This is a genomic window from Mesorhizobium sp. 1B3 (assembly GCF_050958605.1).
Lineage (GTDB): Bacteria > Pseudomonadota > Alphaproteobacteria > Rhizobiales > Rhizobiaceae.
In genome coordinates, this window is the sequence record NZ_JBJHDO010000011.1 from 57,672 (window position 1) to 169,563 (window position 111,892).

The window sequence follows — 111,892 nt, forward strand, 5'->3', positions numbered from 1 at the left end:
CAAGCATTTGGCGCCGCTGCCCTAGCGGCGTTTTTCACCCTCGGGCGGGGCGTTGCCGCCTCTCGGCAAAGGCCGCGTCCCACACCATATTGCGTTCGATGAACCACGCTCCCACGATCGACCTTCTCGCCCAGCGCCACAACCGCGTGCAGAATACGCTCCACACCTGGCTGCTCGGAGCCGCCAGCCTGCTGCTGCTCGCCGTGACCGCCTGGGCCTTCGCCGGTCCCATCGGCATTGCCTATGCCGCGGTCTTCGGCATCCTCCCACTGATTTTCCTGCGGCGGATCAGCCCGCAAATGGTCCTGTCCATGTACAAGGCCTCGCGCGTCTCGCCTACCGACTTTCCCACCGGCTACCGTTTGATCGAGGAGTTGGCCCGCCGCGCCGCCCTGCCGGCCGCACCGAAGCTTTACGTCATCCCCTCGCGCATGGTGAACGCCTTCGCCGTAGGCAGGCGCGGGAATTCGGCGATTGCCGTCACCGACGCTCTCGCCCGCATGCTGACCACCCGCGAGCTCGCCGGCGTTCTGGCCCATGAGATCAGCCATGTCGCCCATGAGGATGTGAAGGTGATGGCCTTCGCCGACATCGTTTCGCGAATCACTTCGCTGATGTCGACGATCGGCCTGTTCTCGCTGTTTCTGAATCTGGCCGGCTTCGCCGGAGGCTACGACACCCAGATCCCTTGGCTCGGCGTGATCGTGCTGCTCGCGGCGCCCACCATCGGCGGGCTCCTGCAGATGGCGCTGTCGCGCACGCGCGAATTCGACGCGGATCTCGGCGCGGCCATGCTGACCGGCGATCCGGAAGGGCTTGCAATGGCGCTCAAGAAGCTCGAAAGGGCGCAAGGCAAGATGTGGGAAGGCATCCTGCTGCCCGGCAGCCGCATGCCGGACCCTTCCATCCTGAGATCCCACCCTCGCACCGAGGATCGCATTGAGCGCTTGCTCGCGCTGAAGGCGGAACCGATCGATGGCCTCCGCAGCGAATTCGGGGATGGCCGCCCTGTTCTGCGCCGGCATTCGACCGTCCCGCGCATAAGGCCGCAAGCGCCACATGGCGTCTTCGCCGGACATCTCCTTCTTGAGGCCGTCGAAACCGAAGCCGACCGCCTGCCGGCCTGCGCCCACCCGCTCAACCCGCCCCGCAACGGGCCACGCATCAGGCCGCTGCGGGGTGGTGTCTGGTGGTAAGAGCGATGAATCCCGACCTTATCAGACTTTCTGGACCGAAAGCACCGTCCCGGCCGTATCGATCACGCAGGTCGCCTTGTTGCCGCTTGCATCCAGATCGACCTGGTACTTCTGCGGATCAAGCTGCCTGGAGCTGACCGGCAGGATGCGGGCACTGTCGACTCCGAGCGGGGTAGCTGCGGCCGCCGCGCAAGCGAGCTGCAGATCGGCCGGCGCGGTCTGCTCGGAGAGGCGCATGGCGCCCGCCGCCGGCTGGTTCGACTGGCAGCCGGCGGCCAGCAGCATGGCAATGGCGGCGCCGGCAGGGGCCGACCAGCGCCTCGCAGCAGGAACAGCAATGGGGTGGCAGTCGGTCATTTCCGGTCAAACTCCCTTGTAGAGCGAGGCACCTTGCATCAGCACGATGACCTTCGCGCCGACCGCGACGCGTGAGTGAAGGTCGATGATGTCGTCATTGTTCATGCGGATGCAGCCGGACGACACGTTCAATCCGATCGACCACGGTTCGGGTGTGCCGTGGATGCGGTAGATGGTGTCCTGGTTGCCTTCGTAGAGATAAAGCGCGCGCGCGCCCAGCGGATTGTCCGGCCCGCCCGGCATGCCGTTCGCATATTGGCGGGCGTTGGGGTCGCGTTCGACCATCTCGGCCGGTGGCGTCCAGGTCGGCCATTCCGCCGTGCGTCCGACGCGCACGATCCCGGCCCATCCGAAGCCTTCGCGCCCGACGCCGATGCCGTAACGTATGGCGGTCTGCCCAGGCTGGACGAGGTAGAGGAAATGCTGGTTGCCGTCGATGATGATGGTGCCGGGCTTCTCCGCCGTGCGGAAAGGCACCTGCTGCCGCCGGAAGGCTTCCGGCACCTGCTTGTACATGGCGTAGTATTTGCGCGCCTTGGTCTTGTCGTAATCGACCCACTTGCGGGTTTGCGGGTCGAAGATCTGGGTCCCAGCGGCATAAGCGAGGCTTGCGCCGAGCGCGATCATGGCGAGCGCCGCGCATGCGGCTCCCACGAGCCGCCGACGGTTGGGGGGGGTCTGAAACTTCGGAATCATCGGCCCCTCCTCACTTCGCCCAGGCGCCCACGCGATCGGCATGATCGGAAACCCATTGCTGCGCATAGGCCGCAGGGTCCTGCCGCTCGACTTGGAGCGCGTAGCTCATCCGGGTGATCTCCTCCGGCGTGAAATCGATGTTGGAGAGGAAGGATGCGACCTTGGGCAACCGCTCCGCCGTCGCCGCCGAGAAAGCGATCTCGAAATGCGACGCTGGCCAGGCCACCGGCGCAGCGGATTTCGACAACCAGTCCGTGTCGTCGGCCGGCAGCACGACGTTCCACTTGGCCGGATCGTAGGCGGGTTCGCTCAACTGCACGATGTCGTGCAGTTCGAAGACGTGATGGGGGCTGTAGCAATAGAACACGATCGGCTTGCCCGTCGCCACCGCCGCGTCGACAGCCGCCATTGCGACATCTTCGGGCATCTCGAGAAGGGTCATCGTCTCGGCGTAACCATAGCTGCGGGCGCGAATCTTCTCGATCGTGGTCGAAGACCAGGTCGACGCGCCAATCCAGATTTCTCCCTTTCCGTCGCCGTCAGTGTCGAAAATCGCCGTCTTACGGGGATCCGTCAGGTCGCTAACGTCCTTGATGCCGCCCTTTTCGGCCGTTTCGCGCGTGGTGCAGATGCCCTGCTTGGCCGATACCTCTTTCGGGCTCAGCCGCACCGTCTTCTTGTCATCGACATATTTCTGGATGAGAGAGCCGAAATTCGGGTGCCAGACCTCGGGATGGATATCGACCTCGCCGGCATCGAGCCCAGCAAAGATCGTCATCGTCCCCATCTCGCGGACATCGACTGCAAGACCGAGCTGCTTCTCGATCCCGTATTTGATGATGTTGGCGGCCGCCTGACCCGAAGGCCAGTTCGGCATTCCCACGGTGAGATCAGCGGCCAGGCCTGGGCCGCAGAAGGCAGACAGAAAAATTCCAGACAGGCTGCATTGCCGCAGCCAGTTAAGCTTGGACAAAACCCACTCCTCCAGCCGTCGCCTCTGGCGATCACGCCGTCCCACCATACACATTGAAATCACAATGACGGCGAACGCGCTAGCGAAACTTTCGCTTTGCTTTTGAAGTGGTGACTAGTTGCTCTTGCTTCAGCCGAATAGCCGTCGGCCGAGAAGGTGTTCGGCCGCCGATACTTTCGGAAAGCGCTCCCCGGCGCGGCTGTCGTCAAACCGTTTCCCAGCCGTCCCGCTCACCGGCGCGGAAGATCGCGTCGATGACCTTCTGGTTGAGCACGGATTCCTCCAGCGTAAATACCCGCTCCCCGTTCCCGGTGGCAGCCCGGACAAAGCTTTCCACCTCGAGCCGGTATTGCTGCGTGCCCGGAAAACGAAACACCGTCGCTTCCGTGTGGTTCTGGTTGTGCAACTCGACGCGGTGGTGGTCGTAGAGCCCGGCATTGAAGGGGGAATGCACCTCGATGAACCCCTTCTCGCCGTGAAAAACCATCATCTGCCGCGCCGCCATCTGGGTGGAGAGATAGAAACCAAGCTCGAAGTCGCCGAAATCGGCCCGGATACTGGAATAGATATCTGTGCCGAAAGTGCTGTCCCGCTCGATCGTCGCCTGGACACGCAGAGGCTCCCGGCCGGTGACGAAGCGAGTCGAAACGGTCGGATAAACCCCGATGTCCGGCAGCGCGCCGCCACCGAGCGAAAGCTGGTTTCGCATGTTGGCGGGATCGACGTTGTAGTAGGAGAAGGCACCCTGCACATGGCGCAGGCGCCCGATCGCGCCAGCCGCCACCAGCTCGCGGACTTTTATCCATTGCGGGTGATAGACGACCATGAAGGCTTCGCAGATCAAGACCTTCTTGCGGTCGCGCAATTCGATGAGGGGAGGAATGTCGCGTGCGTCGAGCGCCAGCGGCTTTTCGACAAGCACATGCTTGCCGGCCTCGGCCGCCTTGCGGGTCCATTCGACGTGCTGGGAGGTCGGCAAGGGAATGTAGACACCGTCGACCGCATCGGAAGCGAGAAGCTCGTCATAGGACCCGAACGCGTGAGCGGCGCCGAAACGCTCGGCGAGCGAGCGCGCCTTGGCCAGGTCGCGGCTGGCGATCGCCGACAGCACCCCGTTGTCGGAATCCACGATCGCCGGGATGAGTTGCTCGCGGGCGATCTTGGCGGTCGAAAGCACTCCCCAGCGGAACATGATCCTCTCCTTCCGGCTTCGAGCCAGCGTATCGGGCCGGAACAGGAAAGAAAAGCGGCACTTCTGCCAGTCGCGCTTGTCACCCGCGCCGGGCCGCAAGCGTCATGTCGAAGTCGACGATATTGGAATAGATCGGCGTGCCGACATCCATGCCGTAGCGCGAGCGCAGCACCCTGCCGGTAACCCGGAAACTGACCGCTCGCCCGGAGAGGCTCTCGAGCTCGACATTGAAGCTCTCATTGCCGGTGCGGCCGCGCGCCGTGAGCGGCCCCGAAACCACCGCCGTACTGTCTCCGGTGCGTTTTACGGAGGTGGAGCGGAAGCGGATCTCCTTTTCGTTGGCGGTGTCGAACACCGCGTCGGATTTGAGAAAGGCGTCGGTGCGGCTCTCGCCCGTGCGCACGCTGTCTGGAAAGATGGTGATGTCGACCTGCGAACTCGCGATGTTCTGTCCGCTGATCCGAATATCGCCGCGGAAGCGGCCGAAAGTTCCCGACAAGGCGCCGCCTCCGGCCTTGGGGATGCTGAAGGCGATAGTGGACCCGCCCGCATTGATCACATAACGCCCAGCCGCGTCACCCAAGGATACCGCCGCGACGGCGGGCAAGGCAAGAAGCAGGCTTACGCCAATGGCCCGAGCGATCATCTTGGATTTCCGTCATTGCGATTGTGCACGTCAACGGATCATCGGTCGGCGAAATTCCGGGACCGCTCTTCACGAATCCGCGACCCCGGCGCCAGCATGCGCCACAACAGCCGGTTCCTCAGCCAGAATTCGTGCCGCAGCGCCGCCGCGACATGGATCGAGACGAGCCCCATCATGGCGTAGCCGAGCAGCCGGTGCCCCGCGGCCCATAAATTCTCGGACGTTTCCGATATGCCGAGCGGAAGATGGGGAATGACAACGAGATCGAAGGCAAGGGTCGGGATCGCGAGCACCGACACCGACACCAATGCCCAACCACTGAGCGGCAGGGCGAGCATCAGGACGTAGAACAGCCGGTGCACGGCGCGCGCCGAGCGAATCTCCCAGTCGGGCAGCGTCGCCGGATAGACCGGCAAGGGACTGGCCAACCGCCACGCGAGCCTGACGCAGACCAGCGCCAGCGTCAGGAAGCCGAAGGATTTGTGCCACTGGATCAGCTCGAAGGCGAGGCGCTGGTCGGCGATCCTCACCATGATCGTCCCGAACACCAGTTGCCCGAGGATCAGCAGCGCGATCAACCAATGAAGGACGATCGCCACCAGCCCGTATGCCTGCCTGCTGTTGCGCATCATGACCGGCGCCTCCAGGCGATGTTAACGCCAGGAGGCGCGCCGGTCTTCCCCTGCGCATCGCACCCGAAGTCGATTTTCGGACGTGATGCGCAAATTCGAGGCCCGGTATCCGATCAGGCGCGCAGCACGCCGCCCGTCTGCTTCCTCACGTTCTCGACGATGCGGCCGGCCAGCGCCTCGAAATCCTCATCGGTCAGCGTCTTGTCGACCGGCTGGATCGAAACCTCGATGGCCACCGACTTCTTGTCGGCGCCCAGCGATGCGCCTTCGAACACGTCGAAGACCGAGACGCCGGTGATCAGCTTCTTGTCGGCGGCCAGGGCTGCACGGATCAGTGCGCCCGCCTCGACGGGCTTGTCGACCACGAAGGCGAAGTCGCGCTTCACCGCCTGGAACGGCGAGAGCTCGAGCTTCGGCTTGGTGCGCGTCGGCTTCGCCTTAGGCTCGGGGACGGCGTCGACATAAACCTCGAAACCGGCAAGCGGGCCGGCAACGTCGAGCACTTCGAGCGTCTTCGGGTGGAATTCCCCGAAAGTGCCGAGAACCGTCTTGGGACCGAGCTTGATCGTGCCGGAACGGCCAGGATGATACCAGGACGGCCCGCCCGCCTCGATCTGCAGCTTGTCGACCGGCGCGCCGCAAGCCTCCAGCGCGGCAAGGGCATCGGCCTTGGCGTCGAACACGCCGACCGGGGCGGCGTTGCCGGCCCAGTGGCGGCCCGCGCCCTCGAGCCTGGCGGTGCCCCGCCGCACGCCCGCGGCGACCCGGCGCTGCCTGTCTGGCGTATCGCCCTCATAGGTCCCCGACACTTCGAACAGCGCCACGTCGCCGATGCCCCTGTCGGCATTGCGCTGCGCAGCAGCGATCAGGCCGGGCAGCAGCGACGGCCGCATATCAGACATATCGGCGGCGATGGGGTTGGCGAGCTTGAGCGCCGCCTGGCCACCGCCGAACCACTCCGCGTGTTTGGCAGGAATGAACGACCAGGTGACGGCCTCCATCATGCCGCGCACCGCGAGCGCCCGCTTGCCGGCGCGGGTGCGGATCTGCAGCGTCGTCAGGATCTTCGCGTTGACAGCGTCATGATTGACCATCGGTTCCGGCGCGATGTTGTCGACGCCATGGATGCGCATGACTTCCTCGACGAGGTCGGCCTTCCCTTCCACATCGGGGCGCCAGGACGGGACTGCCACGTCGACGACGTCGCCCGACCCCTGAGGCTGAAAACCGAGGCGCGTCAGGATATCGAGGCTCTCGGCCTTCGGCACGTCGAGGCCGGTCAGCCGCTTCACCTCCGAGACGGGGAAGGAAACGAGCTTCGCCTTGTGACCGGCATAGCCCACCACTTCCGTCTCGGCCGGCTCGCCGCCGCAGAAATCCAGGACCAGCCGCGTCGCGAGTTCCAGGCCGGGAACCATGAATTCCGGATCGACACCGCGTTCGAAGCGATAGCGCGCATCGGTGATGATGCCGAGCGTGCGGCCGGTGCGGGCGATGTTGAGCGGCTCCCAGAGCGCCGACTCGATCAGCACATCGGTCGTATTCTCGTCGCAGCCGGAATGCTCGCCGCCCATGATGCCGGCAATCGATTCGACACCGTTGCGATCGGCGATGACGCACATTTCGGGCGTAAGCTCATATTCGCGCCCGTCCAGGGCAAGCACCTTCTCGCCTTGCGCCGCGCGGCGGACGACAAGGTCGCCAGCGACCTTCGCCGCATCGAACACGTGGAGCGGCCTGCCGCGGTCGAAGGTCATGTAGTTGGTGATGTCGACCAGCGCGTTGATCGGCCTGAGGCCGATGGCGAGCAGCCGACGCTGCAGCCATTTCGGCGAGGCCCCGTTTTTGACGCCCCGCACCAGGCGCAGCGCGAAACCGTGGCAGAGCGGTGGCGTGTCGCCGAACTCGAGCGTCACCGCCACCGGCGTCCTGCCTCTGCCCGTAACCGCCTCAACCGGCGGCGTCTTCAAGCGGCCGAGGCCGCTCGCCGCCAGATCCCGGGCGATACCGTAGACCCCGGTGGCATCCGGCCGATTGGGCGTCAGGTTGATCTCGATCACCGGATCGTCGAGATGCGCCCAGGCCGCAAAGGACTGGCCGACCGGCGCGTCGGTTGGCAGGTCGATGATGCCGTCATGCTCGTCTGAGAGCTGCAGCTCGCGCTCCGAGCACATCATGCCATGGCTTTCGACCCCTCTGATCTTGCCGACCGACAGCGTCACATCGATGCCGGGCACATAAGTGCCGGGTGCCGCGAAGGCGCCGACCAGCCCCGCCCGCGCATTGGGCGCGCCGCACACGACCTGGATCGGCCTGCCATCGCCGGTGTCGACCGTGAGCACCTGCAGCTTGTCGGCGTCGGGATGCCGGCCAGCTGTCAGCACCTTGGCGATGACGAAGGGCTTCAACTGCGCCTTGTCGTCGACCGATTCGACCTCGAGGCCGATGGCGGTCAGCCGCTCGACGATTTCGTCGAGCGACGCGTCGGTTTCGAGATGATCCTTCAGCCAGGAAAGAGTAAGTTTCATCAGGCAATCCTCCGGAGGTCTTCCGGTTTCATTGAGGTCTAGGGTCTTGGAACGCTGCTCGTCAGATGGCGCGGCAGACCGTCCGGCATGTGCACGAAAGGAAGCTGCTCGCGCACCCATGCATGCAGGGTCGGCTTGTAGTAGGCGGCCAGATCCATGACGCCGAGCATGAAATAGATGCTGTCGGGCAGGCGCGCGTCGAGATAGGCGATCGGTGAGCCGCATTTCCGGCAGAAGCTGCGGCTCACCGGGCCGTTGACGTAGCTCTTCAGCGTATCGCCGGAGATGACGACCGCGTCGGCCATGAAGCCGACGAAGGCCGAGACCGGCGCGCCCGACGCCTTGCGGCAATCCGTGCAATGGCAGTAGCTGACGTGGAGCGGATCGGCCGACGCCTCGAAGCGCACGGCGCCGCAGCGGCAGCCACCGGAATGCAGTGCCGTCACGAACTGAGCCCCCCGAACAGGGTCGGGATGTCGAGGGGCCGGAAGCCGTAATGCGCCAGCCAGCGGACGTCGGCATCGAAGAAGGCGCGCAGATCCGGCATGCCGTATTTCAGCATGGCGATGCGGTCGATACCCATGCCCCAGGCAAAGCCCTGATACTCGTCCGGGTCGAGTCCGCCATGGCGCAGTACGTTCGGGTGAACCATGCCGCAACCCAGGATCTCCATCCAGTCGGAGCCCTCGCCGAAGCGCACCTCGCCCGGCCGCGAACGGTCGCACTGGATGTCGACCTCGAGGCTCGGCTCCGTGAAAGGGAAGAAGCTCGGCCGGAAGCGCATCTTGACCGACGGCACCTCGAAGAACGCCTTGCAGAATTCCTCCAGCACCCATTTCATGTTGGCGACATTGGCGGTCTTGTCGATGACCAACCCCTCCACCTGATGGAACATGGGCGAGTGGGTGGCGTCGGAATCCTGTCGGTAGGTCTTGCCGGGAATGACGATGCGGATCGGCGGCTTCTGCACTTCCATGGTGCGGATCTGGACCGGCGAGGTGTGGGTGCGCAGCAGCTTCCGGGCGCCGTCGGCGTCGGGCGGGAAAAAGAAGGTGTCGTGCATTTCCCGTGCAGGGTGCCCTTCCGGGAAGTTCAGCGCCGTGAAATTGTAGTAGTCGGTTTCGATATCCGGCCCCTCCGCGATGGAGAAGCCGAGGTCGGCGAAGATCGCGGTGATCTCGTCGATCACCTGGCTGATCGGATGGATGCGGCCGCGCTCGGCCGGCGACTGGCGCACGGGCAGCGTCACGTCCACCGTCTCGGCGGCAAGCCTGGCGGCGATCGCCGCATCCCTAAGCTCCGCCCTGCGCGTGGCGAGCGCCTCGGTCACGCGGTTCTTCAGCCCGTTGATCGCCGGGCCCTTGGACTGCCGTTCCTCCGGGCTCATCGAGCCCAGCGTCTTCAGCATCTCCGACACGGACCCCTTCTTTCCGAGCGCGGCGACGCGCACGGCCTCGATCGCCTGCTCGTCGCCGGCCGCGGCGATCTCGGAGAGAAGGGAAGCTTCAAGAGTGGCAAGTTCGCTCATGTTCCGGACCTGTCCTGGCCAAGCGGCCTGTCGATCATGCAAAGAAAAAACCCGCGCCAGCCCTGCCAGCGCGGGTTTCCCAAATCAGAATTTCGAAAGCTTGGGAAGCGCTGGTCTTAGGCGACAGCGCTCTCAAACGCGTTCGGGGTGGTGTTCTTCAGATATTCGAGCGCGACCTTGGCCTTGGCGACTAGGGCGGCGAAAGCCTGCGGCTCGTGGATCGCCAGGTCCGACAGAACCTTGCGGTCGATCTCGATACCGGCCTTGTTCAGGCCGTCGATGAAGCGGCCGTAGGTCAGGCCCTGCTCGTGGACAGCCGCGTTGATGCGCTGAATCCAAAGCGCGCGGAACGAACGCTTGCGGTTCTTGCGGTCGCGATAGGCGTATTGCTTGGACCGCTCGACCGCCTGCTTCGCGACGCGGATAGTGTTCTTGCGACGGCCGTAGAAACCCTTGGCGGCTTTCAGGACCTTCTTGTGCTTGGCGTGGGCGGTGACGCCTCTCTTTACGCGTGCCATGTCATGATCTCCTTAAACGCTTGATCCGAAGGCCGGGCTCAGAGGCCGCCGCCGTTGGGAAGAAAATTCTTGATGACCTTCTTGGCATCCGGCTCGGCGAGAACCATCGTGCCGCGGGCATCGCGAATGAACTTGTTGGTGCGCTTGATCATGCCATGGCGCTTGCCGGCGGCCTGCGCCTTGACCCTGCCGGTCGCGGTGATCTTGAACCGCTTCTTGGCAGCGGATTTGGTCTTCATCTTGGGCATTTTGCTATCTCCTATCGGCCTTGACGGCCTGTTGATTGCCGTTTCCGGACCGACCAAAGTCCGAAAAGCATACGAAGCCGCCACGGCATGCCCTGCCGGGCGGCTTTCTTTGGAACGCGGCCTTATAGCGAGTGGTCCGGAAAAGCGCAACTGCCTTCCCGAACGACTTTCCCGCGTGTTGGCATGACGTGCTTCCCCGCTCAGCGCGGAGCAAGCACCATCATCATCTGGCGGCCTTCGAGCTTCGGCTCCGCCTCGACCTTGGCGATGGCGGCGACCTCTTCGCGGACCTTGTTCAGGAGCTGCATGCCCAGCTCCATATGCGCCATCTCGCGCCCGCGGAAGCGCAGCGTCAGCTTGACCTTGTCGCCTTCCTCGAAGAAGCGACGCACCGCCTTCATCTTCACGTCGTAATCATGCGTGTCGATGTTCGGGCGCATCTTGATCTCCTTGATCTCGATGACCTTCTGGTTCTTGCGCGCCTCTGCCGCCTTCTTCTGGTTGGCGTATTTCAGCTTGCCCAGGTCAAGGATCTTGACGACGGGCGGATTTGCGTTGGGAGAGATTTCCACGAGATCGAGGCCTGCCTCTTCAGCGGCCAGCAACGCGTCGTTGATCGAAACGTCGCCGCGATTGTTACCGGTCTCGTCGATGAGCTGCACCCGGGGAACCCGGATGTCCCTGTTTGCGCGCGGGCCTTCCTTGGTGGGCGCCGCGGCTTTGAATGGTCTGCGAATGGTCGTGGTCTCCTCGAGCCGTTGAGTTTCTTGGTTGCTTGTCGCGCCTATGTCGTGTCGGCGCGGCGCAAGTCAATAGCACAGGTGCAACAATAAATCATCCGAAACCGCACATGCCGACATGAACCGACATTGCGCTTTTCGGCGGCACTTTCCGTGGCATGACGGCTGTGCCAAAAGTCGCGGGACCGATGGAGACCGGCGCATGATGGAAGAAAGAAGCGAAAGCATCGAGGTGGACGGCAACCGGATCGCGGTTCGCCACAGGCAGGGGCGGGCGCCAGGCATCGTCTGGCTCGGCGGGTTCCGCTCGGACATGATCGGCACCAAGGCCGAACGGCTCGACCAGTGGGCCGCCGAAACCGGCCATGCCTATACCCGCCACGACTATTCGGGTCACGGTGTCTCGGGCGGCACCTTTCGTGACGGTACGATCTCGCGCTGGCTCGCCGAAAGCCTCGCCGTGTTTCGCCGCTACACGACGGGCCCGCAAGTGCTGGTCGGCTCGTCGATGGGCGCCTGGATCGGCCTGCGCATGATCGCCGAACTCAACAAGGCGGGCGAGGGCAGCCGGGTCGGCGGGCTTGTCCTGCTCGCGCCGGCTCCGGATTTCACGACGGAGCTGATGGAGCCGCAGCTGACACCGGCCCACCGGCGGTCGCTCGCCGAGCAAGGCTTCTTCGAGGAACCGTCGGAATATTCGCCCGAGCCCAACATCTACACCCGCGCGCTTTTCGAAGACGGCGCCGCCAACCGCGTGATGACAGGGCCGATCGACACACACTGCCCTGTCCATGTCCTGCAGGGCCTCGCCGATCCCGACGTGCCGCACACCCATGCGCTCAAGCTGGTCAGCCTGCTGCCCGCCGACGACGTGACGGTCTCGCTCATTCCAGGCGGAGACCACCGCCTGTCGCGCCCTGAAGATCTCGACATGCTGATCAAGACCGTCTCGGCGATGGTCGAGCAGGCGGCACAATAAGCAATGCGTGCCTCCGTCCCGATCTCGGCCTTCGTCGCGGCGATCGTCGGTTTCGGCGGCACGCTTGCCGTCATCATCGCGGCGGCAGAGGCGGTTGGGGCGACCCAGGCGCAGACCGCGAGCTGGGTTACGGCCATCTGTCTCGCGATGGCCGTCGAGACGGCATGGCTTTCCTGGCGGACCAGGATGCCCGTCATCACCGCCTGGTCGACGCCCGGTGCGGCCCTTGTCGCGGCATCCAGCGGCTTCACCATGGCGGATGCCATCGGAGCCTTCGTCGTGACTGCACTCCTTCTGATGGCAACGGGCCTGTTCAAGCCGCTGACCAAACTCGTCTCACGCATCCCGGCCTCTGTTGCGTCGGGCATGTTGGCCGGCATCGTGGTCACCTTTGCCATGAATGCCGCGAGGACGGTGCCCGTCGACCCCTGGCTCGTCGTGCCCTTGGTCGCCGCGTTCTTCACCATCCGCCTTTTCAACCCCGCACTTTCGGTGCTGGCCGTGCTGGTCGGCGGCGGAATGGTTGCTTTTGTTTCGGGACGCATCGGCGGGCTGCCCGCGCCGGAGCTTTCGACCCTGACGCTGACCATGCCGGAGTTCTCCGTCGCTGCGACGGTCGGCCTCGCCGTCCCGCTCTATCTCGTGACGATGGCATCGCAGAACCTGTCCGGCCTCGCCGTGCTGCGGGCCGCAGGCTATCGGCCGGATGCGGGCCCGTTGATCACCGCGACGGGTTTCGTCTCGCTGCTTACGGCGCCGTTCAGCGCCCTGACGACGAACCTTGCCGCCATCTCGGCTGCGATCTGCACCGGCGCGGACGCGCATCCGGATCCTGCCCAGCGCTGGAAGACCGGCCCCTTCTATGCCCTTGCCTATCTAGTCTTCGCAGCATTCGGAGCATCGCTGGTCGCCATCTTCGCCGTGTTGCCGCAGAGCCTCATCGTGCTGGTCGCCGGGCTCGCTCTGATGGCGCCGCTCGCCAACGCCCTCTCTATCGCGCTGGGGCATGAGCGGGAGCGTATGGCTGCCGTCACCGCCTTCGTCGTCACCGCATCGGGCCTGACGCTGGGCGGCATCGGCTCGGCTTTCTGGGGGCTGATCGCCGGCCTGACCGTGCTCGGCCTGGAAGCCGCCAAAAAGCATTAAACGAATCAGGCTTTTGTCGGGTTTTCGCCGAAGCCGTCTTGAATCGCCATTTTCCCGCTACCATGTCGATTGGAGCAGCCATGAAATGGTTGCCCCCCAACGGAAGGAACGGGAGAAGATGAACACGAATGCACTGATCCGTCCGGCCTGGACGCCGGCGACCATCGCCTTGATGGTGATCGGCTTCATGGTGTTCTGGCCGCTCGGCCTCGCCATGCTCGCCTATATTATCTGGGGCGACCGGCTTGACGGCTTCAAGCGCGACGTAAACCGCGCCACCGACGGCGTCTTTTCGGGCTGCCGCGGTCGCCGCCGTAACGGCTACGGTCGGACCGGCAATGTCGCCTTCGACGACTGGCGCGAGAAGGAGCTCGAACGGCTCGCCGAAGAGCGCCGCAAGCTCGATGAGACACTCAGCGAGTTCGACGAATACATGCGCGAACTGCGCCGCGCCAAGGACCAGGAAGAGTTCGACCGCTTCATGGCAAGCCGCTCCAAGTCGACCCCCGCCAATCCCAAGCCGCGCGGCAAGGGATCGTCCACGGGCCTGCTCGACGAGGCCTGAGTTCAGCCTGACGTCTCTGTAGCCACGGCGCCGGCAACGGCGCCGTTTTTCATTGCCGGCTGCGTGGGATCCCCACTCGTCACGCGACGCGAATCAGTGTTTGCTCCCGCCATGCCCCTGTCCTTCCTGAAACGCCTGCAGACACCGAAACCGGCGCCCGCGCGGGAAAGGTTGCACGAGGTGGCTGGCCGCACGCTGCCGCTCAGGATCGTCGAGAACGACCGCGCCCGCCGCCTGACGCTCAGGATCGATACCGGAGGGCGCGGCCTGCGCATCACGGTGCCACCCGGCATTTCCGCCCGAGAGGTCGAGCATTTCCTCAACCGCCACCAGGGCTGGCTCGAGCAGCGGTTGGCTCGGGTGCCCGATCGTCCTCAGGTGCGCCCGGGCATCAAGATCCCGTTGCGCGGCATGCCGCATCTCATCGTGCACGAGCCCGGCACGCGCGGGAGCGTAACCATATCCCAGGACGAGAATGGGCCGGTGCTCATCGTCCATGGCGACCGCCGCCATCTCGGGCGCCGCCTAGCCGATTTCCTGAAACGCGAGGCCAAGCACGACATCGAGGCGCTGGTGGACAAGCACACCCGCGCAGTGGGGCGCCGCGCAAAGGCGATCCGCTTTCGCGACACGTCGAGCCGCTGGGGCTCATGCACCTCGGACGGGACGCTGTCCTTCTCCTGGCGCATCATGATGGCGCCGCTTCCGGTGGTCGACTATCTCGTCGCCCACGAAGTGGCGCATCTCAAGGAAATGAACCACGGGCCGAGATTCTGGAAGCTCTGCAAGGAGTTGTGCCCCGACACCGACCGCCGCAAGGACTGGCTGAAACGCAATGGCGGAGCGCTCCAGGCGATCCGCTTCGAGGAGTGAAGGGCGCATGCGGATCGGAACGGTCGGCCGATCATCGGATCAGGTCCGGTCCGCTCGACCCGCATACTGATCAGTAGCGCCCGCCATCTCGAGCATCAGCCTCTCCATCGAGATGGAATCGTCTCCGTAGGGATAGAAGTCGGACTTGTCTCCCTTTTCCCATTTCGTCCTCAGTTCGGGCTTGGTGATGTCCCAGTCGCGATAGGTTTGCCGAGCCAACTCGCGCAAGTCCCCGTGCAGTTCCGCCATCGAGGGCCGGCCCCAATAGTAATAGCCGTTGTAAACCTTGAAGACCTCGAGGCCCCGGCCCAGCACGATCGTGTGCGGGATCATCACATCGTGGGTGGTGTCGGTGTATTCCTTGATGTCGAGATCCTTCTGCACGATCCGCTCCTCGTCATAGAGGAAAGGCCAGGGAGCTGCGGTCTGCTGCCGGAAGTTGTTGGTGATGTGCCAATCATCGGTGGTGATGGTGACAATCTGGGTGTAGCCCACCACGAACTGCGGGTGAAACCGCACGAGTTCGTGCATGTGCTGACGGTCCTTGGGGCAGAAGAATCCGCGTGTGAGCATGACGATCATGAGCTGATCGCCCTGGAGATCCGAAAGGCGCCGGGGCGCCTTGGTGTGGTCGGGAAGGACGTAATCGGGGAACCTTGCTCCCGCAGTCATATCCTGTCTCATGGGGCTCTCCTTCCGCCGGTTGGTCAACATGTCGCCCAACCGGGCGGCTGGCGGCATGTTCCCGCTCGGCCGGCTGCCGGCGCCTGCTGCCAATCGTGTTCCTGATCCGCGCAACCGCAAAACGCCTGGGCAGAACGGATGCCGATCAAGCCTTAGGGTCATACTTTGCTCTTATTGCGTGCGGATCCTCGCAGCGATTTTGTTCATCTGCTCGATCTCCGTCCGCTGCGCTTTGGTGATTTCGCCACAGAGCGTCACGAGCTCGGGATCGGAAAGGTCTGCCTCGCGGCACATCAGGATCGCGCCGGAATGGTGCGGGATCATGGAGCTGATGAACTGACGGTCATCGATAAATGCCTGTGCGCGCGTCGCCCAGAACGACCCCGCGGTCAGCGCGGCGAAGAGAACGTAGAGGACGAAATTTGCTCTCCGGTTCGGATACATGCCGGGCATGGTGGCCAGCATGAAGATGCCCATTGGCGCCCACATGGTCACGGCCATGTAGAACATGTTCAGGTTGTTCCTGAAGTCACCCCAGCCGTCGATCATGGAGAACATGACGACATACATGACGGCCAGGCCGAGAGCCATGTTGACCCAAAACATGAAATAGGGTCGGCCGTGACCGCGGTGCTTCCCGCTTCCATGTCCGGCTTGCATTTCATCGCCGCGTGACATTCTTCTTCCCTTGGTCGGTGCCGCATTCCTAAGCCGCTGGTGCGCTTACAACCTAACTTGTCGTCGAATGTTCCATGATCGGCTCCCCGGCTTGCAAGCGCGCGATCATGCGCCGCGCAGGCAATAGCGCGGCCGTAACAGGCCCATACGCTCGCAAGCACAAGCCAACCTTCCACTAGTCGCCACTGACTACTCGCTATAGGCTCTCGACTCGCCCGCCGTTTCATGCCACTTCCCCTGCCATGGACATCAAGATCTGCGGCCTGAAGACGGCTGATGCCCTGACCGCCGCGCTCGACGCCGGCGCCTCGCATGTCGGCTTCATCTTTTTCCCGAAGAGCCCGCGCAACATCGCGTCGGCGCAGGCCGGCCGGCTGCGGCAGGCGGCGCGCGGCAGGGCCAAGGCCGTCGCGGTGACGGTCGACGCCGACGATGCCGCGCTCGACGGGATCGTGGCGGCGGTCGCGCCCGACATGCTCCAGCTCCACGGCAAGGAGACGCCGGATCGCGTGGCGGCGGTCAAGGCGCGTTACGGCCTGCCGGTCATCAAGGCCTTCTCCGTCAGCACCCCTGCCGACTTCGAGAAAGTCGCGGCCTATGCCGGCGTCGCCGACCGGCTGCTTTTCGACGCCAAGCCCCCCGCCGGCTCGGAACTGCCGGGCGGCAACGGCATCGCCTTCGACTGGCGTTTGCTGCGGCAACTCGACCAGGGCATCGACTACATGCTTTCCGGAGGGCTCAACGCCACCAATGTCGGCGAGGCCATTCGTCTGGCCAACCCGCCGGGCATCGACGTCTCGTCCGGCGTCGAGCGATCGCCGGGGGTCAAGGATACAGCCCTGATCGGCGAGTTTTTTCGCGCCGTGCACGCCGCCCAGGACAAAAGCGGAGCGTGAACGATCAAGCAGGCTTGTGTGGCGCCGCCCGCGCCTCACCTGCTTGGCTTCCTGTGTTGCCGCAGGTTTTTATCGGAAAACGGTGGGACACTTTTCCGAAACCTGCTTAGGGCACGGTTTACTTTTTGTCCCGTCCGCGACATAGCCATGGTTTCGGCCTTGCCGGGGCGGCCATGGAACCTTCCCCGGCGCGCAGCAACAGGAGATCGGCTGATGAACAAGCCGGCGGAGCCCAACTCATTCCGCACCGGACCCGACGAACAGGGCATGTTCGGCATTTTCGGCGGACGCTTCGTCGCCGAGACCCTGATGCCGCTGATCCTCGATCTCGAGCGGCACTGGCATGAAGCCAAGAACGATCCGGCCTTCCGGGAAGAGCTGCAGGCGCTGTCGACCTTCTATGCGGGCCGACCCTCGAAACTCTACTACGCCGAGGGCCTGACGCGGCATTTGGGCGGCGCCAGGATCTACTTCAAGCGCGAGGACCTGAACCATACGGGCTCGCACAAGATCAACAACTGTCTTGGCCAGATACTGCTCGCCAAGCGCATGGGCAAGAAACGCATCATCGCTGAAACCGGCGCGGGACAGCACGGGGTCGCCTCGGCCACCGTCGCGGCCCGCTTCGGCTATCCTTGCGTGGTCTATATGGGCGCCACCGACGTCGACCGGCAGAAACCCAACGTGTTCCGCATGAAGCTGCTCGGCGCCGAAGTGCGCCCGGTGTCGTCAGGGCACGGCACGCTCAAGGACGCCATGAACGAGGCGTTGCGCGACTGGGTGACGAATGTCGAGGATACCTACTACCTGATCGGCACAGCCGCGGGACCGCACCCCTATCCGGAGCTCGTCCGTGACTTCCAGTCGGTGATCGGCACGGAAGCCCGCGCCCAGATCCTCGAACAGGAAGGCAGGCTGCCTGACGTCATCATCGCCGCGGTCGGCGGCGGCTCCAACGCCATCGGCCTTTTCCATCCCTTCCTGGACGATCGGGGCGTGCGCATCATCGGCGTCGAGGCCGGCGGGCGTGGGCTCGAAGGCGTCGAGCATTGCGCCTCCATGAATGCCGGCTCGCCCGGCGTGCTGCATGGCAACCGCACCTACCTCCTGCAGAACGACGATGGTCAGATCCTGGACGGCCATTCCATCTCGGCGGGCCTGGACTATCCCGGCGTCGGGCCAGAGCATTCCTGGCTGCGCGACACCGGCCGGGTCGAATATGTCCCTATCCTCGATGACGAGGCGCTCGACGCTTTCCAGCTCACCACCAAGGTGGAAGGCATCATCCCGGCCCTGGAATCGGCTCACGCCATCGCCCAGGCGGTGAAGCTCGCGCCGACCATGGGCAAGGACCAGATCGTCATCGTCAATCTGTCCGGCCGCGGCGACAAGGACGTGCATACGGTGGCAAAGATGATGGGCATGGAGATCTGATCATGACGACCCGCATCGACCGCCGTTTCGAGAAGCTCAAGGCCGAGGGCCGCCCTGCCCTCGTCACCTATTTCATGGGCGGCGACCCGGATTATGAAACCTCGCTGTCGATCATGAAGGCGCTGCCCAGGGCCGGCAGCGACGTGATCGAGCTCGGCATGCCCTTCTCCGATCCGATGGCCGACGGCCCGGCGATCCAGGCGGCGGGGCTGCGCGCCCTGAAGGGCGGACAGACGCTCGCGAAGACGCTCCAGCTCACCCGCGAGTTCCGCAAGGACGACAATGAAACGCCGATCATCATGATGGGCTATTACAATCCCATCTATATCTACGGTGTGGACCGCTTCATAACCGATGCGATCGACGCCGGCATCGACGGGCTCATCGTGGTCGACCTGCCGCCGGAAATGGACGCCGAGCTCTGCATCCCCGCCCTCAAGGCCGGGCTCAACTTCATCCGGCTCGCCACCCCGACCACGGACGAGAAGCGGCTGCCCGCAGTGCTCCAGAACACGTCCGGCTTCGTCTACTACGTGTCGATGACGGGCATCACCGGCTCGGCGCTCCCCGACACGTCGAAGGTCGCGGCGGCGGTCGAACGCATCAAGAGCCACACAACCCTGCCCGTCTGTGTCGGCTTCGGTGTCAAGACCGCCGAGCAGGCGCGCGTCATCGGCGCCTCGGCGGATGGCGTGGTGGTCGGAACGGCGGTGGTCAATGCCGTCGCCAATGTGCTTGGGCCGAAGGGCGAGAAGACCGCCGACCCGGCGGAAGCCGTCGCCACGTTGGTGAACGGCCTGGCTCAGGGCGTTCGTGCAGCGCGCCTTGCTTCGGCCCGATAGTTTTCCCATCTGTTCGGTAAACGGGAACCGTCGTCATGAACTGGATCACCAATTTCGTCCGACCGAAGATCAATTCGATGCTCGGCCGCCGCGAGATGCCCGAGAATCTCTGGATCAAGGATCCCGAGTCGGGCGAGATGGTCTTCCACAAGGACCTCGAGGAGAACCAGTACGTCATTCCCTCCTCCGGCCATCACATGAAGATCTCGGCCAAGGAGAGGCTCAAATATTTCTTCGACGAGGGGAAATACGAGACGATCGACAATCCCAAGGTTACCGTCGACCCGCTGAAGTTCCGCGACGAGAAGCGTTATGTCGACCGGTTGAAGGACGCCAAGGCCAAGACCGGCCTGGAGGACGCCATCCTCAGCGGCACCGGCACGATCCACGGCCTGCCGATCGTGGCGACCGTTCAGGATTTCGCCTTCATGGGCGGCTCGCTGGGCATGGCCGCCGGGGAGGCGATCATCGCTGCGTTCGACGTGGCGCTGAAGAAGAAACGCCCCATGGTTCTGTTCGCCGCCTCGGGCGGCGCGCGCATGCAGGAGGGCATTCTGTCGCTGATGCAGTTGCCGCGCACCACCGTCGCGGTCGACCGGCTCAAGGAGGCGGGGCTGCCCTATGTCGTGGTGCTGACCAACCCAACCACCGGCGGCGTGACGGCCTCCTACGCGATGCTGGGCGACATCCATATCGCCGAGCCCGGCGCGCTGATCGGCTTCGCCGGACCACGTGTCATCGAGCAGACGATCCGCGAGAAGCTGCCTGAAGGCTTCCAGCGCGCCGAATATCTCATGGAGCACGGCATGGTCGACATGGTCGTCTCGCGCCTTGAACTGAAGGACACGATCGCACGGCTCCTCAAGATCCTCTTGAAGACGCCGCTTCCCGACGCAATCGAGCCGGAGGTCCTGCCACCTTCCGTGGTATCGGCGGAAACGCGTCCGCACGCCTGATCCAAGCGCGGTTCGCTCCGCGCGGCGCACCCGCGTGTTTTTCGGGGGTTGATGTGGTTGGGATTGGAAATTCCTGGACACCGATGCCATCGACCGAGCAGGAATTTCGAATCCAGTACGGCACCAGGACATGATCGTGACTTCCGCCACCTCCGCCGCCGACCGTGAAATCGAGCGCCTGACCAAGCTCCATCCGAGAGACTTCGATCTCTCGCTGGAGCGTATCTCGCGTCTTCTCGACCGGATGGGCAATCCGCAGGACCGGCTGCCGCCGGTCATCCATATCGCCGGCACCAACGGCAAAGGGTCGGCTGCAGCCTTCTCGCGGGCGCTGCTCGAGGCGGAGGGAAAGCGCGTCCATGTCCACACTTCGCCGCACCTGGTGAACTGGCACGAACGCTATCGCATGGGCGCGCCGGGCGGCAGCAAGCTCGTTGCGGACGAGGTGCTTGCCGACGCCATCGCGCGCGTCGCCGCGATCAATGGCGGCGAAACCATTACCGTCTTCGAGATCCTGACCGCCGTGATGTTCCAGCTCTTCTCGGAGCATCCGGCCGACGCCGCGATCATCGAAGTCGGGCTCGGCGGCCGCTTCGATGCGACCAACGTCATCAAGACCCCGGCCGTATCCCTCGTCATGCCGATCTCGCTCGATCATCAGGCCTATCTCGGCGACCGCGTCGAGCTGATCGCGGCCGAGAAGGCCGGCATCATCAAGCCCGGTGCGCCGGTGGTGATCGGCGCTCAGGAATTCGACGCCGCGCAGGAGCTGCTCGCCGAAACGGCCGAACGCCTGGACTGCCCCGTCTCGATCTACGGCCAGGACTTCATAGCCTTCGAGGAAAATGGCCGCATGATCTACCAGGACCATGAGGGCCTGATGGATCTGACGCCGCCCCGACTGATCGGCCGACACCAATACGCCAACGCGGCGGCCGCGATCGCCGCCGTCAAAGCGGCTGGCTTCCAGCTCGGCCACGCCGCCGTCGACCGCGCCATGGCGACGGTCGACTGGCCGGGCCGCATGCAGAAGCTGCCGCAGGGCCACCTTTCGGAGCTGGCGCCGGCCGGCGCCGAGGTGTGGATCGACGGCGGTCATAATCCCGGAGCCGGGATCGTCATCGCCGAGGCGCTGACCGAGCAGGAGGAGAAATTCCCGCGCCCGCTCTTCCTGATCACCGGCATGATCAACACCAAGGACCAGACCGGCTACTTCCACGCCTTCCACGGCATGGCGCGGCACGTCTACACCGTGCCTGTCGCTTCCAGCGAGTTCGGCGTTGCCAACACGGAGCTTGCGGTGCGCGCCGCCGAAGCGGGCCTGTCGGCCGAGCCGGTCAATTCCGTCGCCAACGCGCTGATGCTCCTGCGCGACACCTGGGATCCCGGGGAGACGCCGCCGCGCATCCTGATCGGAGGCTCGCTCTATCTGATCGGCGCGGTCTTGGCGGAGAACGGAACCCCGCCAGCCTGACAGTATCGCGCCTGAAGGCGAAGCGAAGGCGGCGCCCGATCCGTCGATGATCCTGCTCTATCCGAGTTTTCAGGCATTGGCGTTCCCGTCGCGAAGCATCCGGAGCGCTCAGGCCCCGCACGGAAACAGACTCATCCTGCCGAAGCCACCCGGCCGGGATTTCTGGGCGTTGACTTTTGTCCGCAATAAAATAACGTGATCACTGAAAAGAATGTGGGTCCCTTACAGTGGACACACATTCTCCGGAGCCTAACAGAAAAGAAGGGGAGCGGGCTCACCATGCGTGTGTTCACGGCCGTCCTCGCGACGGAAACCAATACCTTTTCGCCTATCCCAACCGGGCTTGGCGCATTCAAACTACAAGGCGAGTATTACGCCGCGGGCCATCATCCGGATTATATGACGCTGTTCGGTGCGCCCCTGTGGGTTGCGCGGGAGCGCGCGCGAGAAAAGGGCTGGACGGTTGCCGAGGGCATGGTTGCTTTTGCGCAGCCCGGCGGCAAGACCACGCGCAAGGCGTACGAGGCATTGCGAGACGAATTACTCGGCGACCTTCGCAAGGCGGGTCCGGTCGACATGGTGCTGCTCGGCCTCCACGGCGCGATGGTCGCCGAAGGCTATGACGACTGTGAAGGCGATCTCTTGAAGAAGGTCCGCGAGATCGTGGGTCCCGAGACGGTTGTCGGCGCGGAGCTGGATCCGCACTGCCATTTCACACGCGTGATGGTGGACAATGCCGACATGCTCATAGCCTTCAAAGAGTACCCGCACACCGATCTCTATGATCGCGCCGTCGAGCTCGTGGATCTCTGCACGGCCCAGGTTGAAAAGCGTATCCGGCCAGTGGCTGCGGTGGCCGATACAGGCATGGCCACGCTTATCTTCACGACGAGCGAGCCCGGAATTTCGCTCGTGAAGCGCATGAAGGAAATGGAGCAGCGCGAAGGCGTGCTGTCGGTGTCCATCATTCAGGGTTTTCCCTGGGCGGATGTGCCGGACATGGGGACGCGCGTTGTCGTCTATACGGACGGCGACGAGGGGCTCGCGCAATCGCTTGCGCGTGAGTTCGCGGACGACCTCTACGCCATGCGCGAGGAGATCAACCAATACCAACCCAGAATCGATGAGGCGCTCGACCTCGCTCTCGATGAGGATGAAGGTCCGGTTGTGATCGCCGATGGGGCCGACAATGCCGGAGGTGGCGCGGCGAGCGATTCCACCTTCCTTCTGCGCCGCATGCTTGAACGAAGCATCGGGAATGCCGCCCTGGGTCCGATCTGGGACCCTGTTGCGGTCCAGCTTGCATTTGACGCGGAAGAGGGTGCTCGCCTTCCGCTGCGCATCGGCGGCAAGGTGGGTCCCGAGTCCGGCGATCCCTTGGATGTCGTCTGCACAATCAAAGCCCTCAGGCGCAACATGACGATGGGCGGACTCGGCGGCGTGCCCGTCGCGCTCGGCGACTGCGCCCTGGTCGAGGTAGAGGGGATCGACGTCGTGCTCACCACGATCCGCTCCCAGGCCATGGACACCGATCTTTTCTCGCAGCTCGGCTGTGCGCTGGAAAGCAAGAACATCGTCGTCGTCAAATCAACCCAGCACTTCTACGCCTCATTCTCGAAGGTCGCGAAGAAGGTGCTCTATGCTTCGGTCCGGGGTACGGTGACATCAGATCTTTCGAGCTTGCCCTATCGCCGCATCGAGCTGCCGAAATGGCCAATCTCGGCCAAATGAGCTGGCTATCCGAAACTTCACAATTTTTCTGCCGGGCCACCGGCTTCCTAGCGGAGGGTGATTGAAATGCCGTTCTCCACGGATTTGGGCGCGGAGGGGATCCGTGCCGCGCGATCTTTTGCACGAGGCGCCGGCCGTCTCATCGCAGCGAGCCTTATCGCGCTCGCAGCCACGGCTGCGCATGCGCAGGAAAAAACCATTACCGCGGTCATGCATGCGGGGCTGCGCATGCTGGATCCGATCGTCAGCACCGCGCACATCACGCGCAACCATGGATACATGGTCTATGACCTGCTCGTGGGCGTCGACGCGAAGGGCGTGGTCCAGCCACAGATGGCAAGCTGGGAGACCGCCGAGGATGGTCTCACCTACACCTTCAAGCTGCGCGACGGCCTGGTGTTCCATGACGGGAAGAAAGTTACTGCCGCCGACGCCGTAGCATCGCTGAAGCGCTGGGGCTCGCGCGACGGAGCCGCCGCCTTCCTCATGGCCGCGACGGGCTCGATCGAAGCTGCCGATGAGACCACGATCGTCTGGAGATTGAAGGAGCCATTCCCGCTTCTGCTCGAAGTGCTGGCGAAGCAGTCTTCGGTGCCGGCCTTCATCATGCCCGAGCGTGTCGCCGCCACGCCTTCCGACACGGCAATCACCGAGTATGTCGGTTCCGGTCCGTTCGTTTTCGTCGACTCGGAATTCCAGCCGGGCGTGAAGATCGTCTATAAGCGCTTCGAAGATTACAAGCCGCGCAACGAGGCTGCTTCCGGCATGGCTGGCGGCAAGGTGGTAAATGTCGATCGCGTGGAATGGGTCACCATGCCCGACAGTCAGACCGCCATCAGCGCGCTGATGACCGGTGAAATCGACCTGATCGAGAACACTCAGATCGACTTGCTGCCGATCCTGGAGAGCAGCCCTGACGTCACCGTCGAGGTCCGCGATCCACTCGGCTACCAAGGGTTCGTGCGGATGAACTTCAAGCACCCGCCCTTTGACGACGTCCGTATCCGCCGCGCGGCGTTGACCGCGCTGGGTCAGGAGCAGGTCATGTCCACGATGGTCGGCAACCCCGACTATTATTGGCTCTGCGGTGCGATTTTCGGCTGCGGCACCTCACTCGGAGACGAAACCGGTGCGGAATCGCTCAAGGCCGGCGGCGACAAGGCCAAGGCTCGTCAAATGCTCGAAGAGGCCGGATACGACAACACCCCTGTCGTCATCTTGCAGCCGACGGATATAGGCGCCATGGGGGGTGTGCCGGTCGTGGTCGCATCGGAGCTGCGCGAAGCCGGCTTCAACGTAAATCTTCAGCCGATGGACTGGCAGACGCTGGTGGCCCGGCGTGCCAGCATGAACAAGCCCTCGGAAGGTGGCTGGAACATCTTCACCAGTTTCGCGAGCGGCGTCGAAGCCAACACCCCGCTCGTGCATCCGATCCTGCCTTCGACCGGCGATACCGGATGGTTCGGGTGGGCGACCGACCCTGAGCTGGAAGCGCTGCGCGCGGCCTATCTCAAGGCAGCGACCTTCGACGAACAAAAAGAAATCGCCCACAAGGTCCAGGCTCGCGTCCTCGACAACGTGATCTTCGTGCCGCTCGGCAACTACTCCTTCGTACAGGCCCGGAGCAACAAGCTGACGGACATGCTGCCCACGGCGATCCCGGTATTCTGGAACGTGAAGCTCGCCGACTGACAACAATAGACCATCCGGCAGTGGGTCGCTCCATGCCGGATGGCGTTGCCGATACGGAGTTCAGGCCACCATGCCGCTTTACATCCTCAAGCGCATCCTGTCGGTTCTTCCGGTGATGGCGATTGTGGCCCTGATCGTCTTCCTCATCCTGCGGCTGACCCCGGGAGATCCCGCCGCCATCATCGCCGGCGACGCGGCCACGCCTGAGCAGATTGCCCAACTGCGCGAAGCGATGGGCTTGAACGAGCCGATCTACATGCAGTTCCTGCACTGGATCGGGCAGCTTCTTCAAGGCAATCTCGGTACCTCGCTTATTTCCGGCACATCGGTCAACGCCCTCATCGCCGACCGCATCTGGCCGACGCTCAACATCGCGCTGCTGACGATCGTCATGTCCGTGCTCGTGGCCGTGCCGCTGGGCACCCTCGCCGCCTGGCGTCACGGACGCACGAGCGATCACATCGTGATGGCGATCTCCGTTGCAGGCTTTTCAGTGCCTGCCTTCGTCGTCGGTTATGTGCTCATCAGCATATTCGCCGCCAATCTCAGATGGCTCCCGGTGCAGGGCTACACGGCGCCCTCGCAGGATTTCCTGCAGTTCATGCGCCATGCCATTCTGCCTGCCCTGACACTGACCGCCGCCTATGTGGCGCTGACCGCGCGCATGACGCGTGCCAGTCTGCTGAACGTCCTTGGCGAAGATTATGTCCGCACCGCCCATGCCAAGGGTGTCAGCGAGATCAAGGTTCTGTTGCGGCACGGACTGCGCAACGCGGCAGTGCCGATACTGACGGTGGTGGGCACCGGTTTCGCCATGTTGCTCTCAGGCGTCGTCGTCGTCGAAAGCGTCTTCAACATACCCGGCATCGGCCGCCTGACCATCGATGCGGTGATGGCCAGGGACTATCCCGTCATCCAGGGTATAATCCTGCTCACCAGCGGCATCTACGTCCTGGTGAATCTCGTCATCGACATCGCCTACACGCTGTTTGATCCGAGGATTCGCTACTGATGCCGCAGACAACCAGCCCGACAATGCCCTCTCGGAGCATTCTGAGTTCCCTCGGTCTGCCGCCCGGCACACGCCCCGGCATGCTTCCCGTCGCCGCCGCCAGCGTTCTCGTGGTGATCGTGTTCGCCACTATCTTTGCCCCCCTGCTGGCGCCGCACGATCCGATAGCTCTCTCCGCGAACCGGCTGAAGCCGCCGTCCGCAGAGTTTCCGCTGGGAACGGACATGTTCGGGCGCGACCTGCTCTCACGCGTGCTCCATGGCGGGCAGATATCCCTTCTCATCGGGCTGGGAGCGGCGGCGATCAGTGTTTCGATCGGGCTCTTCATCGGGCTTGTAGCCGGTTTCTTCCGCGTGGCCGACGCCCTGATCATGCGGGTGATGGACGCCTTCATGGCCATACCGGCGGTGCTTCTGGCCGTCGCGATCGTCGCCATCCATGGTGCAAGCGTCGGCTCGGTAGTGCTGGCCATCACCTTCTCGGAAATCCCGCGCGTGGTGCGACTCGTGCGCTCCGTCGTGCTGTCCGCGCGCGAGGAGCCCTATGTCGAGGCCGCCATTTCGCTCGGCACGCGAATGCCCGTCATCCTGTGGCGTCATCTGATGCCCAACACGCTCGCGCCGCTGATCGTGCAGGCCACCTATATCTGCGCATCGGCCATCCTGATCGAAGCGATCCTGTCGTTCCTGGGCCTCGGCATCGGAACGGAGACACCTAGCTGGGGCAACATCATGGCCGAAGGACGCGCCTACTTCCTTCTGAAACCGTCCCTGATCTTCTGGCCCGGCCTGCTGCTTTCTCTTTGTGTCCTGTCGGTAAACATCCTCGGAGACGCGGCACGCGACATGCTCGACCCCCGTATGCGCAAGCGGGAAGGGTGAACCCGATGGTAAGTTTCAAGACTGGAAATTTCGATGGTGCCGAGGACGTCGTCTCCATCGAGAACCTGTGCATCGAATTGAACACCTCCGAAGGCTCTCGCCCCGTCCTCGACAATGTCAGCCTGCGTGTTCGTCGCGGCGAAACCGCTTGCCTGGTCGGCGAAAGCGGATCGGGCAAGTCGCTTACCTCGCTGGCGGTGATGGGTCTTTTGCCCGCGGGCGTCCTCGCGGTGACGTCCGGGCGCATCATGCTTGGCGACGCCGATCTGCTCAAGCGTTCGAAACGAGAAATTCGGACGATGCGCGGCAGCAGGATTTCGATGATCTTTCAGGAACCGATGACCGCGCTGAACCCGGTGATGCGCGTCGGCGACCAGATAGCCGAGGTGCTCGAGGCACATGGCCGCGTGTCGAAGAAGGAGACGCGCCGTCGCGTCCTCGACATCATGCAGCAAGTGCACCTGCCGGATGTGGAGCGCGTATATTCGTCCTACCCCCACCAGCTTTCGGGCGGCCAGCGGCAACGCATCATGATCGCGATGGCGCTCATACTCGAACCGGCGCTGCTTATCGCCGACGAGCCGACCACCGCGCTGGACGTCACAACACAGCAGCAGATCCTCGCGCTGATTTCCGAGTTGCAGCGCCGCCATGGCACGGCTGTGCTGTTCATTACCCATGACATGGGCGTCGTTTCCGAGATCGCCGACACGGTGCATGTGATGTGTCAGGGAAGGATCGTGGAGTCGGCGCGGGCGGAAGCCCTCTTCCAAACCCCTCAGCACGACTATACGCGCGCACTTCTGAAGGCGGTGCCAAGCCTGCAGCCGCGGTCGGCGCGTCCGGCGGAAGCGGGCGAACCGGTGCTCGATGTTTCGGAACTCTCCAAAACCTATAGCAGCGGTGGCTTCCTCAAGCCCCGTTCCGAAAAACGGGCGGCAGAGAAGGTGACCTTCCAGCTTCATCGCGGCCGTACGCTCGGCATCGTCGGTGAAAGCGGGTCGGGCAAGTCGACCGTGGCGCGCTGCGTCATCAGGCTGATCGACCCGACCGAGGGCACGATCCGCCTTGGCCAGCAGAATATCGGTCGCCTCTCGCATGGCGCGCTGCGCCGTCAGCGCGAAAGAATACAGATCGTCTTCCAGGATCCTTACCGCTCGCTGAATCCGCGCCGCAAGATCGGCAGCAGCCTGATCGAAGGGCCAACGAATTTCGGCGTACCGCGCGAGAAGGCACTGTCCCGCGCCCGCCAGCTGATGCAAATCGTCGGGCTGCCATCCGATGCGCTCGACTGCTACCCTCACCAGTTTTCCGGGGGGCAGCGCCAGCGCATCGCCATCGCACGGGCCGTGGCCATGGAGCCGGATGTCATCGTCGCCGACGAAGCCGTCTCCGCGCTCGATGTTTCCGTGCAGGACCAGGTTCTGAAACTGCTCGAGCACCTGCAGCGTGATCTGGGCATTGCCATTCTCTTCATCACCCACGACCTTCGGGTGGCGGCGCAGATATGCGACGAGGTGATCGTGATGCAGCACGGCAACGTCGTCGAGCACGGTACCGCCGAAGCGGTGCTGGTTTCGCCACAGCACCCCTATACGCGATCCCTGATCGCCGCTGCGCCAGGGCGAGGGTGGGACTTCGCCGCCTGTCGCGCGATATCGCAGCCCAACATAAGCGCCTGACCATGGCCGAGTGCATTGTTCTGGGAGCCGGCATGGTCGGCGTCGGCGCGGCGCTCGCGCTTCAGCAAAGAGGGAATAGCGTGGTTCTGGCCGACCGGCGCGCGCCGGGCGAGGAAACGAGCTACGGGAACGCCGGAATCATCCAGGTGGAGGCGGTCGAGCCATACGCCTTCCCCCGCTCGCCCGGGGAGATTGTCTCCGCGGCTTTGGGTTTGAATGACCAGGTGCGGTGGCGAGCCGGGTCCATCCACCGTTGGGCACTGCCGCTGACGCAGTATTTCATCCACTCGTCACCGGAAAACCATCGGCGCATTTCAGCAGTCTATAGCCGAATGATCCGCCGAGCGGGCAGCGATCACGCTCCCCTGATCGAGGCCGCCGGCGCACAGGCGATCGTCCGACGTGATGGTTTCAGGCAGGTCCATCGCACGCAGCGCAGCTTCGAGGAAGCGGCACGCGACGCGGAACGCATCGCCAGGGAATATGGCGTGGGAACCGATATCGAATCCGCCGATCAGCTTGCGGCATCTGAACCCAATCTGCGCAGGCGCCTTGCAGGTGCGGTTCGCTGGACGGAGGCATGGAGCTGTTCCGATCCTGGCGGGCTCGTAGCCGCCTATGCGAAGCTGTTTTCAGCGCGCGGCGGAAGCGTGATGCGTGCCGATGCCTACAGTCTCGTCCGGGCAGGGAAAGGGTGGCGCATCGACGGGCCGGAGGGGGTGGTAGAAGCGGAGAACGCCATCGTTGCGCTGGGTCCCTGGAGCGGCGAGTTCTTGAGACGCTTCGGTTATCGCGTGCCGCTGTTCTTCAAACGAGGCTATCACCGGCACTATCAGGGGAAAGGGCCCGACCTTCCGATGATCGACGCGGACAAGGGAGCCGTCGTCTCGCCGATGAAGGCGGGTCTTCGGCTGTTGACAGGCGCCGAACTCACATGGCTCGAATCGTCTCCCTCGATGCACCAGGCGCGCCATGTGAGGCGCGCGGTAGGAGAGCTGTTCGAACTGGGCGACCCGGTGGAAGCACGGCCCTGGTATGGGAACCGACCCTGTATGCCGGGCATGTTGCCGGTCGTGGGTCGTGCGCCGCGACATCAGGGGCTCTGGCTGAATTTCGGACATGGCCATCAGGGTTTCACGCTCGGGCCGACAACTGGTGAAATGCTCGCGCGGGCCATGGAGGGCGATGGACCCCTTCCCGCCGAGCTACAACTCATGCATGTCGCCTAAGAGTGTGCAGCGGTTTTGGGCAAACGACATGCTTTCGTTGCTTGAAGCGGCCGCCACCTCAATCCGAGAGGCGGTCAGGCAAGGCTTCCCTATCGCGGAACAGATGATTGTGGGCTCGGTCGCCCATCGACCACACCGCGGCGCGCAGATAGCTGGACAGTTCTTCGGCGCCACGCCTTAGCCTGTCGATCAGCTCATCCTGCCGTGCATCGAGATCGGCCTGCGGCAAGATGATGCTCAGCGTTGCGACGCACTCATGGTTGCGGTTCAGGATCGGCGTCCCGGCCGTTCCTACATAGGGCTCGATGAGGCCACGGGCGATAAAGTAGCCATCCCGCTTGGCCTGTTCGATTTCCTCGCAAAAGCGATCGAAGGGAAGAAGCCCGCCCGAGCCGAGACGGAAATCCTCGTCGGGAATGTTCCGGCGGATCGTTTCGCACGGGATATCGACCAGTTGCAGTCGCGCCGAACCGGTTATCGGCAGTGGATAACGCGAGCCTTCGACGGTTCGCAGATAGTTGCGGCTACGCCCGGTTGCCGAGATCAACACGAGCTGCTGCCAGTTATCTGCGACGTTGATTTCAGTGACGACGCCTGTCTCGACCGCCACGCGCTGCACAACCTCGCGCGCCACCTGCTCGAAGCGAGCGTTGCGCGAATAGGCAAGGCCCAGCAGTCCCGCGCGGTGGCCGAGGCTGATGCTGCCATCGTCATCGACAACCAGCCAATCGCGCGCCACCAACTGCTCGACCAGGGAATAGATCGTGGAACGGGGGCAATCGAGCGCCTTGGCAAGCGCGTTACGGCTGACCGGCTCCACGACATTCTCGAGATGTTCGAGAATGTCGAGAATTCTGTCCGTACCCTTGGCTCGATGCACGACATGTTCCCCCTGCATGGTTCCCTCACTAAATCGAGTGGCTGCTGCGAGACGAGTCGGAAAGGAGTGCATCGAGCCGCGCTTGCAGACTTTCGCTGGCCAGACGCCCCCGTTCGCCGATCATGACGAGCCTGCAGCCGTCCTCTTCGCCGCTCGTGGGTTCCAGCGTCACCTTGTAGCCCACCATCTGTAAAAGATAGCCCTGTCCCGGACGTTCGCGAAATCGGAGTATTCCCTTGGCCCGAACAAGCGATGGGGCAAATTCGGCTATGAGGGACTGGAATCCTTCCAGCGGAAGCGAGGCTTTCGTTTGCCATTCCAGCTTCGTGAAACGGTCGGCCCTGACGGTCGCCGATACCGGGGTGGCCGTGAACCTGGATACCGGCTCGCCGACGTCGAAAAACACATCGCTTGGAAGTGGCTCCCTTGCGGGGTCGAAGACCGGAGGCTTGCCTGATGGCGACAGGGACGAAACGAGCGCTTCCACTTGCTCCTTCGCTAGTTCCGTGGTCTTCGACAGAACAATGAAGTTGGCGACCGAGAGTTGGGCGCGCCATAGATCGTCGGCCCTCCGCGAGGGCGTGTCGTGGATGTCCGGGGCATCCACCACGCAAACGACGGCATCGAGCCTCGCGCTCTTCCACAGCACCGGGTCGGACAGAGCCTGGATGATACCGGACGGATCAGCCACGCCGCTCGCTTCGATGACGATATGGTCCGGCGCCGCATCGCGTGCCAGAAGCAGCTTGAGCGTACGCAGCAGGTCGCCCTGCATTGTGCAGCAGATGCAGCCATTGGCGAGGCCGATGACGGCATCCGCCCTGCCGCTGATCAGTTCCTCGTCGATGTTGATCGCGCCGAAATCATTGACGACGGCCGCGATGCGGCGACCATCGGCTTTCGCCAGCAAGTTGTTGATGAGCGTGGTCTTGCCAGCCCCGAGAAACCCCGTGATGACAAGAACCGGGGTTGTCATCGAGGGTCGCTCTTGATCGCCCGGCCTGGGCGCGCATCGAGGACCAGTTCACGCTCGCTGATGACAGCCTCGCCATTGACCAGGACGTGAACCATGCCATCCGCCGGCAGGTGCATCTCTTCGAATGATGCCCGATCGCGCACGTCGGCGAGATCGAAGACCACGATGTCGGCGTCACATCCGGCCTGCAACCTCCCCTTGCGACGGAATTGCTCGCTGCAGCTCTCGACGATCCTGGCCGGGATGAGTGTGCATTTGGCGATCGCCTCCAGCAGCGGCACGACCTTACGCTCGTTTACCCACTGGTTCAGGAACCTCGTATAGGTGCCCGAGGAGCGCGGGTGCGAAGACTTATCCGGCCCAAGTGGCCATTCGTCGCCCGAATATAGGGTGCCGTCCGGATTGCTCCATGGCACCGCATCCGACGCAATCGCGCCGCCGGGATACATGACTGAGACATCCAGCAGCTCGCTGTCGTGCGGATTCTTGTCGTCGAGGAAATGCCACAACACCAGTGCACCAGGCGTTGCGGTCCGCGCCGCCGCAAGCTCGTCGCGGCTCTTGAAGCGCTTGCCGGTGCTTACTTCCTGGATGGCATCGTAGCCTGTTCCGGTCCGTTCCGCGAAATCCGTCTCCATGAAGAAGCCCGCGCTCATCACGGTGGAGCCGGTGCCGTACGGATAGGCTTCCGTCGTGACGGGCAGACCCTGCTCCTGAGCCTTGCGGATGAGGGCCGCCGCATGTTCCACGTCATGAAGGCTGGTGCTGTTCAGGTGACAGATATGCATATGCGCGCCTGTCGCACCGGCAAGCCCGATCAGCCGAACATACGCTTCTATCGAGCTCTTCGGGTCGAGGTTGGACATATAAGGGATGTGCGTATAGGTCGGCATGGAAAACTCCACCGCCAGTTCGCAGATCCGCGTCATTTCCTTCACGCCCGCGCCCGGCGCATAGCCGTTGGGAATGCCGATACCCAGGGCACCCTGCTGGAGACCTTCACGGGTGATCGCGACAATCTCCTCCGTCTGGCTGGGCGACGACGTCTCGACGGACCAGCGCATGTCATTCGCGCCGGCACCCATCATCTCTATCGGGGCCAACTTGCCGTTCAGATCCAGGCCAATCATCACTGCCTTGCGAGCGAACAGCCAAGCCGCCGCGGTGCCGTAATTGAGGACGCGACCGGCTGCCTTCTGGCTTTCATACCAGCGGCCGACCGGCAACGCGCCCACTTCGAGTTCCAGCGCGGTGGTAACGCCGTCGAAGGCCTGCATTCGGTCCGCGGGAATGGACTGCCCGTGCGCATGAAGATCGATGAACCCCGGCGCGACCACGAGGCCGGAGGCGTCGATTTCCCGCGCGCCGGCGGCGAGCGCGGGGCCGACAGCTTCGATGCGATCCCCGACTATGCCGACATCGGCGATCGCATCGAACCCGGTTTCAGGATCGAGAACCCTTCCGCCGCGAACAACGATGTCAAAGGCGGCCGTTGCGTCTGCCATATTCACCCTCCCGAATGTCTCTTATAATGGAATTATGTCTCTACAGTGATTGCTGTCCACCATTGCAGTATTTGGCAGACCTGTCCATATCGCTGGAGATCTACGCCGCCCCTGAATCACATAGATTGCGAGCCGCCGTAGAAGGCGACGGGCGGCCGCGGGGTAGGCCCGGCGACCCCGCTATGCGCCCGCCGATATCGGCCCACAATTTTTTCGCCCTTGGGCGATCTGGAGGAGATGGCGGGTCCGTGCTGGAGGCATAACCAGCAGGGTCGCAACCGCCTGATAGAAAGAGAGCCCCGGTGACAATCCCCGGAGCTCGGATCCACTTTCCGCGCGGCCTGGAAGGCCGGTTTCGGTTTTCAGAATAACCGATCAGGCGACCGCGCCGTTGATCCAGTGGGACAGGGCGGTTTTCGGGGCCGCGCCTACCTTCATGTCGGCAACCTCGCCGCCCTTGAAGATCAGCAGGGTCGGGATCGATCGCACGCCGAATTGGGCAGCGAGCTCGGGATTCTCGTCGATGTTGAGCTTGGCGATCTTCACCTTGCCGGAGAGCTCGGTCGAAATCTCTTCAAGGGCCGGAGCGATCATCTTGCAGGGGCCGCACCACTCAGCCCAAAAATCGACCACGACCGGCTCCTTCGCATCGAGCACGTCGGACTGGAAGTTGTTCTTGTCGATCTTGACGGTGGCCATGCGGTCGTTCCTTTCGAGTGATCTGAGGTCCCACAATATGTGGTATTCGAGATGCGTGCGTTCAAGCAAAGCTTGTGTCACGGCCGCGTGAGTCGGGCAAGGGCATCGTCCATCACGTCTTGCGGAACGGCAAGCAGCAGCGGGGCTTCCGTGAAAACCAGCGCGGCCGCGATCTCCCTGTCGGGATAGATCGGCCGCAATAGCGCCTGATAGAGCGCAAGCTGGACGATATAGGCCGGCGGCACCTCCGCCAGCGAGGATGGGGCCGGCCGGTTGGTCTTGTAGTCGGCGATCAGCACCCCGGCCGGCGTGACCGCGAGCCGGTCGATCTGACCGGAGACGGCCCGCTCGTGCCCTTTGACGGTCAGCGTGCCCATGAGCGAGACTTCGGCGCGCGAGCCTTCGGCGAAAAGCGGCGCGAATTGCGCGTCCCCAAGCAACCGTTCGATCGAGGCCAGGGCGGCTTCCCGCTCGCCATCGGGCCAGCCCGCGCCGATCCGGGCGAGGTAGCGTTCGCCGGCGGCATGGCGCTCGATCGCCGGCAAGGTCGGCAGCATCTGCAGGAGGCGATGGACGGCCAATCCCCGGGCGATGGCGAAGACCGGCTCGCCGCCGGCATCGAACACCGGCGATCTGCCGGAAATGACGGTTTGGCGCTCCTCGTCGATCAGGACGGAGGCGCCCGACGGCGCGAGCGGCCGCGGCAGCGGCGGTGCCGGGGGCAGCGGCGCACTGAGTTCGGCCGGAAATACGAACGGCAGCCGCTCCGGCTCCAGGCCGGCAGCCTCGCGGAGCGCGGCGGCGACCGGCTTCGTGACCCGGAAGCGATGCACGACCTGCCCGGTCGACGGTTCCGTCAGCGCCTCGCTTTCCGGCGCGCCGACAAGGGCCGCACTGACGATGGCATGCCAGGTCATCGGTCCCGGCTGGCGCTTGCCATGATAGGAACAGGCGATCAGCCGGTCCTCGGCGCGCGTCATGCCGACATAGAGCAGGCGACGATACTCCTCCTCGGCCTTTTCGCGCACCGCCGACCCCACCGCTCTCGAGAAATCGTTGGCGACGTCGCTCGATGCGCGCCAGAGATAGCCGTCCCCCTTCCAAAGACGCTTCGCCGGCGTGAAGGACATCAGCCGTGGCAGATGCTGCTCGCTGAACGGCGCGCTGCCGCTGTCGACGAGGAACACGACTGGCGCTTCAAGGCCCTTGGAAGCGTGGACCGTGAGAATGCGCACCTCGTCGCGCGTTTGGTCCATCTCGCGCTTGACCTCAGGACCGGCATTCTCGAGCGTCGACAGGAATGCTTCGAGGCCGGGAAGTCCCGTCCTTTCCTGCGCAAGACAGAAGCTCAGGAACTCATCCAGTATGTCGCCGGCCTCATGGCCAAGCCGAGCAATCATGGCCCGGCGCACACCATCACGGCCGAGCACCCCGGCGTAGAACTCGAAGACCGGACGAAAGGCCGCAGCATCGGCCCAGGCTTCGAGCCGGCGCACGATCGCCGCCGCCGCCTCGTCGCCTTCGGCGGCCCGACGAAGCGACGTATAAAGCGATACGCCCTTGCCGCGGTTCCACGAGAACCGGAACAGCGCCTCCTCGGAGAGGCCGAAGACCGGGCTGCGCAGCAATGCAGCCAGCGAGAGGTCGTCCTCCGGCTGGAGCACGAAACGGCCGAGCGCGATCAGGTCCTTGACCGCGATATGGCCGGGCAGGCTGAGGCGGTCGGCACCGGCAACGGGGATGTTGCGGCTCTTCAGGCTGCGCGACAGGGCATGGACGAAGCGGTCCCGCTTGCGCACGAGCACCATCACGTCGCCGGGCCTCAACCTCTTGCCGGTGCCCTCGATGATCTCGCCGCGACGAAGCCAGCCCTCGATCGTCCTGGCGACGTTCTCGGCCACCTTCACCGCCGGTGCGCTGGCGTGATCGACGGGAACGGTCCAGTCGTCGGGCTCTTCCACTGTATCGGCGCCGATCGGCGGCCAGATCTCGACGAAACCCGGAGCATCGAAGCGGATCGCCTTATGATCGATCTGTTCGGCGTCGCGCGTCAGCCCCTTGCGCACCGCGTCGCGCTCGAACACGCGGTCCACGGCGGCCAGCACGTCGCCGGTCGATCGGAAAGACCAGGTCAGCCTGACCTGCTCGAAACTCCCCTCCGCCGCTCGCACCTTGCCGGCGAAGGCATGGCCACTTTCTGCGAAGGCGTCGGGATCGGCGCCCTGGAAGGAATAGATGGACTGCTTCTCGTCGCCGACCGCGAACACCGTCCGATGAACGTTCTGTCGCGCTCCGTAGCCGGCAAAGAACTCTTCCGCCAGCTTCCGTACCACCTCCCATTGCGGGGGGCTGGTGTCCTGCGCCTCGTCGATCAGGATGTGGTCGATGCCCTGGTCGAGCTTGTACTGGACCCATGGCCCGGCATCGCGGCGCGACAGCAGGCGCACGGTGCGCATGATCAGATCGTTGAAGTCGAGGAAGCCGCGCACATTCTTGAGGTGTTCGTAACGGGCAATGAGCCAATCGGCCAGGACCAGCGCGGCGCGTGTGCCTTCCAGCATGCCGAACAGCGCAAGCCTTTCGCGCGCCTTGACGATGGCATCGGCCGCCGCGGCATATCGATCTGCCAGGTCGGGCAGGCGCTCGTGCAGTGCCTTCTTGAAGGTCTTGGCGGGGTCGTAGGGCTCGCCGTCCGATTTGAGGAAGCCTTTGGCGAGCAGCGCCAACCGCCGGACCGGATCGGCCTCCCCAAAGGCCTCGTCGGCATAGGGGACGATGTCGTTCAAGGCCTTGCGGGCATCGGCGGCCGCCGCCGCGTCCCTGAACTGCGCATACTCTCCGGCGGAGAATCCAGGCAGCGGCCAGGCTTGGCCGGCGACGGTGGCCGACGTCTCGCCAGGGACGAAACCGAACTCCTCGAAAAGCGGAGCGTAGTCCAACCGCTCCGAGCCGATCTGGTCGATCAGCCCGCGCAACCCGTCGCGCTTGGCGACGATTTCGGCAAGGAGCGCATCGAGCCCCCATTCGCCGCCCCGCTCCAGCACAGCGGCGAATGCCTCGGCAAGCCTTCGATCATGCTGACCCGAAGCTCCGGTAACCATGTCGCGGCGCGACTCGGCGAAGAGCGCCGTCTCCATCTGGCTGTCGAGCATCTCGAAATGCCCGGCGATGTTTGCTTCCAGGGGGAACTGATGAAGCACCGCCTCGCAGAAGGCGTGGATGGTCTGGATCTTCAGCCCGCCGGGCGTTTCCAGCGCCTCGGCGAAGAGGCGGCGGGCGCGTGCCAGCCGCTCGCGTGACGGCCTGCCACCCTCGATCGCGGCGATCTGCTCGGCAAGCGACGCCTCGTCGAGCACGGCCCAGGCGGCGAGATCGCGGAAGACGCGATTGGCCATATTGGCGGCCGCCGCACGTGTATAGGTGAGGCACAGGATCTTCGATGGATCGGTCCCCTCGAGCAGCAGGCGGATGACGCGCTGCGAAAGCACATGCGTCTTGCCCGAGCCGGCATTGGCCGACACCCAGACGGAATTGCGCGGATCCGCGGCCATGGCCTGGCGCATCGCGGTCTCTTCGGGGACGGGATAAATTTTCTTCACCCCTCCTCCCCACCTTCGCCGTCGTCGCTGCCCGCCGACCATTCGAGCACCCGCGCCAGATGATCGTAGTCGCCGTCCGTCTCGCCCTCGCGAAATGGCAAGGCGCGCGACAGATACCCCGTGCTCGCGATGTTGTAGTGGTCAAGCAGCCTCTCCAGCCGCTGCCACGCCTCCTCGGCAAGGTCGCCGGCCGTCCGTATCTGCCGCTTGAATTCGAGGATCGATTCCTCCTCGACCTCGCCATTGGCGCGAAGCCGCACATGGGCGAGCTTCGACGGCATTTTCGTCCCGATGGCGGCAAAAGCACCGCGCTGGAGCAGCGCTCCTTCGAGGGCGAGCTGCGGGGCGAGCAGCGTATGGGCCTGGCCCTTTGATGGCGACATCCCGGTCTTGTAGTCGAGAATGTCTGCGAAGCCGCCGGTGAGGAGGTCCACGCGATCGGCATAGCCGGACAGCGTGACTCCGGTCGCGGCGACAGCGGTCGACTCGGCGCGCACTTCCGAATGCCGGCTCAGCGTATCGTGACCGCGGCCGCGCTCCCACGCCACGAGATTGCCCGCCATGGCGAGAAACCGCGGCCACCAGACGGCCGCGATATCGTCCGGCAGGGCGGCTTCGGCGAAGGCCGCTTGCCCCGCCGCCAGCAATTCGTCCAGCGCATCGTCGGCCATCGGATCGGTGCCGGACCGTACGAAGCGGTTGAGAATGTCGTGGAAGAGCGTTCCGCGCTCGGCCGCGCCGGGGTCGCGGATCAACGGCTCCATGGGCGCGAGAGCGAGGATGCGCCTGGCGTAGACCGCGTAGGGATCGCGGCGAAGCGTCTCGATCTCGGTGACGGAAAAGTTGCGGGGTCTCGCCTCCAGCGGCGGGGCGTGGTTGGGCCTGGCGAATTCCGTCGCCCTGCCGCCGTCATCGATCATGCGGGCATAAGCGAGATAGTCCTCGCCGCGCTTGCGCAGCCGCGCGGCGTGATCCGGTCCGACATAGGTGAGCAATCGCTGCAGCCAGCGCGAAGCGACAGCCGGCGCATCGCCGGCACGCGAAGCGCGCGACAGGATCACCTTTTCGGTGCCCATCGCCATCATGAAATCATGGGCGGCCTGGCCGATGCGGCGCTCGGGCGGCTCCAGCTCCAATCCCGATTTCATCATGCGTGACATGAAGCGGTCCGCCTCCGCCCGCCGTGGCCAGGACCCCTCGTTGAGGCCACCGAGAACCAGCGTGTCGACCGACTGCAGCCGCGCTTCCAGCGCGCCCCAGATCGAAACGCGACCGTCACCTCCGGCCGCCGGCTTGACCACTTCGGGCGCCAGGAGCGCCGTCATCACGTCCGGCCATTCATCGGCGCCACACGAAAATCCGGAGGCGGCCGCCAGCAACGAACGCAGGACCGAGGCGAGTTTCTCGCCGGCGTCGCCCGCGTAGAGCTCGGTGACATCGCCTTCGGCGCCGCGCGCCAGTTCCTCCAACGCGACCACCGTCGGGCGCAGCAGATCGGCCAAGGCAAGAGAGGGATTGCCGCGTTCCCGGATCAGTGGCTCCAGGGCCCTGCGGAGGCGACCAAGCACCTCGCGCGCATCCGACAGGCGCCGCGCGGACAGCCGGGGGAGCCAAAAGGGCGGGCGCGTGCCGGCGGAGAGGGCGCGCAGCCGGTCCTCGAACATGTCCGGCAATGTGGCGATGTCGGGTCGGCCGGTTCCACCACGAAGGGCGACCAGTTCGATCGTCTCGGCTGCACCGCGCACGGCCGGCCGCTCCATGCCCAGGCCGAGCAGGGGGTGCTTGAAAAGTGCGAGCACCGGGACCGGATCGCCCGGCCGGAACACGGCCTGAAGCATGAGGCCGGCGAGCGTCGCGGGTGCGGAATTGATCAGCGGCGCGCCGCCGGAATCGTCGGCCCGGATGCCGAAGCGCAGGAGCTCCGTAGAGACGCGTCGCGCCAGGTTGCGGTCGCCCGTCACCAAGGCGGCTGTCCGCCCCGGCTCCGCAGCGGCAAGCCGCAGCGCGATCGCAATGGCGATCGCCTCATCGCGCTCGTTGGCTGCCTCGAGAAGGGTGAGGCCGGAGAGGGCTTCGATCGCTTGCAACCCGTCGAGCGAGGCCCTGCCCGCGGCCCAGAGATCGGTCGTCTCCGCGGGCCGCAACGCCTCGTTGAGGATCGATGCCCGCAACGCCAGAGCCGGCCGTGCCGCGCCGATCTCCACGACATCCTCCCGCGCTATGTCGATCTTTCCAATCAGACGCGACAGGCCGTATTGAGGATGCCCGAGCACGGAGGGCGGGGGCGTGGCTTCGCTGATCGCTGCCCAGGATCGTCCATCGATCGCCTGATCCAGACCCGGTAGCACGACGGCGCCTCGCTCCAGCCTCGAGATAACGGAGAGCAGTTCGGCCGTGGCCGGTATCGAACCCGTCGACCCCGCCGCGACGACCGGGCCTCTCGGCGGATTGCGGGCGAGACGCCGCGCCTCGGCGCGGATTTGCGCGCTGCGATGGGCAGCGGGATTCGATCGGCCACGCTCTTCCAGAAGTTTCGGCCAGGCGGCCGTGACGATTTGCAGAAAGTCGAGCGTGACCTGCCACCAACCCGCGAGATTGCCGGTGACCAGCTCTCCGAGCTGGGTCCAATCGGAGCCTTCGGTCTCAATCTCGTCCATCAGAGCGGCGAGATCCCGCGCCAGCCAGACCGCGTCGGCGGCGGAGGCCGGGATGACGAGCTCTTCCGAAAAAAGCGCGGCGACATGGGCCGGCAAACGGCCTTTCCAGGCGCGGACGAGCGGCGCTATGAGCAGGAGACGTTCGATCGGATCGATGGGCGGCGGCAGATCCAGATCGCCTTCGCCCGCCTCGTCGAAGGCCGCTTCGCCCTCGTCGACTTCGCCCAGTGCCCGAATCGTGGGCAGGATCGCGGCCCGGCCGCCGGCATGATCGACGAAGGCGCTGCGCAGCGCGCGGGCGGCGCGGCGTGTCGGCACATAGATCGTGGCATCGGCCAGTTCCAGCGGATCGTCGCCAGGTCTGAAGCCCGGCACGATCTCTCCCGAGAGCAGCGCCTGGGCGAGCGTCGGCAGGAAACGGACGCCCGGCGGAATGGAAAAGACCCGCGGGGAAGAGCCGGTCATCGCCCTTCCCAGGCTGCCTTGACGGCGGCCTCCGCCGCCGGGATGGCGTCGGGCGTACCTACTGTGATCCAATGGCCGTCCAAGCGCCAGCCGAATAGGCGACCCGCTTCAATGGCTCGGTCGAAATAGAGGTTCAGCGACTGCGGCACGACCGCCGCTCCGTCGAATATCCGGGGATGGACCACCGCCGCTCCGGCATAGATCAGCCCCTCCGGGGCACCCTTGGAGCGTTGGAGGCGCCCCTCCGCGCCGAGCAGGAAATCGCTCTTGCCGGAATGGCCGGTGGCCGATTGCATGTCCGCAAGCATGAGCAGAATATCCATTCTGGCCGGGTTCCATGCAAGTCCGAGGGCCGGAAGGTTGGGCCGGGCGCCGTCGATCCAGAAAGTGTCGGCGTTGAGGATGAAAAAGGGCGACGCGCCGAGAAGGGGCAGGGCTTTGACGATGCCGCCGGCCGAATCGAGAAGCTCGGCGCTTTCATCCGATATGGCGACACGCGGATGTTGCCTTCCCGCGACATGCGCGACGATCTGTTCCGGGAAATAATGGACGTTGACGACGGCGCGGGTGACGCCGGTCTCGGCCAGACCGTCCAGCGCCCAATCGAGCAATGTCCTGCCGGCAACTTTCACCAGCGGTTTCGGGATTGTGTCGGTGATCGGCCGCATGCGCTTGCCGAGGCCGGCCGCGAGGACCATGGCCGTATCGAGAACTGGTGCTGTCATTCCGGGGTTCCGTCGAGCAACCCGGCTTTGAAATAGACGTCTCGGACTTCGCGGAGCGCCGGATGGGCGAAGGTACGGCGGAGATAGTTGCGGATGCGCGGCAGATGCTTCAGATAGATCGGCTTGCCGTCGCGGCGATCGAGGCGAACGAACAGGCCCAGGATCTTGGAATGGCGCTGCGCGCCCATGATCGCGTAAGCTTCGTCGAAAGCAGGCCGATCGAAGTCCTGGCCCCGCGCAGAGACATAGGCCTCGACTGTCGCGCGTTCGATCTCCGGCGGGATCGTGACGCGCGGATCGAGGGCCATCGAGGCGACGTCATAGGCGGAAGGGCCGATCAGCGCATCCTGGAAATCGATCACGCCTAGCCGGTCGAGGCCGTGTCGCTCGGGCCGCCAGATGAAATTGGGCGACTGGACGTCGCGCAGCATGAGCGTCGTCTCCGTTCCGGCGAGACGATCCAGCACATTGTTCCACGCTGCGACGAACGCCTTGCGCTCGGAAGCCCGCGCAGGACGCTCCTTGAAAGCCGGGATGTACCAGTCCAGCACCAGCTCGACCTCGATCAGCATGGCATCGCGATCGAAGGGCGGAACGACATGGACCAGCCCCGGCTCCACTTCGGCGCGATCCGGCCAGCGCTTTTCATGCATGAACGCAAGGAGCCGCCCCGCCGCCTCGTAGCGCTCTCGGACAGGCTCGCCGGCTGGAGACAGGAAACCGCCGGAACCGAGATGCTCGATCAGCAGCAAGCCCTGTTCCAGGTCTTGCGCGAAGATCTCCGGCACGGAGACGCCGGCGTCGCGCAGCAGCTTCGCCACGCCGACGAAGGCGTGCACGGACTGGGCGGTGTGGGCGATCTCGGCATAGGGCTTGCCGTCGCGCACCGGGGGCCCGAGCACCAGGGGCGGAGAGTTCATCAGGATCCGCTCGGGCTCGCCTTCCAGCGAGACGGTTTCGTATGAGCGTGCCGACGCATCGCCCGTCAGATGCGCGCGGACCGCATCGCCCCAGCCGGAGCGCTCGAGGAAATTCCTGATCGCCTGCGAGCGCTCCATGCGTGACATGAACTCGGGCGGTCCTTCGATGCGGGCGATCCGCCCCTCGCCTTCGTCGGCGAGCCGCAGCATGGCGGCATCGGCCGGCAGCCGGTCTCCGGCCTTCTCGGGCCATTCGATCAGCACCGTGCCGGAGGCCGCAGCCTCGTCCAGCCCGAGTTCGTCCAGCTCGTCGGGCGAGGACAGGCGATAAAGGTCGAAATGCTGGAGCGGTATGCGGCCCTCGTAGCCTTGAACCAGGGTGAAGGTCGGGCTCGGCACGTCCAGCTCGGGGTCGTTCGCCAAAGTCCGGATCAGGCCGCGCGCCAGCGTCGTCTTGCCCGCCCCGAGATCGCCCTGGAGCGCGATCACGTCGCCCGGGCGAAGAGCCGCGGCGATGTCCTCGCCCAGGCGTATCGTCGCCCTTTCATCGGGAAGACGGCGTTCGAGCACCAGCATCCCGTCGGTTACTCCGCGGCGACCCTGACACCGGACGGCACAAGCGGGAAACGGCATATGACCGTTGTGCCGCGACCGTCCCCGGTATCGATGGCGACAGAGCCGCCATGCAGCTCGACGAAGCTCTTCACGATGGAGAGGCCGAGGCCGGCGCCGCGCCTGCGGCCGCCATTCGGGTGGGACTCGAAGCGCTGGAACACGGTATCGAGCACCTCCGGCGGCATGCCCGGCCCGTCGTCATGCACGGCGAATTCGATGTCGCCGCGCACCATACCACAGGAAAGCGTGATCGTGCTGCCCTCAGGGGCATAGTTGGCGGCGTTGCTCAGGAGGTTGAACAGGATCTGCCGGACGCGGTTCTCGTCCCCGTTGAAGCTCTTCGGCGCTTGGAGCGACTCGAGGCGCAACTCGATGCCATGCTCGCGCAACCGTTCCGAGATCAACTCCACCGCGGCGGCGATGGTGCGCTCGACGGGAACCTCGCCCATGTCGAGCTCCATGATGCCGGCATCGACCGTGGCGAGGTCCAGAATGTCGTTGACGATGGTGAGCAGCACCGACGAGGAGGAGCCGATATGGTCGATATATTCTCGCTGGCGCGGCGTGAGCGGGCCGGCGCCAGGTCCCGGCAGCAGCAGTAAATCTGTGAAGCCGATGATGTTGGTCAGCGGGGAGCGCAGCTCATAGGAGACGTGCTGAACGAAATCGTTCTTGAGTTGATCGGCCTTCTGCAGCGCCTCGTTCTTGTCCTTCAGGGCGCGCTCGACATTGACGCTGTCGGTCACGTCGACAAAGGTTATCATCACTTGGCCGTTGGGCAGGTGGATGACGCCGTAACGCAACACGGTGCCATTCCTCAATTCGACCTGGCCGTGGCGATCGCGACGCTCCTCGTCGAAGCCGGTAACCGAGGCGGCGAAGCTTCCCCAGGGGCTGTCGAGAGCCAGCCGGTCGCACTCGGCCCGGATCGCGGCGATATGCGTGTCGCGCTGGAGGTTCTCGTGGTTCAAGCCCCACAGGCCGGCAAAGGCAGGGTTGGAGAGGCGCAGCCGCCCGTCGGGTCCGAAGACCGCGACCCCCTCCGCCAGATTGTCGAGCGTTTCGCCCTGAACGCGCACCGCCGCGTTGTAGCGGCTTTCAAGAGCGAACTTTTCCGTGAGATTCTCGAAGACCCAGGTGACCCCGCCCTTCGGCTGAGGATTGGCAATGACACGGATCGTGCGGCCGTCAGGCAGGTGCCACCAATGTTCCTGCGGTTCGACGGAGCGATAGGCCGAAAGCACCGTTTCTTTCCATCGGCGCCATTCCGGCTGCTCGGCGAGCTTGCCTTCGCTGCGAAGCCGGTCGAGCAGAAGCGCATTGTCCGGCGCGCTGTCGAGGAAGCCCTGGTCGAGATCCCACAGTTTCTGGAACGCCTGGTTGAAGAAGCGCAGCTTCTCCCCGGTGTCGAAGGTGGCCACGGCAGTGGTGAGCTGGTCGAGCGTGTCCGCATGGCTGCGCACTGTTCGCTCATATTCCTCGCGAACACCTTCAACGTCGCTGAGATCGACGGCAATGCCGGCGGAGCCGTCGCGGCTGGCGAAATCGGTGATGGCGAAGACGCGACGGTCGCCGCCGATTACAGTCGCCAGCTTCTCTTCGAATACCGCACTGGCCAGATGCTGTTGGGCGATGCCTTCCCGTGCCTGTGTGCCGAGAAACTCGCGTCCGTCCTCGACAGCCGCTACCTGGCTCGGCGCCTCGACCGCCTCGGCATAGGACCGGTTCACCCATTTCAGCCGCCCATCGGGGGCGCGCAGCCAGAACGGCATCTTGAGCGCGTCGATCAGGCCGATCATCAGATCGTATTGGGCGGCCAGGCGCTGGTTCTCCAGCTTCAGCCGGGCCTGGGACCGCTGGACCTCCGACAGCGACACGAAACGAACGAAGACATGGCGCGCGCTCTTGCGCCCCTGGACCTCCAGCGGCGCACCGCATTGCGTCTCCACTGTCAGGTCGAAATCGATGCCCCGCTCGCGCAAGCCGATGAGCCCATGCTCCAGCGCGGCGGCCGAGCGCGGCGCAAGCCAGCGGCCGAAGGCGAGGAACGCGCCGCGATCGTCCGGCGCGCCGGTCTCCCCGGGGAGCGAACCGAGCAGTTCCGGCCTGCGGCTGTCGCTGCTCCAGGCCACGATGCGCTGGTCGCGCAGATTGAGGAGGGCGTCCGAGCGATGAAGCGAAGCGCCGAGATCGGCCAACTGGCCGCGCAGTTCGACATTCTCCCTTGCGACCTTTCCCCGCTCGCGGATCAACCAGACCGCCGAGAGAAGCGCCGCGCCGAGCACGCCCGCGAAAACGGCGCCCTGGATGATCTCGAAAGTTCCAAAAGCCTGGGTAGCACGGGCCCCCTGCTGTGCGTGGGCGAGGACCGGCATCATCGGGGCGGCGAAGCCGGTCATCGCCGGCAGAAGGCCGGCCGTGGCGCGCGAGAGGATGGACGGCGGCCAGCTGACGCCAACGCCGCCGGTCGAATCGTTGCAGCCGCCGGTTACGGCCCTTCCCGCCAGAAGCGGGTCTTCACCCGGCATGTCTTGTTCCTCTCCGCCGCCTGAATGCAGACCGACCAGAGCGAGATGAGATATCGGATCGCTCCACGCGCGGCCCTCGTTTCCCCGGACCCCGGAAGCGAAGGCTTTGCGAATCAATGCACAATAACCCTTGGGCGAATCGACGGGAAGAAGGCGGCGGCCCAAAAAAGATGCCGGGCGAAAAGTCAATCGCCCGGCATCAATATCTTGTAGGTAACTAGAAAAAGATCAGTATCTGTAGTGCTCAGGCTTGAAGGGGCCCGTCGGCGTCACACCGATATAGGCAGCTTGTTCCTCGGAGAGGGCGGTAAGTTTCGCGCCCAGCTTGTCGAGGTGCAGCCGAGCGACCTTCTCATCGAGATGCTTGGGCAGCACATAGACCTCGTTCTTGTACTGACCCGGCTTGGACCATAGCTCGATCTGCGCCAGTACCTGGTTGGTGAAGGATGCCGACATGACGAAGCTCGGATGGCCGGTGGCGTTGCCGAGATTGAGCAGACGGCCCTCCGACAGAAGGATCATCCGCTTCCCGTCCGGAAAACCGATCATGTCGACCTGCGGCTTGATGTTGGTCCACTTCAGGTTGCGCAGCGCGGCGACCTGAATCTCATTGTCGAAATGGCCGATATTGCCGACGATCACCATGTCCTTCATCTTGCGCATGTGATCGAGGGTGATGACGTCCTTGTTGCCGGTCGTGGTGATCACGATGTCGGCGGTCGGCGCCGCGTCGTCGAGCGTGACGACCTCGAAACCGTCCATGGCGGCCTGCAGAGCGCAGATCGGATCGACCTCGGTGACCTTGACGCGGGCGCCGGCGCCGTTCAGCGAAGCAGCGGAACCCTTGCCGACGTCACCATAGCCGCAAACGACCGCGACCTTGCCGGCCATCATGACGTCGGTGGCGCGGCGGATGCCGTCGACCAGCGATTCCTTGCAGCCGTATTTGTTGTCGAACTTCGACTTGGTGACGCTGTCGTTGACGTTGATCGCCGGGAAGGGAAGCAGGCCCTTCTTCTGCAACTGATAGAGGCGATTGACGCCGGTGGTCGTCTCCTCGGTCACGCCGCGGATGGCTTCCTTGTTCTTGGTGAAGAAGCCGGGCGTCGCCGCCATGCGCTTCCTGATCTGCGCGAAGAGGATCTCCTCCTCCTCGCTGCCCGGCTTGGACAGGACGTCCTCGCCCGCCTCGGCGCGGGCGCCGATCAGGATGTACATGGTCGCGTCGCCGCCGTCGTCGAGGATCATGTTCGACGTGCCGCCGTCAGCCCACTGGAAGATCTGGTCGGTATATTCCCAATACTCCTCCAGCGACTCGCCCTTGACCGCGAAGACGGGAGTGCCGGACGCCGCGATCGCGGCGGCAGCATGGTCCTGGGTCGAGAAGATGTTGCACGAGGCCCAGCGAATGTCGGCGCCGAGCGCCTTCAGCGTCTCGATCAGCACGGCCGTCTGGATGGTCATGTGCAGGGAGCCGGAAATCCGGGCGCCCTTCAGCGGCTTGGCGCTGCCGAACTCCTCGCGGCAGGCCATCAGCCCCGGCATTTCGGTCTCGGCGATTTCGATTTCCTTGCGGCCCCAATCGGCCAGCGAAATGTCGGCGACGACGTAGTCCTTGTGACCTGTCACGGCAATGCTCCCATGATGAATGCCCGATCTGTTCGTCCTGGTATCGGCGCCGAAAATGCGTGCCACTTCCGGACCGGCGCCCAGGAGCGCCTTCATGCTTTCCACGAATGCAACGGGCCCGAGATGGCCGACTGACTAGCAGATCGCCCCTCACTCGACAATAGGATATAAAGAAATCTTTATGCGTGCATATCGCCCGCCGGCCGAAAACGGTGGCGGAAGATCAGATCTCTTCGCCGAAACGCGACGCGATCAACTCCTCGAGCGCTGTCATCGCGGCCTCGGCATCCGGGCCGGACGCGGTCACGCGGATGTGGCAGCCTGGCGATGCGGCGAGCATCATCAGCCCCATGATCGAGGTCCCGCCGACGGAGATGCCGTCCTTCTCGACCTTGACATCGGCCTGGAAGCTGCCGACCAGTTGCACGAACTTGGCCGAGGCGCGCGCGTGCAGGCCGCGCTGGTTTACGATCAGCAAGTCACGGGTGAGCGAGCCGTTTGCCGATGGCGCCGTAGCGTTGCTCATTTGCTGGTCAGAAGCTGGCTGGCGACATTGATGTATTTGCGCCCGGCCACCTGGGCCTCGTCGAGCGCCTGAGCCATGTTGTCGGTCTTGCGAACGCCCGACAGCTTGATGAGCATCGGCAGGTTCATGCCGGCGATAACCTCGATCCGGCCCGCCTCCATGACCGAGATCGCGAGATTCGACGGCGTTCCTCCGAACATATCGGTCAGGATGATGACGCCTGCCCCGGTGTTGGCCCGGCCGACCGCATCGACGATGTCCTGGCGACGCTGCTCCATGTCGTCGTCAGCGCCGATGGCGACCGTCTCGAAGCTCTCCTGGGGTCCGACGACATGTTCAACGGCGTGGCGGAATTCCTCGGCCAGCTGACCGTGCGTGACCAGCACGAGTCCGATCATTTCTGATTTGGCTCCCGTCAAGCGCCCCCACGGGGACGCATCCCTTTGACCGAACGCGGCGGCACCGCGCGGCAGGAGCGCTATCTTGTCCAGGCGCGTTCAGTTGACAAGTTAAAAATTGGTCTAGGTCCTGCCATTTTGACGCATATGGCGTCGCGGGAGGATCGGTGCAACTTCCGTCGCGCTCACGAAAAGGGCTCAAGCCTAAGCCGGGCATGGATCACGGCGGCGGACGCCTCGACATTCCTGGCCGGAAGATCGAGCACCGGCAGCCGACAGCCTTCGATGACGACTTGTCCTTCTTCCTGAAATCGCGGCGCCTGCCCGGCGTCGACCAGCCTGACCACAAGATCGATTACGGCGCGCGTCTCATGGGTCATGGGGACGGGCGAAAGCCCATGGACCTCCGCCAGCCCGGCAATGGTCGACGGCGCGCGGGCGATAAGTCGCCCGGCCCTGGCGATGAGTTCGATCTGGTCGTCGCAGACGAGCCTGGCGAAACGACAGGCAGGGCCGGAGCGCCGGATCAGCGCCAGGGCGAGCGTCGACTTGCCCGCCCCCGAGCCGCCCTGGATCAGAAGCCCTCGGTCGCCGAGGAGAAGCGTCGTTGCGTGCAGGTGGCTCATTCTTCCGCGGGCAGCGTGACGACGAACCGCGCGCCCTTGATGTCGCCGGGCTTGGTGCCGGCAATATTCTCGGCGGTCAGCGTGCCGCCATGAGCCTCGACGATCTGGCGGCTGATCGAGAGGCCGAGGCCCGAATTCTGACCGAACGCCTCGCCCACCGGCCGGTCGGTGTAGAAGCGCTCGAAGATGCGGTCGATGTTTTCGGCGCGGATGCCCGGTCCGTTGTCCTCGACGGTGATCACATTGTGCTTTCCGGCACGCGACAAAGTGATCGTGACCCGCCCGCTATCGTCCGGCACGAAGGAGCGGGCGTTCTCGATCAGGTTGGTGATGACCTGTCCCAGCCGGAGATCGTGTCCGACCACCGTGTAGCCCTTTACCCCTTGCGGCAGCTTGCTCGCGTGGAACTCGATCTCGACGGATTTCTTGTGCCGCCCCGCCTCGCGGGAGACGCTCACGAGGTCGCTGACGAATTTCTTGAGATCCACCTTGGCGGCATCCTCCCGAGCCAGTTCCGCGTCGAGGCGCGAGGCGTCGGAGATGTCGGTGATCAGTCGGTCGAGCCGCCGCACATCGTGCTGGATGATCTCCATGAGCCGGTTGCGGGACTGCTCGTTCTTGGCAAGAGGAAGGGTCTCGACGGCGCTGCGCAGCGAGGTCAGCGGGTTCTTCAACTCATGAGACACATCGGCCGCGAAGCTCTCGATCGCGTCGATGCGCGCGTAAAGCGCGTTTGTCATGTCGCGCACGGCGATCGACAGGTTGCCGATTTCGTCCTGACGATCCGAGAAATCGGGAATCTCCTCGCGGCCCTTCGCGCCGCGCCGCACGCGGACCGCGGCAGCTGCAAGGCGGCGGAGCGGATTGGCGATGGTGGAAGCAAGCAGCAGCGACAAGACCACGTTGACCAGCGCCGCGACGGCGAAGACGCGCAGGATCGCCTTGCGCTCGGCCGCCACGATCTTGTCGATGTCTCCGCCCTGCGTGTTGAGCATCAATACGCCGAGCACGGCGCGAAAACGCTGGATCGGCACAGCCACGGACACGATCTGTTCGCCCTGCTCGCTGACGCGCACCACCGTGGCGGGGCTGCCGGTCAGCGCGTTCATGACTTCGGGGAAGGCCGAGCCATTGCCGCCGGGCTGCTCCTTGTAGACAGGCAGGTTGGAGTTGCGGAAGAAATCGAAGACGAACTTCTGGACGCGCTCGAAGAGGTCGGGCTCCTCCTCCTGCATCGGCGGCAGGTCGTAACGCAGGATCTGGCCGCGCGAATAGAGGTGACGGGAATCGAGCAGGAGGTTGGCGTCGCGGTCGTAGATGCGCGCCCGGGTGCGGGTGGGGGAGATCAGCCGTCGCAGTACCGGGGCCACGCGTTCCGGATTGATCGGAAAATCGAGGCTGTCGAGCTGGTCGGAGCCCGGCGCAAGGCTCTCTCCGGCCTGAAGCTCGAGCAGCTTCTCAGGGTCGATGCTGATCGAATCCGTCTCGACCGTCGCCGACGCGGCGATGGCCCCGGCAATGATCTCGCCTTGCGTCATGAGGCTTTCGACGCGCGCATCGATCAACCCGTCGCGGAACTGGTTGAGATAGAGGATGCCGACGACCAGCACGCCCGCCGCGGCGAGATTGAGGAAAATGATCCGCCGGGTCAGGCTGGAAAAGATGTAGTGTCCGAGGAAGCGGCGCAGCGGAACGGCGAGACGCGTCAGGACGGCAGGCCGCCGCGCCGGCCGCTTTGCCGCGGTCGCCGCCTTCCTCAGCTCTGCATCAACCGCCATATGAGCTCGTTCCCACCGCAGCGTCCGCCCGGCATGGCCGCACGCAGACGTCTTTCTCAGGCTTCGCGGAATCGATACCCCACCCCGTAGAGGGTCTCGATCATGTCGAAGTCATCGTCGACCGCTTTGAACTTCTTGCGCAGCCGCTTGATGTGGCTATCGATCGTACGGTCGTCAACATAGACCTGCTCGTCATAAGCGGAATCCATGAGCGCGTCACGGCTTTTGACGACGCCCGGACGCTGCGCCAGCGAATGCAGGATGAGGAACTCGGTGACGGTGAGTGTCACCGGCTCGCCCTTCCACGTGCAGGTGTGCCGCTCCTGGTCCATCACGAGTTGACCGCGCTCCAGCGAGCGGGACTGCTGGCTCGGGGTCTTGGCGGCGGCGTCGCGGGCGCTCGCCCGGCGCAGCACGGCCTTAACCCGCTCGACAAGCAGGCGCTGCGAGAACGGTTTGCGGATGAAGTCGTCGGCGCCCATCTTCAGGCCGAAGAGTTCGTCGATCTCGTCGTCCTTCGAGGTCAGGAAGATCACCGGGAGGTCCGACTTCTGGCGCAGCCGGCGCAACAATTCCATGCCGTCCATGCGCGGCATCTTGATGTCGAGGATGGCGAGATTCGGCGGCCGGGCCGACAGGCCTTCCAGCGCCGATGCGCCATCGGTGAAGGTCTCCACCCTGTAGCCCTCGGATTCGAGCGCGATCGAGACCGAAGTCAGAATGTTGCGATCGTCGTCGACAAGCGCGATTGTTGCCATGTCAAGCGGCTCCCTCATGAGCGGGTGTCCCTTCCTTGGTCGAGGAAGGGCTTCTGGCGTACAAATTAGGTACAAAATGTGGCATATGCCCTCGGCGTCCGGCCGGCAAGCCCTGGGCCTGGACTTGCCGCAATTCGACCGCTCCAGGCACGGCGGCTTTCGCCCGGCGTCGAGCAGAGCTCATTGATCCCCGGCAATTATAACCGGTTTAAACGATTTTCAAAATTTTAAATCGATTAATGATTTGAAATCGCTGAACTTTTCTGTTTCTCAGCAATTATCCTCCTTAAACTCGGGAGGGCATTTTCGCGCCCGGGCACCCTGTCGGGCGGACAAACTCATAGGCTCGGGAGCGAGTATGAACGAAATTGGCAAACGCAACCCCGCCTACGGGATCGACAAGGCGGGGATTCGCAATCCCGGCAAGGTCCACTACAATCTCGGGCCCGCCGAGCTCGCCGAAGAGGCCGTCCGTCGCGGCGAAGCGAAGCTTACGGCCGATGGCGCGCTTGTCGCCTATACGGGCCAGCATACCGGCCGCTCGCCCAAGGACAAGTTCGTCCTTCGCGACGCCGCCTCCGAGCCGCATGTCTGGTGGGACAACAACAACGCGATCGGGCAGACCGAGTTCGACACGCTTCATGCCGATTTTCTGGAGCATGCCCAGGGCAAGGACCTGTTCGTGCAGGATCTGGTGGGTGGCGCCGACGAGAAGCACAGGTTGCCGACCCGCGTCATCACCGAGTTCGCGTGGCATTCGCTGTTCATCCGCAATCTCCTGATCCGTCCGAAGGTCGAGGAGCTCGCCTCCTTCGCCCCGAGCATGACGATCATCGACCTGCCGTCCTTCCGCGCCGACCCGGGGCGCCATGGATGCCGCACCGAGACGGTGATCGCGGTCGACCTCACCCGCATGATCGTGCTGATCGGCGGCACCGCCTATGCCGGCGAAATGAAGAAGTCCGTGTTCACGGCGCTCAACTATATCCTTCCGGCACACGGCGTCATGCCGATGCATTGCTCGGCCAATGTCGACGACCTCGGCCACTCGGCCATCTTCTTCGGCCTTTCCGGCACTGGCAAGACGACGCTGTCGGCCGACCCATCGCGCACCCTGATCGGCGATGACGAGCATGGCTGGGGGGCCCAGGGCATCTTCAACTTCGAAGGCGGCTGCTACGCCAAGACGATCCGTCTCTCGGCCGAGGCCGAGCCGGAGATTTTTGCCACTACGCGTCGTTTCGGCACGGTGCTGGAAAATGTCGTGCTCGACGCCCGGCGCGTGCCGGATTTCGACGACGGCAGCCTGACCGAGAACACGCGTTGCGCCTATCCGCTGGATTTCATCCCGAACGCCAGCGATACCGGCCGCGCCGGCCACCCGAAGAACGTCATCATGCTCACCGCCGACGCCTTCGGCGTCATGCCGCCGATCGCCAAGCTGACCCCGGCCCAAGCCATGTACCACTTCCTCTCCGGCTACACGGCGAAGGTGGCGGGCACCGAGCGCGGTGTCACCGAACCGGAGGCGACCTTCTCGACCTGTTTCGGGGCGCCCTTCATGCCGCGTCATCCCAGCGAATACGGCAACCTGCTGCGCCAACTGATCGCAGAGCACAAGGTCGATTGCTGGCTGGTCAATACCGGCTGGACGGGCGGCGCCTATGGCACGGGCAAGCGCATGCCGATCAAGGCGACACGCGCGCTGCTGGCCGCCGCGCTGGAGGGCTCGCTGAGCGGAGCCGAGTTCCGGACCGACCCCAATTTCGGTTTCGCCGTCCCGGTATCCGTGCCCGGCGTCGACAGCGCGATCCTCGATCCGCGTTCGACCTGGGCCGACAAGGCTGCCTATGACAGCCAGGCCCGCCGCCTCGTCGACATGTTCGTCGCAAATTTCGGCAAGTTCGAAGCCCATGTCGACGCCGCCGTGCGCGACGCGGCACCGCGCGTGATGGTGGCTGCCGAATAGCCGGTTTCCCGTGACACTCGTCGTTTGGAAAGGCCCGGCACAGTCCGGGCCTTTCCTTTTGCGTGGGAAAATAGCATTTCAAGAGCGAGGAGGAGAGCCGATGAACCACCACGCCCATATCCCGCTAACTTTCGAAGAGCTGACAGCCGAGGAGATGATCGAGCGGGCGCATCGCTTCCGTCGGCAAATGGCCCGACGGCGCACCGTCCGCGAATTTTCCGCCAGGCCGGTGCCGCGTGGCCTGATCGAGGACTGCGTCATGACCGCCGCCACCGCGCCGTCGGGAGCCAATCAGCAGCCATGGACCTTCGTCTGCATCTCGGATACCGCGACCAAGCGGCAGATCCGCTTTGCCGCCGAGGAAGAGGAGCGCACCTTCTATGCCGGCCGGGCATCGGCGGAATGGCTGGAAGCGCTGGCGCCGCTCGGTACCGATGCAGAGAAGCCATTCCTCGAGACGGCTCCCTGGCTCATCACCATCTTCGCCCAGCGTTACGGAGCGAGGCCGGACGGGAGCCGCGTGAAGCACTATTACGTGCCGGAGTCCGTCGGCATCGCCACCGGCCTGCTGATCGCCAGCCTGCACAATGCGGGGCTCGCGACTCTGACCCACACTCCGTCTCCGATGGGTTTCCTCAATGCCATTTGCGGCCGGCCGGAAAGCGAAAAGGCCCTGATCCTGCTGGTGGCGGGTTACCCGGCCGATGCCGTGCGGGTGCCCGATATCGGTCGCAAGGAGGCGGACGAGGTCATCGTCTGGCGCGAATGACAGCTCTCGAAATCGCCGCTGGGGTGACGATCGCGGAGGACGATCTCGTCGAAACCTTCATTCGCTCCTCCGGCCCGGGCGGCCAGAACGTCAACAAGGTGGCGACCGCCGTACAGCTACGCTTCGACGCGCGCAACGCCGTGGGGCTTCCCGAGCGCGTGCGCGAGCGGGCGATCAAGCTTGCCGGCCAGCGCGCCACCAAGGACGGGGTCATCGTCATCGAGGCCGGCCGTTTCAGGACGCAGGAACAGAACCGGGCCGACGCCCGCTCGCGACTGGCGGCGCTCGTCGCCAAAGCCGCTGAGCCGCCGCCACCGCCGCGCAAGAAGACCAAACCGTCAAAAGGTGCGGTCGAGCGCAGGCTGAAGGCCAAGGCCGGTCGATCCACGGTCAAGCGACTGCGCGGCAAAGTTGAAGGCGATTGACCGGCCCTCCATCGAAGCCTTTCAATTTGGCACTGTCGGTGCAAAAGTCGACAGGTATTAATGCGGCAAGAGGAGAGAGCTGCCATGGGCATGTTTGACTTCGTGAAGAGCGTCGGCAAGAAGCTGGGTTTCGGTGACGACGAGGCGCCGAAGGCAGAGGACCTGAAGAAGGAACTCGATTCCTACAAGCTCGGCACCGACAAGGTCGAAGTAGAGGTCCAGGGCGACAAGGCCGTGCTCAAAGGCGTCGTCGCTGACCAGTCGATCTTCGAGAAGGCGGTGATCGCGGTCGGCAACACGCTCGGCGTCAACAAGGTCGAGGCGGGCGAACTCAAGGTCGTCGCGCCGGAATCGGGGTTGAAGCTCGACGCCAGTGCCGACATGACCGCGCTGGTGCAGGCTGCGACACCCGCCAAGGAGCCCGTCTTCTACACGGTCAAGAAAGGCGACAATCTCTGGAAGATCGCCGAGCATCACTACGGCAAGGGCAAGGGCGCCAAGAACAACATCATCTTCGAGGCAAACAAGCCCATGCTGACCCATCCCGACAAGATCTATCCCGGCCAGGTGCTGCGCATCCCGGAGATCGATCAGGCTTGAATCGGGTTGCCATTCCTTGCGAAGCAATGACACGGCGGCTGCAAGGCCGCCGTTTTGCTGAGGAGAGCCCGTCCTATGCAGGTATTGCCCAAAGGCGTCAGACATATTCCGGGGTACCTCGGACGCGAGGCCCAGGAGGCCCTGGTCGAGAACATCCGCCAGGTGGTGCAGGCTGCGCCGCTCTACACTCCGGTCATGCCGCGCACCGGCAAGCCGATGAGCGTGCGCATGACGAATTGCGGATCGCTCGGCTGGGTCACGGACAGGGACCACGGCTATCGCTATCAGGCCGAGCACCCGGTGACGGGAAAGCCGTGGCCGCCGATTCCCGACAGGCTGCTGCGGATCTGGGAAGAGGTTTCGGGCTATGCCGGCGCGCCGGAAGCCTGTCTCGTCAATTTCTATAGGGAAGACGCCCGCATGGGCATGCATCAGGACCGCGACGAAGCCGAGTTCGCCGCGCCGGTGGTGTCTATTTCGCTCGGCGATTCCTGCCTGTTCCGGGTAGGGCAGACACGACGGGAAGGCCGCACGACCTCGTTCCGGCTGGACAGTGGCGATGTCGTCATTCTCGGCGGGGAGGGGCGGCTTGCCTTCCATGGCGTCGACCGCATCTACCCTTCGACCTCGGCGCTGCTGAAGAATGGCGGGCGGATCAACCTGACGCTGAGGCGAGTGACCAGATCGGCGTTCGGGGAACAGCTCAAAGACGCCGAAGACCGATCGCGTCGCACGTAAATCCTCCGCCAAACCCCGCCCCTCAAGGTTTGCGATGGAACGTCCCTCAGCGCTCCGGCGGCCGTGAGTTTATCCAGAGGACAACGGCCTTGCGCGTGCCGTCGTTGCTGAACCGATGCGGGCGCTGGCTGGAGAAGCGAAAACTCTCTCCCTTGAGGACGACGTATTTCACGTCGTCGACATAGAGGTCGAGGGTGCCCTCGAGGACATAACCGCATTCAACCCCCTCGTGTGTGTAGTTTTCTTCACCCGAGGACGCGCCGACGCTGAGGCGCATCAGATAAAGGTCGAGCGTCTCGTCCGGCCCCAGAGGCGTCAGCAGTATTTTCTCCACGCCCGTTTCTGCCAGCGACATCGTCTGGAAGTCGGACTGCTTGGCCACGATGCGGTTCGCGTCAGAGCGGGCGGCGGGCTCGAATAGATCTCCGATCAGCACCTGGAGCGAATCGGCCAGGCGCGCCAACACTCGGACCGAAGGCGAGGATTTGCCACGCTCGATTTGGCTGACGAAGCCGAGCGACAAGCCGGAACGCTCCGCAACTTCCTGGAGAGTCAGACCGCGAGCCTTGCGCAACTCGCGCACCCGCTCGCCTACGCGCGCATCGGTTTCGGCCGCGTGAAGTGGGACCGTCCCCCTTCTGGTTTCAATCGTCACGCAATTCTCCCATCCATCTTAATGTTTCTGTGAAATTTTTCGGGTGGACTTTCACAGATATGCTATGCATACTCAAAAAATTGCAACAGCAAGTTTGATCAGGGAGGGGAATCAAGCCATGGAAAGCAATTTCGAATCGCGCTTGAAACATCGCAGCCGGCTTGCGCAAGGCTGCGCGGTGACCCTGTGCTTGGCAATAGGCGCAATGAGCGCCGCGCAAGCGGGCGAGGCGCCCCGCCGCGGCGGCACCTTTTCGGCCATCGCCCCGCATGGCGACAGCGTTTCGACGCTCGACCCACACAAATCCACCCGCACCCAGGACTACATGATTTCCTTTGCGCTGCATTGCGCCCTTTATCGGTGGGATTCGGACAAAGGGCAGCCGATCCCGGACCTCGCCGAATCGGTGGAGCGCGTGGGAGACGGCCCGCGCTATCGCGTGCGTCTGCACCCCAACGCGAAATTTCACAATGGCCGGCCGGTTACCGCCGACGACGTGATCTGGAGCTTCAACCGAGCCATCGATCCCGCCCAGGGCCTGGCCGGGGCGCGCTATGTACGCTCGGTCGTCGGCGCGGATGCGGTGCAATCCGGGACGGCCAAGACGCTTTCGGGGCTGAAGAAAATCGACGACCACACGCTCGAATTCGAACTGACCGAGAATATCGACCCAGGCTATCTGTTCTTCTGGCCCGCAACGGCCATCCTGCCTTCCGATGAAGTCGCCGCGCGCGGCGACCGCTTCGGATCCGAGCCGGTCGGATGCGGTCCATTCAAGTTCACCGAAATGGTGAGCGGCAGCCGTGTCGTTCTGGATCGGTTCGACGACTATTTCCACGAGGGCCGGCCTTATCTGGATCGGGTCACCTATGCCATCATGGGCGAAGCTGCGGCCCGCGATATCGCCTTCCGCTCGGGCCAGATCGATATTAACACGGTAAGCCCCGCGCAAATAGCAGCCTACCGCAACGATCCTTCGCTTTCCGCCAATCTGCTCGACGCCGTCGTCGATTATACGCGGCACATGGGCTTCAACCAGAGATTCGAGCCTCTCAAGGACATGCGCGTCCGCCAGGCGATCAACTACGCCATCGACAGCCAACTCATCATCGACCGTTATCTCAACGGCCAGGCGAAGAAGGCCAATGGTTGGGTTCCGGCGACCAATCCGGTCTTCGAACCTGATTTCGACCCCTATCCCTATGACCCCGAGAAGGCGCAGGCCTTAATGAAGGAAGCCGGCTACGAGAACGGCTTCGAACTCAAGATACTCACCAACAACAACCAGGAATATGGCGTAGGGATCGTCGAAGTGATCCGGCCGTTCCTCAAGGCAATCAATATCGAGGTGAAGCCGATCATCGTCGAGAATTCCGTCGCGGTCGAAGTGATGTTCGGGACCGGCGACTTCGACGCCTACCAATGGGCCTATTCGTCTGGGCCGGACCCATATGTCGCGCTGAAGCGCTTCCTGTCCGGTACCGACCGGCCGGGCGGCAATGCGGTCGGCTATGCCAATCCCGAATTCGACGCCCTGATGAAGAAGGTGGACGAGACCAGTGGCGAAGAGCGAATCGCGGCGCTGCGAGCGGCGAACCGGTTCCTTGCGGAAGACGCGCCCGGCTGGTTCTTCAACTACTCGGTCAATACGCTCGCCTACAAACCTTATGTGCACGGCCTGCAGAAGAACTCGGTCCACATCACGTACCAGTATCCCGATCTGATCTGGCTCGACGACACGGCCCCGCAACGCTGAGCCATGCCCTCGTGGTCCCGCTCGCAGGGCGGGCCGTAAAAAGACCGTCAGCTTTGCACGCGCCTAGCTGATCAGGAACAAGTGCGTGGTGGAAGAATCCACCACGCCCGCCCGGGATTGCCCATGCTCGCCTACACCACCAGACGTCTTCTCCAGCTCATCCCGACGGTGCTCGTCGTCAGCCTGTTCGTGTTCGTGCTGTTCGGCATGATCCCCGGCTCGGCCATCACCGCCGGCAACGTCGACCAGCTCGACCCTGTCATGGTGGAGCGGCTGCGCCAGGAATTCGGACTCGACCAGCCCCTGTACATGCGATACGCCGAATTCGTCGGAAATCTCGCCAGCGGCGATTTCGGCACGTCGCTGACGACGCGCCAGCCTGTTTCCGATCTCCTGCTGCCGCGCATCTGGCCGTCGCTAAAGCTCGCCATCTTCGCGATGATGATTGCAATAGCAGTGGGGGTCCCGCTCGGCTTCGTCGCGGGGATCAAGCGGGGCAGCTGGGTCGATACGGCTGCGACGGTCGTGGCCGTTTCCGGCACCTCGATGCCGCAATTCTGGCTCGGGCTGCTGCTGATGTACCTCTTCGCGGTGACGCTGAACTGGCTGCCGGCCTCGGGTTATGGCGACGGTGGGTTGCGTTACCTCATATTGCCGGCGATCAGCCTCGGCTTCGCTTTCATGGCGCTGCTGGCGCGAACGACACGGACCGCCGTCGTGGAGATCCTGCACGCCGACTATATCCGCACGGCCAACGCCAAGGGCCTGTCTCGCCTGGCGGTCTATGGGAAGCATGTCCTGCGCAACGCCATGATGTTGATCGTGACGACCGCAGGTCTGCAGTTCGGCGCGATCATGGGCAAGTCGGTGATCATCGAGAAGCTGTTCGGCTGGCAGGGCGTCGGCGCGCTGCTGCTCGATTCGATCGTCGGACGTGACCTGCCGACCGCGCAGGCCTGTATCGTCGTGATGATCCTCTTCTTCATTCTCGTCAATTTGGCGGTCGATCTTCTCTATCGGGTGATCGATCCGCGCGTGGAGTACAAATGACGCTGAAAAAGGCGCTCCGAAACCCCAGCCTCGTCGCCGGTGGCGGCATCGTCCTAGTACTCACCTTGTGTGCGATCTTCGCACCGCTGATGGCGCCGTACGATCCGGCTTCCGGCGGCAATCTACTCTACGCGAACGAACCGCCAGGGCCGATGTTCTGGCTTGGCACGGACGACAAGGGACGCGATATCCTGTCGCTTCTTGTCCATGGCGCGCGGGTCTCCCTCGGCATCGGTGTCGGCACGCAGCTCGTCAACGCCGCCATCGGCATCGTGCTCGGCGTCACGGCGGGTTATTTCGGCGGCTGGTGGGACGACGTCGTCAGCGGCCTGACCGGCATCTTCCTCACCGTTCCGACTCTCATCTTTGCCCTCGCGATCATGGCGGTGCTCGGACCTGGGCTCGTCAACGTGTTCCTGGCACTGGGCCTGACCCACTGGGCCTATACCTGCCGCATCGCGCGCTCCCAGACCCTCGTCGTACGCTCTCTGGGTTACGTGCAGGCAGCCCATCTCATCGGCTTTCGCAGCGGCAGCATCATGCTACGAGAAATCCTGCCGAACATCGCCGGCCCGGTGCTGGTCATCACCTCACTGGGAATGGGAGCGGCGATCCTGCTCGAGGCGTCGCTTTCCTTCGTCGGCCTTGGCGCCCAACCGCCGAGCGTGAGCTGGGGCCTGATGCTCTCCACCGCACGCGAAGTGATCTTCACGTCGCCATGGATGTCGGTTTTCCCGGGACTCGCGATCTTTCTCGCTGTTCTCGGCTTCAATCTCTTCGGCGACGGGCTTCGCGACCTGCTCGATCCCCATATGCAGGTGGATCACGGCAAATGACGGCGGCGCCTCTCCTGTCAGTCGAAAATCTCACCTTGTCGTTTCCCGGGCCGCAAGGGCGGTCAAGGGTGATCGAGGATGTTTCCTTCAAACTCGACGGGGGCGAAATCCTCGGCCTTGTCGGTGAATCGGGCTGTGGCAAAAGCGTCACCGCGCTGTCGATCGCCGGGCTGGTGCCGACGCCACCCGGCCGCTTCGAGAACGGGCGCATCCTGTTTCGGGGCCGCAATCTTCTCACCATGAACGAAAGCGAGCGCCGCAGCATCAAGGGCCGGGAGATCGCCATGATCTTCCAGGAGCCGATGACGTCGCTCAACCCGGTCTTCACGGTGGGTGACCAGATTGCGGAAGTCTTCCGCACCCATTTGAAGCTGGACCGCCGCGAGAGCTGGAAGCGTGCCGTCGAAGCGCTGGACATGGTCCGCATTCCGGCCGCCGCGCGCCGGGCCGGAGATTATCCGCACCAGCTCTCCGGCGGCATGCGCCAACGCGTGATGATCGCCATCGCGCTTGCCTGCAAGCCGGCCCTGCTCATCGCCGACGAACCGACCACTGCTCTCGACGTGACCGTACAGGCGCAGATCCTGGAGCTGGTCCAGGAACTGACGAAGGAACTCGGCACGGCCGTCCTCCTCATCAGCCACGACCTCGCGCTGGTCGCCGAGGTTGCAGACCGCATGGCCGTGGCCTATGCTGGACAGATCATCGAAGAGGGCGCTGCCGCTGAAATATATGCGGCACAGCATCATCCTTATACGCGCGGCCTCTTCCACTCGATGCCGCAACTCGGCACACGCTCCGGCGACACACGGGAAATGCTCACCGAAATTGCGGGAAGCGTGCCGTCAAGGCCGGACCGCATTACGGGCTGCCGCTTCCGCGAGCGTTGCGCGCTGCGCCAAGCCGAATGCGCCGAGGACCTGGCACTGTTCCGCGGAACCCTGGCGGCACGCAGCCGCTGCATCCTCGACAGGCCGCAAGAGGTGACGACATGAGCGTGCTGATGGAGGTGAAGGACCTGAAGGTCCATTTCCCGCTGAAGGGAGGCGGGCTGCTGCAAAAACCCAAACTGCTGAAGGCGGTCGACGGCGTCAGCTTCGCGCTCGAGAAAGGCCGGTCGCTGGGCATCGTCGGGGAGTCGGGTTGCGGCAAGACCACCGCGGCGCTCGCCATGGTCGGCCTGCGGGCTCCGAGTTCCGGTGAGATCAAGATCGACGGCGAGCCTGTATACGGCGTCGACCGCTTGCGCGCGGCCCGGCTCGTCCAACTGGTTTTCCAGGATCCCTACAGCTCTCTCAACCCCCGCGCCACGATCTACACGACCATCTCCCGCGCGATGCGGCTGCACGGCCTGGCCGAGGGGACCGATCTGCGCACGCGGATCGCAAGTCTGCTCGAAACGGTGGGACTTCGCGGGGAGCATATGGACCGCTTTCCTCACCAGTTCTCCGGCGGGCAGCGCCAGAGGCTCTGCATCGCGCGGGCGCTTGCGTTGTCGCCCCAGATCCTCGTCGGCGACGAACCGGTGTCCGCCCTGGATGTTTCGGTACAGGCGCAGATCCTCAATCTGCTGCTGAGATTGCAGAAGGATCTCGGCCTCTCGATGGTCATCATCTCGCACAACCTCGCCGTGGTCGAATATCTTTGCGACGACATCATCGTGATGTATCTCGGCAAGGTGGTGGAGCGGGGCGCCTATGACGACATCACGCGCCGGGCCCTTCATCCATACACACAAGCGCTTATCGCTGCCGCTCCATCGGGGCCCGGCCGCAGCGCCTCGGCCCGGGCGGCACCGAAAGGCGAGTTGCCGAGCCCGATAGATCCGCCGCCTGGCTGTCCCTTCAATCCACGCTGCGAGCGCGCGACCGATCTTTGCCGCAAATCAATGCCGGCGCTGCAATCCAGGGGCGAACGCCACGGCGTCGCCTGCCATCACGCCTGATCACGCGGAGTTCCCCCCATGACCGACACGGCATCGCTTGTCATTCGCGGCGCGCGCATCCTGACCATGGATCCAGCCCACCCGCGTGCTTCCGCAATCGCAATCGCCGGCGAAACGATCAGTTTCATTGGCGACGACAAGGGCGCGATGGCGCTTGCCGGAGCGTCGACGCGGGTCATCGAAGCGGACGGTGCGACGTTGCTTCCCGGCCTCATCGACTGCCACGCCCATCTCCTGAGCTACGGCCAAAGCCTCGTGCGGCTGGACCTCAAGGGGGTCGAAAGCTTCGAAAAGCTCGTCCAACGGACCGCGGCTTTCGCCGAGACCCTGCCGAAGGGCCGCTGGATCGAAGGGAGGGGCTGGGATCCCGCGGTTTGGGGCAGCGAGGAGGTCGATATCGACCTGCTGTCGAAAACGGTTCCGGACCATCCGGTCTATCTGAAACGCTACGACGGCCACGCAGCGATCGTCAACGAAGCGGCGCTCGCCGCCGCTGGTATTTCGGCTCAAACCGCAAACCCGCCCGACGGAGAAATCGTAAGGCGCGGAGGGCGCCCGACCGGGCTTCTCATCGAGGCAGCCGGAAGGCTGGTCGAAACGGTCATCCCCGAACCGGGAGCGCCGGAAAGGCGGGACTGCATGGCCTTGGCCGCCCGGAAGCTCTTGTCCCTCGGTATCACCAGCATTTTCGACGCGATCGACGAGGCTGACTGGATCGACGACATCCGTCATCTGCTTCGAGAGGGCACGTCGATGCCACGCATCATCGGGGAAATGCGTGCACACCCCAGCGACGATCCAGTCAAGATTGCCCGGGAAACCATGTTCGCGGACGAGTTCGACGGCCGGTTCAGCCTATCGTTCATGCGCTTCGTCATGGATGGCGGCATGGGGCCGCGCGGTGCGGCCCTTCTGGAGCCATACAGCGACCGGGAGGATACGAGCGGCTATCTGATGCTGCCGGACGAATTCGTCGCGGCTGCATCGCGCGCCGCGCTCGAAGCCGGCTGGCGGCTTGCCGTCCACGCCATCGGCGACCGGGCCATCGACCGGCTCGTGTCGATCTGGGAGCCGCTCGTCGCGGAGGATTCGGCGAGGGCAGAACGGCTGATGGTCGAACATTGCGTCATGCCGAGCGACGAAGCGCTGTCGCGCCTGGGCCGCATTGGCTGCTTCGCTTCCGTTCAACCGCAGCACGCCAAGCTCGCCTCTCAGTGGATCTTCGATCGGCTGGGGCCGGACCGGGCGCGGCGCGCCTATGGCATGAGCCGTCTGAAGAAGGCCGGAATGCAGCTTGCGCTGGGCAGCGATTTTCCGGTCGTTCCGCCAGACCCGCGGCTGACCTTTGCCTGCGCGCGGAAGTTCGAGCCGCAGGATGACGCGGCGAGTGCCTGGCGGCACCGTTTCGCCCTCTCGCTGGAGGAAATTCTCACCGGCTATACTCTGGATGCCGCTCGCTCTGCCGGCATGGACAAGCGGATCGGCATCCTGCGGGCCGGGATGGACGCGGACGCCGTCCTATTTTCCGGCGATCTGTTGTCCCTGGACCGCCATGACATCCTTGCAACCCCAGTTCTCGCGACGCTCCTCAAGGGAGCGATCGTCCATGAAGCATTCTGAAAGGACCTGCCATGACCATCGAAAGAAGCGGCTCGCTCCCCTTCATGCACCGCGCAGTGAAGCACAATGGAACACTCTATCTCGGAGGCGTCACGGCAAGCGATTTCAGCGCCGATATTGCGGGTCAGACGAGGGAAATGCTCGGCAAGGTCGAAGCCCTGCTCGATCAGAACGGCAGCAGCAAGAGGCACATGCTGACCGCGCTGATCTTCCTCTCGAACATGGCCGACAAGGATGGGATGAACGGGATCTGGGGAGAATGGCTGGACGTGGCCGACATGCCCGGCCGCGCCACCGTTGGCGTGGCCGATCTCGGCAAGGACTGCCTGATCGAGATCAGCGTCACGGCCGCGCTCAGAGCCTGACGGAACAATAATAAACATTTCGAGAAGAGTCGCTTCTCCGGAAGGAGAAGCGCGGCCGAGGTATGAAACGATGAACGGTGCCGATGCCCTCTGCGAAACCTTGTTGGCAAACGGGGTCGACGTATGTTTCGCCAATCCGGGAACCTCGGAGATGCATTTCGTGGCTGCGCTCGATCGGCAGCCGAAAATGCGCTGCGTACTCGGGCTGTTCGAAGGGGTCGTGACTGGCGCTGCGGACGGCTACGCCCGCATGGCCGACCGACCGGCAGCGACGCTGCTTCATCTGGGGCCCGGCCTGGCAAACGGCCTCGCCAACCTGCACAATGCGCGGCGAGCGGAAACGCCTATGCTCAACATCGTCGGCGATCATGCCACCTATCACGGCAAGTTCGATCCTCCGCTGGCCAGCGACATAGAGAGTTTCGCCAGGCCGGTGTCGAAGTGGCTCGGCAGGGCGGCTTTCCCGCGGGACGTCGCTCCGCTGACGGCCGCAGCCTATCGCCACGCCGTAGAGGAGCGCGGCGTCGCGACAGTGATCCTGCCGGCCGATGTCGCCTGGGGCAAGGTGCGGGCGGACGAAATGCTGAAGGCGACGGCGGCGCGACCCGTCTCCACTGCCTCCACCGAACGGATCGACGCGGTCGCTGGATCGATGCTGGCGGCAAGGAGGCCGGTGTTGCTGCTCGGCGGCACGGCATTGCGCCGAAAGCCCCTCGCCGAGGCCGCAAAACTATCCGCCCGCACCGGAATCCCGCTGATCGCCCCGGCGTCGAATTCCCGCATGGAACGCGGCGCGGGCCTGCCGGCTTTGCGCCGCATTCCCTACGACATCATGCAGGCGCGCAATTTCCTTCACGACTTCGACCTGATCATTCTCGTTGGTGCCCGCCTGCCGGTCGCCGCCTTCGCCTATCCCGATCTGCCGAGCCAACTGGTCTCCGACGATAGCCAGATCCTCACCTTGACCGCCAGCACCGAGGATCACGCCGCGGCCCTCGCTGCCCTTGTGGATGCCTTCCCGGCGAAGGGAGAGGCCGCGAGAGAGAACCAGCCTTCCATCCGGCAGGAAGTGCCGGTTGAGGGGCCCCTCACGGCGGAGACAATTTCCGCGATTGTCGCGCAACGGCTCCCGGAAGGTGCTGTGGTCTGCGACGAGTCCGTCACCTCGGGGCGGCATTTCTTCAATCTTTCCTGCAGCGCCGCGCCGCACGACTACCTGCAACTGACCGGCCAGGCGATCGGCATAGGCATACCGCTCGCAGTGGGTGCGGCGATTGCCGCACCCGGACGTAAGGTCATCGGGCTTCAGGCGGACGGAAGCGGAATGTACACCGCGCAGGGTTTATGGACGCAAGCGCGCGAAAGGCTCGACGTCATTACCATCGTCTTTGCCAATCGCCGCTACGCTGTCCTCCAGAACGAAATGAAGAAGATGGGCATCGGCGATTTCGGCCGGAATGCCAAGTCGATGCTCAGCCTCGGAAACCCCGAAATCTCGTGGATCCGCCTGGCCGAATCCATGGGCGTCGAGGGCCGGCGTGTCGCAAGTCTCCGCGAGTTTTCTGCCGCTTTCGATGCGGCGCTTCGCGGCACCGGTCCTTTTCTCATTGAGGCGCTAATTGATTGAAAAGCACCGTCGCCTGAACTCGACAACGACGAATGATCCCATCCGGCAGCTCCCTGCTGCCATCGGCGTCATAATGGCTTTCCGTGCCCGCTCATCGCCGAAAGGCACCCAAGGTTTCTATGTCCTGTTGACCTCTTGCAGGACTGATCAGCCGTTCACGCACCAGCGCCGCGCTACAGCTTCCTGAGTGCCACTTCCACGACGCGGTGGTCGGGACCCTTCTTCAGGATGAGGTCGGCGCGTGGCCGCGTCGGCAGGATGTTCTCCCTGAGGTTCTTCAGGTTGATGTTGCTCCACAGGCCTTCGGCGATTGCGCGGGCGGCCTCTTCCGACAATTGCGAATAGCGATGGAAGAAGGACTGCGGATTGCGGAAAGCGGTTTCCCTCAGCCGCATGAAGCGCTGGATATACCAATTGTGGATCAGCGCTTCCTCCGCGTCGATATAGATCGAAAAGTCGAAGAAATCGGAAACGAAGGGAACGAACTTTCCGTCCTTCGGCAGCTCGCGCGGCTGAAGGACGTTCAGCCCCTCGAAGATCAAGATGTCCGGGCGGTCGATGGTCACGAACTCGCCGGGCATGACGTCATAGGTCAGGTGAGAATAGACCGGCGCGCGGACGTTGGGCTGACCGGATTTGATCGCCGAGAGGAAGCGCAGGAGCGCGCCGACATCGTAGGAATCCGGAAACCCCTTGCGCTCCATGAGGTTCTCGCGTCGCAGCACCTCGTTCGGGTAGAGGAAGCCGTCCGTGGTCACCAGGTCGACCTTCGGGCTCGACGGCCAGCGGGCGAGAAGCTCCTTCAGGACGCGTGCCGTGGTCGACTTGCCCACGGCCACTGACCCGGCCATGCCGATGATGTAGGGCGTCTTCACACCGTCGGCCGGGTTGAAGAAGAGCTGGCGCTGCCTGAACAGGAGCTGGCTCGACTCGACATGGGCCGAAAGCAGCCGTGACATGGAGAGATAGATCCGGCGGACTTCGTTGAGATCGATCGGGTCGTAGAGCGAACTCAGCCGACGAACCTCTTCGGCAGACAGGGTAAGCGGTGTATCCGCCCGAAACTCGGACCATTGCTGGGCTGAAAAGAAGCGGTAGGGAGAATATTTTTCGGTCTCAACGAGCTGGTCCATCAAGAAGCCTGCTTCCCGTTACGCTTTGAAAATAGTCAGTCGCGGCTGCGCGACGCTTTTTCGGCGATACCGGAACGGCTCGTGCGCCGTTCCAGTTCGGCCAGCACCTCGTCAAGGGGAACGCCGGCTACGGCCAGAACCACCAGCCAGTGGTAGAGAAGATCGGCGCTTTCCGAGACGAGCCCTTCCCGATCGCCGCGCACGGCGGCAATGACGGTTTCGACGGCTTCCTCGCCGAGTTTCTTGGCGGCCTTGTCCATCCCGGCTGAAACGAGCTTCGCCGTCCAGGACTCCGGATCGCCGGAGCGCGCCCGTTCGGCAATGATCTTTTCGAGGTCGGCCAGCGAGAATGCGGTCATGGAATGTCGTCTAGTTCGGAGCAGCGACACTGTCGAGTCGCATCGCCAGCCCGGCCTGCGCCATGTAGGCCTTGGCTTCGGCGATGGTATAGGTGCCAAAATGGAAGATCGAGGCGGCCAGAACTGCCGTCGCATGGCCGTCGCGGATACCTTCCACCAGATGATCGAGATTGCCGACGCCGCCGCTCGCGATCACCGGGGCGCGCACCGCATCGGCGACCGCCCGGGTGAGAGCAATGTCGTAGCCGGCCTTGGTGCCATCGCGATCCATGGAAGTGAGCAGGATCTCGCCCGCGCCGAGCTCGACGACCTTGCGCGCGAATTCGACAGCGTCGATCCCGGTCTTTTCGCGGCCACCATGGGTGAAGATCTCCCAGCGGTCGGATTCGCCCGGGCCCGAGACCTTCTTGGCGTCGATGGCGACGACGATGCACTGGTTGCCGAACTTGTCGGCCGCCTCGGCGACGAAATCGGGGTCCTTCACCGCCGCCGTGTTGATCGACACCTTGTCGGCGCCGGCCAGCAGCAGCTTGCGGATGTCGGAGACCTGACGCACCCCGCCACCCACGGTGAGCGGCATGAAGCATTGCTCGGCCGTGCGGGCGACGACGTCGAAGATCGTCTCGCGGCCATCGGACGACGCCGTGATGTCAAGGAAGCAGAGCTCGTCGGCACCAGCCACGTCATAAGCCTTGGCCGCTTCCACCGGATCTCCCGCGTCGACCAGGTCGACAAAATTGACGCCTTTGACGACGCGGCCGTCCTTCACGTCCAGGCAGGGGATGACGCGCGATTTCAAGGTCATGCGTCACCTCCATCGAACAGGCCCCGCGGGCGATTCGCGGTACCTCGCAGGATCGCAAGCGCTTCGGCCGGATCGATGCGTCCGTCATAGAGGGCGCGTCCCGAGATCGCCCCTTCGAGCCTGCCCGCGTCCGGCATGGTCATGCGGACGATGTCGGCCAGCGAGGCAAGCCCGCCGGAGGCGATCACCGATATCGAGACCTCATCGGCGAGCGCGATGGTCGATTCCCAGTTGATGCCCGCCAGCACGCCGTCGCGATCGATGTCGGTATAGATGATGGCCGCCACACCGGCGCCCTCGAATTTCTTCGCCAGTTCGACGGCGCCGAGCTGCGAGGCCTGTGCCCAACCTTCGACGGCCACCTTGCCGCCGCGCGCGTCGATGCCGACCGCAATCCTGCCCGGAAACTCCCGGCATGCCTCCTTGACCAGATCGGGATCGCGCACGGCCACCGTGCCGAGGATCACGCGCGCCAGGCCCTTGTCAAGCCAGTTCTCGACATGGGCCAGGTTGCGTATGCCACCGCCGAGCTGAACCGGATTCTTCGTGGCCCGAAGGATCGCCTCCACCGCCCGCCCGTTGACCGAACGCCCCTCGAAGGCGCCGTTGAGGTCGACGACGTGGAGCCATTCGAAGCCCTGGCTCTCAAAGGCTGCGGCTTGCGCCGCCGGGTCCGCATTGTAGACAGTGGCCTGGTCCATGTCGCCGAGCTTCAGGCGCACGCACTGGCCGTCCTTGAGATCTATGGCCGGAAAAAGGATCATAGTTTCCTCTTGCTCCGCGGCTTGGGGAGCCTCAAGGCTTCCATCGCAGGAAATTGGCGATGAGGGCAAGGCCGAGCGCCTGGCTCTTTTCGGGGTGGAACTGGGTGCCCGCGCGATTGTCGCGCGCCACGGCGGCGGTGACCGGGCCGCCATAATCGGCGACGGCCAGCACGTCGTCGGGATCGGCGGCATCGAGATGATAGGAATGCACGAAATAAGCGTGCAGCCCGTCCGGGCCGGTGCGGATCCCCTCGAAGAGCGGATGCCGCTGCCGCAACTCGATCGTGTTCCAACCGATCTGCGGAATCTTGAGCGACAGGTCGGAGGGCGTGATCTCCTTCACGTCGCCTCCTATCCAGCCGAACCCCCTGGTGACGGTCTTTTCGAGTCCGCGTTCGGACATGAGCTGCATGCCGACGCAGATGCCGAGGAACGGCCTGCCCGCCTTGACGACGGCCTCGTTGATCGCCTCTTCCATGCCGCCGACGCCGGCGAGGCCTGCGCGGCAATCGGCATAGGCGCCGACGCCAGGGAGCACGACGCGATCGGCCAGGCGTACGCGCTCGGGATTGGCGGTGAGATCGATTTCCGCCGAGATGCCGGCCTCCCTTGCGGCGCGCTCGAATGCCTTGGTCGCCGAGCGCAGATTGCCGGATCCGTAGTCGATGATGGCAACACGCATGTCAGCGCCCGCTTGGGTAGGAGAAAAGACCGAGCGCCGGGCCCGAAGGGGCGGCGATGGCAGCCGGCCGCTGCACCGGCTCGGACATCGACCGAACGTCGGCTTCAGGCTCCGCGGCCACGGCGCCGTAGTAGCGGATTTCCGCCTCGGCAGCCGAATCCGCCTCGACGACTGCCACATCCCGCCAGCCACGCCGGCGCAGCGCTCCGATGCGCAAGGCGGCACCTTCCAGCCCGACATAAATCGAGACCAGGAGCGACAGCAGCGAGGCATAGAAACCATAGCCGCCGACTTCCGCCAGGGCACCGATCAGCAGCACCGCGCCCAGCGCGAGCGCGGCCTCGATCCACAGGCGATGCCACAGCAACCAGATGAAAGGCACGAGAAAGGCGAGGAACGCGAAGCCGTCACGGATGAATACCGCGTCGACTGTCGCTGGCGTCTTCTGCCGCGGCTCCATGATCACGTAGACTGCCATCGGTTTTTCCCTAAGCAGGTTCCTCGGAAGTGTCCAGATTTGCGACGAGACCCTGTAACGAACAACACACGCCGGCATCCTTGGAACGATGCCTGCTCAGGAACTCAGCGTGCCCTTCGTTGACGGGATCGCGCCGGGCTGCCGCGGGTCTGGCTCGAGTGCGATGCGCAGGGACCGCGCGACCGCCTTGAAGCAGGTCTCGGCGATGTGATGGTTGTTGGCGCCGTAGTGATTGAGAACATGCAGCGTAATCCCCGCATTCTGCGCCAGCGCCTGGAAGAATTCGCGCACCAGTTCGGTGTCGAAGGTGCCGACCTTGGGGGAGGAGAAAGCCACATGCCAGACCAGGAAGGGCCTGCCGGACACGTCGACCGCCGCCCGGGTGAGGGTCTCGTCCATGGCGAGGTCGATCGAGGCGTAGCGCGTGATGCCGCGTCGTTCGCCGAGCGCCTTGGCGATGGCTTGGCCGAGCGCGATGCCGGTGTCCTCGACCGTATGATGATCGTCGATATGGAGATCGCCCTTGGCCTTCACCGTGATATCGATCAGCGAATGCCGGGACAATTGCTCCAGCATATGATCGAAAAAGCCGACGCCAGTGGAGACGTCGAAGCGCCCGCTTCCGTCGACGTCGACGGAAACGGAGATCTCCGTCTCCTTCGTCTTGCGGCTGACACTCGCCTTGCGCTTTTCGATGCCGGACGTCATCACCCGATCTCCGCCACTAGGCAGGTTCGCGTGGCTTCGCCCGCTTCATCTGCTTGGCTTCTTCATTTACCGCAGGTTTTTGTCGGAAAACCGTGGGACTGTTTTCCGAAACCTGCTTAGCTTCCGGGCCTTCTAACAGCAAGGTTCCGGGATTTCCAGCTGGCTTTGGAAGCGGATTGCAAATGCGCGGCCGGGCCATACATAAGACGCGAACAACCCTCGTATCGTGCGGCTGCCTTCGGGGCCGCGCGCCATCGGAGCCGATAATGTCGAATGAATTGAGCATGCATGCCACGACGATCGTGACTGTCCGCAAGGCCGGCAAGGTCGTCATTGCCGGCGATGGCCAGGTAAGCCTCGGCCAGACCATTATGAAGGGCAACGCCAAGAAGGTCCGTCGTCTCGGCAAGGGAAACGTGATCGCCGGCTTTGCCGGCGCGACAGCGGACGCATTCACGCTGCTCGAGCGCCTCGAAGCCAAGCTGGAGCAATATCCCGACCAGTTGACGCGCGCCTGCGTCGAACTCGCCAAGGACTGGCGTACCGACCGCTATTTGCGCCGGCTGGAAGCCATGATGCTGGTGGCCGACAAGAACGTGTCGCTGGCGCTGACCGGCACCGGCGACGTGCTGGAACCGGAGCATGGCGTGATGGCGATCGGTTCGGGCGGCAACTACGCGCTGGCCGCCGCCCGCGCGCTGATGGACACGGATATCGACGCCGAGGCGATCGCCCGCAAGGCGATGGAGATCGCGGCCGACATCTGCGTCTATACCAACCACAGCGTGGTCGTCGAAACGCTGGACGCGGCCTGATCGCCGCCAGCGCCGATTCAGTCGCGCGGGTCGGCGTCCCGTCGCCCTCCTTTGACGCTATCCATGAGTCGCCGCGAGTTGCATGCCTGTCCTGTGATCTGCGGTTGGAAAAGCCGCCGCTGTTGTGGCAGCGTGCGAGCTCAGGGTGTGAGATGAAAGGCCGGAGGTGATGAAGAAGGGTTCCGACATCCTCGTCGAGGCGCTGGAGAACGAAGGCGTCGACCGCGTCTTCGGGGTGCCCGGCGAAGAGAACCTGCATGTGGTCGAATCGCTGCGCAAATCCAGCATCGAGCTGGTCCTGACCCGGCATGAACAGGCGGCCGCCTTCATGGCCGCCACACATGGGCGGCTCACGGGAAAGCCGGGCGTCTGCATGGCGACGCTCGGCCCGGGAGCCTTGAACTTTTCGACCGGTGCCGCCTACGCCCATCTCGGCGCTATGCCGATGATCCTGATCACCGGCCAGAAGCCGATCATGACCGCCAAACAGGCACGCTTCCAGATCGTGGACGTCATCGCCTCGATGCGGCCGCTTACGAAAATGACGCGCCAGATCGTCAGCGGGTCGAGCATTCCCTCGGTGGTCCGCGACGCTTTCCGGGTGGCGATGGAAGAGCGGCCCGGGCCCGTCCATCTGGAACTGCCGGAGGACGTCGCCGGCGAGGCGATTGCCGAGGTGCCTGTCGTCCCCATTCACCCGCTCGACCGGCCGGTTGCTCCGCCGGCCGCCATCGACCGGGCGGTGGAACTCATCCAGAACGCGAAGCGGCCGCTCATCATGGTCGGCGCGGCCGGCAACAGGCCGAGGCTGGTGGAGGCGCTGTCCGCCTTCGTTCGTCGCATGCGCGTGCCCTTCTTCAATACGCAGATGGGCAAGGGCGCGGTGGACGGCGGCTCGAACCTCTATGTCGGAACTGCCGCCCTTTCCGAGCGCGACTATGTTCACGAGGCCATCGACATGGCCGACCTGATCATCGCCATCGGGCACGACACGGTGGAGAAGCCGCCCTTCCTGATGAAGAGCGAGGGCGGCCCGCGGGTGATCCATATCGGGTACAGCTCCGCCACTGTCGAACAGGTCTATCACCCCGATGCCGAGGTGATCGGCGACATCGGGACGACTGTGACCGCACTGGCCGACCGGCTCGGCGGCAAGCTCGATCCCGATCCAGCGCTGCTCGAACTGCGCCAGCGGATCCTCGAAAGGCTGAACGACCGAGCCGAAGAGGATCGCTTCCCGATCACGCCCCAGCGCATCGTGCACGACGTCCGCAAGGTCATGCCTGACGACGGCATCGTGTGCCTTGACAATGGCATGTACAAGATCTGGTTCGCGCGCAACTTCCGCACCCATGTCGCCAACACGCTGCTTCTCGACAATGCGCTGGCGACCATGGGCGCCGGCCTGCCTTCGGCGATGATGGCCGCGATGCTCTATCCGGGCCGCCGGGTCATGGCGGTCTGCGGCGACGGCGGCTTCATGATGAATTCGCAGGAGATGGAGACGGCTGTCAGGCTCGGCCTCAACCTGGTGGTCGTCATCCTCAACGACAGCGCCTACGGCATGATCCGCTGGAAGCAGGCCGTGGACGAATTTCCGGATTTCGGCCTGACTTTCGGCAATCCTGACTTCGTGCGTTATGCCGAGGCTTATGGCGCCAAAGGCTCCCGCGTCACGGGAGCCGCCGAGCTAGCCCCGACGCTCGAAGCCGCCTTTGTGGCCGGCGGCGTCCATGTCGTCGACGTGCCCATCGACTATTCGGAGAACACGAGGGTGCTTGTCGAGGAATTGCGCAACCGCACACCTGCCGTCCGATTGGCGTAGGCGGTGCCGGACATGCCTGCCAGCCCCTATGATTTCCGCGCCGTGACGGAGAACGATCTGCCGATGATCGGTGCCTGGATCGCGGCCCCGCACGCCGCCGCCTGGTGGGGCGATCCGGAAAGGGAGATCGCCGAGATCCGGGAACACATCGACAGCGTCTCCGTCGAGCCGCTCATCGTCGAGCTCGATGGCAAGCCGATCGCCTACCTCCAGGCCTATGATCCGCACCTGGAAGACGATCATCCCTATCAGGACCAGCCCTTCGGCACGATCGGCCTCGACCTCACCATCGGCGAGCCCACGCTTGTCGGCGTCGGTCACGGATCAGCCCTGCTCCGGCAGTTCGTCGCCCAGCTTTTCGCCGAAGGCACTCCGCGCGTGATCATCGACCCTGACCCGACAAACGCCAGGGCGATCAGAGCCTATGAGAAGGCTGGCTTCCGCGCCTTCGAGTTGCGCAGCTCTGTCTATGGCCCGGCACTGATGATGGCGATCGACGCCGGGGACGCCGCATGACCGCTCCGGCATTCGGACGACAGGCGCCGGGCTGGCGGCTGTTCTGGCGCACAGGCATGGCGGTGGCCTTGGCCCTGATCGTCCTGCAGGCCGCCATCCTCTATGCGATGGGCCGCATCCCGATCTGCGAATGCGGGACGGTCAAGCTTTGGCACGGCGTGGTCAACAGTTCGGAAAATTCTCAGCACCTTGCGGATTGGTACACCTTCTCTCACATCATCCACGGCTTCCTGTTCTACGCCGGCACGCGGCTCGTCTTCCCCAAGCGGTCCATCTGGTTCCGTCTTGCAATCGCGATCTTACTGGAGGGCTCCTGGGAAGTTCTTGAAAACAGCGACTTCATCATCAGTCGCTACCGGGAAGGAACCATTTCCTATGACTATTTCGGCGACAGCATAGTAAATTCCATCGCCGATACTTTGTGGATGGTGCTGGGCTTTGTCATGGCGGCAAGGCTTCCTATATGGGCCATAGTGGTGTTCGCCATCGTCTTTGAAATCGGCGTCGGCGCCGTCATCCGCGATAATCTCACACTCAACGTGATCATGCTGCTGCATCCGTTCGAGTTCATCAGGCAGTAGCAAAGTGGTGCGTAGACATGACGACATTTTCTCCCCGCGAAATCGTTTCGGAACTTGATCGCTTCATCATCGGCCAGAAGGACGCCAAGCGCGCCGTGGCGATCGCGCTGCGCAATCGCTGGCGCAGGCAGCAGCTCGACGGCCAGATGCGCGAGGAGGTGATGCCCAAGAACATCCTGATGATCGGCCCCACGGGCGTCGGCAAGACCGAGATCTCGCGTCGTCTCGCCAAGCTCGCCGGCGCGCCTTTCGTGAAGGTCGAGGCGACGAAGTTCACCGAGGTCGGTTATGTCGGCCGCGATGTCGAGCAGATCGTGCGCGACCTCGTCGAGGTCGCGATCGGCCTGGTGCGCGAGAAAATGCGCGAGGACGTCCAGGCGCGTGCGCATGTCAACGCGGAGGAGCGCGTGCTGGAGGCTCTCGTCGGAAAGACAGCAAGCCCCGCGACGCGGGACAGCTTCCGCAGGAAACTGCGCGACGGCGAGCTCGACGACAAGGAGATCGAGATCGAGGTGGCCGATGCCGGCGGCGGCATGCCCGGCTTCGAGATCCCAGGTATGCCCGGCGCCAATATCGGCGTGCTCAACATCAACGACATGCTGTCCAAGGCGATGGGTGCCAAGCGCACCAAGATGCGTAAGACGACCGTCAAGGAATCGTACGAACTGCTCATCAACGACGAATCCGACAAACTGCTCGACCAGGACGAGGTCGTGCGCCGGGCCCTGGAGGCTACCGAGAACGACGGCATCGTCTTCCTGGACGAGATCGACAAGATCGCCGCGCGCGACGGCGGCATCGGAGCCGGCGTTTCCCGCGAGGGCGTGCAGCGCGACCTGCTCCCGCTGGTCGAAGGCACGACGGTCGCGACCAAGTACGGGCCGGTGAAGACGGATCACATCCTGTTCATCGCATCGGGCGCCTTCCACGTTTCCAAGCCGTCGGACCTCCTGCCCGAATTGCAGGGCCGCCTGCCGATTCGCGTCGAACTGCGCGCGCTCGAGAAGGAGGATTTCCGGCGTATCCTGACGGAAACCGAAGCGAGCCTGATCAAGCAGTATGTGGCGCTGATGCAGACCGAAGGCGTGAAGCTCGAATTCACCGACGACGCCATCGATTCGCTGGCCGGCATCGCCGTCGATCTCAACGCCAATGTCGAGAATATCGGCGCTCGCCGTCTGCAGACGGTGATGGAGCGTGTCCTGGACGAGATTTCGTACGATGCGCCCGACCGGTCCGGGACGGAGATCGAGATCGACGCCGATTATGTGCGCGAACATGTCGGCGATCTCGCCAAGAACACAGATTTGTCGCGATTCATCCTTTAGGAAACGCTTCCCCGAACGGACGAGGGCGGGACTGACGGCGCAGGCCTAAAGTCCCGCTCGACGCCGCCGAGCGCAACCCCTAGTTTGCGCGCGCTCCGAAAACCTGCCCCGTGGTGCCCGTTGATGATGCTGCGCCTGACATCCCTGCTGCTTTTCGTTCTGTCGGGCACGCTCGGCGCCGGCGCCGCCACGCTTGTCCCCGAAGGCAACCGCCATGTCGAGCAGCCGCAGGTCCCCGGTGCTTCGGCCTCGCGCACGAGGGCGCTCAAGACCACCTATGACGCCAAATACCGCAGGGTTTACAAGCTTCTCAGGAACGACGACGAACTGCGCGGCAAGATCGTGAAGACTGCCGCTGTCTACGGCATGGATCCCATCCACATCGTGGGCGCCATCGTCGGCGAGCACACCTACAATGTCGACGCCTATGACCGGCTGCAGACCTACTACGTCAAGGCGGTCTCTTACCTGAACAATGGCATGTCCTTCGCTTATGGCGGGGAGGACATCGGCGATTTCATCCACCGACCGCAATTTTCCCATTGTCGCGAATCCGACGGAAGCTACGAGGCCTGGACCTGCCGCGAGGCCGTGTGGAACAGCACTTTCCGCGGCAAGACCGTCGACGGCAAGGCCTTTCCGAACCAGCGCTTCAGCCAGACCTTCTTCCAGCCCTTCTATGCCGGCCAGACCTTCGGCCTCGGCCAGCTCAACCCGCTGACGGCGCTTCAGATGAGCGATCTCGTGCATCAGGTGTCCGGCTTGCCGAAGCTCAGCTACACCAAGCCGGGGCAGGTCTACCAGACCATCATGGATCCCGACCTGACGCTTGCCTATGTCGCGGCGACGCTGAAGAAGTCCATCGACGCCTATCGCGACATTGCCGGCTTCGACATTTCGCGCAACCCCGGCATTACCGCGACGCTCTACAATGTCGGCGACCCGCTGTCGCGGGCCCGTGCGCTCGCCGTGGAGAACGAGACGAGACTGGCCGAAGGCATCGAGCCGAGGCTTCCCGAAGAGAACTATTACGGCTGGCTCGTCAACGAGAAGCTGCCGGAACTTCGGGCCCTTTTCTAGGTGCCGGAGGCGCCGTGCGTCCACCCGGACACGGAACGGCGCTCCATCTCTTCGTTTTAGCCCAAAATGACGACCGCGATCGCATGATTGTCCATTGAACCGCACGATTCAGGAACAATCGGCATCGATCGGTGAACGCTCCAGCTCTTGCGCGATCGCCGGATCGACTGGCGTCTCGTAAGTCAGCAGAATTCCGCCCAGAGTAAAATAGAAGCCGACGGTAGCGATCAGGTCGAAGACCGCTTCGCGCCCGATAGCCGCTGTCAGCTCAACCTCCAGCTCCGCCGGAATGCGATGCGCGTCGAACAGCGCATCGACCGCCCGCACGATCAGTCCGTCCTCGCCCTCCGGCATGGCGGCAATGGCACGGATGCGCTCGTCCGAAAACCCAAGCGCCCGCGCTCGGCTGACGTGATGGGCCCATTCATAGTGCGAACCGAGGCGATGCCCGGTCCGCAGGATCACCACCTCCGACCGATCCGGCCCGAGCGCGCTGTCCTTCACCAGATGCTGGCGCAGGGGCGCCCAGGCGCGCAGCAGCGCAGGGTGATGCGCCATAGTGCGGTAGACATTGAGCTGCCCGGCGAATCCGTCGCGCAGGTCGGCAACGGAATCTGGCCAGTCGGCATCCGAAATCGGCGGACAGGGGGAGCGGATCATCGCAGTCTCCTTTTTGCAGGGGGATCGGGAACGTCTCTTCCACGGCCGTTCGAAAACGGCAAGCGGCAGGGCCGCGCGCAACGCCCGGAATTTCCGCTTTACAAATGACATAAAGTGATAACAATAGAGATAATCAGCGTCCTTCGGTGGGGGGAACGGCGCGGGCCGTTTGCCGGAGAGGCGGCCGGGAGGCACAGGAGGTCATCATGGAAACGTCAGCGCTCACCGCGCGCCAGCTCTTCGAACACGCCAAGGCAAACCCGACGCGCAAGCGCTTTGGCTTCGGCCGCAAGCCCATGCTGATCAACATCGACCTGCAATGCGCCTATACCTCGGTCGGCGAATTCGTCTCGGCTTACGAGACCGATCCGAAGCAGATGGAATACGTCAACACGCTTGCCGGCCTTGCCCGCCGGAAGGGCCTGCCGATCACCTGGACCTATGTGGCCTACATGGAATCGGGCGAGGATTGCGGCGTCTGGGGCACCCGGACGAACACGCCGGATTCGCTGCAGAACATCAAAGTCGGCTCGCGCCGGGCCGAATTCGACCCGCGCCTGGAGATCGACCGAACGAAGGACATCATCATCAACAAGCGCATGGCCTCGCCCTTTCACGAGACCAACCTGCAGTCGCTGATGGTCTGGCATCAGTGCGACACGGTGGTGCTGACCGGTGGCTCGACCTCAGGCTGTGTGCGCGCCTGCGTGGTCGACGCGATCTCGCGCGGCTACCGGGTGATCGTTCCCGAGGAATGCGTGGCCGACAAGCACGAGAGCCCGCATTTCGCCAATCTCTACGACATTGCGGTGAAATACGGCGACGTGATCCCGGTGGCGGAGGCCATCGCCTGGTACGAAGCCTACCAGCCCGAGGCCCGCTGAGATGACGGCCGCAGACACTGCATTGCGCTCGGATCTCGGCCTCTACGACTATCTGCCCTGGCCGAACCGGCCGAAGATCGTCTGGCCCGGCAACAAGAAGATCGCGGTCTGGATCGCGCCCAATATCGAGTTCTACGAATACGACCCGCCGAACAACCCGACCCGCACGCCCTGGGCCCGGCCGAACCCGGACGTCCTGCAATATTCTCACCGCGACTACGGCAACCGTGCCGGCTGGCAGCGCATGATGGCGGCCATGGACCGATGCGGGTTCCGCGGCTCGGTCTCGCTGAACGTCGCGCTCTGCGACCATCATCCCGAGATCATCAAGGCCTGCGCCGATCGCGGATGGGAGTTCTTCTCGCACGGTATCTACAACACGCGCTACGTCTACAACATGACCATCGAGCAGGAGCGCGCGATCATCCGCGACGCCTTCGATACGGTGAGGAAGCATACCGGGCAGGAACTGGCGGGCTGGCTCTCGCCGGCGCTGTCGAACAATCTGTGGACCATGGACATCCTGGCGGAGGCCGGCATCCGGTACACCTGCGACATGTTCCACGACGACCAGCCGATGCCGGTCAAGGTGAAGTCGGGCAAGCTGATCTCGATGCCCTATTCGCTCGAGATGAACGACGTCATCGTCTACAATACCCAGAAGGTGACGCCCCGCCATTACGGCGAAATCATCAAGCGCCAGTTCGACCAGCTCTACAAGGAAGGCGACGACAGCGGCACGGTGATGTGCATCCCGCTGCACCCCTATCTGGTAGGCCAGCCACACCGGATCGACGCCTTCGCCCAGGCCATCGAATACATCGCCGGCCATGACGGGGTCTGGCAGACCACCGGCCGCGAGATCGCCGAAGCCTATCACGCCAGCGGCGCCTACGACGAGATGAGCGCCGCCATCGCTGCCCACCAGGCCGCAGAGGGGGTCCGCTGATGTCGATGCCCGAAAGCTATCTCGAGTATGCCGCCCGCCGTTACGGGATGGATCATGACCGCTATGATTGGTCCGACCTGTTCAAGCGCAAGCCGGTCGCATGGCCGCATGGCGCGCGGATCGCGCTTTCCGTCGTCACACATGTGCAGCATTTTCCGCTCGACATGCCGGCGAAGCCGTTCAAGGCGCCCGGCGCGCTGTCGATGCCCTATCCCGATTTCCGCTACTACACCAATCGCGACTACGGCAATCGCGTCGGCGTCTTCCGCGTGCTGAAGCTGTTGCGCGAGAAGGGGCTGAAGACCAGCTTCGCCGTCAACGGCATCATTGCTGCGCGCTATCCCGCGCTGATCCGGGCGGTTGTCGAGGACGGGCACGAGATCGTCGCCCATGGACTCGACATGGGCAAGGTGCATCACTCCGGGCTCGGCCTGGAGGAGGAGGGCGCGACCATCGCCGAGGCGCTGCGGCTTTTGCGCGGGGCAAGCGGCCAGAAGGTCGAGGGCTGGCTTTCGCCCGGCCGGGCACAGGGCTTCAACACCCCGGAGCTGCTGGCAAGGAACGGCGTAACCTACAGCCTCGACTGGGCGAACGACGACCTGCCCTACGAAATGCGGACGAAGGAAGGCCCGCTCCTGGCGATGCCGCTGGCCTACGAGACCGACGATCAGGTCGTGGCCAACGAGTATTTCCAGTCGGAAACCGAATGGGTGCAGCAGGTCAAGGACCGCTTCGACGTGCTCTATCGCGAAAGCGCCGAGTACGGCGGCCGGATCATGAGCCTGCCGCTGCATTCCTGGGTCTCGGGCATGCCCTATCGCGTGGAATATCTGCGCGAGGTTCTGGACCACATCCTCGCGCACGAGGGCGTCTGGAACGCTCCGGCAGGCGAGATCGCCGCAGCTTTCCGCGCCCAGGGCTGACACCTCCTGTGTGGCGGGGGCGCCCGTGAGGGGGCTGCCGGAACGCAGGCAAGCTACAGGAACAATGGCCATGGCGCAGGCACCCGCTACCGCACCGCGCACGATGTTTGGCAAGATCTGGGACGAGCACGAGATTCTGCGCCACCCCTCGGGGCCGTCGCTGCTCTATATCGATCGCGACCTGATCCACGAGGGCAGCTTCCATGCCTTCGCCGAGCTCAAGCGGCGCCGGCTGAAGCCGCGGCGCCCCAAGCAGATTTTCGGCATCGCCGACCACTACGTGCCGACACTCGGGCGCAGCGCGGCCGACGCCGCAAGTCCGGCCATTGCCCGCATGATCGACACATTCGACGAGAACATGAAATGGGGCGGAATGCGCCATTTCGGATTGACGAGCCGCGACCAGGGCATTGTCCATGTCGTGGCCCCGGAGCAGGGGATCACCCTTCCGGGCCTCACCATCGTCTGTTCGGACAGCCATACCTCGACGCAGGGCGCCCTCGGTGCCATCGCCTTCGGGATCGGCCAGTCGGAAAATGCCCATGTGCTGGCCACCCAGACCCTGTGGCAGGTGCGGCCGAAAACCATGCGGGTGACAGTGGATGGCGTGCTCGGCCAGGGGGTCACCGCCAAGGATGTCATGCTGGCGCTGATCGCGAAGATCGGCGCGGCCGGGGCGGGCGGCCACGCCATCGAATATGCCGGCCGGGTCGTACGCAACCTCTCCATCGAGGGGCGGCTGACGCTCTGCAACATGTCGATCGAGGCGGCCGCACGCCTTGGCATGATCGCCCCCGACGAAATCACCTTCTCCTATGTGCGCGGCCGCCACTTCGCACCTGCCGAGCAGGAATGGGACATGGCGCTGGATCACTGGCGGGGGCTGGCGAGCGACGAGGGGGCGATCTTCGATCGCGAAGTCACGCTGGATGGCGCGGAGATCGCCCCGATGGTGACATGGGGCACCAGCCCGGAGGACGCGGTCGCGATCACCGGCCGCGTGCCGGACCCGGCGAGCTTCGGCAATGCCGAGAAGCGCAAGGCTGCGGCGAAGTCCCTGGAATACATGGACCTCACCCCTGGCACGGCGCTCGACGGGCTGAAGGTGGACAAGGTCTTCATCGGCTCCTGCACGAATAGCCGGATCGAGGATCTTCGCGCCGCCGCCGCCGTGCTCAAGGGCCGCAAAGCCGTTGTCCAGACCGTCGTGGTGCCGGGTTCGACCCGGGTGAAGGAACAGGCCGAGGCCGAGGGCATCGCCGCCACCTTCCGCGACTCGGGTTTCGAATGGCGCGAGTCGGGCTGTTCCATGTGTGCGGCGATGAACGGCGACGTGGTCGGCCCGGGCGAACGGTGCGCCTCCACCTCCAACCGCAATTTCGTCGGCCGCCAGGGCCCCGGCGCGCGGACCCATCTGGTCAGCCCGGCCATGGCCGCCGCCGCGGCCATCACCGGGCGTCTCACCGATGTCCGGCGGATCTGAGAGGAAGGACTTGAGATGAAGGCCTTCACCCGAGAGACATCCACCGTCGTCGCCATTGCCGGGGTCAACTGCGACACGGACCAGATTATCCCCGGCCGTTTCCTCAAGGCCGATCGCGCGCAAGGCTACGGCCAATTCCTGTTCCACGACATCCGTCGCGATGCCCAGGGAGAACCCGATCCCGCCTTCCCGCTGAACCGCCCGGGAGCGGATGCGGCGACGATCCTTCTCGTCGAGGATAATTTCGGCTGCGGCTCGTCGCGCGAGGGCGCGGTCTATGCGCTCGCCGATCACGGCATCCGCGCGGTTATCGGCCCGAGCTTCGGCGACATCTTCTACAACAACGCCCTGAAGAACGGCCTTTTGCCGGTGCGCCTGCCAACGGTGGTCTGCGAGGCGCTGGCCAAGCATCTTGCGGAGTTTCCGGATGCGCAGGTCACGGTCGACCTCGAAACATCCGAGCTGATGCTGCCTGGAAATCTCGGCACCCATCCCATCGTCATCGAAGCCTTTGCCCGCGACTGCATCCTGCGCGGGCTCGACGAGATGGAGATGACGATCACCTATCTGGAGCAGATCGAGGCCTTCGAGGCGGCCCGGATCTCCTCGCATCCTTGGCTGGGCCGGTGACGGGCGGACCAGTGATAACCACAACCATTCTACCGTCAGAAAAAACCTGGGAGAGAAGAAATGAACTACAAGATTGATCGTCGAGGCCTGCTCAAAGCCTCGGGAGCCCTGGCAGTCGGCCTTGCCATGCCCACGGTCCTGCGAGCGCAGACCCCAGCGGTAAAGGTCGGCGTGCTGGAGCCGCTGACCGGCAACCTCGCCTACAACGGCACCCAATGCGCCGCCGGGGCAAAGTTCGCCGCCGAGAAGATCAACGCCGCCGGCGGAATCAAGAGCATGGGGGGCGCCCAGATCGAACTCGTCGTGGTCGATGCGCAGAGCCGTCCGGAAGTCGCGGCTTCGGCGGTCGACACGCTGGCCCAGGCCGGCGTGTGCGCCTTCACCGGTGCGACGGCCTCGGCGCTGGGCCTCGCTTCCTCGCAGGCGGCCGCCAAGTACAATCTCGCCCAGGTCTTCTCCATCGGCACCGCCGAGACAGTGGTGGAGCGCGGCCTGCCGAACGTCTTTCGCTTCACGCCGGGCGTGAACAAGTGCACCAGCGTGGCGCTCGAGAACCTGAAGCTCCTGAACGAAAGCGCCGGCAGCCCGGTCAAGACCGCGGCCATCGTGCACGAGGATGGCCCCTTCGGCTCCAACATGGCGAAGATCCTCGCCGAGCGCCTGCCCCAGCAAGGCATCGAAGTGGTTGAAACCATCTCGCATCCGACGCCCCAGCGCGATTTCTCCAACATCGCGCTGCGCGTGAAAGCCTCGAAAGCCGACATACTGATCCCGTCGAACTACCTCAACGAATATACGCTGATGGCCCGGGCGCTGCATCAGCAGCGCGCCGAGTTGAAGGCGATCTACTCGATACTCGGCGGTGCGGCCTCGAACATCAAGTTCGTGCGCGAGAACAATGAGGTGGCGCAGTATGTGATGGACTGCAACCACTGGTTCGATCCGACGAAGGACGAATCGAAGGCGCTGGCTGCCAAGGTGGCCGAAGCCGGCCTCGACCTGACCTACGACATCATGGTCTCCTATGCGACGATCCAGGTCATCGCCGACGCGCTGGAGCGCGGCGCCTCGCCCGACCGGCAGAAGATGATCGAGGCCCTGGCCGCCTCGACCTTCGACGGCTCGATCATGCCCTATGGGCCGACGAAGTTCGTCAACGGCGACAATGTCAATTCGCGGCCGGTGAACACCCAGATCCGCGGCAACGAGATCGAGGTGGTATTCCCCAAGGAATACGCCAGCGCCGAAGCCGTCTTCCCGATCCCCCAGAAGGGCTGACGCGGCCGCGCCCCCGCGGATCGTTTCCGCGAGGGGCGCCCAGCGAGACCAGGAGAGGCAAGCCCCATGTCCAGTCTGATCTTTCCCGCCGTGCTGAGCGGCCTGATGATGGGAGCGGTCTATGCGCTTGTGGCGCTGGGGCTGACCCTGATCTACGGCGTGCTGCACATCATCAATTTCGCGCATGGCAGCCTGCTGATGCTGGCGCTCTATGCGGTCTACTTCCTGCATTTTCATCTCGGCGTCGATCCATACCTCGCCATTCCGCTGATGCTGCCGGTGTTTTTCGGGCTCGGTTATGCGCTGCAGCGAGGCCTGATCGCGCCAATGAGCGGCGGGTCCGAGCAAAACGTGCTTCTCGTCACGTTGGCGCTGTCGATGATCATCGACAACCTCGCACTCTATTTCTGGACCTCGAACACCCGCACCATAGACATTCCCTATGCCTATGACACCGTCGAGATCCTCGGGGCGTATCTGCCCCTCGGCCGGGTCATCGGCTTTGTGGCGGCCCTGGCGGCGGCGCCGCTTCTGTGGCTGTTCATGACGCGCACCCGTACCGGCTCGGCGATCCGCGCCGTCGCGATCGAGAAGCGCGGGGCCGAGATCGTCGGCATCGAGGTGAACCATTCCTATGCGATTTGCTTCGGCCTCGGCACGGCCTGCGTGGCGCTTGCCGCCTGCCTGTTGCTGCCCACTTTCTACGTCACGCCCCAGGTCGGCTACACCTTCGTGCTGGTGGCCTTCACCACGGTGGTGCTGGGCGGCATGGGCAGCCTGCCGGGCGCGCTGATCGCGGGGCTGCTTCTGGGTGTGATCGAGTCGCTTTGCGGCCTCTTCCTGGGTGAAAGCCTCGGCCAGATCGGCATCTTCCTCGCTTTCATCCTGATCCTTCTCTTCAAACCGTCCGGGCTGCTCGGCAAGAGGGCAAGATGATGAAACTGCAATCCCTGGGCCAGATCGTCCTGATTGCGGCAGCCCTCCTCTATCTCGTCAGCGTCTATTTCATGTCCTCTCCGGTCTGGATGGGCTTCACGATAAATGCGCTGATCGTCGTGGTGGTGGCGCTTTCGTGGAACGTCACCGGCGGCTTCGGGGGGCTCACCTCGTTCGGCCATGCGGCGCTCTACGGCACCGGCGCCTATGCCTCGGCTATTCTCCAGGTGAAATACGGCGTCAACGCCTGGCTTGCCCTCGGCGCGGGCATCGTTGCCGGCACGGCGATGGGCGCTTTCATCGGCGCGCTCGCCTTCCGCTACGGGCTGAAAGGCTCCTATTTCGCCCTCGTGACGCTCGCCTTCGCCGAGGTGCTGCGCATCTGCGCCTCCTCCTTCGATTTCACGGGGGGTGGCAGCGGGCTGCAACTGAAGTTGGAACCGGGTCTTTCCACCCTGCAGTTCAACGATCGCGCCGTGGTCTACACCATCCTGCTGGCGGTGGTGGCCCTGGTGATGGCGCTGACGGCCCTGCTCAAGTTCTCGCGCTTCGGGGCCTACCTTATCGCGGTTCGCGAAAACGAGGACGCGGCGCGGGCGCTGGGGATCGACACCTACCGGATCAAGGTCCAGGCGATGGCGATCGCGGGGGCTTTCGGCGGCCTCGCCGGGGTGCTTTACCTCCAGCTCTGGCTCTTCATCGACAGCACCGTCGTCTATGGGAGCGCCGTGTCGATCGAAGCGCTGATCGGGCCGATCATCGGCGGCGCCGGCACCATCTGGGGTCCGCTGCTCGGCACGTTGGGCCTGCATCTCCTCGGCGAAGGAGCCAAGCACCTGCTGTCGAATGCGCCGGGCCTGAACTTCGTGCTCTATGCCGTCGTGCTGATCTGCGCGCTGCGCTTCCTGCCGCAGGGTCTGATGGGGCTCGCCGCCAGGCTCGGCACCTTCCGCAAGAAGGAGGACGACAATGCTTGAGGTCCGCAACCTTTCGAAAAGCTTCGGCGGCCTCACGGCCGTCAGCAAAGCTTCCCTCGACGTGCCCGAAGGCTCGATCGTCGGCCTTCTCGGCCCGAACGGCGCGGGCAAAACCACCTGCTTCACCATGATCGCGGGCTTCACCCGGGCGGACGAGGGCACGGTGCGGCTGCGGGGCGAGGACATCACAGGCCTGCCGCCGCACCGGATCTGCGCCCTCGGCATGGTCCGCACCTTCCAGATCGTCCAGCCTTTCGCGGGGCTCACCGTTCAGGAAAACATAGCCGTCGGCGCCTATCTGCATCACCGGGACCGGCGCGAGGCCATGGCGCTCGCCCGCGACGTCGGCACCCGATTGGGCATGGGCGGCGTGCTCGACCAGCCCGCCTCCTCCTTGACCATCGCCGGGCGCAAGCGGCTCGAACTGGCCCGCGCGCTCGCCACCGACGCGAAGCTCCTGCTGCTCGACGAGGTGATGGCGGGGCTGATCCCCTCGGAGGTCAGCGAGATCGTCGGCATCATCCGCCAGATCCGCGACGAGGGACACACCTTCCTGCTGATCGAGCATGTCATGCAGGCTGTGATGAGCCTTGCCGAAACCGCCTACGTGCTGAACCAGGGCAAGATGATAGCCCATGGAACGCCGCACGAGCTGGTCAAGGACCCGGCCGTTGTCGAGGCCTATCTGGGCCATGGCGCCGCCGCCCGCCTGCAGGAGGAAAACCATGCTTGAGATTTCCGGCATCAAGGCGGGCTACGGCTCGATGGCGGTGCTCCAGGGCATCGACATGCGCATCCTGGCGGGCGAAATCGTCGCCCTCCTCGGTTCGAACGGGGTGGGCAAGACCACGCTCAACAACGTGATCTCCGGCTTCATCCGCCCGACGGCGGGCTCCATATCCTTCGAGGGCGAGACGATCACCGGCAAGAAGCCGCGCGACATCGTTGGCCTCGGCATCGCCCAAGTGCCGGAGGGACGGAAGATATTCCCCAATCTCACCGTGGGCGAAAATCTCGAGCTCGGCGCCTTCCGCCGGGCGAGCGCCAACAAGAAGCATAATTTCCAACGCATCTGCGCGATTTTCCCGCGCCTCAACGAGCGGCTCGGCCAGCTTGCCGGCACGCTTTCCGGCGGCGAGCAGCAAATGCTGGCCATCGGCCGTGGCCTGATGTCGGAACCCAAGCTGCTGGTCCTCGACGAACCCTCGCTCGGCCTCTCGCCCATCATGGTGGAGGAGATGTTCGGCCTGATCACGAAAATCAATGCCGAGGGCGTGGCGGTGCTGCTGGTCGAGCAGAACGTCATGCAGTCGCTCGGGGTGGCGCAGCGCGCCTATGTGATCGAGCAGGGCCGTTTCGTCATGCAGGGCGAGGCAGCCGAACTGCTGGCCGATCCGCAACTGCGCCGAGCCTATCTCGGCCTGTGAACCGGCCGCTCCGGACCGAGCACGGCCCAGGGCGGATGAAATCAACGGAGTATCGGAAACATGTCTCTAACCCGCACCCAACGTCTGCGGCAGGCGCTCGCAGGCGGAAGAGCCCTCATGGCTCCCGGCGTCGTCGACGCCATGTATGCCCGCCTGGTGGCCGAGGCAGGATTCGAGGCCATGTACATGACCGGCGCCGGCACCTCGGCCACGCGTCTCGGTTATCCCGATGTCGGTCTCCTCACCATGACCGAGATGGTGGACAATGCCACGCGTATCGCCGACGCCTCGGACGTTCCACTGATCGCCGATGCCGATAACGGTTTCGGCGGACCGCTCAATGTGCGCCGGGCGATCCAGCTCTACGAGCGCGGCGGCGTAGCGGCCGTCCATATCGAGGACCAGGTGCTGCCCAAGCGCTGCGGGCATCTCGCCGGCAAACAGCTCATCTCGGCCGGGGACATGGTGGCCAAGGTCAAGGCGGCCGTGGACGCGCGAATAGACGAGAACTTCGTCGTGATCGCCCGCACCGACGCGCTGGCGCTGCATGGCCGCAACGCCGCTTTCGACCGCGCCGAGATGTATCGCGAGGCCGGCGCCGACGTGATTTTCGTCGAGAGCCCCGGTCCGGACGACCTCCCCCACATCGCGCCGCGTTTCCCGGGCGTGCCGCTCCTCTACAACATGGCGACCTCGGGCAAGACTCCGTTCCTGACCCGCTCGGAGATCGAGGCGCTGGGCTTCAAGCTGATCATCTATCCGAATTGGCTGTTGCTGTCGGCCTGCGAGGCGGCGCGCCGCACGCTCGAGGTGCTGAAGAGCGAGGAGACCATCGCTTCGGTCGCGCCGAATGTCATGAGCTTCAAGCAGTTCTTCGATACCGCCCGCATGGCCGAAATACAGGAGCTGGAAGCCCGCTACGGCACCCCCGAGGAGAGCCGCACCAACTATTGAACGCCCCCGGGGGGCGTCCGATCGCCTCCCGGCTTGAGAGATGAGGAGGCTAAAGAAATGTCAGTTGTTTCCGCCGAGGGCGTGGAATTCGATTTCGAAATACCGGTGGTCGTGGTCGGCGCCGGGGCCTGCGGCCTCGTCGCGGCACTTGCCGCCCACGACGCGGGCCAGACGGTGATGGTGCTGGAGCGCGACGAGAATCCGCAAGGTTCCACCTCGCTTTCCGCCGGGCTGATCCCGGCTCCGTGCACCCGCCTGCAGAAGGAAGCGGGGATAGAGGACAGCCCTGAGTTGTTCACCGCCGATCTGGTCGCCAAGACCCATGACCGCACGCCACATGACATGGCGCTGGTCGCCGCCCGCGCCGCCGGGCCGATGATCGACTGGCTGATGGAGACGCACGGGATCGAATTCGAGCTGGTCACTGGCTTTCTCTATCCCGGCCATTCACGCCTGCGCATGCATGGGCCGAAAAGCCGTACGGGCGCCGATCTCCAACAGGCATTGCTCGCGGCGGTCTCGAATGCCGGGATCGACCTCATCACCGGTGCCTCTGTCGAGGATCTCTATGCCGACGCCTCGGGCCGCGTGAAGGGAGTCCGCTTCCGCCGCCCGGACGGGGCGACGGAAAATCTCGGCTGCCAGGCTCTGATCCTGGCCTGCTGCGGCTTTGCCGGCGATCCCGCCATGGTGCGCCAGTATATCCCCGAAATCGCCGATGCCGAATGCTGTGGCCACACCTCGAACACCGGGGACGCCGTGAAATGGGGACTGGCGCTGCGGGCCGCGATTGCCGACATGGGGGCCTATCAGGGTCATGGCTCGGTCGCGCATCCCCATTCGCTACCCCTGACCTGGGCGGTCATCACCAAGGGCGGGGTCCTCGTCAACACCGAAGGCAGGCGGTTTTCTAACGAGATGCGCGGCTATTCGGAACACGGAGCCGAGGTCGCGGCCCAGCCCGGCCACATCGCCTGGGACATCTTCGATTCCCGAGGCGAAGAAGCCGCGATGGGCTTTTATGACTATCGCGAGATCCGCAAGCTGGGCGCGGTCAAGACCGCCAACACGCTGGAAGAACTGGCAGGCGTCACCGGCCTGCCGTTCGAGGCGCTCAAAGCCGAATTCGACGCAATCGCCGCCGCCGCCCGCGCGGGCGAGCCGGATCGCTTCGGCCGTCGCTTCACCGAGGACGAATTGCTGAAAACGCCCTGGTTCGCGGTCAAGGTCAACGGCGCGCTTTTCCATACCCAGGGCGGGCTGGTCATCGACGAAAACGCTCGGGTGCTGCGCGAGGACGGCTCACCGCTGCCGAATCTGATGGCCGGTGGCGGTGCCGCTCGCGGCGTCTCGGGCGATTCCAACTACGGCTACCTGTCCGGCAACGGCCTGCTGGCCGCGACCACCTTCGGCCGTCTGGCCGGGATCAGCGCAGCGCGCATCGTCGCCGAAGGCTGACGACGTCCCGTCCCGCCGGCTACCGGCCAGCGGGGTGCAATCACTTCCTATAGGAGACAGCGATGAAGAAGGTCATGGTGATAGTGCCATTCTCGATGGGGGATGAGGACCTCGCCCGCCGCCAGGCGCAGATGAAAGCGGTGAACCTGGGCCCGGGGATCGAATTCCACTACCGCCCGGTTCGGGTCGGCCCGAAGAACTACTCCAGCCAGCACGACATGGCGCTCGCCGATTTCTCGATCGTCGATGCCGGCCTGGACGCGCAGGCCGAGGGCTTCGACGCGGTCTGCATCGACACGATGTCCGACAGCGGAATGTCGATGTTGCGGTCCGTGCTGACGATCCCGGTCATCGCGCCGGGGCGGCATTCCATGCTTGTCGCCCAGATGCTGGGCGACAAGTTCTCGATCCTCATGATGTGGGATCGGTGGAAGATGCTCTACACCAAAACGCTGGGCGAACTCGGCATGGAGCATAAATGCGCCTCCATGCGCTCGATCGGCATCACGCCCGACAACAAGACGCTGCTTTCCGGCAAGGAGGATCAGGTCTTTCCGCTGCTTCTGGACGCTGCGCGCGCCTGTATAGACAAGGACGGGGCGCAGGTGCTGATCCTCGGCTCGACCACGATGCACGAAGCGCATGCCTGGCTGTCCGAACGCGTCGGCGTGCCGGTCATCAATCCGGGTCCACTGACCTACAAGCTGGCGTCGATCGCGCTCGACCTGAAGCTCACCCACAGCAAGGCCACCTGGCCCGCGCCGCTCACGCCCAAGCACGACATGATCCGCGCCATGGGCGCAGCGGGCGCCGCATTCCTGGAGGGCAACCAATGACCCGTATCCTCGTCATCGTACCCTTTGCGCTGGATGCAGAGGGCATCCGTAACCGCGAGGCGCAGTCCGGCTATGTGCCGCTGCCGGCGGACTGGGAGCTGACCTATCGCCCAGTCACCTGCGGGCCCACCTCCTTCATGTCGCCCCACGATTGGGGCCTGATGGACATGGCGATCTTCGAGGCCGGCTGCAGCGCCGGGACCGAGGGTTTCGATGCCGTCTGCATCGACACCATGTCCGACAGCGGCATGGTCATGCTGCGGTCGGTTCTGGACATTCCAGTGATCGGCGCGGGCAAGGCCTCCATGCTCTATGCCCTCACGCTCGGCAGCAAGTTCTCGGTCCTCGCCCAATGGGAGCCGGCGCTTCCGCGCTACAGGAAGGCGATCCGAGAATACGGATTCGATCGGCAATGCGCCTCGGTGCGCAGCTTCGACCAGCCGCCGGACTTCTCGAACCTGCTCGGCGGCAAGGAAGACAAGGTCTTCCCGCGCATGCGCGACGTGGCCATGCGTTGCATCGAGGAGGACGGCGCGGAGGTGATCTGCCTCGGCTCCACCACCATGCATCAGGCCGGCGAATACCTCGCTGCGCAACTGCCGGTACCCGTGGTCAATCCGGGCCCGCTCACCTACAAGCTCGTCGAGACCTTCCTCGCCCTGGGGCTGACCCATGGGCGGGAAGCCTATCCCGCTCCGGTCGAGCCCCGGCTCGACATGCTGCGGGCCATGATGAAGGCCGGCGCGGCCGCCGAGAACGCGGCAAAGGGCTGACACCATGGAGAGCGCTGCCCGCCGGCTTGCATCGGCCGCCGCAATAGGTCGTTTCGCGGCGGTGCCGCACGCGGTGCGGGCAGCCTATCGCGACTTCCTCCTGGACACCGTCGCGGTGATGGCGGCAGGGGCGGCGCATCCCTCCCTGGCGCCGGCCCGGGCGGCCTTTCTCGCCGCGGGCGGAGCCGGGCGGGCCTCGGCCGCGGGTTTCCCCGAAGGGGGTCCTGCCGGGATCGCGGGCCTGGTCAATGGCGCGGCGATGACGGTGCTGCAATTGCAGGACGGGCATCGCCGGGCGCGCGGCCATCCGATGAGCCATGTGCTACCCGCCGCCCTCGCCATTGCCGAGGAGACAGATGCCCCGGCGCCGGCCTTCCTCGACGCGGTGATGGCTGGATACGAGATCTCTGCACGGATCGGCACGGCCTTGGGCGGCATGCAGCCTCTGCTGCACGACACCGGAACCTTCGGCTGCATCGGCGCGGCGGTGGCGGCGGCGCATCTTTTCGGCCGGGAAGGCGACGAGGCCGGACGCGCCGCACTGATCGAGGCGGCGATCGGAAACGCCGCCGCCATCGCCCTTTTTCCCTTCCGCGACACCTGCATGGAAGGGGCCGGCGTCCATCATCTCTTCGTCGGCCTCGGTGTGCAAAACGGCATCCAGGCGGCCCAGGCGGCATTGGCAGGGCTTTTTCCGTCGCCGGCCACGCTCGAACGTTTCTTTGGACCATGCGCGGGCGAAGCTTTTGACCCGGGGCTGCTTGCCGACGGCATTGGCGCCGACGGCGCCTGGTCGCGCCACGAGATCGCGGCCGCTTACCTGAAATGGCATCCGGTCTGTGCCCACCTCGGTCCGATGATCGATTGCATCGAGGCGCTGCGTGAACGTCTCGGCGGCTTCGACCCGGAGCGGATCGACCACGTGCGCGTGCAGATCTACGCGACCGCGCTGCAATACGATTCGCCCCGGCCGGAAAGCGACCTTGCCGCACGCTTCAGTTTCCGCCATGCGGCGGCGCTGGCCCTGAGCTTCGGGCCGCTGCGACACGACAGCTTCTTTCCCGAGCGGTTCCGCCGTCCCGAGATCGAGGATCTTGCCGCGAAAGTCGCGCTGGAGGCCGACCCGCGCCTCGATGCGCTCTATCCGGCAAACCGGCCGACCCGGGTGACGCTGGTGTTGGCGAACGGGCACGAGGAAAGTGCCGAGGTGCTGGTGCCGAAGGGCGACGGCCCGCGTGCCCTCACGCGCTTGGATGTCGATGCCAAGGCCGGCCGCCTGATGGACGTCGCCTGGGGCGAGGGCCATGGCGGCATGATCCGTGCCTTGATCGACAGCGTCGAGAACGCCGCGCCTGCGGACCTGCCCACCCGGCTCGGCCACGCTCTGCGCCATCCTTTCCTAACACCGTAGTGGCGGGCAGGGATCTCAGTCCGGTTGTGCACCGCCCAGCGAGAAATCCTTGCCCTGTTCCCGCTTCAGCGAAACCCGATATTCGTAGCGGTCCGCGCAGTAGAGAATCTCGGCCGCGTAGAACGGGGTCATCTCGGCATTGAAGAACAGCCGGTTCACCCGCATCAGCGGTGCGCCGATCGGGATTTCGAGATGCTGGGCGGCATATTCGTCGGCAAGGGTCGCGGTCAGTGTCTGCTCGACCTGCTCGACCACGGCGCCCGTTCGCTGGACGAGATCGATCATATTGGTCGTCGCCAGGTCCTGGCGGCGCAGCGTACCCCCGACCTCGGGCAGCAGATAGGCCATCGAAAGCGAATAGGGCTTGCGGTCGAGCAGGCGTACCCGCACCGAGCGCACCAGTTCGTCGGTGGGAGGCACCCCCATCTGCACGCAGATTCGCGGCGGCGCCTCGCCTCGGTCGAGGCTGACGACTTTCAGCCGCGTGCTCTGCCCCACGGCGTTCAGGTAGCTGAACAGGCCGTTGATGTTGGATACCACCGCACGGTTGAACCTGTTCTTCTGGCCGCGGTCGTTGACGAAGGTGCCGCGTCCCCGCGTACGGGTAACGAGGCCTTCCGTGGTCAGCATTTCCATCGCTTTGCGGATAGTGATGCGGCTGACGGAAAAGCTTTCGGCCAGTTCGGCCTCGCTCGGAACCGGGATGTCGCTGCGATAATAGCCATTGACGATCCGCTCGCGCATGACCGCGTAAATCCGATGATAGAGCGGAGTCGGCGAGTTCGTCTCGAGCATTTTGACAATAACCTCACGCCAAAGGGCAGACCTTACACAACCCGAAACGGCAACAAGTCAACAGCTTCCGGGCGCCTCGCTCCGCCTCGGAATGGGCCGACTGGCGAAAAAGTGCAGCCTGAGCAGATTCGAGGGGCGCCCCACGAATGAACCTGCTCAGGGCCGCCGGCCGCGCAGGGCCTGCTGCGCCGCGATCAGTCCGGCATCGCGCGCCGCTTCGAGTTCGGCGATCCCGCGCCCCCGCGACTCGGCGGCGATGCCCGCAACCAGCTTCTCCTGCGTGGCTTCGTCGAGCTTGGGGTTACCTAGATCCTGCCAGCGCCGCTCCTGGCTGGGGCCGAGATGGGAAAGATAGTGCCCGATGCCGCCTGGGCCGCCGCCGAGATGATAGGCCAAGTGCGAACCCACCACCGACCAGCGCAGGCCCGGTCCGTAGACGAGGGCGGAATCGATATCCTCGACCTCGGCAATGCCTTCGGCCACCATGTTCACCGCCTCGCGCCAGAGCGCCGAGGACAGACGGTTGGCGATATGTCCCACGGCCTCGCGCTTCAGGAACACCGGATGACGCCCAAGCCCGCGGAAGAACGCCGCCGCCGCCTGCACGCGTTCCGGATCGCTGCCATAGAGTTCGACCAGCGGCATCAGGTGCGGCGGGTTGAACGGATGAGCGGTGATCAGCCGGGAGGGGTCCGTCATCTCGGCGCTCAGCTCGGACCAAACCAGCGAGGAGGTGCTGGAGGCAATGGTAGTCCCTGTCGGCGCATTGGCCTCGACCGCGGCATAGAGTTCGCGTTTCAACGGCACCTTTTCCGGCGCGTTCTCCTGGATCCAGGTCGCGCCGTCGACCGCCTCTTCAAGGCTTTGGGCCAACCGCAGCCGGCCGGGCGCCGGCAGGTCCTGTTCCAGCTCGCCGAGCTGGGCCATCGGCAGGGCGATCTTGTCGGGAATCGCGGCGCGCACGGTCTCCGCCGGTTCGTAGAGCACCACTTCGTGACCATGTGCGAGGAACAGCGCCGACCAGCTTATGCCGATCAGCCCCCCGCCGATCACGGCGATCCGGCCGCCACCTTGCGCCGAGTTATCAACCATCCTCCAGCTTCTCCATCAAACGTCTGACGAGCAATGTCACGCCAAAGGTGACAGCCGTCAATGCATAAGGTCATAAATTTATGTCTTTTGTAACTTTCTTCCATTGTCGAGAAATTCGAACGGGTTCTGTCGCAAAGATGCAAGCAGGACCAAAAATGAGGCGGCGTTTGATCTTCCAGGCCGCGATCACGTAATTGTTCGCGATCAGGAATTGCCGGATGATCTCAGCGTCCCGCCGCACTTCGGCGCAGCATACGCGGCACGGCCCCGGCGATCGCGGCCTGGGCGGTCAGTTCGTCGGGATCTCGCCATGGAGCCAGGTGCGAAACGCGGTGAAGGCCGGGTTGCGGGTGCTGCTTTCGGGATAGAAGAGCGCGTAGGACTCGCCGACGGAAAGATGCCTGCGCGAGGCCAGGACGAGCCTGGATCCTGCAATCTCGTCCTCGACGGTTTTTTCGGGAACGAGGGCGACGCCCATACCCGCGACGGAGGCCGCGATCAGCATGCCGAAATGCTCGAACCGGTCGCCACGCAGGATCGACCGCGCGTCGATGCCGGTATCGCGGAACCAGTCGAGCCAGAGGGTCGGCCGGGTCGTCTGCTGCAGCAGCGGCAAGCGCACGAGTTCCTCGTCGGAGACAGGCGAGGGCACCAGTCCGGGGGAGGCGACCACCACCAGGCGCTCTTCCATGATGTCGTCGTGAAGTACGCCAGCCGGGCGCATGTCGCGTCGCTGGAGCGCCGCATCGAACGGCTCTTCCTCGAAATTGACCGGGTCGAGGCGGGAGACGATGTCGATCGTCACGTCGGGACAGGCCTGCCGAAACCGGACCAGCCTCGGAACCAGCCAAGTGGTTCCGATCGTCGGCAGGACCGCCAGCCGTACCAGATCGGCGCGCCCCCCGAACGCCATGACTGCAATCGAGGCCTGCCGCAGCTGCTGGACGAGCAGTTCGGCTTCGGCGGCGAAGGCCCGTCCGGCATCGGAAAGCACGAGGCGCTGGCGGACCCGGTGGAACAGGCGAACGCCGAGCCGCTGCTCGAGAGTGGACAGGGCGCGGCTGACCGCGCTCTGGGTCAGGCCGAGTTCCTCCGACGCCCGTGTCGTGGCCCCGGTGCGCACGCAGGCCGAAAGGACGACGAGCTCGCCTATGGTGGGCAGGAATGGATCGCGCATCGCCTTATCATATGAGGAAATTTCATAAGCTGGAAATTCTTTCTCGTTATCGCCGCCGCACCCGTTTCGGTAAAAGGGCGTTCGACCTTCCTGTTCGACCATATAGAGGTAGTACTTATGAGCGAAGCCAATAGGAGCGCTGGCGCGTCGACACATGCGACCTTCACATGGGACGACCCGTTTCGCCTCGACGACCAGCTGACGGAAGACGAGCGGATGATCCGCGACACGGCGGCTGCCTTTGCGGCCGACAGGCTCGCGCCGCGTGTGCAGGAAGCCTATCTGGAGGAGAAGACCGACCCGGCGATCTTCCGCGAGATGGGCGAGGCGGGCCTGCTCGGCGTGACCATTCCGGAAGAGTATGGCGGCGTCGGCGCCAGCTACGTGGCCTACGGGCTGGTGGCTCGCGAAGTGGAGCGCATCGACTCGGGCTACCGCTCGATGATGAGCGTGCAATCCTCGCTGGTCATGTATCCGATCCACGCCTACGGTTCGGAGGAGCAGCGGAAGCGATACCTGCCTAAATTGGCTTCCGGCGAGTGGATCGGCTGCTTCGGCCTGACGGAGCCCGACGCCGGCTCCGACCCCGGCGGGATGAAGACTCGTGCCGAAAAGATCGACGGCGGCTGGCGTCTCACCGGCTCGAAGATGTGGATCTCCAATGCACCGATCGCCGATGTCTTCGTCGTCTGGGCGAAAGTCCGGGGCGAGGACGGCAAGGACGCCATTCGCGGCTTCGTGCTGGAAAAGGGCATGAAGGGCCTGTCCGCTCCGAAGATCGGCGGCAAGCTTTCGCTCCGGGCTTCGATCACCGGCGAGATCGTCCTCGACAATGTCGAGGTCGACGAGGCAGCGCTCCTGCCCAACGTGTCGGGCCTGAAGGGGCCGTTCGGCTGCCTCAACCGCGCCCGCTACGGCATCTCGTGGGGCGCGATGGGCGCGGCCGAGGATTGCTGGCACCGCGCGCGGCAATATGGTCTCGACCGCAAGCAGTTCGGCAAGCCGCTGGCCGGCACGCAGCTCTACCAGAAGAAGCTGGCCGATATGCAGACGGAGATCGCGCTGGGGCTGCAGGCGAGCCTCAGGGTCGGGCGGCTGATGGACGAGGGCAAGTTCGCGCCGGAGATGATCTCGATCGTGAAGCGCAACAACTGCGGCAAGGCGCTCGACATCGCTCGCCAGGCGCGCGACATGCATGGCGGCAACGGCATCCAGGTCGAGTACCATGTCATGCGCCACGCTCAGAACCTGGAGACCGTCAACACCTATGAGGGCACCCATGACGTGCACGCCCTCATCCTTGGTCGCGCGCAGACCGGGCTGCAGGCGTTCTTCTGATGGGCGAGCAGGCATATCCGCTGCAAGGCATCCGGGTCGTCGAGCTGGCCCGGATCCTGGCCGGTCCATGGATCGGCCAGACGCTGGCCGATCTCGGCGCCGAGGTCATCAAGGTCGAGGCTCCGGAAGGCGACGATACGCGGCGCTGGGGACCGCCCTTCATCCGGCGGTCGCGCCCCGACGGGACGACCGAGGAGGTGGCGGCCTATTTCTGCGCCGCAAACCGGGGGAAGACGTCTGTCACATGCGATTTCAATGACGCCGACGACTTGGCGCGTCTCAAAGACCTGATCGCCGAGGCGGACGTCCTGATCGAGAATTTCAAGGTCGGCGGCCTGTCAAGGTTCGGCCTCGATTACGAGACGCTGTCGGCGCTCAATCCGCGCCTCGTCTACGCTTCCGTCACCGGCTTCGGCCAGACCGGTCCGCGCCGGCAGCAGGCCGGCTACGACTTCATGATCCAGGGCATGAGCGGCATCATGGACCTGACGGGCGAGCCCGACGGCGAGCCGCAGAAGGTCGGTGTCGCCTGGATCGACATCTTCACCGGCCTCTACGGCGTAATCGCGGTCCAGGCTGCCCTGGCGGAGCGCGCCCGCTCGGGGAGGGGACAGCAGGTCGACCTGTCGCTGCTCGACTGCGGTGTCGCCGTCCTCGCCAACCAGGCGGCCAATTTCCTCCTGGGCGGCAGCGTCCCGCGCCGGCTGGGCAACGCTCATCCCAACATCGTGCCCTACCAGCTTTTCCCGGCCGAAGACGGACATTTGATCATCGCCTGCGGCAACGACCGTCAGTTCAGCGCGCTCTGCCGCGTCCTCGGGAGCGAGGCACTGGCCGCCGATCCGCGATTTGCGACCAACGCGCTGCGCGTTCACAACCGTGAGGAACTCTGCGCGATCATTGCCGAAGCGACGCGCCTGCGAACACGCAACGATCTCATCGATGCGCTGACGGCGGGGGGCGTTCCCGCCGGTCCCGTCAACACGGTTCCCGAGGCGCTCGCGGATCCGCAGACCGGCGAGCGCGGGCTGCGCATCGAGCCTGAAGGCATAGCCGGCCTCAGGACACCTATCGACTTTTCCCGAAGCGGGCTCAAGCTGCAACACTCCGCCCCGACGCTGGGAACGGGTCGGTGGGCCTTCGCTGCAAGGGCGTGACGCGCGACCTTCAGGTGTCGTTCCTCGGCCGTTTCGCAGGCCGCTCGGCTGCAAGATGCTCTACCGTTCCCGCTTCGGCACGTCTCGCAGCGCGGCCTGCAATTCGCAGAGCACCCGCTCGATTGCGGCCTCGTCGAGCCTGCAGATCCCGTCAGCAAGAAGATTGGCGAGCTCCGTGGCCTTGGGCGACAGGCCGGACGTGTCGATGACGGCACGGGGATGCGACGCCTCGGCCAGGCGCTGCAATTCCTCCGCATCATCCCAGATGACGTTGAAATAGCCGATGATCTTCTGGACCATGGCCCAGTTCGGCACGCCGCGATGGCCGTGCTCCAGCGCCGACAGATAGGCCGCGCTGACGCCGATGGCGTCAGCCATATCCTTCTGCGAAACGCCTCGCTCGCGGCGCAGCTTCCGCAGCCTTTCACCGAAGGGTGTCATGGGAGGCCGCGCCTGATGCGGACATAAAGCGCTCCGCTGCCGCCATGCCGGCGTGAAGCGTCGTCATGGCCGCTGACCAGGGCGCGGAAGGGAGGCGTCGCCAGCCACTGCGGCACGGAGCGTCGCAGGACGCCCTCGCTGCGAGACGATGAGCCCTTGCCGGTGATGATCAGCACGTAGCGCACGCCACCCTGCTGGGCGCGACGCAGGAAGGAAAGGAGCAGCCAATAGGCCTCGTCCTGGGTCATGCCGTGGAGATCGACCCGGCCTTCGATGGGAAGGCGGCCCTTGGCGAGCTTGTCGCGCGTCTGCGTGTCGAAGACATGCGCGAGCTTCAACGTCTTGGGTCTCGCGGCCGGCTCCTCTCGCGCCTCGCTGCGTGGCGCCGGTGCGGCCCGCTCTTCCCGTGTGGAAGGTTCCGGCGGTAGTGCCACAGGCTCCTTCCCGGCCAGCGGCGTGGCCGAACGCGCCACGAGGTTCCACAGGACACGATCCTCGTCGGTGAGCTCCCGGGTGCGTCGGCTCATCGTCCCTCCGCCAGCATGGGCCGTGGCAAAAGGGCTATGAAATCGGCGGGATGGCGAACAATGCCTGCGATCTCGCCCGCTTGGGCGCCTGAGCCCGCAAACAGGTCGCCGCGGGCGGGGCCGGTGATCGCAGAGCCGGTGTCCTGGGCGATCATCAGACGCCTGAAGCCGCCGCCGCCGAAGGCGCCCAGAGTTGGCGCGACGATGAAGAAAGGCGTGGCGAATGTATGAAGCAGCCGATCGACCGCAATCGAGCGGCCTGGCGTAAGCGGCACCTTGGCCGCGGCGACAGGTCCCAGACCATCGTCATCCACCGGAGCCTCTCGAAAGAAGATGTAGGACCGGTTGCGCCACAATATTTCGTCGATCCTGTTTGGATTGTCGCGGAACCAGCGCCGGATCGACTGCATGGTTACGTCGGCCGGCGGGATCTCGCCAAGTTCGGCAAGAATGCCGCCCGGACCGGTGAAGCGGTGGCCGGATTTCGCGGCATAGGTCACCCGTTTCCTGGTGCCGTCGGTCATGACGAGGCGGGCTGCGCCCTGGACATGGATGAAGAAGGCATCGACGACATCAGCCAGCCATGCGATCTCGAGGCCTTTTCCGGCCAGCGCTCCCTGCTCGATGGCGCGACGATCGTGGTACTCGACGATCCCCTCCTCCGCGGCCCGGCCAAAGGCGAGATACGGATCGAAGCCTGCCGGTCTGTTCGCGTCGTCGACATCGACGAGGTCCGATGGCCGCGCCAGCAGGGGAAAGCGGAAACGGCCGGTGCGTCCTGGAGAAGCCTCCGCCTCCGGTTCATAGAAACCGGTGACGAAGCCGCGGTCCCTCCCATCAGGCTTCACCGCATGCGGCACGAAGTGCCGCTCGAAAAAATCCCGCGCCGGTGCCGAGCCGAGTTCCGGCACCGCCCGCGCCTCGGCGAAGGCGGCGGCGAAAGCCTGGGCTTCGACGCCGAGCGTTCCGGTACGATAGGGTTTCTCAAGGCTCCGGACAGCGGAGCGCCGAAATGCGGCGAAGGCCGGCGCAGGATCGTCCTCCCGCCAGCCCGGCATGTCATCGAAGGAAATCTTTCGGAAAAGCGGGGGGAGCGCCACCGGAGCGGATCAGTCCTCGGCTTCGGTGGCCACGAGCTTCCAGTTGGGATCGCGCGAGCGCGTGTCGCGAGCGAAGGTCCAGACATCCTTGACTTCCGCCACCGTTTCAGGATCGCCGTCGATCACGGTGCCGGCGCTGTCACGGGTCGCGGAAATGAGCTCGCTGACGATGCGCAGCGTGACATGAGCCTCGCTGCCTTTCATTTCCGCCGAGACGAAGTCCGCCTTGTCGATGCCCACGAAAGACGACTGGATCTTCTCGGAGCGAGACTCGCGGTCGGCGATCGCCGCGACGAAGCCCTCGAAAACCTCGCGCGACAGCAAATTCTTCAAGGTCTTGCGGTCGCCATCGGCAAAGGCCATCACGATCATTTCATAGGCCATCTTGGCGCCTTCCAGGAACGTCTTCGGTTCAAAACCGGGATCGGCGTCCTTGATGGCGCGAAGGCCCTTGTTCAGATCGGTGCCAGGCTGTGCGACGGCATCGATGGGCCGATAGGCGTCGTCGTTTGCTTCCCCGGCCGAACGTTTGCGGGGCAGCGCGACGACATTCTCCGGCGATTTTGCCGAATCCTTGCTTTTGTCGGGGGTGCGCGCCGCAGTGTAGGGATCGAAGGGCGGTCGTTCGTTGCCGGTGCGTCGCCCCAGCACGTTGCGCAGCTGGAAAAAGATCACGACGGCCGCGACAAGAAAGAAAACGGTACCGAAATCGAAGAATTCCATATCTTCCGCCAAGTGACCTCTATTTCGGCCCACACGCCGCGCTGACACGACGTCCAGCCTCCGCGTCGCGAATGCGCACTCTTTCTCATATAGAACGCCCGGCGCTATCATTCAAATCCGGGCCATCCATAACTATCTAGTCGGCATTATGCCAGTATCCACTCCTCGCCGCACTAGCTGAAAGAAGACCGTGCCGACGCTCATCGCAATCCTCATGCTAGCCTTTCCGCTTTTGGAGATCGCCGTCTTCGTCCTGGTGGGCGGCGAAATCGGGGTCTTGCCGACGATCGGGCTCATCGTGCTCAGTGGTATGGTAGGTGCATTCCTGTTGCGCTGGCAGGGCTTTGGCGCGATGCAGCGAATTCGCCGTGAGGTGGAGCAGGGCGGCACGCCTGGGCGCGAACTGGCTCATGGCGCCATGATCATGCTCGCCGGTATATTGCTGCTTATCCCGGGCTTCATTTCCGACGTATTCGGCCTGCTGCTTTTCATCCCTGCCGTGCGCGACGCCGCCTGGCGTTTTTTCAGCAGCAGGATCACCGTCGTGACCGGTTTCAGCGCAGGAGCGCGCGGCTTCGGCCGACCCGGCAACCGGGATCGCGAGCGCACCATCGACCTCGATGAAGACGAATATACCAAGACGCCTGATCCCAACTCCCCTTGGCGCCGCCCCGAGATCGAATAGACGACGGAACAAACCTCGACGGCGAGCGTTGGTTTCTACGCTGCGTCGAGGATCGAGCCATGCGCAAGGGCCGATGGTCTTTGTGGAACTTCTTCGAGAAACGGCCGCAACCTGCGGACGCAGAGAATGCTTCGGTGGGCGCGATAGTCCGCCTTCTGAAATCCCGACACGTCAACGCCGAGGAAGAGAAAGAGGAAGAGCTTCCTGCGGAGCGAAGCGATAAGGTCGATAATCGCCCGCGCCGTTGAACCATCCCCAAGCTGACGCGTTAGCACCCAGGCGGCGTCGAGCCGTCATCTGTGCGAAAGGGAGAATAATCATGCCGGCAAAGTCGAAGGCCCAGCAGAAGGCAGCCGGAGCAGCCTTGGCGGCCAAGCGCGGTGAGATCAAGAAGAGCGAATTGAAGGGGGCTTCGAAGTCGATGGTGAAGTCGATGAGCGAGAAGGAACTTCACGACATGGCTTCCACCAAACGCAAGGGCAAGCCGGAACATGCCTCCAAGTCGTGACGGAAAGAGGGACGACGACATGTCCCCTGAAAACCGAACGGATTTCCGATCACCGCAAGACAGCGGCGACGACCGCCAACCGAAACTGCCTGCGGAGAAGGCGCGCCAGGGAAGATGGGGAGGCCGGGTGCTGATGGTGCTGGTCGCCGCGTTGATTCTGGCAGCCGTGGCTTGGTGGGCGGTGGAAATCTACGGCGGTGCGATCGAGCCGACGAACCCGATGGAAGACGCGCCTCCGCCCAGCACGCAGCAGAACCAGGCACAGTGAGGCGCGGGCGGTGTTTTTCCGGTGGTCGGGCAGCCCCTGGAGAACGCACTGTAACTTGTCAGGCCGAAGCCGCCATGCTAGCGAACGCGCGATTTCAACGAGGCCCCCGATGGCCTTTCCAGGAGGAATCGGCTGATGGCCAACAATGAAAACGAAGCAGCGGCACCGAAGGCCGGCAACGGCGCGCAGCCTACCCTCAGCGTGCTCGCCCAATATGTGAAGGATTTTTCCTTCGAGAGCCCCAACGCGCCGAACTCGCTGCGCAACCGCGATCAGGCACCGGGCATCAACATCAATGTCAACGTCAACGCCAATCCGCTCTCGGATACCGAGTTCGACGTTAACCTGACGCTGTCGGCGCGTGCCGGCAACGAGAAGGACGTGCTCTTCAATGTCGAGCTCGTCTATGGCGGCGTCTTCCGCATCGCAGGCTTCCCGCAGGAGCACATGCTGCCGCTGTTGTTCATTGAATGCCCGAGGCTTCTCTTCCCCTTCGCGCGGCAGATCATCGCGGATGCCACGCGTAATGGCGGCTTCCCGCCTCTGATGCTCGATCCGATCGACTTCGCGCAGATGTTCCAGCAGAAGATCGCCGAGGATCAGGCGAAGGCGAAGGTGCAAGTGAGCTGACGCGCGGTCGCTTCACAGGTGATACGAGAACCCGGCTTCGGCCGGGTTTTTCGTTTTGCGGGTTCAGTTCACGGCGACGGCCGGCGTGTCCGTCAGCCTTGCCCACACGGAGTTCTCGCCGAGCTTCCTGACCAGTTCGGCGTGGGCCGCGCGCTCGGCTTCGGAAAGGCGCGAAGCCAGCGGTCTCGGACGCGGCGGCAACACCACGACGCCGACCGTCTCTTCGCCGAGCACGATCGGGCCTTCCTCCGCCACTTCCAGGCTCAAGGCAGCCTGCTTGCCGCCGATCAGCTCGATATAGACCTCAGCCAGGATTTCGGAATCCAGCAATGCGCCGTGTTTGGTGCGCCGGCTGTTGTCGATGCCGTAGCGACGGCAGAGCGCATCCAGCGAATTCGGCCCCATCGGATGCTTGCGCTTCGCAATCGCCAAGGTGTCGACGACGCGATCAACCGCAATGGCCGGGTAACCCAGGCGCTCCAGCTCGGTATTGATGAAACCCATGTCGAAGCTGGCATTGTGCGCAACCAGGCGCGCGCCATCGATAAAAGCCAGGAATTCCTCCGCGATCGCGTCGAAGATCGGCTTATCGACGAGCTGGGCCATGCTGATGCCGTGGACGGATTCGGCCTCGGCATGGATCTCGCGTCCCTGGGGATTGATATAGTGATGAAAGGTCCGGCCGGTGGGAAAGCGGTTGACCAGCTCGACCCCGCCGATCTCGATGACGCGGTCGAGCCGCGCATCAAGGCCTGTGGTTTCCGTATCGAAGATTATCTCACGCACCGAATCACTCCAGGGCGCAAGAATGGCAGGCGAGGCGCTTCCTCCGCAACGGGTGAGAAGCGTCCTTCTCAGTTGTCCCCGGTGAGTTCGGAGATGATTTCCCGCACGGCGCTTCGCGCCGCCTCCATTCCCGAGCCGGTGTCGATGATGAAATCGGCCGCGCGGCGCTTTTCCCCGTCGGGCACCTGCTTGGCAAGGATCGCCCCGAACTTCTCCTCGGTCATGCCCGGCCGGGCAAGAACGCGCTCGCGCTGGATTTCGGGCGGCGCGGTCACGACCACCACCTTGTCGACGCGGCTGCGGCCTCCTGTTTCGAACAGCAGGGGGATATCGAGCACCACCAGCGCCGCGCCGGCCCTGCGGTGCGTTTCGAGGAAAGCGTCGGCATCCCGTCTGACCAGCGGGTGGATCAAGCCCTCGAGCTTGCGGATCGCCGCGGGATCGCCGAGCACACGCTTCGCAAGCCGCGTGCGGTCGACCACGCCATCCACGACGGTACCCGGGAAGACCGCTTCGACCAACGGCGCGGCCTCCCCAGCGTAGAGCCGGTGCACGGCCTCGTCGGAATCGTGCACCGGCACGCCTGCTTCGGCGAACATGCGGGCCGTTGTCGATTTGCCCATGCCGATCGATCCGGTGAGGCCGAGAACGATCATTTCTTCCTGTCCAGATCCGCGACGATCCTGTCGCGCAGGGCCGGGGACACTTCAGGGCGCCGGCCGAACCAAAGCTCGAAACCCGGAACGGCCTGGTGAAGCAGCATGCCCAGGCCGTCGACCGCCTTCAGCCCACGCGCCGCCGCAGCGGCAAGCAGCGGCGTCTCGAGCGGAACGTAGACCAAATCGTTCACGATGGCATGATCGGGGAGCCAGGCCGGATCGGCGGGCAAGCCCATGTCGCCGGCCATGCCGAGCGAGGTCGTGTTGATCAGCAGGTCGGCATCGGCGCAGATTTCGGGCAGGGCCTCCGTCGCATGGGCGGAAATCCGCCCGCTGAAACGGGCCGCAAGCTCAACCGCCCGGCCGGCGGTTCGGTTGGCAAGCCGGATGTCGCCGACACCGCGGTCGATCAAGGCGTGGACGACGGCCCGCGCCGCGCCGCCCGCGCCGACGACAACGGCCGAGCGGCTTTGCACCCAACCGGGGGCACGTTCGTCGAGATTGGCCGCGAAACCGTAGGCGTCAGTATTCCCGCCATGCAGGATACCGTCCTCGAACCATACCGTGTTCACGGCGCCGATCGCGTCGGCCGCTGCATCGCGGCGCGAAACAGCTGCGAAGGCTGCCTGCTTATGCGGGATGGTGACGTTGCCTCCGGCAAGGCCTGCTTCGCCTAAGCCCGCGAGAAAATCGGCGAAGCGTTCAGGAGCGACGTCGATTGCGGTGTACGATCCGGCGATGCCGTATCGGTCGAGCCAGTAGGAATGGATGATGGGCGAGCGCGAATGCGCGATCGGATGGCCGCAGACAAAAGCCCGACGTGGGAGGTCAGCCATCGATCGCACCGCGCTCGCGCAGAGCCGCGAGCAGCGGCAGGAGCGGCAGGCCGACAATGGTGAAATAGTCGCCTTCTATCTTGTCGAAGAGCTGGATGCCCTCGCCTTCGATCTGGTAGGCCCCGACGCTCTCCAGCGCCTTGGCTCCGACCCTGGCGAGGTGACGACCGATGAAGGCGGGTTGGAGCTTGCGCATGGTCAGCCAGGCAACGCCGACATGGCGCCACAAGGTCTCGCCGCCCTGGGCGAGTACGACAGCGCTGTTCAGGCTGTGGGTCTTGCCGGACAGCTTGAGCAGGTGGCGCCGCGCGCCTTCCATGTCGACCGGCTTATGGAATATCTCGTCACCCAGCGAAAGTGTCTGGTCGGAGCCGATCACCAGCGCTTCCGGATGACGTTCGCTGACATCGAGCGCCTTTGCCTCGGCCAGGATCGAGGCAACGTCCTCCGGCGTCACCTCGCCAGTGATGGCGGCCTCGACAGCCCGCTCGTCTATCGCTGGCCTGACTGTCGAAAAATCGAGCCCGGCATTGGCCAGCAATGCGCGGCGAAACGGACTTCCCGAGGCGAGGACTATGGCTTTGGTCATGCAAAAAGGCCTATCGCGTCTTTCCCCGCAGCGCAACGATGGCGGCGGCCGTCTCCTCGATCGAACGGCGGCTGACATCGATCATCGGCCAGTTGTGCCGCGTGCAGATCTGTCTCGCGTAAGCCAGTTCCTCGGCGATGACAGAACGATCGACATAGCTTCGTGCGTCATAGCCGGCAGTGGTTCCGAGCAAGCGATTTTGGCGAACCTGGGAGATCCGCTCAGCGGTGGCGACGAGGCCGACGACCAGCGGGCGTCGCGCTCTGATCAGAGTTTCGGGCATGGATACGCCGAGCACGATCGGAATGTTTGCGGTCTTGATGCCGCGATTGGCCAGATAGATGCTGGTCGGCGTCTTCGATGTACGCGAGATGCCTATAAGGACGACATCGGCATCTTCCATATCCGGCGGCAACTGGCCGTCGTCGTGCTCCATGGTGAAGTTCAGGGCGTCGATGCGCCGGAAATATTGCGCGTCCAGCACATGCTGGGCGCCGACGCGGCGGCCGGCGGGTGTGCCGAGATAGGATTGGAACACCGTCAGCACCGGCTCCAACACGGAAACACAGGGCAGGCCCATGGCAGCCGCCCGTTCGTCGATCATGCGCGCAAGCTTCTGATCGACGACCGTATAGAGGACAATGCCGGGTTCCTGATCGATCTCCTCGAAAACCTTGGCGAGCTGCCGTTCGGTCCGAATCAGCGGATAGATGTGCTCGATGGCGCGCGCATCCTTGTATTGCGCGGAAGCGGCACGGCCGGCTGCCAGAAGAGTCTCGCCCGTCGCATCGGAAATCAGATGAAGATGGAAGAAGCTCTGCGGCTTGTTCACACGATTCACGCCCTGCTGTGGCCTAATGTGGATAAGCCCGGCCGGCCGGGGTGCCGGGTCGGAGGGGACTGTATCAGAGGGCCATCTTTCCACAATCCGGGGTGCCGTGAACTTCGAAACGGGCCTGTGGAGAGATTCGGGGTCAGCGTCTCTTTGTCACAACGGTCGATTCGCGACTGCTCGGCCAAGCTTGCTGCAAGCATCTGGAATCGTGAACAAATCTGTCGCTATCCGCAATGTTAACAGGGGCTTGTCACATTTTCCTCCGACGAGGGGGATCCCGACTTTCGGGAGGCTGGAGTCGAAAAGCCGGAATTCCCGATTCCTACAGAGTCATAGAATCAGAAGACTCTTTTCCAAGGAATTGATTTAAGGAGAGCCGGACTGGAGAACGCGACAATCATGGCTTCGAGACGGATCGTCATCGACGTGCTCAAAGGCGAGACGGTATTCCCTCCGCCCGTCTGGATGATGCGGCAGGCGGGCCGCTACCTTCCCGAATATCGGGAGGTGCGCCGGCAGGCGGGGAGCTTCCTCGATCTCTGCTACAATCCGGATCTTGCCGTCGAGGTGACGTTGCAGCCGATCCGGCGGTTCGACTTCGATGCTGCTATCCTTTTCTCGGATATCCTCGTCGTTCCCCATGCGCTCGGTCGCGAACTTCGCTTCGAAGAAGGAAGGGGGCCGTTGATGAACCCGATCCAAGCCGACGAGATCCCGAGACTGAACGACACGACGTTTCACGTGAATCTTTCTCCGGTCTACGAGACGGTACGGCGGCTGCGTTCGGAGCTTCCTGACAAGACCACGCTGCTCGGCTTCTGCGGTGCTCCCTGGACGGTTGCGACTTATATGATCGCCGGGCATGGGACCCCGGATCAGGCCCCTGCCAGGCTGTTCGCCTATCGCCACCGCGAGGCTTTCGAACAGCTGCTGACCCACCTTGCCGATTGCTCCGCGGATTATCTCATCCGGCAGATCGAAGCGGGTGCGGACGCCGTGCAGATATTCGATTCATGGTCGGGTGTGCTCGACGAGCCTTGCTTCAAAGCCTTCTGCGTCAACCCGGTTGCCCGGATGGTGAAGCGCGTGAGGGCGAAATTCCCGAACGTACCCATTATCGGCTTCCCCAAGGGTGCCGGAAGCCTCTATGACGTATATCGCCGTGAGACAGGAGTGACGGCGCTCGGACTCGACTGGTCGGTACCTCACTCGCAGGCCCGGAGGCTCCAGAAGGAAGGCGCTGTCCAAGGCAATCTGGATCCGCTGCGTCTCGTCGCCGGCGGCCGCGCCCTGGAGGAAGGGGTCGACACGATCCTTGCCGCGCTCGGGCAGGGGCCGCTGGTCTTCAATCTCGGTCATGGCATCACGCCTGAAGCTCCTATCCGAAACGTGGAGGCAATGCTTGCTCGGATTCGGGGGGCAAGCAGGCCATGAGCAAGGAAACGGCGCGCGACATGGCGGGCAAGAGCGGCGCCACGGCCATGAAACGGGCAGCCGCGGCGATCGCCGTCTTTGCGGTCCTGGCGGCGCTTCTCTTCTGGCTCGATCCGGCCGGCCTCTACCTCTGGATAAAGGCGCTTCACGTAATCGCGGTGATCGCCTGGATGGCCGGCATGCTCTATCTGCCTCGGCTTTTCGTCTATCACACCGAGACCGAGCCGGGTTCGGTCGCCTCCGAGACCTTCAAGGTCATGGAACGGCGCCTGCTTCGGGCCATCATCAATCCCGCCATGACCGCTGTCTGGGTGCTCGGCCTGTGGCTGGCATGGCGGGGCTTTGGTTTTTCCGGCGGCTGGCTGCACGCCAAGATCGGCCTTGTGGTGGGAATGTCGGCCGTGCACGGCTATTATTCGCGCGCGGTCCGCATGTTTGCCGAAGATCGGAACACGAAATCCGCCAGGCACTGGCGAATCATGAACGAAGTACCTACTTTACTGATGATAGCCATCGTCATCCTGGTCGTGGTGAAGCCCTTCTGACGGACGCGATCGGCTAGGCTGCGCGTCCCCCCGAGGAGGCCCTGCGAAAGTAGGCGCGGTTGGAAAACGCAGCTTGCTCTTTAGGAGCGGGAGGGATAAAAGGGCATCCTTCCCTCCCCGCCATGCGCCGACTTTTTCACCTTTTCGAGCGCGGCCGGCATGCATCGCGTATCGCCGATTTTTTTCCAGAGCAGCTTCAGAGTCCGCACTATGCAGGAAATGAAACTTACCGAATTCAAGAATAAGAAACCGACGGACCTGATCGCGTTCGCCGAGTCGCTCGAGGTCGAGAACGCCAGCGTGATGCGCAAGCAGGAGCTGATGTTCGCGATACTCAAGAAGCTTGCCGCGCAGGACGTCGAGATCATCGGCGACGGTGTCGTGGAGGTTTTGCAGGACGGCTTCGGCTTTCTCCGCTCGGCCAATGCGAACTATCTGCCGGGGCCTGACGACATCTACATCTCTCCCTCGCAGATCCGCCGCTTTTCACTCAAGACCGGCGATACGGTCGAGGGGCCGATCCGCAGCCCCAAGGAAGGCGAACGGTATTTCGCCCTTCTCAAGGTCAACACGATCAACTTCGACGATCCGGAAAAGATCCGGCACAAGATCCACTTCGACAACCTGACGCCACTTTATCCCACCGAACGGCTGAAAATGGAGGTCGAGAATCCGACGACGAAGGATATTTCGCCGCGTGTCATCGACCTGGTGGCGCCGCTCGGCAAGGGCCAGCGTGCCCTGATCGTCGCGCAGCCGCGCACCGGCAAAACCGTGCTCCTGCAGAATATCGCCCATTCGATCACGTCGAACCATCCGGAATGCTATCTGATCGTGCTTCTGATCGACGAGCGCCCGGAAGAAGTGACCGATATGCAGCGTTCGGTGAAAGGCGAGGTCGTTTCCTCCACCTTCGACGAGCCGGCGGCGCGACATGTGCAGGTCGCCGAAATGGTCATCGAAAAGGCCAAGCGCCTTGTCGAGCATGGGCGCGACGTCGTCATCCTGCTCGATTCGATCACCCGTCTCGGCCGCGCCTACAACACCGTCGTGCCTTCCTCCGGCAAGGTATTGACCGGCGGTGTCGACGCAAATGCCCTGCAGCGCCCGAAGCGCTTCTTCGGTGCCGCGCGTAATATAGAAGAAGGCGGTTCTCTCACCATCATCGCAACGGCGCTGATCGACACGGGAAGCCGCATGGACGAGGTGATCTTCGAAGAGTTCAAGGGCACGGGCAACTCCGAAATCGTGCTCGACCGGAAGGTGGCGGACAAGCGCATCTACCCGGCCATGGACATTCTGAAGTCCGGGACTCGTAAGGAAGACCTGCTCGTACCGCGCGCCGATCTTCAGAAGATCTTCGTGTTGCGGCGTATTCTGGCACCGATGGGAACGACGGACGCTATCGAGTTCCTGATCGACAAGCTGAAGCAGACCAAGACAAATTCAGAATTCTTTGATTCGATGAATACTTGATCTCTTCTCTGGAGAGATCTTGATTTATTCCTTTGTTCAAAGGCGCGCCTCGATTGGCGCGCTTTTTTATCTCCCTCCTGCCAAGGAGGACTCAAGCTCCCGGGCGCTGGTAATGACCGGCAGGCAGGCATTGCCGCTACAGAGCCATGCTCCAGCCTTTGCGGGATCGGGCACGACGCCGCCGGGCAAGGCGGGTAGCGAATTCCGGTCGCCGACCGTCAACAGGATGTCGACGCGCCGCGGATCGGGTTGGTGATCGGCAACCTCGCCAAGAGTTCTCTGTTCGGGAGTGTCGATCGCGACGAGTTTGATCGGATCGAGCGTCAGCGCGCAGGAATTCACGATCCCGGCCTGGCCATAGGTCAGGCCGGCGGCCCTGCCGGCGGCGGCCTCGGCGGCCGCCCAGGCCTTCTCCTGTCGAGCAGTTTCACCCGTCAGGGAGGCGAGCCTGGTCATCGCCTCGAGGATCTGGCTTGTCGCCGAGGGCACGGCTTCATCGACGTCGCCTCGGATGCGCACCAAAACGTCGCCGCTGTCGGAAGCACTGAGATAGTGGCTCCCGGCGCCGTCTGAATGCCAGAGATCGAGCAGATCTGCGAACTCCTTCGCATGATCGATGTAAGCACGGTCCCGCGTCGCTTCGAAGAGCGCGATCGAGGCGGTGATCATTGCGGCGTAGTCCGAGGAAAGAGCGGGGTAAAGCCGCTTTCCACCAAGGATCGAATGGGGCAGTCGGCCGGCCGCGTCCTTAGATCGCACAGCGAAACGGAAGGCCGCCTCGGCTGCATTCAGCCAGTCTGCCCTGTCGAATTGCCTGGCGACCTGTGCCAATGCCGCAATCGCAAGTCCGTTCCAGTCGACAAGGACCTTGTCGTCGCGACCCGGCCGCGTGCGTTTCTCGCGTGCCTCAAGGAGCGCTTCCCGCATGACGGAGAGTTGCGGCGCGAGTGTGGGAGTGATGTCCAGGAGCGACGGATCGATCCGGATGAGGGGCTTGCCCTCCCAGCCAGGCGGCGCAGCCAGCTCGTAACCAGAAAGGAAGATCGCCGCATCGCTTCCAAGGACCGATTCGATTTCGTCGCGGCTCCAGGTATAGAAGAGGCCCTCCTCGCCTTCCGTATCGGCATCGAGGCTCGAGGCGAACGCGCCGTCGTCGACCCGCATTTCGCGCAGGAGCCAGGACACCGTTTCTTCTATGCGGACCTTGAACAGGTCTTCGCCTGTTTCGGCATGAGCCCATCCCGCCAGCTGCAGAAGCTGGGCGTTGTCGTAGAGCATCTTCTCGAAATGGGGGACCAGCCAGTCGGCGTCGGTCGAATAGCGGCTGAGGCCGCCGCCGATATGATCGTAGATGCCGCCACGCAGCATCTTGCGAAGGCTGACAAGAACGCTGTCGCGATGTTCGACATTGCCCCGGCCAAGCCAGCTCAGCCACAACGTCCGCATGAAGGGCGCGTTGGGAAACTTCGGTGCTCCCCGCAAGCCGCCCCGCTCGTGATCGATCATCCCGTTGATCCCCCGAGCAAGGGCCGGCAAATGTTCCGGATCCAGCGGGGTGGGCTGGCGGGTCATCGCCAACTGAGCCGAGACATGGCCGGTAAGGATATCGGCGCCTTCGTCAATCTCCTTGCGCTTGTCGGTCCAGGCGCGATGAACTGCTTCGAGGACTTCCACGAACCCCGGTCGGCCATATCGCGGCTGCTTCGGGAAGTAGGTGCCGCCCCAGAAGGGCTTGCCTTCGGGCGTCAGGAACATGGTAAGGGGCCAGCCGCCTTGTTCGCCTGTCGCGGACAGCGCGGCCATGTAGATCTGATCGATGTCCGGCCGTTCTTCCCGATCGACCTTGATGTTTATGAAAAGCCGGTTCATGACCCCGGCGACGCTGTCGTCCTCGAAACTCTCATGGGCCATGACATGGCACCAATGGCAGGCGGCATAGCCGATGGACAGAAGAATCGGTTTGTCGAGTTCCCGGGCCTCGGCGAGGGCCT

General features: G+C 64.1%; 111 protein-coding genes (1 of these 111 running past the window's edge). 60 read left to right on the top strand and 51 right to left on the bottom strand.

Going from position 1 to position 111,892, the window contains the following annotated elements; translation table 11 throughout:
- Positions 1–98 precede the first annotated feature (98 nt).
- The gene (locus ACCO56_RS25160) at positions 99–1,196 is read left to right on the top strand and encodes a zinc metalloprotease HtpX (protein WP_433643632.1); all 1,098 of its coding nucleotides are present in this window, start codon (positions 99–101) and stop codon (positions 1,194–1,196) included.
- 21 nt (positions 1,197–1,217) lie between these two features.
- On the opposite strand, the gene ACCO56_RS25165 is transcribed toward ACCO56_RS25160, so the two are convergent.
- The 12 genes from ACCO56_RS25165 to infC all read right to left on the bottom strand — a co-directional run bounded on the left by ACCO56_RS25165 (position 1,218) and on the right by infC (position 11,251).
- Complete coding sequence (locus ACCO56_RS25165; protein ID WP_433643633.1) at positions 1,218–1,553, bottom strand: hypothetical protein; 336 nt, start codon at positions 1,551–1,553, stop codon at positions 1,218–1,220.
- A 6-nt stretch (positions 1,554–1,559) separates the two neighbouring features.
- On the bottom strand, positions 1,560–2,180 hold the full coding sequence (locus ACCO56_RS25170) for a L,D-transpeptidase (protein ID WP_433643789.1): 621 nt from the start codon (positions 2,178–2,180) through the stop codon (positions 1,560–1,562).
- A gap of 79 nt (positions 2,181–2,259) precedes the next feature.
- A complete protein-coding gene (locus ACCO56_RS25175; RefSeq protein ID WP_433643634.1) occupies positions 2,260–3,222 on the bottom strand; it encodes a glycine betaine ABC transporter substrate-binding protein in 963 nt (320 codons plus the stop codon).
- A 205-nt stretch (positions 3,223–3,427) separates the two neighbouring features.
- A complete protein-coding gene (locus ACCO56_RS25180; RefSeq protein WP_433643635.1) occupies positions 3,428–4,414 on the bottom strand; it encodes a Gfo/Idh/MocA family protein in 987 nt (328 codons plus the stop codon).
- Between the two features lie 79 nt (positions 4,415–4,493).
- On the bottom strand, positions 4,494–5,060 hold the full coding sequence (locus ACCO56_RS25185; RefSeq protein WP_433643636.1) for a YceI family protein: 567 nt from the start codon (positions 5,058–5,060) through the stop codon (positions 4,494–4,496).
- 38 nt (positions 5,061–5,098) lie between these two features.
- Positions 5,099–5,692 carry a cytochrome b gene (locus ACCO56_RS25190; RefSeq protein WP_433643637.1) on the bottom strand — a complete coding sequence of 198 codons (594 nt, stop codon included), beginning with the start codon at positions 5,690–5,692 and terminating at the stop codon, positions 5,099–5,101.
- A 113-nt stretch (positions 5,693–5,805) separates the two neighbouring features.
- Complete coding sequence (gene pheT, locus ACCO56_RS25195) at positions 5,806–8,220, bottom strand: phenylalanine--tRNA ligase subunit beta (protein ID WP_433643638.1); 2,415 nt, start codon at positions 8,218–8,220, stop codon at positions 5,806–5,808.
- A gap of 38 nt (positions 8,221–8,258) precedes the next feature.
- Entirely contained in the window at positions 8,259–8,666 is a 408-nt protein-coding gene (locus tag ACCO56_RS25200) for a GFA family protein (protein ID WP_433643639.1), read from the bottom strand.
- Complete coding sequence (gene pheS / locus ACCO56_RS25205; RefSeq protein ID WP_433643640.1) at positions 8,663–9,748, bottom strand: phenylalanine--tRNA ligase subunit alpha; 1,086 nt, start codon at positions 9,746–9,748, stop codon at positions 8,663–8,665. The genes ACCO56_RS25200 and pheS overlap by 4 nt, the downstream gene beginning before the upstream one ends.
- 116 nt (positions 9,749–9,864) lie before the next feature.
- Positions 9,865–10,266, bottom strand: a complete 402-nt coding sequence (rplT, locus tag ACCO56_RS25210; RefSeq protein ID WP_433643641.1) for a 50S ribosomal protein L20 — start codon at positions 10,264–10,266, stop codon at positions 9,865–9,867.
- Between the two features lie 38 nt (positions 10,267–10,304).
- Positions 10,305–10,514: a 50S ribosomal protein L35 gene (rpmI, locus tag ACCO56_RS25215; protein ID WP_433643642.1), complete on the bottom strand. Its 210-nt coding sequence runs from the start codon at positions 10,512–10,514 to the stop codon at positions 10,305–10,307.
- Between the two features lie 200 nt (positions 10,515–10,714).
- Entirely contained in the window at positions 10,715–11,251 is a 537-nt protein-coding gene (gene infC, locus ACCO56_RS25220) for a translation initiation factor IF-3 (RefSeq protein ID WP_433643790.1), read from the bottom strand.
- 205 nt (positions 11,252–11,456) lie between these two features.
- On the opposite strand from infC, the gene ACCO56_RS25225 reads away from it, so the two are divergent.
- From ACCO56_RS25225 to ACCO56_RS25240, 4 genes are all read left to right on the top strand, one after another.
- Positions 11,457–12,233 (top strand): alpha/beta hydrolase, encoded by a 777-nt coding sequence (locus ACCO56_RS25225; protein WP_433643643.1) that lies wholly within the window; start codon positions 11,457–11,459, stop codon positions 12,231–12,233.
- A 3-nt stretch (positions 12,234–12,236) separates the two neighbouring features.
- Positions 12,237–13,379, top strand: coding sequence for a benzoate/H(+) symporter BenE family transporter (locus ACCO56_RS25230; RefSeq protein WP_433643645.1), 1,143 nt, complete (start codon positions 12,237–12,239; stop codon positions 13,377–13,379).
- Between the two features lie 118 nt (positions 13,380–13,497).
- Entirely contained in the window at positions 13,498–13,944 is a 447-nt protein-coding gene (locus ACCO56_RS25235) for a DUF2852 domain-containing protein (RefSeq protein WP_433643646.1), read from the top strand.
- Between the two features lie 111 nt (positions 13,945–14,055).
- Positions 14,056–14,817 carry a M48 family metallopeptidase gene (locus tag ACCO56_RS25240; protein WP_433643647.1) on the top strand — a complete coding sequence of 254 codons (762 nt, stop codon included), beginning with the start codon at positions 14,056–14,058 and terminating at the stop codon, positions 14,815–14,817.
- A gap of 39 nt (positions 14,818–14,856) precedes the next feature.
- On the opposite strand, the gene ACCO56_RS25245 is transcribed toward ACCO56_RS25240, so the two are convergent.
- Both ACCO56_RS25245 and ACCO56_RS25250 read right to left on the bottom strand, forming a co-directional pair.
- The gene (locus tag ACCO56_RS25245) at positions 14,857–15,501 is read right to left on the bottom strand and encodes a redoxin domain-containing protein (RefSeq protein ID WP_433643648.1); all 645 of its coding nucleotides are present in this window, start codon (positions 15,499–15,501) and stop codon (positions 14,857–14,859) included.
- 171 nt (positions 15,502–15,672) lie between these two features.
- On the bottom strand, positions 15,673–16,179 hold the full coding sequence (locus ACCO56_RS25250) for a DUF305 domain-containing protein (RefSeq protein ID WP_433643649.1): 507 nt from the start codon (positions 16,177–16,179) through the stop codon (positions 15,673–15,675).
- A 242-nt stretch (positions 16,180–16,421) separates the two neighbouring features.
- On the opposite strand from ACCO56_RS25250, the gene ACCO56_RS25255 reads away from it, so the two are divergent.
- The 11 genes from ACCO56_RS25255 (at position 16,422) to ACCO56_RS25305 (ending at position 30,008) form a co-directional block, all read left to right on the top strand.
- Positions 16,422–17,075 carry a phosphoribosylanthranilate isomerase gene (locus ACCO56_RS25255; protein ID WP_433643650.1) on the top strand — a complete coding sequence of 218 codons (654 nt, stop codon included), beginning with the start codon at positions 16,422–16,424 and terminating at the stop codon, positions 17,073–17,075.
- A 213-nt stretch (positions 17,076–17,288) separates the two neighbouring features.
- Positions 17,289–18,509, top strand: coding sequence for a tryptophan synthase subunit beta (gene trpB, locus ACCO56_RS25260; protein WP_433643651.1), 1,221 nt, complete (start codon positions 17,289–17,291; stop codon positions 18,507–18,509).
- A gap of 2 nt (positions 18,510–18,511) precedes the next feature.
- A complete protein-coding gene (gene trpA, locus ACCO56_RS25265) occupies positions 18,512–19,351 on the top strand; it encodes a tryptophan synthase subunit alpha (protein WP_433643652.1) in 840 nt (279 codons plus the stop codon).
- 35 nt (positions 19,352–19,386) lie between these two features.
- Positions 19,387–20,307, top strand: a complete 921-nt coding sequence (gene accD, locus ACCO56_RS25270) for an acetyl-CoA carboxylase, carboxyltransferase subunit beta (protein WP_433643653.1) — start codon at positions 19,387–19,389, stop codon at positions 20,305–20,307.
- A 130-nt stretch (positions 20,308–20,437) separates the two neighbouring features.
- Positions 20,438–21,781: a bifunctional folylpolyglutamate synthase/dihydrofolate synthase gene (locus tag ACCO56_RS25275; RefSeq protein WP_433643654.1), complete on the top strand. Its 1,344-nt coding sequence runs from the start codon at positions 20,438–20,440 to the stop codon at positions 21,779–21,781.
- Between the two features lie 279 nt (positions 21,782–22,060).
- Positions 22,061–23,512, top strand: a complete 1,452-nt coding sequence (locus ACCO56_RS25280; RefSeq protein WP_433643655.1) for a M81 family metallopeptidase — start codon at positions 22,061–22,063, stop codon at positions 23,510–23,512.
- Between the two features lie 66 nt (positions 23,513–23,578).
- Entirely contained in the window at positions 23,579–25,204 is a 1,626-nt protein-coding gene (locus tag ACCO56_RS25285) for an ABC transporter substrate-binding protein (RefSeq protein ID WP_433643656.1), read from the top strand.
- 70 nt (positions 25,205–25,274) lie between these two features.
- A complete protein-coding gene (locus ACCO56_RS25290; protein WP_433643657.1) occupies positions 25,275–26,216 on the top strand; it encodes an ABC transporter permease in 942 nt (313 codons plus the stop codon).
- On the top strand, positions 26,216–27,097 hold the full coding sequence (locus ACCO56_RS25295; RefSeq protein WP_433643658.1) for an ABC transporter permease: 882 nt from the start codon (positions 26,216–26,218) through the stop codon (positions 27,095–27,097). The genes ACCO56_RS25290 and ACCO56_RS25295 overlap by 1 nt, the downstream gene beginning before the upstream one ends.
- 5 nt (positions 27,098–27,102) lie before the next feature.
- Complete coding sequence (locus ACCO56_RS25300) at positions 27,103–28,779, top strand: ABC transporter ATP-binding protein (RefSeq protein WP_433643659.1); 1,677 nt, start codon at positions 27,103–27,105, stop codon at positions 28,777–28,779.
- A 2-nt stretch (positions 28,780–28,781) separates the two neighbouring features.
- Positions 28,782–30,008 (top strand): NAD(P)/FAD-dependent oxidoreductase, encoded by a 1,227-nt coding sequence (locus tag ACCO56_RS25305; RefSeq protein ID WP_433643660.1) that lies wholly within the window; start codon positions 28,782–28,784, stop codon positions 30,006–30,008.
- 58 nt (positions 30,009–30,066) lie between these two features.
- Here the strand turns inward: ACCO56_RS25305 and ACCO56_RS25310 are convergent, their stop codons facing one another.
- The 15 genes from ACCO56_RS25310 to ACCO56_RS25380 all read right to left on the bottom strand — a co-directional run bounded on the left by ACCO56_RS25310 (position 30,067) and on the right by ACCO56_RS25380 (position 51,292).
- Positions 30,067–30,906, bottom strand: coding sequence for an IclR family transcriptional regulator (locus ACCO56_RS25310; protein ID WP_433643661.1), 840 nt, complete (start codon positions 30,904–30,906; stop codon positions 30,067–30,069).
- 10 nt (positions 30,907–30,916) lie between these two features.
- Positions 30,917–31,864 (bottom strand): CobW family GTP-binding protein, encoded by a 948-nt coding sequence (locus ACCO56_RS25315; protein ID WP_433643662.1) that lies wholly within the window; start codon positions 31,862–31,864, stop codon positions 30,917–30,919.
- Positions 31,861–33,369, bottom strand: coding sequence for an amidohydrolase family protein (locus tag ACCO56_RS25320; RefSeq protein WP_433643663.1), 1,509 nt, complete (start codon positions 33,367–33,369; stop codon positions 31,861–31,863). Before ACCO56_RS25320 ends, ACCO56_RS25315 begins: the two co-directional genes overlap by 4 nt.
- Positions 33,370–33,744: 375 nt before the next feature.
- Positions 33,745–34,068: a thioredoxin gene (gene trxA / locus ACCO56_RS25325; RefSeq protein ID WP_433643664.1), complete on the bottom strand. Its 324-nt coding sequence runs from the start codon at positions 34,066–34,068 to the stop codon at positions 33,745–33,747.
- 77 nt (positions 34,069–34,145) lie between these two features.
- Positions 34,146–37,667, bottom strand: coding sequence for a double-strand break repair helicase AddA (addA, locus tag ACCO56_RS25330; RefSeq protein ID WP_433643665.1), 3,522 nt, complete (start codon positions 37,665–37,667; stop codon positions 34,146–34,148).
- Positions 37,664–40,789 carry a double-strand break repair protein AddB gene (addB, locus tag ACCO56_RS25335; RefSeq protein ID WP_433643666.1) on the bottom strand — a complete coding sequence of 1,042 codons (3,126 nt, stop codon included), beginning with the start codon at positions 40,787–40,789 and terminating at the stop codon, positions 37,664–37,666. The genes addA and addB overlap by 4 nt, the downstream gene beginning before the upstream one ends.
- Entirely contained in the window at positions 40,786–41,514 is a 729-nt protein-coding gene (locus tag ACCO56_RS25340) for a nucleotidyltransferase family protein (RefSeq protein WP_433643667.1), read from the bottom strand. Before ACCO56_RS25340 ends, addB begins: the two co-directional genes overlap by 4 nt.
- Entirely contained in the window at positions 41,511–43,010 is a 1,500-nt protein-coding gene (gene tsaE / locus ACCO56_RS25345) for a tRNA (adenosine(37)-N6)-threonylcarbamoyltransferase complex ATPase subunit type 1 TsaE (RefSeq protein ID WP_433643668.1), read from the bottom strand. Before tsaE ends, ACCO56_RS25340 begins: the two co-directional genes overlap by 4 nt.
- An 8-nt stretch (positions 43,011–43,018) precedes the next feature.
- Positions 43,019–45,577 carry an ATP-binding protein gene (locus ACCO56_RS25350; protein WP_433643669.1) on the bottom strand — a complete coding sequence of 853 codons (2,559 nt, stop codon included), beginning with the start codon at positions 45,575–45,577 and terminating at the stop codon, positions 43,019–43,021.
- Between the two features lie 228 nt (positions 45,578–45,805).
- Positions 45,806–47,206 carry an adenosylhomocysteinase gene (gene ahcY / locus ACCO56_RS25355; protein WP_433643791.1) on the bottom strand — a complete coding sequence of 467 codons (1,401 nt, stop codon included), beginning with the start codon at positions 47,204–47,206 and terminating at the stop codon, positions 45,806–45,808.
- Between the two features lie 223 nt (positions 47,207–47,429).
- A complete protein-coding gene (locus ACCO56_RS25360; RefSeq protein WP_433643670.1) occupies positions 47,430–47,732 on the bottom strand; it encodes an HPr family phosphocarrier protein in 303 nt (100 codons plus the stop codon).
- Entirely contained in the window at positions 47,729–48,130 is a 402-nt protein-coding gene (locus tag ACCO56_RS25365; protein ID WP_433643671.1) for a PTS sugar transporter subunit IIA, read from the bottom strand. Before ACCO56_RS25365 ends, ACCO56_RS25360 begins: the two co-directional genes overlap by 4 nt.
- Before the next feature lie 185 nt (positions 48,131–48,315).
- Positions 48,316–48,756 carry an HPr kinase/phosphorylase gene (locus ACCO56_RS25370; protein WP_433643672.1) on the bottom strand — a complete coding sequence of 147 codons (441 nt, stop codon included), beginning with the start codon at positions 48,754–48,756 and terminating at the stop codon, positions 48,316–48,318.
- Positions 48,753–50,534: a stimulus-sensing domain-containing protein gene (locus tag ACCO56_RS25375; RefSeq protein ID WP_433643673.1), complete on the bottom strand. Its 1,782-nt coding sequence runs from the start codon at positions 50,532–50,534 to the stop codon at positions 48,753–48,755. The genes ACCO56_RS25370 and ACCO56_RS25375 overlap by 4 nt, the downstream gene beginning before the upstream one ends.
- 56 nt (positions 50,535–50,590) lie before the next feature.
- The gene (locus ACCO56_RS25380) at positions 50,591–51,292 is read right to left on the bottom strand and encodes a response regulator transcription factor (RefSeq protein ID WP_433643674.1); all 702 of its coding nucleotides are present in this window, start codon (positions 51,290–51,292) and stop codon (positions 50,591–50,593) included.
- Positions 51,293–51,650: 358 nt separating this feature from the next.
- Here ACCO56_RS25380 and ACCO56_RS25385 point away from each other — a divergent pair, with 358 nt between their 5' ends.
- The 5 genes from ACCO56_RS25385 (at position 51,651) to ACCO56_RS25405 (ending at position 55,793) form a co-directional block, all read left to right on the top strand.
- Complete coding sequence (locus tag ACCO56_RS25385) at positions 51,651–53,261, top strand: phosphoenolpyruvate carboxykinase (protein WP_433643675.1); 1,611 nt, start codon at positions 51,651–51,653, stop codon at positions 53,259–53,261.
- A gap of 100 nt (positions 53,262–53,361) precedes the next feature.
- Positions 53,362–54,030: a nitroreductase family protein gene (locus ACCO56_RS25390; RefSeq protein WP_433643676.1), complete on the top strand. Its 669-nt coding sequence runs from the start codon at positions 53,362–53,364 to the stop codon at positions 54,028–54,030.
- Positions 54,027–54,455, top strand: a complete 429-nt coding sequence (gene arfB / locus ACCO56_RS25395) for an alternative ribosome rescue aminoacyl-tRNA hydrolase ArfB (protein ID WP_433643677.1) — start codon at positions 54,027–54,029, stop codon at positions 54,453–54,455. The genes ACCO56_RS25390 and arfB overlap by 4 nt, the downstream gene beginning before the upstream one ends.
- Before the next feature lie 84 nt (positions 54,456–54,539).
- A complete protein-coding gene (gene lysM, locus ACCO56_RS25400) occupies positions 54,540–55,055 on the top strand; it encodes a peptidoglycan-binding protein LysM (protein WP_433643678.1) in 516 nt (171 codons plus the stop codon).
- A 75-nt stretch (positions 55,056–55,130) separates the two neighbouring features.
- Positions 55,131–55,793 carry an alpha-ketoglutarate-dependent dioxygenase AlkB family protein gene (locus tag ACCO56_RS25405; RefSeq protein WP_433643679.1) on the top strand — a complete coding sequence of 221 codons (663 nt, stop codon included), beginning with the start codon at positions 55,131–55,133 and terminating at the stop codon, positions 55,791–55,793.
- Positions 55,794–55,839: 46 nt separating this feature from the next.
- On the opposite strand, the gene ACCO56_RS25410 is transcribed toward ACCO56_RS25405, so the two are convergent.
- Positions 55,840–56,448 carry a cupin domain-containing protein gene (locus ACCO56_RS25410; protein ID WP_433643680.1) on the bottom strand — a complete coding sequence of 203 codons (609 nt, stop codon included), beginning with the start codon at positions 56,446–56,448 and terminating at the stop codon, positions 55,840–55,842.
- A 205-nt stretch (positions 56,449–56,653) separates the two neighbouring features.
- Between ACCO56_RS25410 and ACCO56_RS25415 the strand changes: the two genes are divergently transcribed.
- The 8 genes from ACCO56_RS25415 (at position 56,654) to ACCO56_RS25450 (ending at position 65,647) form a co-directional block, all read left to right on the top strand.
- On the top strand, positions 56,654–58,204 hold the full coding sequence (locus ACCO56_RS25415) for an ABC transporter substrate-binding protein (RefSeq protein WP_433643681.1): 1,551 nt from the start codon (positions 56,654–56,656) through the stop codon (positions 58,202–58,204).
- 123 nt (positions 58,205–58,327) lie between these two features.
- A complete protein-coding gene (locus ACCO56_RS25420; protein WP_433643682.1) occupies positions 58,328–59,254 on the top strand; it encodes an ABC transporter permease in 927 nt (308 codons plus the stop codon).
- Entirely contained in the window at positions 59,251–60,090 is an 840-nt protein-coding gene (locus ACCO56_RS25425) for an ABC transporter permease (RefSeq protein WP_433643683.1), read from the top strand. Before ACCO56_RS25420 ends, ACCO56_RS25425 begins: the two co-directional genes overlap by 4 nt.
- Complete coding sequence (locus ACCO56_RS25430; protein WP_433643684.1) at positions 60,087–61,085, top strand: ABC transporter ATP-binding protein; 999 nt, start codon at positions 60,087–60,089, stop codon at positions 61,083–61,085. Before ACCO56_RS25425 ends, ACCO56_RS25430 begins: the two co-directional genes overlap by 4 nt.
- A complete protein-coding gene (locus ACCO56_RS25435; protein ID WP_433643685.1) occupies positions 61,082–62,035 on the top strand; it encodes an ABC transporter ATP-binding protein in 954 nt (317 codons plus the stop codon). Before ACCO56_RS25430 ends, ACCO56_RS25435 begins: the two co-directional genes overlap by 4 nt.
- 18 nt (positions 62,036–62,053) lie before the next feature.
- Positions 62,054–63,655: an amidohydrolase gene (locus tag ACCO56_RS25440; protein ID WP_433643687.1), complete on the top strand. Its 1,602-nt coding sequence runs from the start codon at positions 62,054–62,056 to the stop codon at positions 63,653–63,655.
- A gap of 11 nt (positions 63,656–63,666) precedes the next feature.
- Positions 63,667–64,020, top strand: a complete 354-nt coding sequence (locus ACCO56_RS25445; RefSeq protein ID WP_433643688.1) for a RidA family protein — start codon at positions 63,667–63,669, stop codon at positions 64,018–64,020.
- Positions 64,021–64,090: 70 nt separating this feature from the next.
- Entirely contained in the window at positions 64,091–65,647 is a 1,557-nt protein-coding gene (locus ACCO56_RS25450; RefSeq protein ID WP_433643689.1) for an acetolactate synthase large subunit, read from the top strand.
- A gap of 173 nt (positions 65,648–65,820) precedes the next feature.
- On the opposite strand, the gene coaA is transcribed toward ACCO56_RS25450, so the two are convergent.
- The 7 genes from coaA to hisB all read right to left on the bottom strand — a co-directional run bounded on the left by coaA (position 65,821) and on the right by hisB (position 70,576).
- On the bottom strand, positions 65,821–66,780 hold the full coding sequence (gene coaA, locus ACCO56_RS25455; RefSeq protein WP_433643690.1) for a type I pantothenate kinase: 960 nt from the start codon (positions 66,778–66,780) through the stop codon (positions 65,821–65,823).
- A gap of 35 nt (positions 66,781–66,815) precedes the next feature.
- Entirely contained in the window at positions 66,816–67,139 is a 324-nt protein-coding gene (locus tag ACCO56_RS25460; protein WP_433643691.1) for a phosphoribosyl-ATP diphosphatase, read from the bottom strand.
- 10 nt (positions 67,140–67,149) lie between these two features.
- The gene (gene hisF / locus ACCO56_RS25465; protein ID WP_433643692.1) at positions 67,150–67,944 is read right to left on the bottom strand and encodes an imidazole glycerol phosphate synthase subunit HisF; all 795 of its coding nucleotides are present in this window, start codon (positions 67,942–67,944) and stop codon (positions 67,150–67,152) included.
- A complete protein-coding gene (gene hisA, locus ACCO56_RS25470) occupies positions 67,941–68,708 on the bottom strand; it encodes a 1-(5-phosphoribosyl)-5-[(5-phosphoribosylamino)methylideneamino]imidazole-4-carboxamide isomerase (protein ID WP_433643693.1) in 768 nt (255 codons plus the stop codon). Before hisA ends, hisF begins: the two co-directional genes overlap by 4 nt.
- A 31-nt stretch (positions 68,709–68,739) precedes the next feature.
- Entirely contained in the window at positions 68,740–69,390 is a 651-nt protein-coding gene (gene hisH, locus ACCO56_RS25475) for an imidazole glycerol phosphate synthase subunit HisH (protein WP_433643694.1), read from the bottom strand.
- A 1-nt stretch (position 69,391) separates the two neighbouring features.
- Complete coding sequence (locus ACCO56_RS25480) at positions 69,392–69,868, bottom strand: DUF2628 domain-containing protein (RefSeq protein ID WP_433643695.1); 477 nt, start codon at positions 69,866–69,868, stop codon at positions 69,392–69,394.
- A 96-nt stretch (positions 69,869–69,964) separates the two neighbouring features.
- Complete coding sequence (gene hisB, locus ACCO56_RS25485; protein ID WP_433643696.1) at positions 69,965–70,576, bottom strand: imidazoleglycerol-phosphate dehydratase HisB; 612 nt, start codon at positions 70,574–70,576, stop codon at positions 69,965–69,967.
- Positions 70,577–70,842: 266 nt separating this feature from the next.
- Between hisB and hslV the strand changes: the two genes are divergently transcribed.
- From hslV to ACCO56_RS25515, 6 genes are all read left to right on the top strand, one after another.
- Positions 70,843–71,391 carry an ATP-dependent protease subunit HslV gene (hslV, locus tag ACCO56_RS25490; RefSeq protein WP_433643697.1) on the top strand — a complete coding sequence of 183 codons (549 nt, stop codon included), beginning with the start codon at positions 70,843–70,845 and terminating at the stop codon, positions 71,389–71,391.
- Positions 71,392–71,560: 169 nt separating this feature from the next.
- Positions 71,561–73,216 (top strand): acetolactate synthase large subunit, encoded by a 1,656-nt coding sequence (locus ACCO56_RS25495; protein WP_433643698.1) that lies wholly within the window; start codon positions 71,561–71,563, stop codon positions 73,214–73,216.
- A 12-nt stretch (positions 73,217–73,228) separates the two neighbouring features.
- Positions 73,229–73,732, top strand: coding sequence for a GNAT family N-acetyltransferase (locus ACCO56_RS25500; protein ID WP_433643699.1), 504 nt, complete (start codon positions 73,229–73,231; stop codon positions 73,730–73,732).
- Positions 73,729–74,313 (top strand): DUF2585 domain-containing protein, encoded by a 585-nt coding sequence (locus tag ACCO56_RS25505; protein ID WP_433643700.1) that lies wholly within the window; start codon positions 73,729–73,731, stop codon positions 74,311–74,313. The genes ACCO56_RS25500 and ACCO56_RS25505 overlap by 4 nt, the downstream gene beginning before the upstream one ends.
- 17 nt (positions 74,314–74,330) lie before the next feature.
- Positions 74,331–75,641, top strand: a complete 1,311-nt coding sequence (gene hslU, locus ACCO56_RS25510) for an ATP-dependent protease ATPase subunit HslU (protein WP_433643701.1) — start codon at positions 74,331–74,333, stop codon at positions 75,639–75,641.
- 123 nt (positions 75,642–75,764) lie between these two features.
- Positions 75,765–76,721, top strand: a complete 957-nt coding sequence (locus ACCO56_RS25515) for a DUF1402 family protein (RefSeq protein WP_433643702.1) — start codon at positions 75,765–75,767, stop codon at positions 76,719–76,721.
- A 108-nt stretch (positions 76,722–76,829) separates the two neighbouring features.
- On the opposite strand, the gene ACCO56_RS25520 is transcribed toward ACCO56_RS25515, so the two are convergent.
- A complete protein-coding gene (locus ACCO56_RS25520; RefSeq protein WP_433643703.1) occupies positions 76,830–77,381 on the bottom strand; it encodes a carboxymuconolactone decarboxylase family protein in 552 nt (183 codons plus the stop codon).
- A gap of 206 nt (positions 77,382–77,587) precedes the next feature.
- On the opposite strand from ACCO56_RS25520, the gene ACCO56_RS25525 reads away from it, so the two are divergent.
- The 15 genes from ACCO56_RS25525 (at position 77,588) to ACCO56_RS25595 (ending at position 92,300) form a co-directional block, all read left to right on the top strand.
- Positions 77,588–78,265 (top strand): isochorismatase family protein, encoded by a 678-nt coding sequence (locus ACCO56_RS25525; RefSeq protein ID WP_433643704.1) that lies wholly within the window; start codon positions 77,588–77,590, stop codon positions 78,263–78,265.
- A gap of 1 nt (position 78,266) precedes the next feature.
- Complete coding sequence (locus ACCO56_RS25530; RefSeq protein WP_433643705.1) at positions 78,267–79,214, top strand: polysaccharide deacetylase family protein; 948 nt, start codon at positions 78,267–78,269, stop codon at positions 79,212–79,214.
- A complete protein-coding gene (locus tag ACCO56_RS25535; protein ID WP_433643706.1) occupies positions 79,214–80,137 on the top strand; it encodes a polysaccharide deacetylase family protein in 924 nt (307 codons plus the stop codon). Before ACCO56_RS25530 ends, ACCO56_RS25535 begins: the two co-directional genes overlap by 1 nt.
- Positions 80,138–80,207: 70 nt before the next feature.
- On the top strand, positions 80,208–81,620 hold the full coding sequence (gene leuC, locus ACCO56_RS25540; RefSeq protein WP_433643707.1) for a 3-isopropylmalate dehydratase large subunit: 1,413 nt from the start codon (positions 80,208–80,210) through the stop codon (positions 81,618–81,620).
- A 15-nt stretch (positions 81,621–81,635) separates the two neighbouring features.
- On the top strand, positions 81,636–82,250 hold the full coding sequence (gene leuD / locus ACCO56_RS25545; protein WP_433643708.1) for a 3-isopropylmalate dehydratase small subunit: 615 nt from the start codon (positions 81,636–81,638) through the stop codon (positions 82,248–82,250).
- 60 nt (positions 82,251–82,310) lie between these two features.
- Positions 82,311–83,528 carry an ABC transporter substrate-binding protein gene (locus tag ACCO56_RS25550; RefSeq protein WP_433643709.1) on the top strand — a complete coding sequence of 406 codons (1,218 nt, stop codon included), beginning with the start codon at positions 82,311–82,313 and terminating at the stop codon, positions 83,526–83,528.
- A gap of 66 nt (positions 83,529–83,594) precedes the next feature.
- Positions 83,595–84,464, top strand: a complete 870-nt coding sequence (locus ACCO56_RS25555) for a branched-chain amino acid ABC transporter permease (RefSeq protein WP_433643710.1) — start codon at positions 83,595–83,597, stop codon at positions 84,462–84,464.
- Positions 84,461–85,441 (top strand): branched-chain amino acid ABC transporter permease, encoded by a 981-nt coding sequence (locus ACCO56_RS25560; protein ID WP_433643711.1) that lies wholly within the window; start codon positions 84,461–84,463, stop codon positions 85,439–85,441. Before ACCO56_RS25555 ends, ACCO56_RS25560 begins: the two co-directional genes overlap by 4 nt.
- The gene (locus ACCO56_RS25565) at positions 85,434–86,174 is read left to right on the top strand and encodes an ABC transporter ATP-binding protein (RefSeq protein WP_433643712.1); all 741 of its coding nucleotides are present in this window, start codon (positions 85,434–85,436) and stop codon (positions 86,172–86,174) included. The genes ACCO56_RS25560 and ACCO56_RS25565 overlap by 8 nt, the downstream gene beginning before the upstream one ends.
- Positions 86,167–86,868 (top strand): ABC transporter ATP-binding protein, encoded by a 702-nt coding sequence (locus tag ACCO56_RS25570; RefSeq protein WP_433643713.1) that lies wholly within the window; start codon positions 86,167–86,169, stop codon positions 86,866–86,868. Before ACCO56_RS25565 ends, ACCO56_RS25570 begins: the two co-directional genes overlap by 8 nt.
- Positions 86,869–86,928: 60 nt before the next feature.
- A complete protein-coding gene (locus ACCO56_RS25575) occupies positions 86,929–87,822 on the top strand; it encodes an isocitrate lyase/PEP mutase family protein (protein WP_433643714.1) in 894 nt (297 codons plus the stop codon).
- A gap of 57 nt (positions 87,823–87,879) precedes the next feature.
- The gene (locus tag ACCO56_RS25580) at positions 87,880–89,280 is read left to right on the top strand and encodes an FAD-dependent oxidoreductase (protein ID WP_433643715.1); all 1,401 of its coding nucleotides are present in this window, start codon (positions 87,880–87,882) and stop codon (positions 89,278–89,280) included.
- 62 nt (positions 89,281–89,342) lie between these two features.
- Positions 89,343–90,116 (top strand): aspartate/glutamate racemase family protein, encoded by a 774-nt coding sequence (locus ACCO56_RS25585; protein ID WP_433643716.1) that lies wholly within the window; start codon positions 89,343–89,345, stop codon positions 90,114–90,116.
- Complete coding sequence (locus ACCO56_RS25590; RefSeq protein ID WP_433643717.1) at positions 90,113–90,889, top strand: aspartate/glutamate racemase family protein; 777 nt, start codon at positions 90,113–90,115, stop codon at positions 90,887–90,889. Before ACCO56_RS25585 ends, ACCO56_RS25590 begins: the two co-directional genes overlap by 4 nt.
- A gap of 4 nt (positions 90,890–90,893) precedes the next feature.
- Positions 90,894–92,300: an MmgE/PrpD family protein gene (locus tag ACCO56_RS25595; RefSeq protein ID WP_433643718.1), complete on the top strand. Its 1,407-nt coding sequence runs from the start codon at positions 90,894–90,896 to the stop codon at positions 92,298–92,300.
- Between the two features lie 15 nt (positions 92,301–92,315).
- On the opposite strand, the gene ACCO56_RS25600 is transcribed toward ACCO56_RS25595, so the two are convergent.
- From ACCO56_RS25600 to ACCO56_RS25610, 3 genes are all read right to left on the bottom strand, one after another.
- Entirely contained in the window at positions 92,316–93,095 is a 780-nt protein-coding gene (locus ACCO56_RS25600; protein ID WP_433643719.1) for a GntR family transcriptional regulator, read from the bottom strand.
- Between the two features lie 156 nt (positions 93,096–93,251).
- Positions 93,252–94,187 (bottom strand): 3-hydroxyacyl-CoA dehydrogenase NAD-binding domain-containing protein, encoded by a 936-nt coding sequence (locus ACCO56_RS25605; protein ID WP_433643720.1) that lies wholly within the window; start codon positions 94,185–94,187, stop codon positions 93,252–93,254.
- A 289-nt stretch (positions 94,188–94,476) separates the two neighbouring features.
- Positions 94,477–95,364, bottom strand: coding sequence for a LysR family transcriptional regulator (locus ACCO56_RS25610; protein ID WP_433643721.1), 888 nt, complete (start codon positions 95,362–95,364; stop codon positions 94,477–94,479).
- Positions 95,365–95,481: 117 nt separating this feature from the next.
- Between ACCO56_RS25610 and ACCO56_RS25615 the strand changes: the two genes are divergently transcribed.
- Both ACCO56_RS25615 and ACCO56_RS25620 read left to right on the top strand, forming a co-directional pair.
- On the top strand, positions 95,482–96,702 hold the full coding sequence (locus ACCO56_RS25615; RefSeq protein WP_433643722.1) for an acyl-CoA dehydrogenase: 1,221 nt from the start codon (positions 95,482–95,484) through the stop codon (positions 96,700–96,702).
- On the top strand, positions 96,702–97,859 hold the full coding sequence (locus tag ACCO56_RS25620) for a CaiB/BaiF CoA transferase family protein (RefSeq protein ID WP_433643723.1): 1,158 nt from the start codon (positions 96,702–96,704) through the stop codon (positions 97,857–97,859). Before ACCO56_RS25615 ends, ACCO56_RS25620 begins: the two co-directional genes overlap by 1 nt.
- A gap of 60 nt (positions 97,860–97,919) precedes the next feature.
- On the opposite strand, the gene ACCO56_RS25625 is transcribed toward ACCO56_RS25620, so the two are convergent.
- Genes ACCO56_RS25625 through ACCO56_RS25640 form a run of 4 tightly spaced genes read right to left on the bottom strand, consistent with a single transcriptional unit; the run spans position 97,920 to position 100,650 of the window.
- Positions 97,920–98,300: a helix-turn-helix domain-containing protein gene (locus ACCO56_RS25625; protein ID WP_433643724.1), complete on the bottom strand. Its 381-nt coding sequence runs from the start codon at positions 98,298–98,300 to the stop codon at positions 97,920–97,922.
- On the bottom strand, positions 98,297–98,827 hold the full coding sequence (locus ACCO56_RS25630) for a Smr/MutS family protein (protein ID WP_433643725.1): 531 nt from the start codon (positions 98,825–98,827) through the stop codon (positions 98,297–98,299). The genes ACCO56_RS25625 and ACCO56_RS25630 overlap by 4 nt, the downstream gene beginning before the upstream one ends.
- The gene (gene mltA, locus ACCO56_RS25635) at positions 98,824–99,927 is read right to left on the bottom strand and encodes a murein transglycosylase A (RefSeq protein WP_433643726.1); all 1,104 of its coding nucleotides are present in this window, start codon (positions 99,925–99,927) and stop codon (positions 98,824–98,826) included. The genes ACCO56_RS25630 and mltA overlap by 4 nt, the downstream gene beginning before the upstream one ends.
- Before the next feature lie 9 nt (positions 99,928–99,936).
- Positions 99,937–100,650, bottom strand: a complete 714-nt coding sequence (locus tag ACCO56_RS25640) for a Tim44/TimA family putative adaptor protein (protein ID WP_433643727.1) — start codon at positions 100,648–100,650, stop codon at positions 99,937–99,939.
- Positions 100,651–100,840: 190 nt separating this feature from the next.
- On the opposite strand from ACCO56_RS25640, the gene ACCO56_RS25645 reads away from it, so the two are divergent.
- The 5 genes from ACCO56_RS25645 to secB all read left to right on the top strand — a co-directional run bounded on the left by ACCO56_RS25645 (position 100,841) and on the right by secB (position 102,741).
- Entirely contained in the window at positions 100,841–101,335 is a 495-nt protein-coding gene (locus ACCO56_RS25645; RefSeq protein ID WP_433643728.1) for an FxsA family protein, read from the top strand.
- Positions 101,336–101,394: 59 nt separating this feature from the next.
- Positions 101,395–101,583: a hypothetical protein gene (locus ACCO56_RS25650; RefSeq protein WP_433643729.1), complete on the top strand. Its 189-nt coding sequence runs from the start codon at positions 101,395–101,397 to the stop codon at positions 101,581–101,583.
- A gap of 71 nt (positions 101,584–101,654) precedes the next feature.
- Entirely contained in the window at positions 101,655–101,843 is a 189-nt protein-coding gene (locus ACCO56_RS25655) for a DUF3008 family protein (protein WP_433643730.1), read from the top strand.
- Between the two features lie 19 nt (positions 101,844–101,862).
- Positions 101,863–102,111, top strand: coding sequence for a hypothetical protein (locus tag ACCO56_RS25660; protein ID WP_433643731.1), 249 nt, complete (start codon positions 101,863–101,865; stop codon positions 102,109–102,111).
- A gap of 135 nt (positions 102,112–102,246) precedes the next feature.
- Positions 102,247–102,741 carry a protein-export chaperone SecB gene (secB, locus tag ACCO56_RS25665; protein WP_433643732.1) on the top strand — a complete coding sequence of 165 codons (495 nt, stop codon included), beginning with the start codon at positions 102,247–102,249 and terminating at the stop codon, positions 102,739–102,741.
- Positions 102,742–102,804: 63 nt separating this feature from the next.
- Here secB and dnaQ read toward each other — a convergent pair whose 3' ends face one another.
- From dnaQ to ACCO56_RS25690, 5 genes are all read right to left on the bottom strand, one after another.
- Positions 102,805–103,527, bottom strand: coding sequence for a DNA polymerase III subunit epsilon (gene dnaQ, locus ACCO56_RS25670; RefSeq protein ID WP_433643733.1), 723 nt, complete (start codon positions 103,525–103,527; stop codon positions 102,805–102,807).
- A 68-nt stretch (positions 103,528–103,595) separates the two neighbouring features.
- Complete coding sequence (gene coaE, locus ACCO56_RS25675; protein WP_433643734.1) at positions 103,596–104,183, bottom strand: dephospho-CoA kinase; 588 nt, start codon at positions 104,181–104,183, stop codon at positions 103,596–103,598.
- Complete coding sequence (locus ACCO56_RS25680) at positions 104,180–105,022, bottom strand: shikimate dehydrogenase (RefSeq protein WP_433643735.1); 843 nt, start codon at positions 105,020–105,022, stop codon at positions 104,180–104,182. The genes coaE and ACCO56_RS25680 overlap by 4 nt, the downstream gene beginning before the upstream one ends.
- Positions 105,015–105,611: a Maf-like protein gene (locus tag ACCO56_RS25685; RefSeq protein WP_433643736.1), complete on the bottom strand. Its 597-nt coding sequence runs from the start codon at positions 105,609–105,611 to the stop codon at positions 105,015–105,017. Before ACCO56_RS25685 ends, ACCO56_RS25680 begins: the two co-directional genes overlap by 8 nt.
- A 10-nt stretch (positions 105,612–105,621) precedes the next feature.
- The gene (locus ACCO56_RS25690; protein WP_433643792.1) at positions 105,622–106,539 is read right to left on the bottom strand and encodes a pyruvate, water dikinase regulatory protein; all 918 of its coding nucleotides are present in this window, start codon (positions 106,537–106,539) and stop codon (positions 105,622–105,624) included.
- A gap of 306 nt (positions 106,540–106,845) precedes the next feature.
- Here ACCO56_RS25690 and hemE point away from each other — a divergent pair, with 306 nt between their 5' ends.
- From hemE to rho, 3 genes are all read left to right on the top strand, one after another.
- Positions 106,846–107,880 (top strand): uroporphyrinogen decarboxylase, encoded by a 1,035-nt coding sequence (gene hemE / locus ACCO56_RS25695; protein WP_433643737.1) that lies wholly within the window; start codon positions 106,846–106,848, stop codon positions 107,878–107,880.
- A complete protein-coding gene (hemJ, locus tag ACCO56_RS25700; protein WP_433643738.1) occupies positions 107,877–108,425 on the top strand; it encodes a protoporphyrinogen oxidase HemJ in 549 nt (182 codons plus the stop codon). The genes hemE and hemJ overlap by 4 nt, the downstream gene beginning before the upstream one ends.
- 210 nt (positions 108,426–108,635) lie before the next feature.
- Positions 108,636–109,901 carry a transcription termination factor Rho gene (rho, locus tag ACCO56_RS25705; RefSeq protein WP_433643739.1) on the top strand — a complete coding sequence of 422 codons (1,266 nt, stop codon included), beginning with the start codon at positions 108,636–108,638 and terminating at the stop codon, positions 109,899–109,901.
- A 66-nt stretch (positions 109,902–109,967) separates the two neighbouring features.
- Here the strand turns inward: rho and ACCO56_RS25710 are convergent, their stop codons facing one another.
- Positions 109,968–111,892, bottom strand: partial view of a thioredoxin domain-containing protein gene (locus ACCO56_RS25710; RefSeq protein WP_433643740.1) — the 3' portion only. Its footprint extends 97 nt past the window's final position; only the last 1,925 of its 2,022 coding nucleotides appear in the window; its start codon lies beyond the right edge, outside the window; its stop codon occupies positions 109,968–109,970.

Excerpts from the sequence above, each read along its gene's own strand:
- ACCO56_RS25160 (WP_433643632.1), top strand. The coding sequence starts at position 99 with ATGAACCACGCTCCCACGATCGACCTTCTCGCCCAGCGCCACAACCGC.
- ACCO56_RS25165 (WP_433643633.1), bottom strand. The coding sequence starts at position 1,553 with ATGACCGACTGCCACCCCATTGCTGTTCCTGCTGCGAGGCGCTGGTCG.
- ACCO56_RS25170 (WP_433643789.1), bottom strand. The coding sequence starts at position 2,180 with ATGATCGCGCTCGGCGCAAGCCTCGCTTATGCCGCTGGGACCCAGATC.
- ACCO56_RS25180 (WP_433643635.1), bottom strand. The coding sequence starts at position 4,414 with ATGTTCCGCTGGGGAGTGCTTTCGACCGCCAAGATCGCCCGCGAGCAA.
- ACCO56_RS25185 (WP_433643636.1), bottom strand. The coding sequence starts at position 5,060 with ATGATCGCTCGGGCCATTGGCGTAAGCCTGCTTCTTGCCTTGCCCGCC.
- ACCO56_RS25190 (WP_433643637.1), bottom strand. The coding sequence starts at position 5,692 with ATGATGCGCAACAGCAGGCAGGCATACGGGCTGGTGGCGATCGTCCTT.
- pheT (WP_433643638.1), bottom strand. The coding sequence starts at position 8,220 with ATGAAACTTACTCTTTCCTGGCTGAAGGATCATCTCGAAACCGACGCG.
- pheS (WP_433643640.1), bottom strand. The coding sequence starts at position 9,748 with ATGAGCGAACTTGCCACTCTTGAAGCTTCCCTTCTCTCCGAGATCGCC.
- rplT (WP_433643641.1), bottom strand. The coding sequence starts at position 10,266 with ATGGCACGCGTAAAGAGAGGCGTCACCGCCCACGCCAAGCACAAGAAG.
- rpmI (WP_433643642.1), bottom strand. The coding sequence starts at position 10,514 with ATGCCCAAGATGAAGACCAAATCCGCTGCCAAGAAGCGGTTCAAGATC.
- ACCO56_RS25225 (WP_433643643.1), top strand. The coding sequence starts at position 11,457 with ATGATGGAAGAAAGAAGCGAAAGCATCGAGGTGGACGGCAACCGGATC.
- ACCO56_RS25230 (WP_433643645.1), top strand. The coding sequence starts at position 12,237 with ATGCGTGCCTCCGTCCCGATCTCGGCCTTCGTCGCGGCGATCGTCGGT.
- ACCO56_RS25235 (WP_433643646.1), top strand. The coding sequence starts at position 13,498 with ATGAACACGAATGCACTGATCCGTCCGGCCTGGACGCCGGCGACCATC.
- ACCO56_RS25240 (WP_433643647.1), top strand. The coding sequence starts at position 14,056 with ATGCCCCTGTCCTTCCTGAAACGCCTGCAGACACCGAAACCGGCGCCC.
- ACCO56_RS25245 (WP_433643648.1), bottom strand. The coding sequence starts at position 15,501 with ATGAGACAGGATATGACTGCGGGAGCAAGGTTCCCCGATTACGTCCTT.
- ACCO56_RS25250 (WP_433643649.1), bottom strand. The coding sequence starts at position 16,179 with ATGTCACGCGGCGATGAAATGCAAGCCGGACATGGAAGCGGGAAGCAC.
- ACCO56_RS25255 (WP_433643650.1), top strand. The coding sequence starts at position 16,422 with ATGGACATCAAGATCTGCGGCCTGAAGACGGCTGATGCCCTGACCGCC.
- trpB (WP_433643651.1), top strand. The coding sequence starts at position 17,289 with ATGAACAAGCCGGCGGAGCCCAACTCATTCCGCACCGGACCCGACGAA.
- trpA (WP_433643652.1), top strand. The coding sequence starts at position 18,512 with ATGACGACCCGCATCGACCGCCGTTTCGAGAAGCTCAAGGCCGAGGGC.
- accD (WP_433643653.1), top strand. The coding sequence starts at position 19,387 with ATGAACTGGATCACCAATTTCGTCCGACCGAAGATCAATTCGATGCTC.
- ACCO56_RS25275 (WP_433643654.1), top strand. The coding sequence starts at position 20,438 with ATGATCGTGACTTCCGCCACCTCCGCCGCCGACCGTGAAATCGAGCGC.
- ACCO56_RS25280 (WP_433643655.1), top strand. The coding sequence starts at position 22,061 with ATGCGTGTGTTCACGGCCGTCCTCGCGACGGAAACCAATACCTTTTCG.
- ACCO56_RS25285 (WP_433643656.1), top strand. The coding sequence starts at position 23,579 with ATGCCGTTCTCCACGGATTTGGGCGCGGAGGGGATCCGTGCCGCGCGA.
- ACCO56_RS25290 (WP_433643657.1), top strand. The coding sequence starts at position 25,275 with ATGCCGCTTTACATCCTCAAGCGCATCCTGTCGGTTCTTCCGGTGATG.
- ACCO56_RS25295 (WP_433643658.1), top strand. The coding sequence starts at position 26,216 with ATGCCGCAGACAACCAGCCCGACAATGCCCTCTCGGAGCATTCTGAGT.
- ACCO56_RS25300 (WP_433643659.1), top strand. The coding sequence starts at position 27,103 with ATGGTAAGTTTCAAGACTGGAAATTTCGATGGTGCCGAGGACGTCGTC.
- ACCO56_RS25305 (WP_433643660.1), top strand. The coding sequence starts at position 28,782 with ATGGCCGAGTGCATTGTTCTGGGAGCCGGCATGGTCGGCGTCGGCGCG.
- ACCO56_RS25310 (WP_433643661.1), bottom strand. The coding sequence starts at position 30,906 with ATGCAGGGGGAACATGTCGTGCATCGAGCCAAGGGTACGGACAGAATT.
- ACCO56_RS25315 (WP_433643662.1), bottom strand. The coding sequence starts at position 31,864 with ATGACAACCCCGGTTCTTGTCATCACGGGGTTTCTCGGGGCTGGCAAG.
- ACCO56_RS25320 (WP_433643663.1), bottom strand. The coding sequence starts at position 33,369 with ATGGCAGACGCAACGGCCGCCTTTGACATCGTTGTTCGCGGCGGAAGG.
- trxA (WP_433643664.1), bottom strand. The coding sequence starts at position 34,068 with ATGGCCACCGTCAAGATCGACAAGAACAACTTCCAGTCCGACGTGCTC.
- addB (WP_433643666.1), bottom strand. The coding sequence starts at position 40,789 with ATGACCGGCTCTTCCCCGCGGGTCTTTTCCATTCCGCCGGGCGTCCGT.
- ACCO56_RS25340 (WP_433643667.1), bottom strand. The coding sequence starts at position 41,514 with ATGACAGCACCAGTTCTCGATACGGCCATGGTCCTCGCGGCCGGCCTC.
- tsaE (WP_433643668.1), bottom strand. The coding sequence starts at position 43,010 with ATGCTGGTGCTCGAACGCCGTCTTCCCGATGAAAGGGCGACGATACGC.
- ACCO56_RS25350 (WP_433643669.1), bottom strand. The coding sequence starts at position 45,577 with ATGCCGGGTGAAGACCCGCTTCTGGCGGGAAGGGCCGTAACCGGCGGC.
- ACCO56_RS25360 (WP_433643670.1), bottom strand. The coding sequence starts at position 47,732 with ATGAGCAACGCTACGGCGCCATCGGCAAACGGCTCGCTCACCCGTGAC.
- ACCO56_RS25365 (WP_433643671.1), bottom strand. The coding sequence starts at position 48,130 with ATGATCGGACTCGTGCTGGTCACGCACGGTCAGCTGGCCGAGGAATTC.
- ACCO56_RS25370 (WP_433643672.1), bottom strand. The coding sequence starts at position 48,756 with ATGAGCCACCTGCACGCAACGACGCTTCTCCTCGGCGACCGAGGGCTT.
- ACCO56_RS25375 (WP_433643673.1), bottom strand. The coding sequence starts at position 50,534 with ATGGCGGTTGATGCAGAGCTGAGGAAGGCGGCGACCGCGGCAAAGCGG.
- ACCO56_RS25380 (WP_433643674.1), bottom strand. The coding sequence starts at position 51,292 with ATGGCAACAATCGCGCTTGTCGACGACGATCGCAACATTCTGACTTCG.
- ACCO56_RS25385 (WP_433643675.1), top strand. The coding sequence starts at position 51,651 with ATGAACGAAATTGGCAAACGCAACCCCGCCTACGGGATCGACAAGGCG.
- ACCO56_RS25390 (WP_433643676.1), top strand. The coding sequence starts at position 53,362 with ATGAACCACCACGCCCATATCCCGCTAACTTTCGAAGAGCTGACAGCC.
- arfB (WP_433643677.1), top strand. The coding sequence starts at position 54,027 with ATGACAGCTCTCGAAATCGCCGCTGGGGTGACGATCGCGGAGGACGAT.
- lysM (WP_433643678.1), top strand. The coding sequence starts at position 54,540 with ATGGGCATGTTTGACTTCGTGAAGAGCGTCGGCAAGAAGCTGGGTTTC.
- ACCO56_RS25405 (WP_433643679.1), top strand. The coding sequence starts at position 55,131 with ATGCAGGTATTGCCCAAAGGCGTCAGACATATTCCGGGGTACCTCGGA.
- ACCO56_RS25415 (WP_433643681.1), top strand. The coding sequence starts at position 56,654 with ATGAGCGCCGCGCAAGCGGGCGAGGCGCCCCGCCGCGGCGGCACCTTT.
- ACCO56_RS25420 (WP_433643682.1), top strand. The coding sequence starts at position 58,328 with ATGCTCGCCTACACCACCAGACGTCTTCTCCAGCTCATCCCGACGGTG.
- ACCO56_RS25425 (WP_433643683.1), top strand. The coding sequence starts at position 59,251 with ATGACGCTGAAAAAGGCGCTCCGAAACCCCAGCCTCGTCGCCGGTGGC.
- ACCO56_RS25430 (WP_433643684.1), top strand. The coding sequence starts at position 60,087 with ATGACGGCGGCGCCTCTCCTGTCAGTCGAAAATCTCACCTTGTCGTTT.
- ACCO56_RS25435 (WP_433643685.1), top strand. The coding sequence starts at position 61,082 with ATGAGCGTGCTGATGGAGGTGAAGGACCTGAAGGTCCATTTCCCGCTG.
- ACCO56_RS25440 (WP_433643687.1), top strand. The coding sequence starts at position 62,054 with ATGACCGACACGGCATCGCTTGTCATTCGCGGCGCGCGCATCCTGACC.
- ACCO56_RS25445 (WP_433643688.1), top strand. The coding sequence starts at position 63,667 with ATGACCATCGAAAGAAGCGGCTCGCTCCCCTTCATGCACCGCGCAGTG.
- ACCO56_RS25450 (WP_433643689.1), top strand. The coding sequence starts at position 64,091 with ATGAACGGTGCCGATGCCCTCTGCGAAACCTTGTTGGCAAACGGGGTC.
- coaA (WP_433643690.1), bottom strand. The coding sequence starts at position 66,780 with ATGGACCAGCTCGTTGAGACCGAAAAATATTCTCCCTACCGCTTCTTT.
- ACCO56_RS25460 (WP_433643691.1), bottom strand. The coding sequence starts at position 67,139 with ATGACCGCATTCTCGCTGGCCGACCTCGAAAAGATCATTGCCGAACGG.
- hisF (WP_433643692.1), bottom strand. The coding sequence starts at position 67,944 with ATGACCTTGAAATCGCGCGTCATCCCCTGCCTGGACGTGAAGGACGGC.
- hisA (WP_433643693.1), bottom strand. The coding sequence starts at position 68,708 with ATGATCCTTTTTCCGGCCATAGATCTCAAGGACGGCCAGTGCGTGCGC.
- hisH (WP_433643694.1), bottom strand. The coding sequence starts at position 69,390 with ATGCGTGTTGCCATCATCGACTACGGATCCGGCAATCTGCGCTCGGCG.
- ACCO56_RS25480 (WP_433643695.1), bottom strand. The coding sequence starts at position 69,868 with ATGGCAGTCTACGTGATCATGGAGCCGCGGCAGAAGACGCCAGCGACA.
- hisB (WP_433643696.1), bottom strand. The coding sequence starts at position 70,576 with ATGACGTCCGGCATCGAAAAGCGCAAGGCGAGTGTCAGCCGCAAGACG.
- hslV (WP_433643697.1), top strand. The coding sequence starts at position 70,843 with ATGTCGAATGAATTGAGCATGCATGCCACGACGATCGTGACTGTCCGC.
- ACCO56_RS25495 (WP_433643698.1), top strand. The coding sequence starts at position 71,561 with ATGAAGAAGGGTTCCGACATCCTCGTCGAGGCGCTGGAGAACGAAGGC.
- ACCO56_RS25500 (WP_433643699.1), top strand. The coding sequence starts at position 73,229 with ATGCCTGCCAGCCCCTATGATTTCCGCGCCGTGACGGAGAACGATCTG.
- ACCO56_RS25505 (WP_433643700.1), top strand. The coding sequence starts at position 73,729 with ATGACCGCTCCGGCATTCGGACGACAGGCGCCGGGCTGGCGGCTGTTC.
- hslU (WP_433643701.1), top strand. The coding sequence starts at position 74,331 with ATGACGACATTTTCTCCCCGCGAAATCGTTTCGGAACTTGATCGCTTC.
- ACCO56_RS25515 (WP_433643702.1), top strand. The coding sequence starts at position 75,765 with ATGATGCTGCGCCTGACATCCCTGCTGCTTTTCGTTCTGTCGGGCACG.
- ACCO56_RS25520 (WP_433643703.1), bottom strand. The coding sequence starts at position 77,381 with ATGATCCGCTCCCCCTGTCCGCCGATTTCGGATGCCGACTGGCCAGAT.
- ACCO56_RS25525 (WP_433643704.1), top strand. The coding sequence starts at position 77,588 with ATGGAAACGTCAGCGCTCACCGCGCGCCAGCTCTTCGAACACGCCAAG.
- ACCO56_RS25530 (WP_433643705.1), top strand. The coding sequence starts at position 78,267 with ATGACGGCCGCAGACACTGCATTGCGCTCGGATCTCGGCCTCTACGAC.
- ACCO56_RS25535 (WP_433643706.1), top strand. The coding sequence starts at position 79,214 with ATGTCGATGCCCGAAAGCTATCTCGAGTATGCCGCCCGCCGTTACGGG.
- leuC (WP_433643707.1), top strand. The coding sequence starts at position 80,208 with ATGGCGCAGGCACCCGCTACCGCACCGCGCACGATGTTTGGCAAGATC.
- leuD (WP_433643708.1), top strand. The coding sequence starts at position 81,636 with ATGAAGGCCTTCACCCGAGAGACATCCACCGTCGTCGCCATTGCCGGG.
- ACCO56_RS25550 (WP_433643709.1), top strand. The coding sequence starts at position 82,311 with ATGAACTACAAGATTGATCGTCGAGGCCTGCTCAAAGCCTCGGGAGCC.
- ACCO56_RS25555 (WP_433643710.1), top strand. The coding sequence starts at position 83,595 with ATGTCCAGTCTGATCTTTCCCGCCGTGCTGAGCGGCCTGATGATGGGA.
- ACCO56_RS25560 (WP_433643711.1), top strand. The coding sequence starts at position 84,461 with ATGATGAAACTGCAATCCCTGGGCCAGATCGTCCTGATTGCGGCAGCC.
- ACCO56_RS25565 (WP_433643712.1), top strand. The coding sequence starts at position 85,434 with ATGCTTGAGGTCCGCAACCTTTCGAAAAGCTTCGGCGGCCTCACGGCC.
- ACCO56_RS25570 (WP_433643713.1), top strand. The coding sequence starts at position 86,167 with ATGCTTGAGATTTCCGGCATCAAGGCGGGCTACGGCTCGATGGCGGTG.
- ACCO56_RS25575 (WP_433643714.1), top strand. The coding sequence starts at position 86,929 with ATGTCTCTAACCCGCACCCAACGTCTGCGGCAGGCGCTCGCAGGCGGA.
- ACCO56_RS25580 (WP_433643715.1), top strand. The coding sequence starts at position 87,880 with ATGTCAGTTGTTTCCGCCGAGGGCGTGGAATTCGATTTCGAAATACCG.
- ACCO56_RS25585 (WP_433643716.1), top strand. The coding sequence starts at position 89,343 with ATGAAGAAGGTCATGGTGATAGTGCCATTCTCGATGGGGGATGAGGAC.
- ACCO56_RS25590 (WP_433643717.1), top strand. The coding sequence starts at position 90,113 with ATGACCCGTATCCTCGTCATCGTACCCTTTGCGCTGGATGCAGAGGGC.
- ACCO56_RS25595 (WP_433643718.1), top strand. The coding sequence starts at position 90,894 with ATGGAGAGCGCTGCCCGCCGGCTTGCATCGGCCGCCGCAATAGGTCGT.
- ACCO56_RS25600 (WP_433643719.1), bottom strand. The coding sequence starts at position 93,095 with ATGCTCGAGACGAACTCGCCGACTCCGCTCTATCATCGGATTTACGCG.
- ACCO56_RS25605 (WP_433643720.1), bottom strand. The coding sequence starts at position 94,187 with ATGGTTGATAACTCGGCGCAAGGTGGCGGCCGGATCGCCGTGATCGGC.
- ACCO56_RS25610 (WP_433643721.1), bottom strand. The coding sequence starts at position 95,364 with ATGCGCGATCCATTCCTGCCCACCATAGGCGAGCTCGTCGTCCTTTCG.
- ACCO56_RS25615 (WP_433643722.1), top strand. The coding sequence starts at position 95,482 with ATGAGCGAAGCCAATAGGAGCGCTGGCGCGTCGACACATGCGACCTTC.
- ACCO56_RS25620 (WP_433643723.1), top strand. The coding sequence starts at position 96,702 with ATGGGCGAGCAGGCATATCCGCTGCAAGGCATCCGGGTCGTCGAGCTG.
- ACCO56_RS25625 (WP_433643724.1), bottom strand. The coding sequence starts at position 98,300 with ATGACACCCTTCGGTGAAAGGCTGCGGAAGCTGCGCCGCGAGCGAGGC.
- ACCO56_RS25630 (WP_433643725.1), bottom strand. The coding sequence starts at position 98,827 with ATGAGCCGACGCACCCGGGAGCTCACCGACGAGGATCGTGTCCTGTGG.
- ACCO56_RS25640 (WP_433643727.1), bottom strand. The coding sequence starts at position 100,650 with ATGGAATTCTTCGATTTCGGTACCGTTTTCTTTCTTGTCGCGGCCGTC.
- ACCO56_RS25650 (WP_433643729.1), top strand. The coding sequence starts at position 101,395 with ATGCGCAAGGGCCGATGGTCTTTGTGGAACTTCTTCGAGAAACGGCCG.
- ACCO56_RS25655 (WP_433643730.1), top strand. The coding sequence starts at position 101,655 with ATGCCGGCAAAGTCGAAGGCCCAGCAGAAGGCAGCCGGAGCAGCCTTG.
- ACCO56_RS25660 (WP_433643731.1), top strand. The coding sequence starts at position 101,863 with ATGTCCCCTGAAAACCGAACGGATTTCCGATCACCGCAAGACAGCGGC.
- secB (WP_433643732.1), top strand. The coding sequence starts at position 102,247 with ATGGCCAACAATGAAAACGAAGCAGCGGCACCGAAGGCCGGCAACGGC.
- coaE (WP_433643734.1), bottom strand. The coding sequence starts at position 104,183 with ATGATCGTTCTCGGCCTCACCGGATCGATCGGCATGGGCAAATCGACA.
- ACCO56_RS25680 (WP_433643735.1), bottom strand. The coding sequence starts at position 105,022 with ATGGCTGACCTCCCACGTCGGGCTTTTGTCTGCGGCCATCCGATCGCG.
- ACCO56_RS25685 (WP_433643736.1), bottom strand. The coding sequence starts at position 105,611 with ATGACCAAAGCCATAGTCCTCGCCTCGGGAAGTCCGTTTCGCCGCGCA.
- hemE (WP_433643737.1), top strand. The coding sequence starts at position 106,846 with ATGGCTTCGAGACGGATCGTCATCGACGTGCTCAAAGGCGAGACGGTA.
- hemJ (WP_433643738.1), top strand. The coding sequence starts at position 107,877 with ATGAGCAAGGAAACGGCGCGCGACATGGCGGGCAAGAGCGGCGCCACG.
- rho (WP_433643739.1), top strand. The coding sequence starts at position 108,636 with ATGCAGGAAATGAAACTTACCGAATTCAAGAATAAGAAACCGACGGAC.